This is a genomic window from Pseudomonas sp. 5Vm1k (genome assembly GCF_056161485.1).
Genome location: NZ_JBSPCZ010000014.1, coordinates 99208 through 204512, shown reverse-complemented (window position 1 = coordinate 204512; position 105305 = coordinate 99208). Strand labels below are relative to the sequence as shown.

The following is a 105305-nucleotide window of genomic DNA, read 5'->3' as shown; positions in this document are numbered from 1 at the left end:
GATGCCCCCTGATGGACACCGTAGCGAGGGTACATTGAGCGAAGCGAGATGCCGTACGCCGGGGCGAAGCCTTTTGCTTACTTTTCGGCGTCTGGAAAAGTGAGTCGCTGTAAGAGCGAAACCATAATCAGCCATCACCGCAGCAACGGATATTCACCCAAACCCCCAACCCCCAACCCCCAAATCAGCCATCACCGCAGCAACGGATATTCACCCAAATCCCCAACCCCCAAATCAGCCATCACGGCAGCAACGGATATTCACCCAAATCCCCAACCCCCAAATCAGCCATCACCGCAGCAACGGATATTCACCCAAATCCCCAACCCCCAAATCAGCCATCACCGCAGCAACAGATATTCACCCAACCCCCCCAAACCCAAATCACCCCACCTAATACCCCATCATTCACCCCAACCCCCAAACCCCCAGGTTAACAAAACATAACGTGGCGTCGATTGTCAGACCTTTCCAAACCCCGATAGGATAAGCCAGCTTCCGAAGGGGCTCTAGATTGCAGGTTTCAGGACTATGCTCCAAACCACTCAATCACCAAGAGCACCCTTACGGCGCCCTGAAAGGTTGAACGACCTAACAATAATAATGGGGGAAGGTCTATGAGTGAGCCTGTCATGGGTGTGGGTATCTGCCGCCCGCCGGCATTACGCAAATTCGCGTTGCTGGCTACAGCGCTCTCGCTGTTGGGCTGTGCCATGTTATCGGCACCGGTGATCGCCGCTGACGCGCCGGCCGCCGATGTTGTGTATTCCGTTGAATCCGCCAAGGCTGCCAAAAGCCTGATGCTCGATGTCGTCCACGCCGGCAAGCGCCTGGTGGCGGTCGGGGATCGTGGGCACATTCTGTATTCCGATGACCAGGGCTCAACCTGGACCCAAGCCAAAGTTCCAACCCGACAACTGCTGACGGCGGTGTTTTTTGTCGACGACAAACACGGCTGGGCTGTCGGCCATGACGCGCAAATTCTCGCCAGCGAAGACGGCGGCGTCACCTGGACCAAACAATTCGAAGACCTGAAACGCGAAGCACCGCTGCTCGATGTCTGGTTCAAAGACGTCAACAGCGGCTTTGCCGTGGGTGCTTATGGTGCGTTGCTAGAAACCACCGACGGTGGCAAAAACTGGGAAGACGCCAGTGATCGCCTGGACAACGAAGACCAGTTCCACCTTAACGCCATCACCGCCGTCAAGGACGCCGGGCTGTTTATCGTCGGTGAGCAGGGCAGCATGTTCCGCTCTGCTGATTGGGGCCAGACCTGGGAAAAACTCGAGGGCCCGTACGAAGGTTCGCTGTTCGGCGTGATCGGCACCGCACAACCAAACACCCTGCTGGCCTACGGGCTGCGCGGCAATCTCTACCGCTCCACGGATTTCGGTAGCACCTGGGAACAAGTTCAACTCCAGGCTGCGCGCGGCACGCTGGAGTTCGGCCTGTCCGGCGCCACGTTGCTCGACGATGGCTCCATCGTGATCGTCGGCAACGGTGGCTCGGTGATCAGCAGCAGCGACAACGGCGAAACCTTTACGGTGTTCAATCGCCCGGACCGGATTTCCGTGTCGGCGGTCACCTCGGCAGGTAACGGCAATCTGATTCTGGCAGGACAGGGCGGCGTTCGCGCCACTTCGCCAACCGGCGCCGAGCTCAGCAAATAAGCCGGGCCACATAATAAGAAGGGCGGAGCTATGACATCCATGACAAGTCATCACCAAGACAAGGCGACGTTTCTAGAACGCCTGATTTTCAACAACCGCCCGGCAGTGATCGTCATCTGCCTGCTGGTGAGTATCTTCCTGTTCTGGCAGGCGACGCTGATCCGGCCGTCCACCAGTTTCGAAAAAATGATCCCGCTCGAGCATCCGTTCATTCAAAAGATGATGGAGCACCGCAACGATCTGGCGAACCTCGGCAATACCGTGCGGATCTCGGTGGAAGCCACTGACGGCGACATCTTCTCCAAGGAATACATGGAGACCCTGCGCCAGATCAACGACGAAGTGTTCTACATCTCCGGCGTCGACCGTTCCGGTCTCAAGTCGTTGTGGAGCCCGAGCGTGCGCTGGACCGAAGTGACGGAGGAGGGCTTCGCCGGTGGTGAAGTGATCCCGCAAAGCTATAACGGCTCCCAGCAAAGCCTCGACCTGCTGCGCAATAACGTACTCAAGTCCGGCCAGGTCGGGCGCCTGGTGTCCAACGACTTCAAGTCGAGCATCGTCGACATCCCGCTGCTGGAGTCCTACCCGGACCCGCAAGACCAAGGCAAGTTGCTGGCCCTGGATTACCGCAAGTTCTCCCACGAGCTGGAAGAAAAGATCCGCGACAAGTTTGAAAAACAGAACCCTAACGTCCAGATCCACATCGTTGGTTTCGCCAAGAAAGTCGGCGACCTGATCGATGGTCTGGTGATGGTGGTGATGTTCTTCGGCGTCGCCTTCGTCATCACCCTGATCCTGCTGTACTGGTTTACTAACTGCATGCGCAGCACCGTGGCGGTGTTGAGTACGACGCTGGTGGCGGTGGTCTGGCAACTCGGCTTGATGCACGCCTTCGGTTTCGGGCTTGATCCGTATTCGATGCTGGTGCCGTTCCTGATCTTCGCCATCGGTATTTCTCACGGCGTACAGAAAATCAACGGCATCGCCTTGCAGTCCAGCGAGGCCGACAACGCCTTGACCGCCGCACGGCGGACCTTCCGCCAGTTGTTCCTGCCGGGGATGATCGCGATTCTCGCGGACGCAGTGGGTTTCATCACGCTGTTGATCATCGACATCGGCGTGATTCGCGAACTGGCCATCGGCGCGTCCATCGGCGTGGCGGTGATTGTGTTCACCAACCTGATTCTGCTGCCGGTCGCGATTTCCTACGTCGGCATCAGCAAGCGTGCGGTCGAGCGCAGCAAGAAAGATGCGCACCGCGAGCACCCGTTCTGGCGCATGCTGTCGAACTTCGCCAGCCCGAAAGTTGCGCCGGTGTCGATTGCACTTGCCCTGATCGCCTTCGGCGGCGGCCTCTGGTACAGCCAGAACCTGAAAATCGGCGACCTCGATCAAGGTGCTCCAGAGCTGCGCCCGGACTCGCGCTACAACAAGGACAACAACTTCATCATCAGCAACTACTCCACCAGTTCCGATGTGTTGGTGGTGATGGTCAAGACCAAGCCCGAAGGCTGCTCGCGCTATGAAGCCATGGCGCCAATCGACGAGCTGATGTGGAAGATGCAGAACACCGAGGGCGTGCAGTCGGCGATTTCGCTTGTGACCGTGTCCAAGCAGATGATCAAGGGCATGAACGAGGGCAACCTGAAATGGGAAACCCTGTCGCGCAACCCGGACGTACTGAACAACTCCATCGCCCGGGCTGATGGCCTGTACAACAACAGCTGTTCCCTGGCGCCGGTGCTGGTGTTCCTCAACGACCACAAGGCCGCGACCCTCGACCGTGCAGTGCATGCGGTGCAAGACTTCGCGAAGGAAAACAACAAGGACGGTCTGGAATTCATCCTCGCCGCCGGTAACGCCGGGATCGAAGCGGCGACCAACGAGGTCATCAAGGAATCGGAGCTGACGATCCTGATCCTGGTGTACATCTGCGTCGCGACCATGTGCATGATCACCTTCCGTTCCTGGGCGGCGACCTTATGCATCGTGCTGCCGCTGGTGCTGACCTCGGTACTCGGCAATGCACTGATGGCCTTCATGGGCATCGGCGTGAAAGTCGCGACCTTGCCGGTGGTGGCGCTGGGCGTGGGGATTGGCGTGGACTACGGCATCTACATCTACAGCCGCCTCGAAAGCTTTCTGCGTGCCGGCCTGCCGTTGCAAGAGGCGTACTATCAGACGCTGAAATCCACCGGTAAAGCCGTGCTGTTCACCGGTCTGTGCCTGGCCATCGGCGTGTGCACTTGGATCTTCTCGGCGATCAAGTTCCAGGCCGACATGGGCCTGATGCTGACCTTCATGCTGCTGTGGAATATGTTCGGCGCACTGTGGCTGCTGCCAGCGCTGGCGCGGTTCCTGATCAAACCGGAGAAACTGGCGGGGCAGAAAGGCAATTCGCTGTTCGCTCACTAAACATGCAGCGAACACTCCTTTGGGAGCGAGCCTGCTCGCGAATGCGGACTGACATTCACCGTTGATGTCGACTGACACACCGCTTTCGCGAGCAGGCTCGCTCCCACAAGGGATCTTCAACGGGGCTTAAAAAGCCGCAACCTCAGGTTGCGGCTTTTTCATGGGTGATCACCACGGTTTCAGTTTGGCTCCAATGGCAGGAAACGCTCCCGGGCTAGCGTTTCGCTGATAGCGCCGTGATAGATCTCGATTTTCTGTTTCGGATCTTTTGCGCTGGCTAGAATCGATTCGTAGGTTTCGAAGCGTTGCTCCACGGTTTTCAAATGAGCTGTCGTGTAAGTGGCTTTGTCGTCCAGCAAGCCGGCATAGTGAAAGTGTGCGTACCAGACAGGGGCATCATCAGTGTCCCGCAGGGCGTATTCCTGCATGAAATCCCGGCGTCCGGTCTTTAGCTGCACACGGCTGCCGATGGCCTCGACGTGAATCACATCGTGTTGCAACAGATATTCCACACCCTCGCTGCTCGGCGCTTGATCCAGCGTCATGCGGGCGCGCAGCTCCGTTGCCTTCCTTTCGAGGACCTGTGCCTTGCCCCGTAGCTCGGCGACCAGAGCCGTATCTTTTTCATTGCCCGACGGGGCGTTCTCGTGGTTTTCCAGCTTATCGGCAAACCCGGTGAGCTTTTTCGCCTCGCGTTGCAGTTGCTCTTCGATTTCCTTGGGCGAACTCGCGCGTTGAGCATAACCCTCTATCTTGAGCACCTGATCATCAACCTTGGCGAGGGTTTTTCGGGCATCGCCCTTGAGCAGCGGGTAGGCAATCGATGAGGCTTTGAGGGATGGCTCTTTGGCTACGACCATCTCCACCCAGTCATCATCATGTTGATGGAACGAGATCAGGGGCTTGTCGTCCAGTGGGCCGTTGATATCGACGATGTCACCACCCTGATCGGCTATGCGTGGGCGCAGATCCCCAATCAACATGCCTTTGGCGGTTTTAATGACTTTTTTTCGGCTGATCGAAGGAGACGTGGTGTTGGTTTTTTTCCGCTCCGCACCCGCACCTTTGGAGGTGCCGGCCGCTGCCTGGCCGGATGCCGCAGACGATTGTTGCTGTTGCGAGGCGATCTGTTGAACCTCGTCAGCCAGGCGCTGTTCGGCATCGAGGCGCAGTTGGTGAATCAACGTTCGCAGGCGGTGGAACGCCGACATGACCAACTCATCGACCCTGAAGATTTCGATACTGCCCAGGGCATCCTGCGCTGTGCTGTAGTGATGGACCAGACTGTCCAGCACGGCAATGCGATCACTGCGTTCATACACGTGGTCGGTCTGCAGCTCGGCATGGGACCGGGCCAGCATCAGCAGCGGTTTGACGGCCATTTCCAGAGCGTCATTGGTCTCGGTTCCCAGGGTCTTGACGCTGAGGATCCGCAAGATAACCAATTGATAGGACTTGACTCGCAGGGCCGTAAGTTCATTTTCCGGTCGGTCCTTGTTCAATTCCTTCAAGGTCTTGGCACCCAGCAGCGGGATCTGTTCAAGCTCTTCGATCCGACTGTCGATCTCTTCGTAAGACCGGATCATGGTTTCATTTATTTCACCGGTTGTGCGGATGAAGTCGAAGTATCGCTTCACCACGGCTTCGCCTTCGATAGACAAGGCTTCATAGAGTTGCTGCACATTGCTGGCGAACTCGTTGTACCTGGCATTGGCGGCGGTTCGCGCGTCATCGGCCTTCACAATCCGTTTGCGAATATTCTTGATGATGTTGCCCAGTACATCGCAAACCAGCGAGTGGTCCAGGGGAAAGTCCGTCAGCTCGCTGGTCTCCCGCAGTCCGTCAAGCAATGTGGTATAGCCGTCAGTCTGCTTGTCGAGTTCGACGACATAACGCTGCGCGAACGTCGTACGCTCTTGGTCGGTGCTGGTGGGGGCGTTGTCTTTGAGGTCCATCAGGTTCTCCGCAATATCGACACGCTTTTGCGTCCGATCCTGCTGTGCGAAGAACTCCTGACGCCATAGGGCCAGCTCTTTAATGCGCTCACGTCTGGCTCTGCGTGCGTCGGCTATGCGTATTTTCGGGCCGCCACCGACCAGTTGCAGGCCCTGATCCAGCATCCATTTGCCACGGCCATTGGTTCTGAGCTTGATTCCTGGGTGGTCAGGGTGATCCGGCGTCACCAGGAAAACCTCGCCGAAGCCCGGCACGATCCGCACGCGAAACAGCAGGCCGGCGAGGGTGGCGTGCCATTTATTGTCGATTCGGTACAGGCCCTGGAAGGCGCCGATGGAAACCGGTTCCGGTAGTGAGTCCGGCCATGGCACCCGCACCGCTTTCAGTTGTTCGAACAATCGAGCGGTGGCCGAGTCACGTGCCGACGACAAGTTGAAATCCAGCAGGGTGTGGCCGCTGCCCGGTGGCTCTGACGGTAGTCCCGGTGTTGCCTGGGTCACCACGCGTTCATCTGCAATGTGGGGCAGGGGCCGTCGCAGTGAATCGAGGGCAACGGGTGTTTGCAGGGAGGCAATCGGGTCATCGACTGCGCCTCTGTTCTGCGCCACATGCAACAGCACCAACCCCAGGTTCAGGAGTACGTCGACCCAGGCCTGCTCCCGGGCCGTGACGTCATCACTGTCCAGGGCGGGAAGGTCCTGAATCAGACTGTGGGTGATTTGCAGCATCCAGCCCACCAGCATGGCCGGGCCGCGCAGCATTGGCAGAATCAAGTTGTTGAACACCAGCCAGCCGCCTTCGAGAATGATCACCCAGCGACTCTCGGCGTTGGACACCGACTGTCGATCAGCCTGTTCCACCAGCGCATTCGCATTGCTTTCAAATAGCTGGGCCAGCAGGTGACCCTTTTGCAACGCAGTGAGCCATTCGGCGCCGGCTTCGTCACCCACCAGCATCGCCGGTCCCGGCTTTTCCGGGAGCGCGAACTCATCGCCGGGATGAAAATGCACAATGTGCGGTTCGTTGAAGCCGTTGTTGTCGTAGATCGGGCGTGCGCGATCGGGCAACCAGGTCAGTACGCTGGTCTGCAGTGGGCCCGGTTGTGCGATGGCGCTCAGTAGCGCTTGCCGGCTCGGGTATTGCTGCAGCGCCGGCATGTACATCGGCCGATAGAGAATGTGCGGGCCATCGGCCTTCAAGTCCCGTGGCTCGATGATGAACAGGTTGCTGGCCACGTCCCACTCGGCGTTGGTTTTTCTCTGGAACGCCAATGGGCGCAGGACAACCTCCTGGTCATCGACGAAGCGTTCGGCGGTGGTCTTGTGCATCAGCGCCGCGACGTAGCGGTAACCCTGGCGGGTGAAGCCTTGTTCGGCCTTGATCGACTGTTCGAGCGCAAGCATTGGCAAGCTAATGGCCAGTTCCAGACTGAACAGTCGCTGGCGTTCCCGCGCTTCGGGCGTGTCGGCCAGCAACTCGGCGCGAATGTATTCGGGGTAGTGTTTGCCGACGTCGACCCGGGTCACCAGTTCCAGCAGATAGGCCTCGGTGGTCCAGTCCTGGATCAGTTGGCCTGCGGTGTGGCGTATGGTCATCCGGCCTTTGGGTTTGCCTGCCAGGTTCTTAATGGCCAGCTCGGTCAGCGACATTGTCAGGGGGGCGATGTAGCCACTGCCGAGGTCGCCGACCGGCACATGGACGGTCAGTTCCAGTTCGTCAGGGTTGTACCCGGGGGCTTGCGGCTGGTCCAGCAGCATCTGTCGGTGCAAGGATTTCTTGGCAAAGCTGTGAAGGTTATCGATGCCGGCGTGGAATGTGCTGCCAAGGTTTTGTTGCTTGATGCTGGCGTGTTCCAGCACATGTTTGCGGTAAGCCATGCGATCGATGGCGCCGGCGCTTTGCAGCCACTGGGGCAGGTTTGACTCGATGTGCTGGAAGAGCATCGGGCTCGCGGTCTGGGTGGGCGACGGAGTGACAAATAGCGCCGCTACATCGGTGATCGCGGCGAAGCGTTTTTCCAGCTCGTCGACCGGTAGCCCGGCGGGCAGCTTGAACGCGGCCAGATCGTCCAGTTGCTGGTTCAGGATCAGGGCGGCCTGGGTGTCGAAGATATTGCCGTCCGGCTCAAAGCGTTTCCAGGTGATGGAATCGACCATGAATGCCTGTTGAAACCGTGCGCCCCAGGCTTTACCGAAAGCGTCCATGGTTGGAAACGCTTCGATGCTGCCGGTCACGCTGCACAGCAACAGGATTTCACCGCAGCCCACCAGTAGGTCGGGGCTCTGCAGGCTGACCGATTGCTGATCGATGTCCAGGGTCGTTTCAAGGATGTAGGCATGGATAACGCCTTTTGCCCAAGGTGCCTGGAGGCGCTCCTGTTTGTCGGGATGGCGGGTCAGTTCATTAAGGATCTCGGCTTGCAGCGTGTTGGTCGGCGAATGAAGGACCGCCGCCGTTTTCAGCACCCCGTTCAGCAGATCTCCCAACCACTGCCAGCGGCTGGCCCCGGCCTCGAAGGGCTCATTCCAGTAATCACTCAATGCTTCCTGAAAAGCGACGCCCACAATGGCCGGCAATTCACGAATGACGCCGGCGATTACTTGCATGTCCGGTTCGCGTTGGCTGGTGCTGTCGAGGGTCAAGTGGGTCGGTGCCCTGTTGGTCAGGAAACAGGCGCGGCCATATTGTTCGCTGAGCACCGGTGGCTTGCCGTTTGCCATGTATGCGAGCACGACATCCAACAGCAGGATGAGCCGCCAGCCACCCTCGGGGAGTGGTTGTGCGAGGCGGGTTCGGTAGGGGTCGAAATCCAGTGGCGGGTATTTTTCCAGCAGGTCTTCCTTGAGCAGGCTGGCGGTTACCGAACGCAGGGTCGGGCGAGTGCTGAACCGGGCACTGATTGTTCGGGCAATGATGCCGGTGGAATCGGCTGTGACAGTCGATGATGAAACGGTGGGCATGATGCAATCCTTTGCATGGTTGAGGCCCTGAACATAAAGTGTCGGCGAGTGAGGTGTGCGGTATCCGGTTACCGCACAGGCGTCGATTGAATGGGGTATGGCGCGCGCGCAGAAACAAAAAAGCCGCGACCTGAGGGTTGCGGCTTTCTTGTGGTTCACACAGATCAAATGTGGGAGCGGGCTTGCTCGCGAAGGCGGACTATCAGCCAACATCTTTGCCGACTGACATACCGCCTTCGCGAGCAAGCCCGCTCCCACAGGGGGTTTAGTGGTTGTTTGTGGGATCGGCGCCGAGCACTACATTCAGCGCACTGCGCGCATCATCCAGTTGCACCAGCGTCGCATGCCGTGCACCCAGCGCATCGCGATTCTCGATGGCAGTGAGGATCGCCTTGTGCCGTGGCAGCGCCAGTTCATGCAGGTTCGGTCGCTGGTTGGAGTGCTTCAACGCCTCGGCAATCGCCACCGAGAGCATGTTGCACAAGTTGGCCAGCAAGTCGTTGTGGGTCGCGTCGGCGATGCGGCTGTGGAAGTCGAGGTCCGGTTGCAGCAGCGCTTCCGGGGTCGGTGCGGCTTCCATCCGTTGGTAGGCTTCGCCGATGGAGGCGATGTCCGCGTCGGTGGCGTACTGCGCGGCGAGGGCGGCGGCGGCCGGTTCGATGATGCTGCGCACGCTGGTGAGCAGGCTGAAGAACTCATTTTGCGGGCTGCTTTGCATCAACCAATGCAGCACGTCCGGGTCGAGCATGTGCCATTCCTTGCGCGCCTTCACTACGGTGCCAACCCGCGGACGGGAATACACCAGGCCCTTGGCAACCAGTACGCGCGTGGCTTCGCGCAGCACCGGCCGACTGACCGCGTACTCTTCGCACAACAAGGCTTCGGCGGGCAGTTTGTCGTCGGGCTTGAAGCGTCCGGAGACGATCTGCATGCCCAGTTCCTGGACGATGCGCGAGTGCATGCTTTTGCGGTCGGAGGGTTTGCGGTAATCCATGGGGAACGGCGCGATCCTGGGCGATGGGAGTGTGGCGCATGATAGCAGGCGGGGACACGGTCCTGAATCAGATGGAGAGCCAATGTGGGAGCGGGCTTGTTGTGGCGAGGGGGCTTGCCCCCGTTGGGGAGCGAAGCTCCCCTGTACCCAGTCGCCGCGATTCTAAATGAGTCCGCAGTGACTGGTTTACGATTGCTGCGCAATCGAACGGGGGCAAGCCCCTTCGCCACACAATCCCGCTCCCACAGGGGGGAATGGTGGGGTCAGTGGGAATGGCGCGGCACTTCCGAACCGCGGCAACCGACCAGGAAGTCAAAGTCGCAACCCTGATCCGCTTGCAGCACATGATCGATGTACAGCTGACGATAACCGCCGACGATCAATTGCTTGGGCGGTACCAGATCAGCCATCCGCGCCGCCAGTTCGGCGTCGGGGATGTCCAGGTGCAGACGCCCGCTGGCGCAATCAAGCTCAATGAAGTCACCTTCCTGCACCACCGCCAACGGCCCGCCGGCTGCGGCTTCCGGCGCCACGTGCAACACCACCGTGCCATACGCGGTGCCACTCATGCGCGCATCGGAAATCCGTACCATGTCCGTCACGCCCTGGGCCAGCAGCTTGGCCGGCAAACCCATGTTGCCGACTTCGGCCATGCCTGGATAACCCTTCGGCCCGCAGTTTTTCATCACCAGAATCGAGTTCGCGTCCACGTCCAGTTCCGGGTCGTTGATCCGTGCCTTGTACATGTCGAAGTTCTCGAACACTACGGCGCGGCCACGATGCTGCATCAGTTCGGCGCTGGCGGCGGAGGGTTTCAGCACCGCGCCGAGTGGCGCGAGGTTGCCGCGCAGCACGCAGATCCCGCCATCAGCGCGGATCGGGTTATCGAGGGTGCGGATCACTTCGTCCTGGCCGTAGATCGGAGCGTCCTTGGTGTTCTCGCCGAGGCTTTTGCCGTTGACGGTCAAGGCGTTCGGATGCGGAATCAGATTGGCTTCGCCGAGGCGACGCAACACTGCCGGCAAACCACCGGCGTAGTAGAACTCTTCCATCAGGAAGCGCCCGGACGGTTGCAAGTCGACGATGGTCGGCATGCCGCGACCGATGCGGGTCCAGTCGTCCAGATCCAGTTCGACACCAATGCGCCCGGCAATGGCTTTCAAATGGATCACCGCGTTGGTCGAACCGCCAATCGCCGCGTTCACCCGAATGGCGTTTTCAAACGCTTCCTTGGTCAGGATCTTCGACAGCCGCAAGTCTTCGCGCACCATCTCCACCGCGCGCATGCCGGACATGTGCGCCAACACATAACGCCGCGCGTCTACCGCCGGAATCGCCGCGTTGTGGGGTAGGGAGGTGCCGAGGGCTTCGGCCATGCAGGCCATGGTCGACGCGGTGCCCATGGTGTTGCAGGTGCCGGCTGAGCGGGACATGCCGCCCTCGGCCGCGAGGAAATCGTCGATGGTGATCGTGCCTGCTTTCACTTGCTCGCTGAGCTGCCAAACCACGGTGCCCGAACCAATGTCCTGGCCCTTGTGCTTGCCATTGAGCATCGGCCCGCCAGTGACGACGATGGCCGGCACGTCGCAACTGGCGGCGCCCATCAATAATGCCGGAGTGGTTTTATCGCAACCGGTCAGCAGCACCACGCCATCGATCGGGTTGCCGCGAATGGCTTCTTCAACGTCCATGCTCGCCAGGTTACGGGTGAGCATGGCGGTGGGGCGCAGGTTCGATTCGCCGTTGGAGAACACCGGGAATTCCACTGGAAAGCCGCCGGCCTCGATCACCCCGCGTTTGACGTGCTCGGCAATCTGGCGGAAATGCGCGTTGCACGGGGTCAGTTCCGACCAGGTGTTGCAGATGCCGATGATTGGTTTGCCGTGGAACTGGTGGTCGGCGATGCCCTGATTCTTCATCCAACTGCGGTACATGAAGCCGTTCTTGTCGGCGGTGCCAAACCATTGGGCGGAGCGCAGGGTGGGCTTCTTATCAGACATGATCGATTCTCTTATTGTATGACTATATTGTTCAATCTGACGGATAACATAAGCGTAAATTCGGCTGTTTGGAAGCGTTGTTGCTTAATTAGTAATACTATATAGTCGGTTTCAACGGAGGGATTGGCCCTGGCGGTTTTCCGCGAGAGGCGTCCCCCGAGGTTCTATAACAACAACAATCGGAGACCGATCTCATGAGCGAGGAACTGCGGCTTATTCGTCGCATCACGCTGAAACTGATTCCCTTCCTGATCCTGCTGTACCTGATCGCCTATGTGGATCGCTCCGCCGTCGGCTTCGCCAAGCTGCACATGGGCGCGGACATCGGCATCGGTGATGCGGCCTACGGGCTCGGTGCCGGGCTGTTTTTCATTGGTTACTTCCTGCTGGAAATCCCCAGCAACCTGATGCTCGAACGCTTCGGCGCCCGCCGCTGGTTTGCGCGGATCATGGTCACCTGGGGCGCGATCACCATCGGCATGGCCTTCGTCCAGGGCCCGCACAGTTTCTATGTGATGCGCTTCCTGCTCGGTGCCGCTGAAGCCGGATTCTTCCCGGGCGTTCTGTACTACATCACCCAATGGTTCCCGGTGCGCCATCGCGGCAAAATCCTCGGGCTGTTCATCCTTTCCCAACCCATCGCGATGATGATCACCGGCCCGGTGTCCGGCGGTTTGCTCGGCATGGACGGCACCCTCGGCCTGCACGGCTGGCAGTGGCTGTTCATCGTCATCGGCACCCCGGCGATCCTGCTGACCTGGCCAGTGCTGCGTTACCTGCCGGATGGCCCGCAACAAGTGAAATGGATGGACCAGGCCGAGAAGGACTGGCTGACCGGCGAGCTGAAAAAAGACCTTGAGGAATATGGCCAGACCCGTCACGGCAATCCGTTGCACGCGCTGAAGGACAAACGGGTTTTGCTGCTGGCGCTGTTCTATCTGCCGGTGACATTGAGCATTTACGGCTTGGGCCTGTGGTTACCGACCTTGATCAAACAGTTCGGTGGCACCGACCTGGTGACCGGTTTTGTGTCCTCGGTGCCTTACGTCTTCGGGATCATCGGTTTGCTGATCGTGCCGCGCAGTTCCGACCGCTTGAATGATCGCTACGGCCATTTGGCGGTGCTCTACGTGCTGGGCGCCATCGGCCTGTTCCTCAGCGCCTGGCTGACGTTGCCGGTGCTGCAACTGGCGGCGTTGTGCCTGGTGGCGTTTGCGCTGTTTTCCTGCACGGCAGTGTTCTGGACCTTGCCGGGGCGCTTCTTTGCAGGCGCCAGCGCGGCGGCTGGGATTGCTTTGATCAACTCGGTGGGCAACCTCGGCGGCTATATCGGGCCGTTCGTGATCGGCGCGCTGAAGGAATACACCGGCAACCTGGCATCGGGGTTGTACTTCCTGTCCGGGGTGATGGTGTTTGGGCTGGTGCTGACGGGTGTGGTGTATCGGTTACTGGAGCGCAAGCACGTGTTGCCGGCCGATCAATTTGCCGCCAGTGCCCGAGGTGCAACCCGTACCTGAGACATCACAAAAATCCCCTGTGGGAGCGGGCTTGCTCGCGAAAGCGGAGTGTCAGTCAGCACAGATGTTGGATGAGAAACCGCATTCGCGAGCAAGCCCGCTCCCACAGGGGGGCAATGCCGACTTCAAGATGGTTACAGGAGAAAATCATGCGTTTAGTTCAGTTCGAATTGATTAACGGCGAGCGCCGGGTGGGCGTGGTCGAGGAAGTCCTGGTGCGCGAAGTGCAGGACGCGCGCTCCGTTCGGGATCTGGCCCTGGCCGCCATCGAGGCGGGGGTCAATCTTGAGCAATACGTGCAAAACCTCGGCCTGGGCATCAGCCACGATTACGCGGAGCTGCTGACCCACCTGCGCATCCTGCCGCCGCTGGATCACCCGGACCCAGCCCATATGTTGGTCAGCGGCACCGGCCTGACTCATTTGGGCAGCGCCTCAGCCCGGGACAAAATGCACCAGCAAGTTGGCGACGAAGCCGCCATGACCGACACCATGCGCATCTTCAAGTGGGGCGTCGAGGGCGGCAAACCGGCGGCGGGGCAGGCCGGTGTGCAACCGGAATGGTTCTACAAGGGCGACGGCAGTATCGTCGTGCGTCCGGGCCAGCCGTTCCCGCTGCCACCGTTTGCCGAAGACGCCGGGGAAGAGCCGGAGCTCAGCGGCCTCTACGTCATCGGCCACGACGGCAAGCCGTATCGCCTCGGTTATGCGGTTGGCAACGAGTTCTCCGACCACGTCATGGAACGCAAGAATTACCTCTACCTGGCCCACTCTAAATTGCGCAGTTGCAGTTATGGCCCGGAACTTCGCGTCGGTGAACTACCCCAACACTTGGCAGGCACCAGTCGCATCCTGCGTGACGGCGAGGTGTTGTGGCAACACGAGTTCCTCAGCGGCGAGGCCAATATGTGCCACAGCCTGGCGAACCTCGAGTATCACCATTTCAAGTACAGCCAGTTCCTGCGTCCGGGGGACGTGCACATTCACTTCTTCGGCACCGCGACCCTGTCCTTCGCCGATGGTATCCGCACCCAACCGGGTGACGTGTTTGAAATCAGCCAGGCCGAATTCGGCGCGCCGTTGATCAACGGTATTGCGCCGGTAGACGCGGCGTTCGAACCCGGCACCGTCGGCATCCTTTAAGGAGATTTGCATGACCCAGATTCTTGGTCACAACTACATCGGCGGCCAACGCAGCGCGGCCGGCAACCTTAAATTGCAAAGCGTCGACGCCAGCACCGGCGAGGCCTTGCCCCATGATTTTTATCAAGCCACCCCGGAAGAGGTCGACGCCGCCGCCAAGGCTGCCGCCAGCGCTTACCCGGCTTATCGCAGCCTGAGTGCCGAACGTCGGGCGCAGTTTCTCGACACCATTGCTGACGAACTGGACGCGCTAGGCGACGACTTCGTTGCCATGGTCTGCCGCGAAACCGCATTGCCCGCCGGGCGCATTCAAGGCGAGCGCGGTCGCACCAGCGGTCAGATGCGGTTGTTCGCCAAGGTCCTGCGTCGCGGTGATTTCTACGGTGCGCGGATTGATCTGGCGTTGCCCGAACGCCAACCGATGCTGCGTCCCGATTTGCGCCAGTACCGCATCGGCCTCGGTCCTGTTGCGGTGTTTGGCGCAAGCAACTTTCCGTTGGCGTTTTCCACGGCCGGCGGCGATACCGCTTCGGCACTGGCCGCCGGTTGCCCGGTGGTGTTCAAGGCCCACAGCGGCCACATGGCCACCGCTGAACTGGTCGCCGACGCGATCCTCCGCGCCGCAGAAAAAACCACCATGCCAGCCGGTGTGTTCAACATGATCTATGGCGGCGGGGTCGGCGAAGCGCTGGTCAAGCATCCGGCGATCCAGGCCGTGGGTTTTACCGGTTCGCTCAAGGGCGGTCGTGCCTTGTGTGACATGGCGGCGGCGCGTCCGCAGCCGATTCCGGTGTTCGCCGAGATGTCGAGTATCAATCCGGTGATCGTCTTGCCGCAGGCGTTGGCGACTCGGGCTGAAACCGTTGCCCGCGACCTGACGGCGTCGGTGGTGCAGGGGGGTGGTCAGTTCTGTACCAATCCGGGGCTGGTGATTGGGATTCGTTCGCCGCAGTTCAGCGGGTTCGTGCAGCAGGTATCGGCGTTGATCGCTGATCAGCCGGCGCAAACCATGCTCAATGCCGGGACGTTGAGCAGTTATGGCAAAGGTCTGCAAAAACTTCTCGCTCATCCTGGCATCGAGCATCTGGCCGGCAGCCCGCAACAGGGTAATCAGGCGCAGCCGCAACTGTTCAAGGCCGATGTCAGCCTGCTGATCGATGGCGATGAAGTCTTGCAGGAAGAAGTCTTCGGCCCGACCACGGTATTTGTTGAAGTCGCGGATCAGGCGCAACTCAGTGCGGCGTTGAATGGCCTGCACGGGCAACTGACGGCGACGATCATTGGCGAGCCAGTGGACTTCGATCAGTTCGGCGAGCTGACCGCGTTGCTGGAACAGAAGGTCGGGCGAATCTTGCTCAATGGTTATCCGACGGGCGTGGAAGTCTGTGATTCGATGGTCCATGGCGGGCCGTACCCGGCGACCTCCGATGCGCGCGGCACGTCGGTAGGCACGCTGGCCATCGACCGTTTCCTGCGCCCGGTGTGCTTCCAGAACTACCCCGACAGCCTGCTGCCGGAGCCGCTGAAAAACGGCAACCCGCTGCGGATTCAGCGATTGGTGGACGGCAAACCGTCCCGTGATGCGCTCTAAAGCTTAAACACAATCCCTGTGGGAGCGGGCTTGCTCGCGAATGCGGAGTGTCAGGCACTATTGATTTCGACTGACCCACCGCATTCGCGAGCGAGCCTGCTCGCGAAAGCGGTGTGTCAGCTTGTATTGATGTTGAATGTGCCGCCGTCTTCGCGAGCAGGCTCGCTCCCACATTTGTTCAGCGCTGCGTTGAGTTGAGTGTCTGGCTCGGGGCAACTCCCACATTGAGCTATCATTGCCCCTTTCCACTTGAATGATTGATTGCCATGACTGCCGTTACCGACACTTTGCTCAACGCCCTCGAAAATTGCGACATGCTGGAAATCGACGGCTTGCACGCCTCCGATTTCTACCTCGGTGAAGAGGACGACAGTCTGAACATCGAATGCATGGACGGTCGGGCGCTCAAGCATTGGGAATTCAGCAAGGCCCAGATCCAGGCAGCCACCTTCGATCCAACCCTGCAAAGCTGGCTCATCACCGGTGATTCCGGTGAGCACCGGCTGGTGTGCATGGCCGCGATTGGCGGGCATGACGACGAGGAAGAAGAGCATGAAGATGCGTAATTTCTGGCCACTGTTGATGGCCGGCAGTGTCGGCGCCATGGGCGTTCAGGCGGCGACCGTCGACGATTATCAACTGTTGGTCGGTTCCTACACCGCAGGTCAGAGCCAGGGGATTTATCGCCTGAACTTCGACAGCGCCACCGGGCAGATTGCCGCCAAGCCACTGCAAGTGGTCAAGAGCGAAAATCCGTCCTGGCTGACGATTTCCAAGGATCAGCAACACCTGTTCGTGGTCAATGAAAACGGCCCGGGCCAGGCCGATCCGGTGGGCAAGGTCAGCAGTTACGCGATCAACCCCAAGACCCATGAACTGAGCTTGGTCAGTCAGGTCCAGAGCCTGGGCAACGAACCGACCCATTCGAGCCTTAGCGGCGACGGCAGCCACTTGTTCGTCAGCAATTACTCGGTGGTCGAAGACCCGGGCGGCACCCTCGCGGTGTTGCCGGTGGGCGCGGACGGCAAGCTCAAGTCGGTGGTGCAGATGAGCAGCCACCCGTCGAGCCGGGTCAACCCGGAGCGGCAGGCCTCGGCGCACGTGCATTCGACGATTTCCTCGCCGGATGGCAAGTACGTGTTTTCCAATGATTTGGGGGCGGACAAGATCTTTGTCTACCGCTTCAACCCTAAGGCCAACCCGCTGTTGCCGCTGACGCCTGCGACGCCGGCCTCAGTGCAACTGCCAGCCGGCAGTGGGCCGCGTCATTTGCTGTTCAGCGCCGATGGCAAACACGCCTGGTTGACCATGGAAATGAGCGCCCAAGTGGCAGTGTTCGACTACCAGGACGGCACGCTCAAGCAAACGCAAATGGTCGATCTGGCGGCGGGGCAACCCACCTCCGACAAGGCAGGCGCAGCGCTTCACGCCTCGGCTGACGGCAAGTTCCTCTACGTCAGCAATCGTGGCACCGCCAATCAACTGCTGGTATTCGCCATCGACCCGGCCACTGCTCAGCTCAAGGAACTCCAGCGACGTTCCGTCGAGGGTGATCACCCGCGCGAATTCAGCCTCGACCCGAGTGGCAAGTTTCTGCTGATCGCCAACCAGAAAAGCAACGAGATTGTCGTCGTCGAACGCGACGCCAAGACCGGCCTGTTGGGCAAAACCGTGCAGAAATTGCCGATGGATGCCCCGAGTGACCTCAAGTTTCTAGTGCGTCAATAGGTGCGGCAATAGGCCGCAGGCCCCGGTTGATAAGGCCTGCGACCTTCTATTAATCAGACTGATATCCGCTAATGCTACAAAGCATTTCAAGGCGCGGACCTCGGACGTTAAGTTTGCTCCACGGCCCAACCGGGCAAGCAAGCCAACTGACTCCGAGGAACACCGCCATGAACTTCAATATCTTCTCCATCATCGCCGCATCCGCCATCTCTGCCACCGTTGCCCTGCCAGCCAGCGCCAACGTTGAAATCAACAGCAAAAAATCCCACACCCAGAGCTACACCCAGAAATACTTGCAACAAAGCGCCAACTTCTACGCCGCGCTGGATCACAAAACCCAAGCCTGAAATCTGCGAACATTGTCGCTCCCTGTAGGAGCTGCCGAAGGATGCGATCTTTTGCTCTTGAAAAGTCAAACGATCGCAGCCTTCGGCAGCTCCTACTTGCGCGTTTCTAAGGGTCATAGGTTTTATTCGGCGCGGGCATAGACTGGTTTAATGATCAACCAGGTTGATGGTCACTATGGAAAACGCTGAGTGGTTGCTTCGGTTTTTTTGATCGATCCTGTGGGCACTGAAACATGCCCACGGAGAACACCATGGCCAGCGCAATCCTCACTTCTGCCAAACACGGCGCCTACCTGGCCATCGGAATCTACGTGACCATGGTGCTCGTGGTGAGCCTTTCGGCTCAATCGCAACACGACCTTCAAGCGCCGATTCAGGTTGCTTATCCCGCCATCCAGTTTGAACACCGCGCGCAAAACGTCGTGGTGGATCACGCTGATGTGTTGGGAGCTGTCGGAGCATGAAAGGACACAGACTCTGGGTCATTGCCTTTTTGGCGTTCATGACCAATGGCGCTTCACTGTTGGGGATCGGGCAGGGCTCGGCGGGCTCGGTGGCCCGCGCCATCGAATGCAACCACAACATCGCCCATAACATTCAGACGGCCAAGGCGTTGGGGTTGTTGGCGGGTAATCCACCATCGAAGGTCCGGGGCGAGTTCCTCGGACCGTTCCAGGTAGATTGCTCGGCGCTGGGGATGTGCTCGGTGTTGGCCTGAAAACGCGGTCACCGTGGCGAGGGAGCTTGCTCCCGCTGGGCTGCGAAGCGGCCCCAAAAGATGGGACTGCTGCGCAGTCCAACGGGAGCAAGCTCCCTCGCCACAGTAGTGCATGTCCTTACTTTTGCATGACGCCGGTAAAAAGCTCGGACTCCAGCAACCGCTGAAGCCACACCTGCAACCGCGCATACGACGTCTGCTCGAACCACTCCCGATCCACATGCGCAAACTGGCGCACGAACGGCATCAATGCCACGTCCGCCAAGCTCAGATGCGCGGCCAGCAAATAATCCCGCCCCTGCAGCAACTCATCGAGCTTGCGCAAAAACACCTCACCCTCGGCCCGATAGTGTTCCATCGGCTGCTCGGGGTAGCGCTCGGCGTACTTGTAGCGATTCAAATGCACCTTGAACACCTGATCGTTTTCTTCGATCAGTTCAGCAATACGTTGCTGCCCGGCAGGATCGTCCTTGAGCAACCAATCATCAGGATCGTTCTGCGCCAGGGCCCAGCGCATGATCGACAGGCTTTCATCAATCACCCGACCCTCAACCTCCAGCACCGGCACCGTGCCCTTGCTCGACAGCGCGAGCATTTCGGCTGGCTTGGCCTTGAGGCTGACTTCGACAATCTGCACTTCAACCCCTGAATAACGCAGCGCCATGCGCGCACGCATGGCGTAAGGGCAGCGGCGGAAGGAGTAGAGCGTAGTCATTTCACCTCCAGCGTGCTCAAGCCATTGCCTTGGCGACGGACTTGAATCTGCACCGGAATCCGTTCATGCATTTCCTGCACGTGTGAGATCACCGCGACCTTGCGGCCCTGGGCCTGCAAGCCGTCGAGAGCGTCCATGGCCAGTTGCAGGGATTCCGGATCGAGGCTGCCGAAGCCTTCGTCGATAAACAGCGACTCGATCTTCAGCGTGCTCGACGCCATCGACGCCAAACCGAGGGCCAGTGCCAGCGACACGAGGAACGTCTCGCCGCCGGACAACGAATGCACCGAGCGCAATTCGTCGCCCATCTCCGTGTCCATCACCAGCAAGCCGAGCATGCTGCCGCCGCGTTTCAGGCGATAACGACGCACCAATTGGCGCAACTGCACGTTGGCGTGATGCACCAGCAAGTCGAGATTGTAGGCCTGGGCGATCTTGCGGAAGGTGTCGCCGGTGGCCGAACCGATCAACGCATTCAAACGTGCCCAGCGTTGGTACTCGGTGTAGGCGTCGGCGATTTGCTGGGCCAAGGCCTGATTGGCGTTCTGCCGGCGTTGATCCTCGGCCTGTTCGGCACGCAGTTCGGCGCAGCGGTGTTCGCTGGCGGCAAACAGGTTTTGCAAATCTGTCAGCGCATTGGCCAGTTGTTCGGCATCGAGATTGCCGTTGTGCTGCGCCTGATGATTGACCAAGCGCTGATCGCGTTCCTGCAACAACACCTTAGCCTGTTCGATGGCTTTTTCGCTGTGCTGCAATTGCTGGCGCAGGTCGCTGACTTGCTGGTCGTCGACACTCAGCAAATCCTCGAGCCCACCGTCATCCAGTTCCGGATGCCGCGCGCGCCAGTCGGCAATCTTGCCGCTCAACTCGCGATCTTCATGCTCCAGTGCCTGTGAACGTTGTTGCTGGGCCTTGAGTTCAGCAGCCAATTGCACCAGCCCCGTGCGTACGGTTTGCAACTCCTGATTGGCCGCCGCTTCGGCATGGCGCGCCTGTTCGACCGCTTGATCGAGCTGCTGCTGCCACTGCTCGGCGCTGTTGTGTTCGCCAAGCAACTGCGCAAGTTTCTGTTGGCAAGCCTGTTGCTGCTCGGCCAGCACCGTGAACTGCTGTTGCGCGGTTTCCAGTTGTTGGGCGCGGGTCAGTTGGCGATCCTGTTCTTTCTCCAGCGTCTGCTGGCGTTGTTGCTGCTCGCTGAGTTCGTCGCGCTGCTGGTCGAGTTGTTCCAGACGCTGGGCGATCTGCCGGTCGAGCTGCATGAACGTCGCGGCCGGCTCGGTGCGCAAGGCTTCAAGCGTGTCGGCCGGAAGCAGCGAACTGAACGCCGCGAGTTCTTCGTCCAGACGCTGGCGATCGCTGCTCAAGGCTTGCTGCTGTGTGCTCAGGTGCTGGGTCGCTTGCTGGCTCGCGGTTTCGGCGCTGCGCAGTTGCTGGGCCAGTCGCGCGGCATCCTGTTGCAGAGTGAGCAGGGCGGTCTGGCGTTGTTCGTCCTGGGTGATGCTCTGGTTTAGCTGACTGTTTTGCTGCGCCAGCCAGGCATTGCGTTTGGCGGCGTCCTGGTTCAGCAACTGAGCGGACAGCGGATGCGCTTCGAGGCTCGGCGTCAGGCTTTGTTGTTGCGTGGCGAGGTGTTCTTGCTGTTGCAGCAGTTCCTTTTGCTGCGCGATCAAACCGCCGACTTCGGCGCGCAGATCGGTGAGTTTTTCCTTCAGCAGATCGACGGCTTTCTGCGCGTTGGTCAGTTCACTTTCATCGTGCCGACCGAGGCTTTGCAGCAGCGCTTCGGGCTGATGATAAGGATGATCCGGACTGCCACAGACCGGGCACGGTTGGTCGTCCTGCAACTGCCCGCGCAGTTCTTCGACACTTTCACTGCGTGCCAGGCGTTGGCGTTCCAACAATTCCCGGGTGACGGTCAGGGTCTGTTCGGCGACGGTCAGTTCAGCCTTGGTTTTCACGCCGTCCTGAGTCAGGCGCTCACGTTCTTGCTGGGCCGACGATTGACGTTGTTGAAGCTCGGCACCGCGTTTGTCCAGCTCTTGCTGACTGGCCCACAGGCGCGTCAGTTCTTCAAAGGCTCGCAGTTGCTTGCGGTTGTCCTGCAACAACGTGCTCAGCAACTGGATCTGCTCGGCCACGGCCTCAGGCTCGGCGCCGGCCTCTTTGTACAGCACTTCCAGGTTCTGCTTTTGCGCGGCCAGTTCTTCGGCGGCGCGGGTGGCGCGTTGTTCCAGATCGGCCAGTTCATCCTGGCCTTTGTTCAACCGATTGCCGATCAGCATCAGCTGTTGCAAGCGATCGCGGTAGGCATTCCAGGCATCGCTCAGCGGCGCCAGATGAGCGCTTTGTTCAAGTTCCCCGGCGATGCGCTGCAAACGTTCGGCGACCAGTTTTTGCTGGTCGAGCAAGCCTTGAATTGTGCTTTGGCCTTGGGTGCTGGCCAGTTCCGCTTGCTGCTGGGTGTCGGCACTGAGGCTGGCATCCTTAGCCAAACGGGCGAGGGTGCTTTGCTCTTCAAACGCCTGGCGCAGCAACGGTGCACCGGCGCTGTGCTGGTTTTGCGCCTCGGTCAACGCGGCATGCGCGCTGCTCAGGCTCTGTTCGAGTTGCGTCTGGCGTTCGGTCAGTTCCAGTTGCTGTTGCGTGTGCTGCTGAATCTGCGCGGCCAGCGGCGTGAGCTGCGTGGTGAGTTCAGTCTTGCGCGCAAATTGGTGCCGCTGCGGCGCCAATTGCTCCAGGCGCGTCAGCTTCAGCCGTTCACCGGCCAGGCTTTCCCAGTGTTGCTGAGCGGATTGCAGTTGCTCGGTGGCGCTCTGTTGCTCGTCCTGCAATTGGCGCAGTTGTTTGAGCCAGGAGTGTTGCTCTTCAAGCTGCTTGAGCTGCGCTTGCTGGAGCTTGAGTTGCTGCTGGGCTTCGTTGAAGCGTTCATCCAGCTCCGCGCGGGCTTCGGGGGACAACGGCGTGACGCCGGTGGCCTGATCCTGCAGCAACTTGTGGGCTTCGCGGGCCTCTCTGGTCTTGTCGTACGCGCGACGACCGAGGCGCGTATAGAGCGCAGTATCGGTGAGTTTTTCCAGCAATTCGCTGCGGTCGTTGTCATCCGCCTTGAGGAACGCGCTGAACTCACTCTGGGCCAGCAACACCGCGCGGGTGAACTGTTCGAAGTTCAGGCCCAGCGCGGCTTCGAGCTGAGTCTTGTACTCGCCTTTCTGACTGGCCAGCAGTTGATCCTGATCGATATCGCGCAGGCTCTGGCGACTGGCTTGCAACTTGCCACCAGCCTTTTCCCGGGCGCGATTGGCTTCCCAGCGCGCACGGTAGCGGCGGCCATCGATACCGACGAAATCCACTTCGGCATAACCTTCGCCGGTGCCGCGACGCAACAGGGTGCGCGGGTCGCCGGTGCCGATTTCGCCATCGGCGTCCGGGACTTTCGCGTCGCGGCCAGTGTTGTTCAAACGCGGCACGGCGCCGAACAGGGCCAGGCACAAGGCATCGAGCAAGGTGCTTTTACCGGCGCCGGTCGGCCCGGTGATGGCGAACAAACCAGCGCTGGCCAGCGGCTCGGCGGTGAAGTCGATTTCAAACGGCCCGGCCAGGGAGGCGAGGTTTTTCAAGCGGATCGCGAGGATCTTCATGGCTGTTCGCTCTCCATTTGCACGTCTTGCAACAGCTCGGCAAAGTCCTTGAGGGTTTGCTCATCGACCTCGCTGCCATAGTTGTCCTGCCAGGCGCGGCTGAACAATTCCTGAGGCGAAAGCTGATCCAGTTCGATCAAGGTCGCGCCGTCGTCGGTCCCGTCCTTGCTGCCGTTACCAGCGTATTCTGCGGCGATTCGCACCAACCGCACGGCTTTGCCTTGCAGCGCGGTTTCCACTTGATAACGCAGATCGGGTTGCGGTTCGTCGAGGCGCACCCGGACTTCCAGCCACGGCTGGCGCTGGAGATCTTCCAGCAAATCGGTGTTCGGCAGATCCGCCAGTTGCAGCAGAATCTCGGCCAGCGGGGCAGGGCCGATGCGTTGCAGGTTGACCGCGCGCGGGATCAGTTTCGGTTCGACGCTGACCAGGGTTTCGCCATCGAGGGTGACGTCGAGAATCTGATGCTGATAGTTGATCTCGGAGAACGACAACGGAATCGGCGAGCCGCTGTAGCGGATGCGTTCTTCACCATTGACCTTCTGTGGCTTGTGCAAATGACCGAGGGCCACGTAGCTGATGCTCGGCCCGAACAGGCTGGCGGGCAGGGCTTCGGCGTTGCCGATGATCAGGCTGCGCTCGGAATCTTCCGACACCGAACCGCCGGCCATGTGCGCGTGGCTGATCGCGATCAAGGCCTGACCCGGCTTGCGCTTGGCGTTCGCAGCCTCGATCAGCCATTCGTGGACCTGGCCGATACCGCGCAAATAGTTGTCGCCCAATTGCGCGCCGGTCACCTCTGCAGGGCGCAGGAACGGCAGCGCCAGGCACCAACCGGCAATCTCGCCGCTGGCGTCGGGCAGCGGCAGCAAGAGGCGTTCGGCGTCCAATTGCCCGTCATCGAGCCACAGCACCCGACCCAATGCGTGAGTGCGCAAACGCCGCATCAACGGCGCCGGCAGTTCGATCCGCGAGCCGGAGTCGTGGTTGCCGGCAATCATCACGATGGTCAGCAACGGCTGCTGCTCGTGGGCGCTGACGATGAAATCGTAGAGGCGTTCCTGGGCTTTGACCGGCGGGTTGACCGTATCGAAGATATCGCCCGCGATCAGCAGCACATCGGGCTGGTCCAGCTTCAGCTGGCGCAACAGCCACTCAAGGAAACAACCGTGCTCGAAATCGCGGTCCTGGCCGTGCAGGTTCTGCCCAAGGTGCCAGTCGGAGGTGTGGAACAGACGCAAGGCGTACTCCGTAGGAAATAAGGTGATGGCCGCGTGGGAAATGAGCGCGGCTAAAGGGGAGGGAGTTTACTGGCAAACAGGATGGATGGCGCGATGGATCTGGTCGAACGGCGGACTTGTGGCCAGGAGGCTTACCTGTGGCGAGGGAGCTTGCTCCCGCTGGGGCGCGAAGCGGCCCCTGCGATCCGTCTGACAAAACCCGTTGTCTGGTTGGGCGACTGCTGCGCAGCCGAGCGGGAGTAAACTCCCTCGCCACAAAAAGCTCTTTTATCCTTTTGCTTTGCAACCAGCGTTCAACCGCCGCACTTCAGCGAAAATCTCCGTAATCGGCCGCCGAGGCTGGCGTTTGTGCAGTTGCCGGACCTGCTCGCTCATCCGCACCAGTTCTTCACTCGGCTTCGCCCATCGCTCTTTCGGCAATGGCTCGGACCATTGCTGCATCACTTCGGGCATGGCCTGCGGGCCCAGTTTTTGTAGGCGGCGGACTTCCCATTCGGTGAGGTAGTTGGGAATCGTCCACAACGTCATGACGTGGTACAGGTACCAGAAAAAGCCTGAGAGCCGGTCGCGTGAGCCGTCGCGTATTTCTTGATGCATGCGTGCTCGGGCGTTGCGGAAGGTGTGGAGGCCTTCGTGGGGCGGGTCGCCGGGGAGTTGCAGGTCTTCGAGGTCCTGGATGGATTTGAGGTCGTTGACTTCGTATTCCATGTAACCGCGGATGGCTTCCCAATGGCTGATGGCGAGGGGCAGGCCGAAGCAGGGGAATTCAACACTGGTCAGGGTTTCGCCATGCTGGAAACCGATGCCCATGCCGTATTGGCGCTGGATGCCGTATTGGGTCGCGCCTTGAGCTTCGATGACCCAGGCCGAGAGGGATTCCCAGGGGACGAAGACCGGTTCGGTGGCGCCTTCGGGCATGAAGCAGACTTCGCGGCGTTGACGGTTGAAGCGGGTGGGGATGATTTGGAGGCGTTTTTTGTGGTTGTGGTGCCATACAGCTAGGCAGATGCCCAGCATAAGCAAACCTGTTGTTACGGCATATCCGTAGATCGCGTTGAAAAAATCAATTGTAAATTCCCAAGAGTACGCAAAGTCATATCCAAATATGAGCCCGAGACAACCGATGAGTGGCGCAAGCATGAACGCAATGGTGAAGGCCACACTGAATGGGCCGCCCAAGGTCATTTGCCACATAAATACTTGAGGTAACCCCAATCCGAAGTCCATGAAAACATCATTTAGCTCCCCGATGTGAGGACCATGCGGCGACATGAGGGTCGGCAATGGCAAGGGCGCGAGATAGGTGATTCTTCCGCTTGGAAACGGCTCCACATCACCAGTTTTTTTCTGTTGTTCGAGCTGAGGAGCAAACGTAACGCTATCAATCTTGTTGGGCATGATCTGCTAGCTCCAGCAGATGGGTTTCAACAAGTAGCATCGGTGGACATTCTGTGATGGATTGACCAGGCAGCGCCGGAAAACGACCGTCGCCACGGGGGTTGAGGTGAATGACGCGATTGCGAGAAACCCATGCACCGTCGTTGGCCAAAGTTTGTATGCAGATCGTCAATTCCAGTGTTTCGGACGCGGGCGTAAATTCGGCGTCAGGATCTAGAGGATATTGCAGGCATAACACTAATAGTTCTGGCCCTGTTTCTACGATACGCAGACTGTTTGCCACTTCATCGCTGATGACGTCCTTGCGCTCTCGCGGCGCGCCGCGACTGTGGAGAGGAATGGAAATGCGGTGTGCGCCGATTCCCAGGCGACGGACTGGTTGACCGTTCAGAGACGGTTGAAAATCATTGAACTTGAGCCCTGGCAGCGCCAGATGAATGTCTTTGGGGTTTGCTTTTAACAGCAGATTTTTCAACCACGAGTCATGATTGTTTGGACCCAATTGGACATAAGGAGCATGAAGCAAATAGGCCAGATAATTTTTATATTCATCCAAGTTATGGTCGCGGCGAACTTCGGTGTCGAGGCTCCATGGCGTGGTTTTCAGCCATTTATCGTGGGTGCTGATGTTGTAACGGTTGAAGAGCCAGGTGCCGCCCAACTCCAGTATGGTGAACAACGCCCCAGCCAAATTGAACCGGAAAAATATGGTCGATAGACGCGTACCCGCAGCGGCCCATGCCGCTGTTCTTGCGGCAGTGTTTTTGGCAAGCAATACGGTGTAGCCCGCGTGTACGGTTTGCCCCAAACCATAAGTATTTACGACTGTCATACCGCCAGCACCCAATATGGCAAGCGCCGCACTATTCTGTGCCGGGCGATTACCGCTACGCGTCGCCTGTTGCCAGTTTTGATGTTGGGTATCTAGACTCATAACTGAAGCAGCAAGGCCAAAGCCATACGTGAAAATGCCCAAACCGAAATGCATCTTCCCCATTTGCACATGCACACTCTGCAAGGCATGACGTTGGAGTCCTACGACGAGTTCAGCACTTCGAGCCTTTAACGCCGTATCGGTAAGACTTTGGGCTGCCGTGAACCCCGCTGCACCCGTAGACAAAACCGAGTTGATCAATGGTGCCAACTTACGCTTATCCCGAGACTCGCCTAACGTCTGCCTCGCGACCGCGACCAAATTCACCCCCTGCACCAAAAACACCAACAAACCCATCCCCTCGCTACGAATCAACCCCGCATTCGGCACCGACCCCACCCCCATCCGAATATTTTTCAACAACCCCCGCACCTCCTGCTGCTGTGCCGGCGGAAACACCAGCGTCACTCCCGCTCGGGCCTGGGTCGCGCCGTACAGGCGCGCCGACTGATCCGGCAACTCCGCAATCGGACTCAACGCTGCGGCCAACCGCCCCTCAAGCTGCGCCAACTGCTCGCGCACCCGAGCGATCTCACCCTGCAACTCCACCGCCCGTGGCGTCTTGTGCCCCTGGCGGTTTTTGTTGTGGGTGATTTGGTTGCGTTCACGGGTCAAGGTTTTCAGGTAGTCGCGTTCCCTCAGCAGTTCCTTGAGGTTGGTTTGCAGCGCGGCGTGTTCCGCCGGGCTGGCGACGGTGAACGTCACACCAGTGGTTTTGGCAGCATCGAGGATTCGCACCGACAGGGCTTTGGGCAGGCGCCGGAACAGCTCGTCGAGATCGGGGATTTTCTCTGCCGCCAGATCAAACCCTTCCAGCACCCGGCTCAGGCCCAGGTTCAGCGCCGGGCTGAGGCTATGTTGGGCAGCATCGGCGACGGCACGGGTATGTTCGGGCAACTCGTCGAGGGCCGGCAGGTGCGGTTGTTCGATTGTTTTCAGCTCAGCCAGCCAGCTCGGTAGGTTGTTGAAAAGGGCCATTCCGGCGTTGAACAACATGCTGTACTGCGCGGCTTGTTCCTGTTGAAGGCGCAGGGGCAGGGTGTAGAACAATGGCCGAGTCAGTTCCGGGTGTTTTTCCAGATATCCCAGCATTTCTTCGCTCGCGTGATCGCTGCGGCAAATGTCTTTGATGCACGCGTATTCAGCGCTGAAGGCCTGACCCAATTGCGACGGTTCACGCGCGTCGTAGTACCAGGCCGAACGGTGATAGCGCCCGCCACACACCAGCATCGTGCGGTCAGAAGTGATGCGCTCGAGCAGGCGGTTCCAGCGGCCGATGTCGGCGCGGTACTGAAGTAACTCAGTGTCCATAGCCGGGCGGTCGATGAAGTCGTTGATCCCGCGCTTGCCGCTGAAAATCGGGCCGTCGAGCGCGTCTTTAATGCGCTTGTTTTGCTCCCTGCCGAGATTGATCAGGGTGTCGAGGTGACGTTCGACGAAGTCGTCAGGGGCCACTGAAAAATGTTGGCGAGCGTAATATCGGCGATCTGTATCGTCACTGGCGCGGCTGTGCGTGGTGAAATCCGGATCGGCGCCCTGGTGCTTGGCCATTTCGAACGCTTCGGTGTGGGCCTGCTTGCGCAATTGCTCCAACTCCGGCGTCACCGGAGCGTCCAGTGGCTCGACTTTGCCGCCCTTGTTCAGGTAATCGAGCAGGGCTTTGCGGGTGTCTTCCCGGTCCGGCTCGGCCAACTGTTCCAGATCAGCGAATAACGCCTTGTGTCGCGGGTCGTTACTGGCCTCGGACAGCTTTTCGATATCCGCCGGGCTAAGCTGGCTCAGCGACTCGATGTAGCAGGCTAGCAAATAATTGCGCTCGTTGTGACCGGCATTGGTCCAATCGTCGACCCAGCCGACCACAATGTCTTGATAGTCGGCCAGGTCGCGCAACACGCCGAGGTCATCCGGCACCACGAGAAACAAAGTGTCGTCCTGATAGGGCGCGCGCACTTGGCCCAGAAACTCGCCGATATGTGCTTCGCGAAAGCGCTGTGGCTGTTCCCATAGATACGGTTCGCGCTCGTGTTCGGGGGCATCGCTGACTTGTACCGTCGGCAAAAGAACGGTGCCCGGCTCGACGCCGTCCTGTGCGGCGGGTGCCCGCTGAGGCGCAACCGTGGCAACCTCCGCTAACCACTGCTTGGCTTGCTCGACCGTCAACAGATGCTCGCCACCGCTTTTGCAATCCACTGGGCCGAGGTCAACGGCTTGCATGAAGTGTTCGCGCTCCTCAAGACTGTCGAGCACCTGAGCGCATTTGGCGGCGGTCCACTGCACTTCGGCGAAGCACACGTGCAAGCGGCTGCGCCGTGAAAATACCAATGCCGGACGCTCCTCGACAGCTGTGCGCTGATCGCCATCGACCTTGGCTCCCTTGTGCAGCAGGGCGCTGACCAGACCATCGAGAACGCGGTATTCATGCAAATGGCCGGTCACACTATCGATCACATACAACCAGCCATCACGCATCAGGCGAATGCCCAATGGACGGGTTTCAAGGGTGTAGGGCAGTTTTAGCTCTGCGCTCGGATCGAGAGGCTTTTCTACCAGACCGTAGCGCAACGGCAAAAGCTGCACTTGGGCTTGCTGCAACGGGCAGGCGCCGGGAGAGCCGATGGCTGTCTTGGGTGCCGCAGCTGCGGCAAGGTTGGCTGGTGCGTTCATGGGCGGCCCCGTTGGATGGCCCACTGGTGGGCGAGGTCAGCGGCCAGCGCAACGCGCTCGCCGGGTGATTGCAGCGATGGCGTATGGAGTAACCGATCAATGTGCGGATGCTGGTCGAGCGGCGATCCGTTCAGCCAGGCCATGACGTTGGCGTAGTAGAACAATTCAGATTGGCTGCTTAACCTCAGGACCTTGGCCTCCTCGAATAGCTGCTCAAGTGTCGGCCAGCGTTGGGCCACGTTTCCGCCGCCGTGACATTTGGGGAAGTAGCGGAGCAGATGAGCATCGAGTTCGAGCAGTACGCGGCGACGATCAGCGTGGTCCAGCGCTGAGTTCTGTTCAGGACTCAGGCGATAGGGCGTCGGCAGCTCAGGACACTCGGACACTCGAAGTTGGTGACGATGCCAATTTGCGCCGACGCTATCGGGCGTCACCACACAGGACACAGGGCCAAACAAACGTTGATCACTGCTGCTAAACAGGGCACGCGCCACCGCGGCGTCGGCCAGTCGCAGAATCACCGGCAGACCCTCTGGCATTTCAACCATCAGCAGTTTTCGCAAATGCTGAGCGACGTCATTCACAGACGCGGAGCTGAACAACAGCACACCCCATTCCTCGTGCGCATGCTCCAGATAGAACTGAAAAACCGGCGCGTCCGGGTGTTCGATCACCACTAACAGCGGTGAGATATCCCGCAGCCCGGTGAAGGGCGCACAGTCGTATAGCGCAACAGTGCTGACTCCGGGACTCAGCTGTTTCAAGCGTTCCGGCAACTGGCGAAAGGTCGCGCCGTCCAGCAACACAAAGGCCGTTTGATCATTCCAGGGCAGATTTGTCGGCAGTGAGATCGAGTGCATCATGCTCGGGCGGCCTCACAAATCAGGCAACGTGAGCTGCGGTTTGAAACCAGCGCCTGGCGCTGTTGTGCTGCGTCAAAGGTCACCTTCAGCAAGGGCAACGCGCCCGGCATTAACGGCGCTGCCGACATGCCCACAGCCGGGGCGCCACCCTGCACAATCGCTACGCTGCTGAAAATGCCGTCCGGCCCCAGCGTCAGCCAGTGGCCGCCAGCCTTGACCGTCAGGTGCGCGCCGCCATCGATAACGGCTTGTTGCCCGGCACCGAGGTGGATCTGCCGGGTGGCGCTGAGTCGCTGACTGGTGACGCGAACGTGTTGGTCACCCTGGACCAACAGATGATCGTCCTGCTTGAGCTCAGTGAGGCGGTTGCCGTGGGTGAGGTGGTGTTCTTCGCCGCGTAGGTCATGGCTGGCGATGCCGCCGACCACGACCGTACGCTGGTGGTCGACTTCAATACGTTCGTCGTTGAGCACCCACTGAACCCAATCGCGCTGGGCACGCAGAGCAATTTCCTCGGCGCCTGTTTTGTCCTCAATGCGCAACTCGTTGTAACCGCCACCACCGGGGCTGCTCTGGCTGCGAAAAATGCTTTGTGTGTGTTCGGCGGGCAGGTCCAGCGCAACGGGTGTCGTCGCGTTAGGCAAGCAACCCAGTACGAAGGGTTTGTCGGGATCACCTTCGCTGAAACCCACCAGCACTTCCATGCCGACTCGCGGGATCAACACGCTGCCATAGCGATCAGCAGCCCAACCGGTGGCGACGCGCAGCCAGCAGCTTGAATGTTCGTTGTGCTCACCGTCACGGTCCCACGCCAGGTGGACCTTCACGCGGCCGTACTCATCGCAATGGATTTCTTCACCGGGAGGCCCGGTGACCACTGCGTGCTGGTTGCCGGTCACTCGGGGCTTGGGATGTTCAAGGGCTGGCCGGAATATCACGTCCCAGGGTGTCGCGATGAACCGATTGCGGTAACCCTGACTGAAGCCGTCGTCAGAATTACCGTCAGTCATTGACTCTTCCAGAACTTGGGGTTGTTTTCCGACGTGCTCAACCTCGGTCAGCAGCCACAATCCATTCCAGTCATCGCGTGGGTGTTCGGTTATGTCAACGAAGTGTCCGCTATGCAGGGCGCTTTGATCGCTGCGCCCCCGGGCTTGCCGGTAATTGGCGCGATGACGCTCCAGCGTCCGCCTGGCCAGATGATTGCCGCGTTCACGCTCGGTAAATTGTCCCGGGAAGGCGTAATCCTCCAAGTGGGGTAACTGGGCGCTTGTGCTTTCGCTACTGAGCGGCAGGCGCGGCTTTTCGAAGTTGTAATCCCGGCGGCTGACGTGGGTAGTGCGGGTTTCCAGGCTGACCTGGAAACGATCAATCACCGACGCTTCGGCGACCATGCCGCTGCCCTGAACATAGGCCGTCGGGCGAGCGGGTTTCGGGAATACCGTTTGATCGTCACCAAACACCAACACGTGTCCGGTGGCGCTGTGCTGGAAATGAAAGTGCAGACCTTCTTCCTCGCACAGTCGCTGGATGAAGTGCAGGTCTGATTCGTTGTATTGCACGCAGTAGCGTCGTGGCCGGTAATCGGCGCTGAGTTGGAAGCGCCAGGTGTCGGCCTGTATCCCGTGATCGGTCAGTACTTTTCCGATGATTTGCGGCACGCTCAGGTGTTGAAAAATACGCTGGTTGTGGCAGTGCGCGAGATAGGCGAGGCGGGGCGTCAGGGTGATTTGATAGCGGGTCAGGCGTTTGCCCGAATCGCCTTGCGCGACTCGATAGACCTGGCCGTGAAGGCCGCTGTTATCCTGGCCGAACGTCAGAAACGCCGGGCGATGCAGCAGCGATTCGAGGTCCAGGTCGGGGCGTTCGCTGACCAGTTCGAGCTTGACCTCGTAGGGCCTGTTCAGCGCTTCCTTGGCCCGAAACTCAAGCACCTGAAGGTCGTAGGAAAAACCCGCAATGTCGAGTCTGAAAACAACTTCGTTGGCCGTACTGAGCATCCGCGCATCCCTGTGTCTTTTTAAGGCACGGGACTTTGCGTGAATCTACACGTTGGCGAAGTCAGTCGATTCTATATCTGCTGTAGGATTTGTCCGCGAAGCAGGGTTGCAGCTTATACAACGATCTTTCTGGCAGTTACTTCGGATAAAGCGGAGGCAACCCGCTGTCACCCACCGGATCCTGAACCCGCTCGGCGATCGGGATCGCCCGGGTCGCGCGCCACAGGTCTTCGCCTTGCCAATGCTGGCCGGTTTCGCTGTACAGCGCGCCGTTCAAGCCGTCGAGGGCATCCGACAACGGCACAAACCGTGCCGCCATGTCGGCCAGGGTTTCCGGTTGTTGCCGCGCCCAGGCATCAAGGGCCTGGCGGGTGGCGTGGGGGTCGTTGGCCTGGCAGGCGCGCTTGAGCTCGTCGAGCACGGTGCGCGGGCTCGGGCCGGTTTGCGCGGCCCGCAAGATCGCCGGTTGCCAGCGGGCGCGCCACCACAGGCCAAAGCCGAGCAGGGTGGTGCAGGCCAGGATAATGGTGCTGAGTTTCCACCACCACAGGGCTTCGCTGTCGGCGCCGTAAACCACCTGCGGGCTGCCCGCCGGCGTGTCGACCACCAGGCTCGGATTGTTTGTCACTTGCAGGGTGCGGGCCGGCAGGCTGCTGTGTTCCAGGTGATCTTCGAAGGTGTTCCACCAGACCACGTCCACCGTCGGCAACTCGATGGCGCCACTGTGGGCGGGCACCAGGGCTTCACGGTCTTCGCGACTGCCGATCAGCCCGCGTTCGCTGTTCTGATTGCCCAGCACCGGTTGGTCCGGGTAGCGCCGCAAACCGTTGATATCGGTCGCGGGCAAGGGCGGCAACTGCGAACTGGCCAGGCCTTCGGCTTTCAGCGTCAGGCTGCGGGTCAGGGAATCGCCGACCTGGGCGTGATCCGGTTCCGGGCTCCAGCTTTCGCTCAGGCTCAGGCTGCGCGCCGGCAGCCACGGCGCGTCGGCCGGGTAAGTCTCGGGTTTGGCTTTGACGGTCAGCGGGATCTCGGCGGAGCTGACGCGCATCAATTTGCCCGGTTTCGGCCCTTGGGATGTAGCGTCCGGGGACGGTTGGACCAGGGTTGCACTGAACATCTGCGTGGGAATGGTCAGCACGCCGCTGTGCTGGGGAAAGATCGCGTAGCGCATTTCGATCACGCCATGGCGCAGGCCATTGATGACCTTTTCATAGGTGCGTGAATCGCCGAGTTGCTCGATGCGCGCATCGGGAATCTGTAACGGCGTCAGGCTGCTGTCGTCGTACAGTGACACCGAATGGTAGATGCGCAAGGTCAGGATCGCCTGGGCCTGCACGTACACGCTGCTCTGATCGAGGCTGGCTTCGATAAACACCGGCGCCAGGGTGTTTTGGGTGTCCTGGGTTTCGCTCTCGACCACCTGGATAGTGATCGGCTGACTGCGCACTTCACCCAGTTGCAGCGACGGGATCTCCACGCTGCCGTTTTGCTTGGGTAGCAGGGTGATGATCCAGCGCGTGGTGGCACGGTTGTCGCCGTTGATTGTGGTCAACTGGTTGACCTGACGCGTGCCACGCACTTCGAATGCAGGCTCAAGCGGCGTGAGGTCGGGTTTGCCGAACAGCGTCACGTCGTTGGATTCCAGGGTCAGTTCGACCGTTTCGCCGGAACTCAGGCGACTGCGATCGACCGAGGCGACCAGGTCCGCAGCCTGAACCTGAAAGGTCCAGAAAAACAGAGCGAGCAAAAAAGCGGTGAAGCGGGTCATCGAGTTTTTCCCTGATCCTGATGTTGTTGCTGTTCGTACCAGAATTTGCGTCGCAGCAATTCGCCCGGGTCATCCGGGATCTTGCGCAGCCATTGTTCCAGCGCCTGGGCCTGTTCGCCTTCAAGGCTGTCGTTCGCCGGGCGCCGAGGTGGCGTGGTGCTTTGCTCATCCCCCAGTTCGCTGCCCGGCACTTCGTTGGCCCCCGGTTTCGGCGGAGTGGTGGACGATTGTTCGGTGTCCGATACGTTCGGTTGAGCATCGGTTTTCGCTTCGCCGCTGCTCGAAGGCTGGGTGGCCGCGCCGGGTGCCGGGCTGTCACTGGCCGTCCCCGGCTCGTCGCCTTCGGACTTGTCCGGCTCAACCGCCGGTGGCGTGGCTTTCTGTTTGATCAGGCTTTCCACCAGCGCCTTGTTGGTCAACGCAGGACGCAAATCCGGTTGGCGCTCCAGGGCTTGATCGTAGGCGTCCAGCGCGGCTTCCAATTCACCGCTCTTGGCCAGGGCGTTACCCCGATTGTAGTGCGCCCGCGCGTCGTTGCCTTGGGCGAAGCGCTGGGCGGCGCCGCTGTAGTCGCCGGCCTCATACAACGCGACGCCCTGCCATTGCGGGTCTTCGAAATGTTGCGCGGCTTCGGCGGGATGCTCCTGATTGAGCAAATGCAGGCCCCGTTGATCGGGACGCAGCCACAAGTCTTCAAAGTCGAAGGCGTAACTCGGTTGCGGCAGCAGGAACAACAGCGGCAGGCAGAACAACCAGCCCCGGCGCCCGGCAAAGGAGGCCAGCAACAGGAGTGGCAGCAACAGCCAGTAACCCTGATCGGCCCAAGTGTCGAGGCGCAGGGTCTGGCCGTCGTTACGCAGGTTGCGCGGGCCATCGAGCAGGCCGAGGGCGCCCAGGTCTGCATCGTCCAGCCGTGATGCGTGATAGCGGCCGCCCAAGTCACTGGCAAAGGCTTTCAGCCCCGGATTGTCCAGGTGCGGCACCAGAATCGCGCCTTGGGCATCCTTGAGGAAACTGCCGTCCTCCTGGGCCACCGGCGCCCCTTCAGGGGTGCCGACACCGAGCATCAGAAACTCCGTGGACTTGCCGTTTAGCGCCCGCTCGATGCCATAGCGTTCCTGTTCGCTCAGGGACGAACCGATCAACAGGATCCGACCTTGGCCAAGGGCTCCCTGATCCAGCAGGGTCAAGGCCTTGATCACTGCCAGATCGGCGCGATGGCCTGCCTCGGGCATCAACGAAGGCTTGAGCGCGTCCAGTAGATTGCGGCTGGTAGACAGGTCGTCCGACAGCGGCACCAGCGTGTGGGCGCTGCCGGCGTAGACGACGATCGCGGTCTGGGCATCGCTGCGGCTTTGCAGCAGATCAAACAGCTTGCGCCGCGCCTGTTCGAGCCGGGTTGGCGGGCTGTCGGTGGCGAGCATTTCCGGGGTCAGCTCCAGCAACACCACCAGCGGGTCGGCGGGTTTCTGGCTGGTTTGTTCGACCCGCTGCCAACTCGGCCCGAGCAGCGCGCCAATGGTCAGCACCCAGGCCAGGCCCAGGACCACCCACGGCAGTTTGCTGTCGTGACCTTTGCCGCCGCTGAGCAACGCGGCGTGAAAGGCCGGTGGCAGAATCATTTGCCAGCGCCCGGCGCGTTTTTGCCGGTGCCAGAGTTGCCAGAGCAACCAGCCCAGCAACGGCAACAGCAAAAGCCACCAAGGGCGGAACCAGTACGGCCAGAGCGCACTCATCGGCGTCTCCGCAGGCGCAGGCGTTTGAGCCGTTGGCGCCAGTCCGGCAGTTGGCTTTGCAAAAACAGGTCCTTGCTCAGGAAGCGTTGCAGCGGATTGTCCGGCCAGCGCTCGCGTGCCACCAACAACATGCTTAACAGCAGCGCCAGTGCCAGCGGCCAGTGATACAACGCCTGGGCCGGGCGGGCCTGGGTTGGTTGCTGGGTCACCGGTTCGAGTTTGTCGAGGGTGTCCTTGATCGCTTGCAGTTCTTTGCCGTCGCGGGCGCGGAAGTACTGGCCGCCGGTGGCTTGGGCGATGGCTTTCAGCGCCGGTTCGTCGAGGTCCAGGCTCGGGTTGACGCCGAGGAAACCCAAAGTGCCGCTTTGCTCCGGATCGGCACCAATGCCGATCGGGTAGATTTTCACGCCTTCGCTGGCGGCCAGGCGCGCAGCGGTCAGTGGGTCGATCTCCCCACCGTTATTGGCGCCGTCGGTGACCAGGATCAGCACGCGACTTTGTGCCGGGCGCAGGCGCAAGCGCTTGAGGGCCAGGCCGATGGCATCACCTATGGCAGTGTTCTTGCCAGCGATGCCGATCCGCGCTTCATCGAGCCACACGCGCACGGTGCGCCGGTCGAAGGTCAGCGGCGCTTGCAGATACGCTTGGCTGCCGAACAGGATCAGGCCGACCCGGTCGCCTTCGCGGCTTTCCAGAAAGTCCCCGAGCAAATGCTGGACCAGCGACAGGCGGCTGACGTCTTCGTCTTGCCACTGCATGTCGGGGAAATCCATCGAGCCGGACACGTCCACCGCCACCAGCAAGTCGCGGCCACTGGCGGCAATCGGCAGCGGCTCGCCGAGCCATTGCGGGCGCGCGGCGGCCATCAGCAACAACAACCACAGCAGAATGAACGGCGCTTGCTGGCGCCAGGCCGGCAGATTGGCGCGAGCACGGCGGCGGGTCAGGCCTTCGAGGTCGCTGAGAAAACTGACTTTGAGCGCCGGCTCGCCGCTGTCGGCCACTGGCAGCATGATGCGCATCAGCCACGGCAGCGGCAACAGGACGAAAATCCACGGCCAGGCGAACTCAAACATGTTTGCGAATCCAGGTGTCGACGGCTTGGGTCAGGCCGGCGATGGCCTTGTCGTCGAGTTTGCATTCGGGTTTGTAGGCGCCTTCCACCAGCACCATCCAGCGCGTCAAACCAGCAGCCGGGCAGCGGTTGTCGAGGAACGCCAGCCATTTGCGGCCATTGAGCGTATGGCTCTGGCTGTAGGGGTAATGGTTGCGGCACAGGCGTTTGAGCAAACCATTGAGTTGCTGCAGCCAGGCACCGGCCGGCGCGCCATCGTAGGGTTTGGGCATCTGCGCCAGTTCGGCCAGGGCCGCGAGGCGTACCGGGTCCAGCGGTTGTTCGGCGCGGATGACGGGGCGCTTCTTGTGGGGGATCAGGTGTCGGACCTTCCACAGGCCGAAACCGATCAGTGGCAGCAACAGCAGCAATAGCCACCAGCCCGGCGCCGGTGGCCAGAAGCCGATCGGTGGCGGGGTCATCAGCGGTTGCAGTTGTTCGAGGCTGCTCATCGACCTTTCCCCGGTTTCTGTGGGTTCAGGTATTCACGCAGTTGCTCGACCATCTCGCTCTGGGTGCTCAGGGGCATCAACAACACCCGCAGCTTCTGCGCGAGCAATTCCCAGCGAGCGATGCGTTCTTCGGCCTGGGCGCGGTAGGTCTGGCGCAGGTCGAAATTCAGCGTGTCGAGTTCCAGTTGCGCGCCACGTTCGGCGAAACGTAAAAGCCCGGCGGCGGGCAGGGCGTGGTCCAGCGGATCGGACAGCGGCAGCAGCAACAGGTCGCAATGGCGCGACAGCAGGCTCAGCTGTTGCTCGGAGCCTTCGGTCAGTGCGCGCTCGTCGCAGATCACGATCACCAGGCTGCCGGGGCGCAGCACCTCCCGGGCACGGCGCAGGGCCAGGTTCAGCGAATCGCGGTTCTGCTCGCTTTCGGTGTGCAGCGACTGGTTGACCCGCACCAGCCGGTTGAGCAATTGCAGCAGGCTTTGCTTACTGCGCCGAGGTTTGATTTCGTAGTGCTCGTTATCACCGAACACCAGACCGCCAACCCGGTCGTTATGCCCGAGTGCCGCCCAACCGATCAGACTCGCGGCTTGCGCGGCCAGCACCGATTTGAACATCAGGCCCGAACCGAAAAACAGCCGACGGCTTTGCTCGACCATGATGAAAATCGGCCGTTCGCGTTCTTCATGGAACAGTTTGGTGTGCGGCTCCTGGGTGCGGGCGGTGACGCGCCAGTCGATGGTGCGCACGTCGTCGCCGGCCTGATAGACCCGCACCTGATCGAAATCGACGCCACGGCCACGCAGCTTGGAGTGGTGCAGGCCGATCAGCGGGCTGCGCTGGCTCGGCGTGGAGAACAATTGCACTTCGCGCACCCGATGGCGCATCTCGATCAGCTCGGCGAGGCTGACACGGATGCCCGGCTCGGGCGGCAGGATGGCGTTCATCGGGGTCAAGCGACGGCTACGACGTCGAGAATCCGCTGGACCACCCGGTCCTGGTCGATGCCAGCAGCTTCGGCTTCAAAGGACAGAATGATGCGGTGACGCAACACGTCGAACAGCACCGCCTGGATGTCTTCCGGGCTGACGAAGTCGCGACCGGCGAGCCAGGCGTGGGCCCGGGCGCAGCGGTCGAGGGCAATCGAACCGCGCGGGCTGGCGCCGTAGGCGATCCACTCGGCCATTTCCGGGTCGAACTTGGCCGGCGTGCGGGTGGCTATGACCAGTTGCACCAGGTATTCCTCCACGGCGTCGGCCATGTACAACCCGAGGATTTCCTTGCGCGCGGCGAAGATCGCCTGCTGGCTGACCCGGCGCTCAGGCTTGGTTTCGCCGTTGAGCGCTTCGCCGCGGGCCTGTTGCAGGATGCGTCGTTCGACGGCGGCGTCCGGGAAACCGATTTTCACGTGCATCAGGAAGCGGTCGAGCTGGGCTTCGGGCAGCGGGTAGGTGCCTTCCTGCTCAATCGGGTTTTGCGTGGCCATTACCAGGAACAGCGGCGACAACTCGTAAGTGCTACGTCCGACACTGACCTGACGCTCGGCCATGGCTTCGAGCAACGCCGACTGGACCTTGGCCGGGGCACGGTTGATTTCGTCCGCCAGCACCAGGTTGTGGAAGATCGGGCCTTGCTGGAACACGAAACTGCCGGTTTCCGGGCGATAGATCTCGGTGCCGGTGATGTCGGCGGGCAGCAGGTCAGGGGTGAACTGGATGCGATGGAACTGCGCTTCGATGCCTTCGGCGAGCTCTTTGATGGCCTTGGTCTTGGCCAGCCCCGGGGCGCCCTCGACCAGCATGTGGCCGTCGGCGAGCAAGGCGATGAGCAAGCGCTCGATGAGTTTTTCCTGGCCGAGAATCTGCGTTGAAAGAAAGGTTCGCAGCGCGAGCAGCGCTTCACGATGTTCCATCGATGACTGTTCCTGGAAAGGGTGACCGAAGACGTTCGAATAACGCCAGGGCTGGGGGCGTTACTTTAATGCATCGCGGGGGGTGGCGACTAACGGCATTTTGTAGAAATGTGCGGATCAACGCTCGTTAACGCGCCTTATGACCGATCGTTCCTGCGCTCTGCGTGGGAATGCAGCCTGTGACGCTCTGCGTCGCGACTTTAAAGCGGGACGCGGAGCGTCCGGTGATGCATTCCCACGCAGAGCGTAGGAACGATCGGAGCGGTGGTGTTCTTCCGGGCGCCTTCGCGGGCAAGCCTCGCTCCTACAGGTGACCGCGTCCGGTCAGGTGCATGTACAGGTGACCGCGTCCTGTCAGGTACATACGGTCACTGTAGGAGCGAGGCTTGCCCGCGAAGAGGCCGGCACAAGCACCGAAAATCAGAGCTCGCTGATATAGGTGCCAATCCCCGCAAGAATGTTCTGCAAGGTTTCTTCCACTTCCGGCAGGTCACTGGCATCGGTGCTGTGAATGATTTCCAGGGAATCTTCGCCATTCAGCGCATCGGCATCGGTCGCCGCGATTTCGATCAGCAGGCGGGTAGGGCTGAGCGTGACTTTCACGCCGTCCAGTGCCGACGGCTTGTCCTGGAAGATGATCTCCAACTCGTCCTCGTCCGGAAAGCGGCTCATCAGGAACATTTCGCCATCGTCACTGGTGCAGCAGAGCATGGCCAGGTTGTCTTCTTCGTCATCGCAAGGGTTGACGATCAACAGTTCGGTGGTGATTTGCATGGGTAATTCCTGGCTCGACGAGCATGGTGAAGACAGACAAAGGGCGATTCTGCCAGCAGACGGGAATTTCTGCTCGCCTGAGTGTCAGAGGATGTGTCGTGAACATCTGGGGTGTCGTTGGTCATTTCTGGTACGGATGTGCCGCAAAACCAGGCTTAAACCTGCCGTTTTGCCGTGCGGCTGCTAGTGTTGTTCGATGCACAAGGCGCAAGCTGCGTGCCGATGACCGAATATGTCGCAGCACCGCAAGCAGGCACGTTGTCGCACTCGTTAAGCTGCGCATCGAATGGATACCCGTAAAGGCATTGTGCAATTCATCGTACAGTCGCTTTTGCCGATACCCATTCTTGGAAGGTGAATGTGACCTGAGTGTCTCGTCCAGCTTCACCCACCTGTCACCCTGTTTCCTCTGCCCGAGAATCAGGAACAGGGTGACGGATCGCCCCGAAAGGGGTTTTGCACGCGACGCTTCCATCAATAACAAGCCCAAGCGGAGTACCACAGATGGCGTTCTTCACCGCAGCCAGCAAAGCCGACTTCCAGCACCAACTGCAAGCGGCACTGGCGCAGCACATCAGTGAACAGGCACTGCCACAAGTGGCGCTGTTTGCTGAACAATTTTTCGGCATCATTTCCCTCGACGAGCTGACCCAGCGTCGGCTGTCCGACCTCGCTGGCTGTACCCTTTCTGCGTGGCGCCTGCTTGAGCGCTTCGATCACGCGCAACCGCAAGTGCGCGTCTACAACCCTGATTACGAGCGCCATGGCTGGCAGTCGACCCACACGGCGGTCGAAGTGCTGCACCACGACTTGCCATTCCTCGTGGACTCGGTGCGTACCGAGCTGAACCGTCGCGGCTACAGCATCCACACCTTGCAAACCACTGTGCTGAGCGTGCGTCGCGGCAGCAAGGGCGAGCTGCTGGAAATCCTGCCGAAGGGCACCCAGGGCGAAGGCATCCTGCAAGAATCGCTGATGTACCTGGAAATCGACCGTTGCGCCAACGCGGCCGAATTGAATGTACTGAGCAAGGAACTGGAACAGGTTCTCGGTGAAGTCCGCGTCGCGGTCGCCGATTTCGAGCCGATGAAAGACAAGGTCCAGGAAATCCTGATCGGTCTGGACAACAGCCAGTTCAAGGTTGACCCGCAAGAAAAAGCCGAAATCAAAAGCTTCCTGGAATGGCTGGTGGGCAACCACTTCACGTTCCTGGGCTACGAAGAATTCGTGGTCAGCGACCAGGCCGATGGCGGCCACATCGAGTACGACCAGAGCTCCTTCCTCGGCTTGACCAAACTGCTGCGCACCGGCCTGACCTACGATGACCTGCGCATCGAAGACTACGCCGTGAACTACCTGCGCGAACCGACTCTGCTGTCGTTCGCCAAGGCTGCGCACCCAAGCCGTGTACACCGTCCGGCTTACCCTGACTACGTGTCGATCCGTGAAATCGACGCCGACGGCAAGGTCATCAAGGAATGCCGCTTCATGGGCCTGTACACCTCCTCGGTGTATGGCGAGAGCGTGCGGGTCATCCCGTACATCCGCCGCAAGGTCGAAGAAATCGAACGCCGCTCCGGCTTCCAGGCCAAGGCTCACTTGGGCAAGGAACTGGCGCAGGTGGTTGAAGTACTGCCCCGCGACGATCTGTTCCAGACCCCGGTGGACGAGCTGTTCAGCACCGTGATGTCGATCGTACAGATCCAGGAACGCAACAAGATCCGCGTGTTCCTGCGCAAAGACCCGTACGGCCGTTTCTGCTACTGCCTGGCCTACGTGCCGCGTGACATCTACTCCACCGAAGTGCGCCAGAAGATCCAGCAAGTGCTGATGGATCGCCTGAAAGCCTCGGATTGCGAGTTCTGGACCTTCTTCTCTGAGTCCGTACTGGCCCGTGTCCAGCTGATTCTGCGGGTTGATCCGAAGAACCGCCTGGACATCGACCCTGTCCTGCTGGAAAAAGAAGTGGTCCAGGCCTGCCGCAGCTGGCAGGACGACTACGCCAGCCTGGTCGTCGAAAGCTTCGGCGAAGCCCACGGCACCAACGTGCTGGCGGACTTCCCGAAAGGCTTCCCGGCCGGTTATCGCGAGCGTTTCGCAGCGCATTCGGCCGTGGTCGACATGCAGCACCTGCTGAGCCTGACCGAAAAAAATCCGCTGGTGATGAGCTTCTATCAGCCGCTGGGCCAGGTGTCCGGTCAGCGCGAGCTGCATTGCAAGCTGTACCACGCCGATACCCCGTTGGCGTTGTCCGACGTGTTGCCGATCCTGGAAAACCTCGGCCTGCGCGTGCTGGGTGAGTTCCCGTATCGCTTGCGTCACAACAATGGCCGCGAGTTCTGGATTCATGACTTTGCGTTCACCGCCGCCGAAGGCCTGGAACTCGACATCCAGCAGCTCAACGACACGCTGCAGGACGCTTTCGTCCACATCGTGCGTGGCGATGCCGAGAACGATGCGTTCAACCGTCTGGTGCTGACCGCAGGCCTGCCATGGCGCGACGTTGCTCTGCTGCGTGCCTATGCTCGCTACATGAAGCAGATTCGTCTGGGCTTCGACCTGGGCTATATCGCGACCACCCTGACCAACCACACCGACATCGCTCGCGAGTTGACCCGGTTGTTCAAGACCCGTTTCTACCTGGCGCGCAAGCTCGGTACTGACGATCTGGAAGACAAGCAACAACGCCTGGAACACGCGATTCTGGCTGCTCTGGACGACGTTCAGGTACTGAACGAAGACCGCATCCTGCGTCGTTACCTTGACCTGATCAAGGCGACCCTGCGGACTAACTTCTACCAGACCGATGCCCGTGGTCAGAACAAGTCCTACTTCAGCTTCAAGTTCAACCCGCACCAGATTCCAGAGCTGCCGAAGCCAGTACCGAAGTTCGAAATCTTCGTTTACTCGCCTCGCGTCGAAGGCGTGCACCTGCGCTTCGGCAACGTAGCGCGTGGCGGCCTGCGCTGGTCCGACCGTGAAGAAGACTACCGCACCGAAGTGCTGGGCCTGGTAAAAGCCCAGCAAGTGAAGAACTCGGTGATCGTACCGGTTGGCGCGAAGGGCGGCTTCCTGCCGCGTCGTTTGCCACTGGGTGGCGGTCGCGACGAGATCGCGGCAGAAGGCATCGCCTGCTACCGCATCTTCATCTCGGGCCTGTTGGACATCACCGACAACCTGAAAGACGGCGCCCTGGTGCCGCCGGCCAACGTCGTGCGTCATGACGACGATGACCCGTACCTGGTAGTAGCAGCGGACAAGGGCACTGCGACCTTCTCCGACATCGCCAACGGCATCGCTATCGACTACGGCTTCTGGCTGGGTGACGCGTTCGCTTCCGGTGGTTCTGCCGGCTACGACCACAAGAAAATGGGCATCACCGCCAAAGGCGCGTGGGTGGGCGTACAACGTCACTTCCGCGAGCGCGGCATCAATGTCCAGGAAGACAGCATCACGGTAGTGGGCGTCGGCGACATGGCCGGTGACGTGTTCGGTAACGGTTTGTTGATGTCCGACAAGCTGCAACTGGTCGCAGCCTTCAACCACCTGCACATCTTCATCGACCCGAATCCTCAGCCGGCCAACAGCTTCGTCGAGCGTCAGCGCCTGTTCGACCTGCCGCGCTCGGCCTGGACCGATTACGACACCAGCATCATGTCCGAAGGCGGCGGGATCTTCTCCCGCAGCGCGAAAAGCATCGCGATTTCCCCGCAGATGAAAGAGCGTTTCGACATTCAGGCTGACAAGCTGACCCCGACCGAACTGCTGAATGCCTTGCTCAAGGCACCGGTAGACCTGTTGTGGAACGGCGGTATCGGCACTTACGTCAAAGCCAGCTCCGAAAGCCACGCCGATGTCGGCGACAAGGCCAACGATGCGCTGCGCGTGAACGGCAACGAACTGCGCTGCAAGGTTGTGGGCGAGGGCGGTAACCTCGGGATGACCCAACTGGGTCGTGTCGAATTCGGCCTCAATGGCGGCGGTTCCAACACCGACTTCATCGACAACGCCGGTGGCGTGGACTGCTCCGACCACGAAGTAAACATCAAGATCCTGCTGAACGAAGTGGTTCAGGCCGGTGACATGACCGACAAGCAACGCAACCAGTTGCTGGCGAGCATGACCGACGAAGTCGGCAACCTGGTCCTGGGCAACAACTACAAGCAGACTCAGGCATTGTCCCTGGCGGCACGCCGCGCTTTCGTGCGGATTGCCGAATACAAACGCCTGATGAACGATCTGGAAGGCCGCGGCAAGCTGGATCGCGCCATCGAGTTCCTGCCAAACGAAGAAGTGCTGGCTGAACGCGTCGCGTCAGGCCATGGCCTGACTCGTGCCGAACTGTCGGTACTGATCTCGTACAGCAAGATCGACCTCAAGGAAGCGCTGCTCAACTCCCTGGTGCCGGACGACGATTACCTGACCCGCGACATGGAAACCGCTTTCCCGCCGAGTCTGGTGAGCAAGTTCTCCGAAGCCATGCGCCGTCACCGTCTGAAGCGCGAAATCGTCAGCACCCAGATCGCCAACGATCTGGTGAACCACATGGGTATCACCTTCGTTCAACGACTCAAAGAGTCGACCGGCATGAGCCCGGCGAACGTGGCTGGCGCGTATGTGATCGTGCGTGACATTTTCCACCTCCCGCACTGGTTCCGTCAGATCGAAGCCCTGGATTACCAGGTCTCCGCCGACGTGCAACTGGAGCTGATGGACGAGCTGATGCGTCTGGGCCGCCGGGCTACCCGCTGGTTCCTGCGCAGCCGTCGTAACGAGCAGAACGCTGCCCGTGACGTCGCGCACTTCGGTCCACATCTGGCAGCGCTGGGCCTCAAGCTCGACGAACTGCTGGAAGGCCCGACCCGCGAAGGCTGGCAGACCCGTTATCAGGCTTACGTCGCTGCTGGCGTGCCTGAGTTGTTGGCGCGCATGGTTGCAGGCACCACTCACCTGTACACCTTGCTGCCGATCATCGAAGCCGCCGACGTCACCGGTCAAAACCCGGCAGACGTGGCCAAGGCGTACTTCGCCGTGGGCAGCGCGCTGGACATCACCTGGTACCTGCAACAGATCAGCGCTCTGCCGGTTGAAAACAACTGGCAGGCCCTGGCCCGTGAAGCGTTCCGCGATGATGTGGACTGGCAGCAACGTGCGATCACCATCTCGGTCCTGCAACAGGGCGACGGCACCCAGGACGTGGAAACACGCCTGGCGCTGTGGATGGAAGAGCACGAAGGCATGATCGAACGCTGGCGCGCCATGCTGGTGGAAATCCGTGCCGCCAGCGGTACGGACTACGCCATGTACGCAGTGGCCAACCGTGAACTGCTGGACCTGGCGTTGAGCGGTCAGGCGGTTGTGCCTGCTACCGCTGCACTTGAGCTGGAACCGGCGGCCTGATTTTAGGCGCTGAATGAAAAAACCCCTGTATCGAGAGATGCGGGGGTTTTTTTATGCCTTTGGGTTTTGTGGTGGCTGGGCGGGCCTCTTCGCGGGCAAGCCTCGCTCCTACAGGTTTGAGGTGTTCACATTATTGGCGAACAACACGACACCCTGTAGGAGCGAGGCTTGCCCGCGAAGAGGCCATCCGCCTCACTACAACTTTTGATCCTTATTAATACTGATCATCGACACATTACTTGTCGGTATGGTCAATAAATTACTGAGCGACTGGTCAAACTTCTGCAATGCCCTAACTTGCACATCCTGTTGCTGGTTAATATCCGCAACGATCTCTTCACTGCGTTTAAAGTCGGCCCACACAGGGCTCAGAGACTTGGCGTCGTGCCCCTGAGCAGTACCGATGTAGTTGAACTTCGCATCATAAAAATCGGCACTGACATCCGCCTTGATATCGGAACTGCGCGACGTCATCAGCTGGCTGTGGGTGTCGACAATGGCCACAACATCCGGCCGCGCAGCTCGCAGACTTTGCAGGTCCGGATACACCGTCACCGAACCGAATTGGCGTTGCAACGAGGCTTTGACGCCCTCTACGGCAAAGTCCGGGTTGGAGGTCGCCACGTAGGCATCGTGGATCGGCTGCACCAGCAGGCTTTGGCCGAAACCGGTGCCGGCATTGGCTTGGTAGTGGCGCAGGTATTCGCGGTTAGCCTGGGTGGAAGGGCTGAAGACGATACCCAAGGAAACATTGCCGCCATTGGCAACGCGGGTGGCGCTAGAGCGGCCGACCGGTGCGCTGAACATCGTGTCCAGGGAGGAAACGGCTTTGGGGGCGGTGGGGACTGAGCAACCGGCGAGCAGCGCGGCAATCGTCAACGAACTGACAAGCGCAAGTTTCATGGTGTTTCTCCAGTGAAACAACTTGAGTCGAAAAGTTGATAGTTGCCGGTAAGTGTCCGGCAGTGGCTCCAGACTAAACCTCTATGGGCTGAATGAAATCGTCCATAAATACACTTATAGACTGATCCATAGTTTTGTTTGATGTAAAAGTTTTCATCTAAGTGCGCCGGGTAATAAAAAGGCCCGAATCATCGATTCGAGCCTGTTTATTTATGGCTGATGCACTAGCGATCAGTTTTTCAAGGGGATCAATACTTTCTCGTCCGGCGACAACACCATGAACACCAGTAACTTGGCGGGTTTGGTGGCGCTGGCATTTTTCGACACCAAATGCTCGGAACCGGCCGGCTCGTACCAGAATTCGCCGGCCTTGTAGGTGATCGCTTTCTGACCCTTGACCTGGGAGATGACCTGGCCTTGCAGCACATAGGCCATGGCCGTGCCGTCATGTTTGTGGGCGATGGAGGATTGGCCGGGTTTGTAGTCGACCTCGATCATCATGGCTTTTTTGCCGGGCACGTTTTGCAGCAGTTCGTCCTGTAACACCGTGACTTTTTCCGACGGGTCATGGGCGAAGGCCGAGGCGGAAACGGTCAGGGCAAGAGCGGCCAGTAAACTCAAAGCTTTCATGGTTGATCACCTGGGGTGGTTAGTCGTCAGGGACCACAGTAAGCCTGGGGGCGGCGCAAAAAAACGGCCAATTTTCGGGAAGGTGAGGGGACCAATTCCCTCGTGCCGATCGTTCCCATGCTCTGCGTGGGAATGCCTCAATGGACGCTCTGTGTCCGCTTTTTGGGACGCGGAGCGTCCCGGGCTGCATTCCCACGCGGAGCGTGGGAACGATCAACGCATTCCAATGTAGGAGCTGCCGAAGGCTGCGATCTTTTGATCTTGATCTTGTTGTTTTTAGACGATAGGAAAGCTATTGAAGTCCACTGCATTAGCCAACCGGCTATCAATCAAACCAATAAAACCCTGGACTTGCGGGCAGTTGAAATGCGATTGCATGGCCGCTTCCGATTGCCAGCGGGCGCTGACGTTCCAGCGGTTGGTGTCCTCGGGGCAGCGGTCGACCATATAGGAATCGCAGCCAGGAAGTTCGCGCAGGGTGTCGACAATCTTTTGCAGTTGCTTGCCCAGTTCTTCCGAGCGGCCGGCGGCGGCCTGCACCCTGACGGTATTGATCACTTCGTTGGACATTACTCACACTCCTGAATCAGGCCGGACGAATCCTGCTCATTGAGGGATAACGCTCCTGCAGAATAGGCCTGCACCGGGGCACCGCCAATAGCCAATCGCCGGATAAACCCGCAGACCAATCGTCAGGCTACTTGCTGCAAAATGTCGCGCACGCGGTCCAGCGCCGTGTCGATGTCCAGGGTTTCAATCGCGCCGAACCCCAGGAAAAGCCCGGCCCTCGGCGCTTGCTGATAGAAAAAGCTGTCGATGGCGTAGAGCCCGACTTCGACCTTTTTTGCGAGTTCTATCACCAGCGGGATGTCGAACGGCACCTTGCACAGCACCACCATATGGAACCCTGCGGTGGTCGGCACCGCTTCCAGCCACGGTGAAAGGTCACCGGCCATGCGCGCCAGGATTCGCTCACGGCGCCCGGCGTAAATCGTGTGGCAACGGCGGATATGCTTGAGCAGGCAGCCTTCGGCAATGAACTTGGCCAGCGCCCATTGCGGCAGGGTCGAGGTATGCAGGTCGGTGAGTTGCTTGGCGCGTATCACCGCTTCGAGGATCGCCGGCGGCAGAATCGCATAGCCCAGCCGCAGCTCCGGCAGCAGCGTTTTCGAGAAGGTGCCGACGTAGGCGACGATGCCGCGCTCATCCATGCTTTGCAGTGAGTCGGTAGGCCGGCCTTCGTAGCGGAATTCGCTGTCGTAATCGTCCTCGATAATGATCGCGCCTAGCTCATGGGCCCGCGCCAGCAGGGCTTCGCGACGCGCCTGGCTCATCGGCATGCCCAGCGGGAACTGGTGGGACGGCGTGACATAAATCAGCCGCGTGCCATCGGGAATCAGCGCGACCTGAATGCCTTCGGCGTCCACCGGCACCCCGACCACCGTGGCGCCGTGGCTGCCGAACAACAGGCGCGCCGGCGGATAACCCGGGTCTTCCATCGCCACAATGCTGCCAGCCTGGATCAGCACCCGGGCAATCAGATCCAGTGCTTGCTGGGCGCCGTTGCACACCACCACGTCTTCGTCCTGGCAATTGACCCCACGGGAAAACGCGATATGCCGGGCAATCGCATTGCGCAGCGCCGGCAAGCCTTCGGGCAGGCTATAGAAACCCTTGGAACCGGCAATCTGCCGCAGCGCGTGGGAGGTACAGCGCCGCCAGTCGTCCTGGGGGAATTGGCCCTTGCTGGTGGCGCCGCCGATAAAGTCGTAACGCAGCGAACCCTCAAGCGTCGGGTGGCGCAGGAACACCGGCAGGTTGCGCCAGGACTCGATCACCTCACTGCTGGCCAGTTCCGAATGGCTTTGCTTGCGCTGGATTTTTGCCGGTCGTGCGTTGACGTAGGTGCCTTTGCCCGTCACTCCGGTGAGGAAGTTTTCGTAGGTCAGTTGCGAGTACGTGTCGGAAATGGTCTTGCGCGAAATCCCCAGTTGTTCGGCCAACAAACGGCTGGGCGGCAACTGTGTGCCGGCTGCCAGGCGACCGGTTTCGATGGCACTGCGCAGTTGTTGGTACAACTGGCCTGCCAGGTCTTTGCGGCCGTTGATGACAACGTGAAGTTCCATACCAGCGGGGCTCCTGGGGCTGTGACGCGACTGTGGGTCGCGCCAGATTACCCCCATTGCGCCATTGCATAGAAGTTGCGTGGGCAAAATGCGCTGGATTGGTCTGCTGCCGGGTGGTCCATGGGTTTTTCGTGGAATTGGATCTGTAACGCCGCTGCATCAGCGCCTACCGTGGAATCACACATCCGCGCTACGAGGTCCCTCCATGAATCCGCGTCTGGACTACTACAGCGCGTCGCCCAAAGCGATGAAAGCCATGATTGCCATGGAAGCGCTGACCAGCAACCTGAGCATCGAGCCGGCCTTGCTGCACCTGATTAAAATCCGCGCTTCGCAACTCAACGGCTGCGCGTTCTGCACCGACATGCACTCGGTGGATGCCCGGCGCCTTGGCGAGACAGATCGGCGTTTGTATTCGATCGTGGTCTGGCGTGACAGTGGCTTCTTCAACCCTCGGGAACGGGCGGCGCTGGCCTGGACTGAAGCAGTGACGTTGCTCTCGGAAAGTCATGTGCCGGATGAAGTCTATGGGCTGGCGCGGGCGCAGTTCAGTGAAAGTGAATTGGTGGATTTGACCATCGCGGTGACCACCATCAACAGCTGGAATCGGCTGGCGGTGAGTTTTCGGCAAACCCCGAGTGACTAAAGATCTTTAAACCACCGATAACCCCTGTGGGAGCGAGCTTGCTCGCGATAGCGGTGTGTCAGTCAATAGAGATGTTGAATGAACTACCGCTATCGCGAGCAAGCTCGCTCCCACAGGTGACGGTGTCAGATTCAGAAATGTTGCGGTGTTTGATCACTTGCCCATCAACAGCGGCGAAGTCCCGGTAGTCGGCGCAGGCCGCTGCGGTTTCACCGAGGTGCCAAACGTATTGCCCATGCGCGTACTGGTAGCGGCCGGGGTGGCCAAGCCCATCTGATTTGGCGCGCGCTGGTTGACCGGATCGTTCATCGCTTCCTGATTTTTCTGCGCCGCCGCTGCGCCTTCGGGGTTATTGCCCATCTGCTGGCTCAAGCAGCCATAGTCCGGCGCCTTGTAGCCACCGACACTGACTTCGACGCACCCCAGCGGCTCTTCAGCCTGCACCGCGCTTATGCCCATCATCAGCAGCACGCCTGCCGCCACACCCAATATCGGTTTCATCAATGGCCTCCTGGCCGGCCCGGCTGGACCGCTCTGGGTTCGAGTCTAGTGCAAAGCCGCTGACCATCCCGTGATGGTTTTTTTGCACCGGCCGTCACACCAGAGTCATATACAGCCCTCAGGATGACGGTTTTCAGGGTACGTCAGCCGTGCAGCGAGGCAGAGCCAGGGACGGGCATCGGGGTTCAGAGATGAGGGCTCGAGGCGTGTTGCGCGGCGTTGTGTGCCTGTGGCTGTTGCTGTGGCTGATGCCGGCGCGATCTCAAGGCGAGCAGCCCCAGGCCTGGAACACCTACGACATTGCAGCGCAAGAACTGAGCAGCGCCCTCGACGCTTTCGGCCGCAGCAGCGGCATGGCGGTGCTGGTGGATCGCCAACTGACTCGCGGTCGGCGGTCGATCGGCGTCCAAGGTCGCTTAACCGCGACTCAAGCACTGAATACATTGCTCGTCGGCACGGGATTGATGGCGCGTTACGCCCGTGCGGATGCGTTCACCTTGCAGGTCGCGCAAGTCGCGCCCGTGACGTTGCCCCCGGGAGCGACGAACACCGGCAGTCAGCTCGGCAGCAGTTATGCGCTGGCGATTCAATCGGCCATCGAGCGACGCTTATGCGCGTCGCCCCTGACCCGACCCGGTGATTATCGGGCCTTGCTGCAAGTGTGGATCGGCCGCGATGGCGCGGTGCAACACAGTCGCCTGGTCACCTCCAGCGGCGATACACAACGCGATGCAGCGCTGGTGGACAGCGTGCAACACCTCAGGATCGAACGGTCGCCGCCCAGCTCGTTGCGCCAGCCGGTGACCTTGCTACTCGTACCGGACTCATCAGGAAAACGCATGGAATGCACACAGCAGGAAGGAGCCTTCGGGGCATGAAAGACAGCGGACAGAGTTCGATGGTCAGGCTGTTCCTGACGTCCTACGACGATTTCAAGGTGCGCCTGCGCCGCCGTCTCGGCTCTGAGGACCTGGCCAACGACGTGCTGCACGAAACCTACCTGCGCGTGGACCGCATGGTCGAACCGCCCAACCTCACACAGCCCAACGCTTACCTCTATCGCATGGCGCTGAACATCGCCGCCGACCGTCGTCAGTCTGATGCGCGTTTGCTCACCGGCACGGAGGTGGAAGAACTGTTGCAGATGTCCGACGAAGTCCTCGACCCCGCGCGAGTGGTGGGCGGGCAGAAGGAAATCCAGACCCTGCTCAAGGCCCTTTACGAGCTGCCCGCGCGGCGGCGCAAAATCTTCATTGCTGCACGCCTGGAGGAGGCGCCGCACCTGGAAATCTCCCAGCGTTTCGGCATTTCCACGCGCATGGTCGAGAAGGAAATCAAAGCCGCGCTGGGGCACTGTGCCGCCCGTTTGGAAAGAAAAGTGATTCAGCGGTTCGGTCCCGGGGCAGGAAAACCGTCTTGAAAGAAGAGAACGAACTAAACCGTGAGTATTCCTGCGCTTGAACATCTTTCGTTTCCCATCGCCTGAGCCTTCGCCCGAGGATCGCTTGCACAGCGAAGCCCGGGACTGGCTGATCCTGCTGACCTCCGGCCGAGCCACCGCCGCCGACGCCCGAGCCTTGCGCCAGTGGTGCGCGCAAAGCGCCGAGCACGCCCAAGCCTTCGAGCGCAGCAAGGCGTTATGGCACGGATTGAAACCGGCAGCCGAAGCGTTGCAGGCGCCACGGCATTTTGGCCGGCGGGCGTTTCTCGGTGGCGCGGTGGCCGCATCGGCGGCGTTGTTTCTGGTCCGATACACGGTGCCGGGCGGTTTCTCTGGTATTGGCGCGGACTACATCACGGAAGTGGGCGAACAGCGCCGATTCGACCTCGGCGATGGCGTCAGCCTGGAACTCAACACCCAGACGCGCATCAGTCGCCGTGAGTTGGCCGACGGGGTGCAAAGTATCGAGTTGCTGAGCGGCGAAGTCGAAGTGCTGGCGCGGCAAACCACGCCATTGAAAGTGCAGGCCGGGGCAGGGTGGTTGAGTGCCAGCCAGGCGCGTTTCAACCTGCGCAACACCAATCAGAGCGTCTGCGTCACGTGCCTCGACGGCGCTTTGCAGGTCGATGTGCAAGGCCAGCGGATTCGTTTGGAGTCCGGCCAGCAACTGACGTACAGCGCTCAACAAGTCAGCGCGCCGAAAACCGTCGACACCTCGGCGGTGATCGCCTGGCGCCAGCAAGTGCTGGTGTTCAACGACGCGACCCTGAGCCAGGTGATCGACGAGATCAACCGCTACCGGCCAGGCATGTTGCTGCTGCTCAACGCCGAGTTGGGCAAACGCAAGGTTCAGGCACGATTCAGCCTGGACCAATTGGCAGGTGTGGCATTGCTGATTCGCGATGCGTACGGAGCGACATGTACCGAGTTGCCCGGCGGGGTGGTGGTGCTTAGCTGAGATCCAGGTTGCCTGCACCGGCCCCTTCGCGAGCAAGCCCGCTCCCACAGTAGATTGGCGTCTTCCACACATTTCGCGTACACCGCAGATCCCCTTGTGGGAGCGAGCCTGCTCGCGAAGGCCGTGCCAGCCACCATCAATGTTGAATGTGCAACCGCCTTCGCGAGCAGGCTTGCTCCCACAGTGGGTTGGTGTCTTCCACACATTTCGTGCACACCGCAGATCTCCTTGTGGGAGCGAGCCTGCTCGCGAAAGCGGTGTGTCAGCTAACGAATATGTTGGAAGTTAATTTGCCTTCGCGAGCAGGCTCGCTCCCACAGGAGTCGCCGTCGAACACAGATGCAGTGCCCACCGCAGATCCCCTGTGGGAGCGAGCTTGCTCGCGATGAGGCCCTCACAGCCACCATCAAACTCGGCGATTAAACCCGCGCCCGAATCTGCCGCCCCAATACATCCATCACATCGCAGCCATCGCGCAACAACATCGCTGCTGCATGCGCTAGCTGCTGCACATCCGCTCCTTTGGCCTGAGTAATGTCGAGGCTGGCCAAACTCTCCATCATCTGCGTCACCGCCAAAAAACGCGTCGCGGCACTGCTGTGCAACACATCCAGCGGCGCCTGCGTGGCAATCATCACCACCGGAATCTCGGCATCATTGTTGGTCATCGGCATATGCGCATTCATGCCTCACCTCCCGCTTGCGCCACGTGCATGCCGTCGATGGAGGCTTGAACCAGTGAACGCGCGGTGCCGAGCATTTGCTTGCTCGCCCAACGTAACGTCGCAATGTGTTCCGGGCGGGTGGCGTTTGGGGCTTGATGGGCGAGGGCTTCGGCGCAGCTGAGGTAGACCGAGGCGTGTTCCAGGGCGTCGAGCAGGGGAATGCCGGGTTGTACGGCGAAGAGGTGATGGTCAACGTGATCGCAGGGGGCGAAGGGGGTGGATTTTGTGGTTGCGTTTGTCATAGGTGTAGCTCCTTAGTAATCAAGAGCTGCCACTTGGTCGCCGTCAAACGATGGGGTGGCAACTGTGCGCAGGTTGACGGACCGGTCTAAGGTACCCGGCGCACTCGAAAGTGCCCCGCGCACAGTCACCATAAAGCTTTGTGTCGAGCATACGAATGCACGAGCAAAGTTGGAGAACAATGCGCACCTTAAAACCGCCGAGCCGTCAAACCCGATCACGAATGAGTCGTGACAGGCGCGAGGATAGGGAGTGAGGGCAGGGCAGTCAACCGGCGGAAGGTCCGAAATATCGACTGTGCCTGTAGGCATGTTCTGGCCCTGACCAAATGCCAGGAACAACCCATTTCCTTTGTGGGTGAGAGCTTGCTCGCGAAGGTGGGGTGTCAGCCAACATCAATGCTGAAAGGCCCTTCGTTTTCGCGAACACCTTGGCTTGCAATGGTGAGCTAATTGAGAGTTCCTGGGATTTTTGTAATGCAGATGTCGTCGAGTCCGAAGCCCAAGGTTATCCGGTCCCGAGTATAAAGAGTCAAGGAGGTAGGCCCTGGGACAGTAATACGCTGTGCGAAAGCTCCCCATTGGGACGTAAGTGGAATGTAGTGCTCTGTACCATTGTAATTAATAACAAAATTTCTTTGTGTGAGTTCGTAATTACAAGCCCTTCCACTCACTTCATATATTCCGGGCTCGAACTGGAAGTGTTTTTTTATGCCTGGAGAGTCACCGTTTAGACGAAGGTAGTTATTTCCCCCTTCATTAAGAATCTGAACCGTCCCGCTTGGCTGATATTTCTCCCAGTCATTCATCCCACGCTCGAAGTCGGTACAGTCGAGCTGATTTTCAGGTCGAGCCAGAAAATAGAGATCGCTCACGGGGAATAGCACCGCTCTCGGTGCATTATTTTCTGGGTCAAACACCACCTCAAGTTTTATTCGGATGGCACTCTCGTGTTTGAAATTTTCCAATTCACTGCGCGATATGGTTTTATTTAATCCATGATTTTTTTCGCTCTCTGTCACGCGATAATTTCTAGCAACATCTATTGTGTACTCAGTGTCATCCCCTTTTACCCCTTCCACATATAGGCTGTATTTCTGATTCTCCTCAATGATCAACCAAGGAGTAACTTTGATATTTGAATCCCCGATAAATGTACTAAGATCCAGCACGTTCGTGCCGTTGGTTTCTACCACATTGGGCATTGGTAATCGCGAATCTCCATCAATGACTTTCATCACTCTGAGGAGCAGCGGTTCAGAATGGTCTATCTGCTGATTTTCACGAATCAATATCCAGTTCAACTCGAAAGACTTGTCATGTCGCATCGACAAAGACGCCGGGGTGAGGATGAAGTCAGCAACGCCCACACTGAACTCCTGTACCGGAAACGGCACAGATCCCGGCGCCGGATTGATTTCTTTCAGTAATGCTTTGTCACCAGGCTCGTCTGTGAACAGGACACGTACGGTCACCCCGGTGGGGTAATCAAGTACATCAATCGGATTGGTGGCGGGTGGCAGTAGGATCGGCGGCGTCAAATCCAGCCTCGCGCTACCCACACTCAACACCCGTTTGCGGGAAAACCGTGTCGCCTCAATCCCGCGCTTGCGGTAGTAATCTACTTCCACCGTGCCAGTCAGGTTGGGATGAATATGCTCCGCTCTGACCAGAAACGGCACCGGTTTGCCGGCGGTCTGGGTGGTCAGCGGAATTTCATACCGCGGGTGTGCACCGGTGACCGAACCGGTCCAGCGCAGGCCGACGATGTCGCCCGCCAGAGTATCCCCCGGCACGTTGAACGGCGCGATCACGTTGGCACCGTTCGGAGTGTTTTCCGGCAGCAGCACATCGCCGTCGGCTTCGGTGATCTCCGGTTGGTTGAAGTCGGGCAGGGCCACGCCGACCCGGAGTTCCAGCGGCAGAGATTCGCGTTCGCTGCGCACCGACAGGTCATCGTTGGCCACCACGTAGTAGAGCTTCAGGGTGCCGCCGCCCAACGGCGCGATTTCGCTGCCGGGCAGGTCGCGGGTGATGGCTGATCGGCCGTCACTGTCGGCGACGATGATGCGGATCGGGTAATAGGTATCGCTGCCGCCCGGACGTTGGCCCTGGCAATGGATCGTGATCAGGTCGCCGGTTTTTCGACCTTCAAAGTAGGCCACGGAAATGGTCGCGTAAGGTGCATCCGCCGGCAGGGTGCCGCCCGGGGCTTGCGCCACGCTCGGCGCGGGCAAACGGTTGATGTCGCCGCGCACGCTGACGCTGGCGTTTTTCGATGGACGATTGGCTTCGCCACTGCGGATGCGCACGTAGGAGACCGTGGCGTAGCCCTGGGCGATGGCTTTGACGGCGGCGTTTGGGATGGTGAAGTCGAGTTGAAAGTCCACGAAATCGACGGTTTGCTCCAGCGGTCCGACGATGATCGGCGAGCCTTGGGCGGGGGTGCCGGTCCAGGTCATCTGCACCTTGTCGTTCAAGGCGAAATTGCTGCCCGGGGTGTAGAGACGGACGCTGACCTCGTCATCGCCCAACTGATCGAGGTCGATGCTATTGGTCGGTCGGCCCGCCACCAGAACCAGCGGCGCACTCAGTCGATTGCCGCCCAAATCCACCAGCACATAGGTGTATTTCGCCCACGGCGCGCGTTCATCCGGGCGGTTATCGACGCAGTCGATCACCTGAAAGGTCACCACCACGCGGTCGCCATCCCCGGCGGCTTCGATCCTGGCGCGGGTGAAGGTGATGATGATCGGATGGTTCACCGGGTCGTCGACTTGCGCCTGGGTCACCGGGTAATGCATGACTTCCTGACTGCCCCAGCGGCAGACGATACGGTCGAACGCGGTCATGTGCTGGTAGGGCTCGATGCGCATCTCGATGCCGGCGTCCGCCATGGCTGAATCGACGCCACCGGAGATGTTCGTGAGGAAGGAGTACTGGAACCCGGAATGCCCCTCTTCAGGACTGTCGTCATAGCCGCCGGGGCGGGTGGTCTTGACCAGGTAGGTCTCCAGCGGCACCGAACGCTCCGGGGCCTGGTTGCGTCGCGTGATCTGGTAAAACACCGGCATCGCATCGCCGTCCAGGACGTGGCCGCGAGGGATCCAGCGCACCACTTGCTGATCCAGTTCGTGATCAAACTCGATGGTTTTGCTGGCGGCCGGCGAGGTGAGGCTTTGCCAAAACACATCAACCTGATCGCCAACGCCCATGACGGCCCAGGGCGGGATGATGCATTGCAGGTTCCCTTCGAGCGCCCGAATCGGAATACCGCCGGCGTAGTGCCGCGGGTCGACCAGCGTGGTGCTGGACGGGAAGTACGGCGGGCGCAACGACGGGGGGAGTTCGTTGGACGCTTCGGATTCAATCGCAGGGAACTGGGTCATGGGAACGCTCCTTCACCGTAAAACGGGGCTGGCCGGGAGGGGCCTGCGGGATGGAGGTATCACACGGGAAAGAGCGGGGGGCTGGCTACTGTCAGATCTGACAGTAGCGACGAGTGGTGAGCTGGCAGACGCCAAAACTGTAGGAGCTGAGCTTGCTCGCGAAAGCGGTCGTTCATTGAGCATTGATGTTATCTGACACGCCGCCTTCGCGGGCAAGCCTCGCTCCTACAGTTGATTACCGTCGTACACAAAATTTGCGCACACAGCAGACCCCGTGTAGGAGCGAAGCTTGCTCGCGAAAGCGGTCTTGCCGTCGACATTGTTGTTGCCTGACACGCCGCCTTCGCGGGCAAGCCTCGCTCCTACAGTGGATCACGGTCGTACACAAAATTCGCGCCCACCGTCGATTCCCTGTGGGAGCGAGCCTGCTCGCGAAAGCGGTCTTTCAGTCGACATCGATGTTGTCTGACACGCCACCTTCGCGGGCAAGCCTCGCTCCTACGGGGATCTGTGCGTGGGCGGTGATGCCCGATATGAAGCTTTCATGACAAAAGTTCGGTAGCACTTCGCAAGGAAGGTCATGCCTATGTGACGCGCTTGAGGGGGCCGAGAGGCCACTTTTCTGAGCCGAGGCGGGACGCCGGGAGTGAGGCAATGGGGACTATGGAACGCTACTCGAAAGTGGGCATGCAAGAGCTCGATCAACGCTTGTCGAAGATCGTCGAAGCCGCGCGCAAGAAGCCGGTTTCGGTGTATCGCTACGGCGCGCCGTGGGTCTGGATCGTGTCGCAGGATGACTGGCAGGGCGCTCTGAAAGAGGTGTCCAGCTACATTCCGCCGGGCCATTCGCTGGTGCTGCTGCGCCCACAAATCGATGACCTGCTCGAAGATCATCGCGACGTCCTGCATGGCCTCAACGCCGAACCCGGGATGCTGATCGCCCCGCAAACGGTCATGCACATCCTGCTGCTGCAACTGCTCTATTCGGTGCCCAGCGAGCAGCAACTCTATGAGCAGCTCAATTACAACCTGCTGTTCCGCTGGTTCGTCGGCCTGGACCTGAATCAAAAGGTCTGGAGCTTCAACGTCCTCAGTCGCGACATCGCCACCCTGCTGAACAACCCGCGGGCGGTGCAACTGATCCAGAAAATCATTGGCGAAGTGTTCTGCGGTGCCTTGCTGCAAATGCCCGAGTTCTCGTTGAACTTTGCGTTGCTGCACACCTGGCTGGGCAAACACGCCGCGACATCGACAGCAAGCAATTGAGTGGGCCAAACGCCGGGCAAACGGCGACGGTCATTTCGAATTCAGGGGGTGGTGTGGAGCATCTTTTCAAGACGCGGCTGGCGCTGTGGGGCTGGTTGCTGGTGACGGCGGGCGTGCAACCGGCATGGGCCGAAGAAACCGCGCCGGCCAAATTGGTCGATGTGAACGAGTACTTCGTGCGCGGCAACACCGTGCTCGATGCCCGGGCCATCGAAGAGGCGGTGTACCCGTTTCTCGGTCCGCAAAAGGCCCTGACCGATATCGAAGGCGCTCGCGAGGCGTTGCAGAAGGCCTATCAGGCTCGCGGTTATCAGTCGGTGTTCGTCGAGTTGCCGGAGCAAAAAGTCGAGGACGGCATCGTCTACCTGCAAGTCAGCGAAACCAAGGTCGGCCGGGTGCGTGTGGTCGGCGCCAAGCACTATTCGCCGCTGGACATCCGCGAAGACGTCCCGGCGCTGAAGGAAGGCGAAGTGCCGGACTTCAGCAAGGTCCAGGGCGAGCTGGCGCAACTGAACAAGACCCCGAGCCGCCAAGTGATGCCGCTGGTACGTGAAGGCCAGCGCCCCGGCACCATGGACGTGGACTTGCAGGTCGAGGACCAAAAACCGTGGCAGGCCAGCATCGGCCTGAATAACGACTACAGCGCCGACACCGAGAAGCTGCGCACCGTCACCAGCCTGGGCTACAACAACCTCTGGCAGCTCGGTCACAGCATTTCGCTGACCTTCTTCACCGCACCGCAAGACACCGACAACGCCAAGGTCTGGTCCGGTTCTTACACCGCGCCGTTGAACGAGCGCTGGAGCGTGCAGTTCTCCGGTTATCAGTCCGACAGTAACGTCGCCACCATCGGCGGCAGCAACGTACTGGGCAAGGGCCACTCCTATGGTGTCTCGGCGATTTACACGCTGCCGTCCAGCGGCAACTGGTCCAATTCGTTGTCCGCCGGTATCGACTTCAAGGACTTCGACGAACAACTGACCCTCGGTGGCGAAAGTGACAAGGTGCCGCTGAAATACGCGCCATTCACCTTCGCCTACAACGGCTTTCGCTACACCGAAAACACCCAGTTGGGCCTCGGCCTGAGCCTGGTGGCCGGCACTCGCAGTCTGTTTGGCTACGGCAGCTCGGACGAAGACTTCGACTACAAACGCTATCGCGCCAGCCCTAGTTTCGCCGTGCTCAAGGGCGACACCAATTTCACCTACACCTTCGCCAGCGACTGGCAGACCGCGAGCAAAGCCGCGTTCCAGTTGGCGTCCGGGCCGTTGGTTTCCAACGAGCAATTCTCTGCCGGCGGCGCGACGTCGGTGCGCGGTTATCTGGCTGCCGAGCGCACCGGTGACGACGGCGTTCTGCTGAGTCAGGAACTGCGCACACCGTCTCTGGCCAAGTACCTGGGCACTTACGTTCAGGACTGGCGTTTCTATGCCTTCGCCGAAGGTGCCCAGTTGTATCTGCGTGACGAGCTCCCCGATCAGGACGCCGATTACGCCCTGGCCAGTGTTGGCCTGGGCACCCGCGCGAGCCTGAGCAAATGGCTGTCCGGCAGCCTGGATTGGGGCTATCCGCTGCTCGAAGGGCCGAACACGCAAAAACACGATTCGCGCCTGCATTTCAACCTTCAGGCCACATTCTAAAAGGAGCATTTTCATGCAGCGCTTATTCATCGCTTTCCTGATCTGCCTGGGCTTCGCGCTCCCGGCCACCGCCCAGGCCTGGTGGCAGGACGACTGGCATTACCGCAAGCAGATTGCCGTGGACACCACGCCTCAAGGCGCGGCCATCAACGAAGCCCTCGGTCGCACGGCATTGCTGGTGCGCCTGCACACCGGCAACTTCACCTTTGACGGGGTCAAGGAGGACGGCTCGGACCTGCGCTTCGTCGCTGCCGATGACAAAACCGTGCTCAACCATCAGATCGAAAGCTTCGACCCGCTGATGGGCATGGCGCTGATCTGGGTCGATGTGCCGAAAGTCGAGGGCGGTCAACGCCAGGACATCTGGATGTACTACGGCAACCAGAAAGCCCCGGCCACGGGCAACGGTCAGTTGACCTTCGACCCGAATTACACCGCGCTCTACCACTTCGACGGCGCCAACGGCACCCCGGCCAAAGACACCACCGCTTACGGCAACACCGCGCAAAGTGCGACCGGCGCCAGCATCGATGGCGTGATCGGCCGTGCCTTGCAGTTCAGCGGTCAGCCGTTGTTGCTGCCGGCCAGTCCTTCGCTGCAACACAACGCAGGCAGCGCGTTCACCTTCAGTGCCTGGTTGCGCCTGGATCAGGCCAATGGCGAGCAGCTTGTACTCGCAAGACGTGAAGGCGCGAATAGCCTGCTGCTCGGCCTGAACCAAGGCATGCCGTTTGTGGAAATCGACGGTCAGCGTGCCGTGTCGACGCAACCGCTGAACCCCGGTCAATGGCAACACCTGGCGTTGAGCGCCGAAGGCAGCAAGGTGTCGCTGTACCTCAATGGCCGTGAAACCGCGAGCCTCGCCGTGCCCATGCCCGCGTTCAATTCGGTCATGGCGATCGGCGCCGACCTGTCCGCCAGCGCCTATTTACCATTCGCTGGCGCGATGGATGAGTTGCGCCTGTCTAAGGTTGCGCGCCCGGCCGCACTGTTGCTGGCCGACGCCAACGCCCAAGGCGCCGAGTCGAAACTGGTGGCTTACGGCGTCGATGAAGAACAGTCGGGCTACGGCTTCGGCAGCCTCGGTTTCCTGCTCAACGCCGTGCCGCTGGACGCCTGGGTAATCATCGCCGTGCTGGTGCTGATGATGTTCCAGTCGTGGGTGATCATGATCCGCAAGAACCGCATGGTCAGCCGCGTCAGCGCCGCCAACGAAGGCTTTCGCGAACAGTTCGCCAAGGTCGGCACGCGCCTGGAAATGTTCGCCGACGATCAGGAACTCGCCCAGCGTTTGCAGCATTCGTCGCTGTGGCGTTTGTACCTGGTGGCGGTGAAGGAAATCCGCACTCGGCGGGAGCAGGGCGCCGATACCTCGTCGGTGTCGGCGGCGACCATCGAAGCGATCCGCTGCTCCATGGACGGCGTGCGCACCCGCGAAAACCAGGCCCTCAGCTCGAAACTCTCGACCCTGTCCAACGCCATTGCCGGCGGGCCTTACATCGGCCTGCTCGGCACGGTGCTGGGGATCATGGTGGTGTTCCTCGGCACGGCGATGGCCGGCGACGTCAACATCAACGCCATCGCCCCGGGCATGGCCGCCGCGTTGTTGGCCACGGCCATGGGCCTGTTCGTCGCGATCCCGGCACTGTTTGGCTACAACCGCCTGATCACCCGCAACAAGGAGGTCAGCGCCGACATGCGTGTTTTCGTCGACGAGTTCATCACTCGCTTGGCGGAGATGCATGGCGAGGGCCAGTTCAGTGAGGCGGCGCACCGCCGTGGCAATCACACCAATGCGTCCGTACCGGCCTGAGGAGCAAAAAGCACATGGCTTCCGTAAATGCCTCCCACGACGACGAAGACGATGCAGCGGTGGACACGATCAACATCACGCCGTTGGTGGACGTGCTGATGGTGGTGCTGGTGATGTTCATCCTCACCGCCACCGCCCAGGTATCGGGCATCCAGATCAACTTGCCCAAGGCCAGCGCCTCAGTGTCGTTGTCCGAGGCCAAGACCAAGGCGATTTCAGTCAACGACGGCGGCCAGGTTTTCCTTGATGCCTACCCGGTGACGTTGGCTGAGTTGGAAGACCGGTTGCGCATCGAGAAAGCCCAGAGCCCGGATTTTCCGGTGATCGTGCGCGGCGATGCCCAGGTGCAGTACCAGAAGGTCATCGAGGTGCTGGACCTGCTGCGCCGTCTCGAACTGTCCCAGGTCGGTCTCGTCACCGGCAAACCGAGCCAGGGCTGATCATGACCGCACAACAGCCTTTCAATCCGTTACCGGTGAAGACGTCACCCGTGCGCTTTCTCAAGTGGGGCGTCGGGTTGCTGCTTGGCGCCGTCGCGGCGTGGTTTCTCTGGCAGTGGGCCAACGATATGAGTGGTATTCGCCGGGAAGCGCCGAAGGTGCCGACGATTATTCCGCTGCCGCCACCGCCACCACCGCCGCCGGAAAAACCACCCGAACCCGAGCCGCCCGTGGAAGAAAAAATGGTCGAGCCGCAACCGACCCCGGAGCCCGAAGAGGTCAAGCCGCAAGAGGAAGCGCCGCCATCCCCGGCGGATGACCTGGCCAACCCGATGCAAATGGACGGCGATGCGCAGTCCGGCAACGACGCCTTCAACATCGGCGCGGGCAAGGGCGGCGGCATGGCCGGGGCTGGCGGCGGGCGAGTGGGCAATGGCACTTACAGCCAGTTTTTGGCGTTCACCTTTCAGCGCTTGCTGCGGGAGAACCCGGACCTGCGCAACCTGGCCTTTTCGCTGCAAGCCGACGTCTGGCTAAGCGGCGTCGGCGAAATCACAAGGGTCGAGTTGGTCAAGTCCAGCGGTAAACCCGAGATCGACACTCAGGTGCTCGCCGCCTTACGCAGCGCGCCGCACCTGAGCGAACGGCCACCGGCCTCCATGACCTTGCCCGTGCGCCTGTCCCTGCAAGGGCGGCGTCCGGGTTAACCGAATTTTATGAAGTTTGCCAAAAGGAGTTGTGTGCAGATGATTTCCAACGTGAATCGATTGTCCCTGGCGGTCGGCATGGTCATTGCGACCCTGGTCGGGCACGCAGCGGCAGCCCCTGCGCCCTCGGAAAACGCCACGATCAATCTGATCCGCTTGCTGGTCGAGCAGGGCATTTTGAAGCAGGACAAGGCCGACGCATTGATCGCCCAGGCCCAGAACGAAGCGGCCCAGGCTCGTCAGGCCGCGAGTGCGCCGGCGGTCGTTGCGGCAGGTCCGGTGGCGGCGCCCGGGGATGTGCGGGTGCAGTATGTGCCGGCGGCCGTGCGTGATCAGATCCGTGATCAGGTGAAAGCCGAGGTCATGGCCACCGCCAAGCAAGAGAACTGGGCCCAGCCCAATACGTTCCCGGATTGGGTGTCGCGCATCAGCTTCGACGGCGACATTCGTCTGCGCGACGAATCACGGTACTACTCCGACACCAACAGCAACGAGATCGTCGACTTCGCCAAGCTCAACAACAATGGCCCGTACGACGTGAACCCCAACAGCAGCACGAGCCTGCCGCCGTTGCTCAACACTCGGGAAGACCGCTCCAACCTGTTCCGCCTGCGCGCGCGCCTGGGCATGAAAGCGGTGCTCGCGCCGGACTGGACCGCCGGGATTCGCCTCGGCACCGGTTCCGACAACAACCCGGTTTCGACTACGCAAACCTTGGGCGGCGGCTTCGGCAAGAAAGACATCTGGCTCGATCAGGGTTACCTGACCTGGAAGGCGACGGATGACGTGACACTGACCGGCGGACGGATCGCCAACCCGTTTTTCTCCACCGATATGCTGTATTCCAACGAGCTGAACTTCGACGGCATCGCGGCGATTTTCGACCACAAACTCAGCCGCGATTGGGGCGTGTTCGGCACCGTCGGTGCGTTCCCGGTGGAGTACACCAACGACACCAGCTCCAGCAACGGCCTGGACAAGGAAGACAGCGACAACAAATGGCTGTACGGCGCGCAGATCGGCGCCAAATGGGCGATCAACAGCAACAACCGGCTCAAGGGTGCGCTGGCGTATTACCGCTTCGACGACATCGAAGGCCAACGCTCCAGCCCTTGCGAACCCTGGGCCGGCGCGCCGGGGTGCGACACCGACGGCAGTCGCTCGGCGTTCATGCAAAAGGGCAACAGCGTGTTCCTGCTGCGCGACATCACGCCCAACCCGCTCAACCCGGCCGCCACGCCGCAGCCGCAATTCGTCGGCCTGGCCTCGGAAATCAACCTGCTGGACCTGAACCTGGTGTGGGATGCCGACCTGCCGCACGACTTCAAATTGCGCAGCCAGGGCAACTACATCCACAACCTCGGCTACGACGAAGGCGACATGCGCAAACGCTCGGCCGGGCAGCTCGTCAACAACCTCGACAGCAGCGGCAACATCGAAAGCGGCGCCAATGCGTGGATGGTGCAATTCACCCTCGGCAGTGAGCTGGAGTTGAAGAAGCAGGGCGACTGGAATTTCTTCGCCGGCTACAAATACATCCAGCCCGATGCCTTGCCTGATGGCTTCAACGACTCGTCGTTCCACTTGGGCGGGACCAACGCCAAGGGCTACTTCCTCGGCGGCAACTATGGCCTGGCCAAGAACGTCTACGCCACCGGCCGCTGGTTGAGTTCCGAGGCGGTGTATGGCGCGCCGTTCGACATCGATGTCTTGCAGCTTGAAATCAACACGCGCTTCTAGGGCGCAGGGAGAGCTTCATGAAATCACTATGTGTGCTGCTGACGCTGGGGCTGCTGTTCGCTCAAGGCGCCAGCGCCGAAGGCATGGAAGAACGCCTGCGCACCCAGTTGCGTAGCACCACCCAACAGCTGCAAGCGCTGCAAAGTCAGCAGGCCCAGGCCAGCGCCGCACAACTGGCGGCGCAGAGTGAGGCCAAGGCTGCCCAGGCGCAGATCAAGCAACTGACGGCAGAACTCGCGAAGGTCAAAGGTGTGGCCGAACAACTGTCCGGTCAGCAAAGCAGCCTGCAAAGCCAAGCCCAGGCCCAAGCGGTGGCCAGTAGCGAGCAGATCGGCAAGTTCAAAAAGGCGTATGAGGAGCTATTGGTCATGACCCGTGCCAAAGAGGCAGAACGGGCTAAGCTCCAGACGCAATTGGCTGAACGTGACACACAAGTGCAGCAATGTTCAGTCAAGAATCAGCAGATGTATGGCGTGGCCAAGGAGATTCTCACGGCCTACGAAAAAATTGACGTCGCCGAGGTGATGAAAATTCGCCAACCGTTCGCCGGCAGCGCCCGGGTCAAGTTCGAAGAGCTGGCCCAGGGTTTTGGCGACGAACTCTACAAGACTCAGTTCGACGCGCCCCAGGCGGCGGTCGCTCACTAATCCAAGGATGAACCCCATGACTCAATTGATCAGCCACGTATCGCCGCAATCCCTGACCGACGTGCTGCAAGCCGCCGGTTACCGGGTCAACCAGACTGAACAGAACGGCATCGTGCAATTGCTCAGCGCCAGCCAGGGCATCGGCTACGCCGTGCGTTTTGGCAACCCGGCGGTGGAGCAGGGCAGTTACGTCGACTTTACCTTCAGCTGCGCCTTGCGCGTGCAGGGCGAGTTGCCGGCCGGGCTGGCGGAACTGTGGAACGCGTCGCGGCGCTTTGCCCGGTTGTCGGTGCAGGGCGAGTTCCTGGTGATGGAAATGGACGTGGTAGTGGCCGCCGGCGTCAGCGCCGATCACCTGAAGGGCAATCTGGAACTGTGGGATCGCCTGCTGCAGGAGTTCATCGTGTACCTGCGTGAATACAGCCAGAACGCTGCGAATTTGCAGACTCAAGCACAAGTGCAAACCGCCGAAGCGACAGACGAGGTTCCAGCGCTGTGAAAAAACGAACGGCAGTGGTCAGCGCCGGTGCGCTGACCTTGCTGGTGGTGGCCGTTGCATTGGGCCTGCGACCGGGTAACGACCCGGTGGCGGCTCAGCAGCCGGTACCCTCGGCAATGAGTGTGAATGGGCCAGCGGTGGCGCGACTGGGCAATCAACAGGTCACGCCTGATGAACTGATGGGGTTGCTCGCCACCGCTGCGCCTGAAGTTCGCGAGCAACTGCGAGGCAATCGTGGGGCGCTGGAAAGCTGGATTCGCTCGCGCCTGGCTGAAAAGGCTGTGCTTGAACAGGCGGATGCGCAGGGCTGGCGGCAACGCCCTGAGGTGGAGCAGCAAACCCGCGCGGCCACCGAGCAAATTGTCTTTCGCGATTATTTGCAGTCGGTCAGTCAAGTGCCGGCGGATTACCCCAACGCTGAGCAGTTGCAGCAGGCGTATGAGGCGGGGAAATCCGGCTGGGAGATGCCGCCGGCGTATCGGGTCAGTCAGATTTTCCTGGCGGTGCGCGATCCGCAGAACCTTGAAAACGTGCGCAAGCAGGCGCTGGAACTGAGCAAGAAAGCCCAGGCCGCACCGACGGAATTTGCCGCGTTGGCGAGCCAGTATTCACAGGGCGGCGTCAGTGACACCGGGCTGCAACCCTTGCAGCAATTGGTGCCTGAGGTACGCGGCGCGGTGTCGCGACTGAAAGTCGGCGCGGTATCGGACCCGGTGCAGAGCGCGGCGGGTTTCCATGTCATCAAACTCACCGAGCAACAACCGGCCCGCGTGGCCACCCTCGACGAACTGCGCGAACGTTTGACCCTGGCCCTGCGTGCCCAACGTCAGGAACAAATCGCCAAGGCCTACCTGGAAGGCATGCTCAACACCGCGACACTGAGCATTGATGGGGCTGAGCTGAACAAAGTGCTGGAGGAAAAACTTTAGATTCGCAGCGCTGATCAGGACGCTTTCGCGGGCAAGCCTCGCTCCTACGGGGGAATGTGATTGGCAGAGAATGTGTGAACAACACAGCACCCCTGTAGGAACGAGGCTTGCCCGCGAAGAGGCCATGACATTTAACAATGATGTCGGCTGACCTGGCGCTTTCGCGAGCAGGCTCGCTCCCACAGGGGATAGCACTGAGTCAGTTGAAGTACTGCAATCCAAACAAAGATCGACAGGGAGTCATCGATGTCATTCATAGAGTCCACAGGACGCCACGGCACTACCGATTACCGCGCGCCACCGCAAACACCTGATGCCTGGCTGGCGCTGGCTGCCGGGATCGAAGATGAGGTGGCGCAGTACTTTATGGTCAGCGCCCGGTGCGGGTGTTTCATGCAGGCGGCGCGCAGCCTCAATGTCCGGGCGACCTTGCTGCGCAAGCAACTGGCGCAACTGGAGGAACGCCTGCAGCGTTCACTGTTCAACTTCCAGGGCAGCGCCTTGACCCTCAGCCGCGAAGGCCAGCAATTGCACGCGCAGCTCAGCGTCCTGATTCACGAGCGCAAGTTGCCGGTGCTCGAACAGCGCTCCATCCGCCTGGCCGTGGCCGAGTCGCTGCTGCATGACATTCTCGGCCGGGACCTTATCTCTCTACTGCGCCGCAACGCGAGCATCCGTCTGGAGATCATCTCGCTGGACAGCGAACTGGCCCTGCAAACCATCAGTGCCGATGTGGTGCTGTGGCTGTCGGAGGGCGAGGCGCCGCTGCCGGGCCCGACGTTTGCAACCACTGAGCCGCAGCACCTCGCCCAGCTGAACTACCTGCCGCACATCGCCAAACGGTATTCCCGGGTCACCGCCAGGCCAGACAGCGTTGATGACCTGGCCGATTTTATGCTGGTGCAACGGCAACACGATCGGCAAATCGAAAGCTTCCGGCCCTGGAACAACCTGGTGGAACAGCGCCTGGCGGGCGTGGTGAAGTTGCAGTCCTATGAACTGATGCTGGACATGATCCGTTGCAGCGCCTGCATCGGCCTGCTGCCCGGTTACATGAGTCGCTACGACCGCAGCCTCGTTGCTTTGCCGGGGCTGTTCCGCGAGCCGATGCAGCATCAGGTGTGGCTGGCGGTGAATGCCGACTCCGGTGAAGTGGCCGAGGTGCAAATGATTGCGCAACTGATCCGCAACACCTTCGCCGAACGGCGGGAGTGGTTTGAGTCCTGAATTGAACGCCGCCTCCCGGTAGGAGCTGCCGAAGGCTGCGATCTTTTGATCTTGAAAATCTAAAGATCGCAGCCTTCGGCAGCTCCTACGGGGGGTTCAGTTCATCCAGCGGCCCCATCACCTGCCGATATTTCTCAATCCCTTGCGGTGTCTTGCGGGCCAGGCTGATCTCGATGCCCAAGGGGTTTTCCTTGCGGTTGCCGCTCAACTTGCGCCAGCCCTTGTCCGCCTCCCAGACCCGTAACCTCGCGTCGCTGACGTCGTTCAACACGGCGACACCGTCAGTCGGGGCAGGCAGCGGGTATTGGCTGCGCGCTGGCGCAATCGCCCGGTAAAGCACGTCGCCCTTGAGCCACCAGCGCACCCGTTGCAGTTCACCGTTGCCCTCGGCCGAGGCACGGATCACGTCCAGGCGAAAACCCTTGCCTTCGGTGCTGCGCACGGTCAGTGCGGGTGGCGCGTTGACCGGCTCATCCTCGGTGCCTGGTCGCACCGGTTCCGCCAACTCGATACTGGCGCGCAACGCGACATCGCGCTCCATCTGGTTCAGCGCTCGCAGCAAGACTTCGGTCTGTTCGGTGCTGGCCTGCAAATGCGCATCGGCGCGGGTGACGCTGTCCAGCCCGCGCCAGGCAATCAGGCTGACCACCGCCATCAGCATGATCGCGACCATCACTTCGATCAGGGTAAAACCTTGCTGGGTCTTCATTGCACGCTCACCTGGCCGGCGGCGTTGCGTTGCACGGCGATGCTGTTGAGGCCGTCGGAGAGCGTCAGTTGCAGCGGCGGGTTGATCCATTCCGCATTCAACACCAGTTTTCGTCTGGGCTCGACACGCACCTCCACGCCCGGCGTCTCCCAGGGCCGAGGCCGTAGCTGCGGGTCGTTGTTGAAGTGGTCAAATCCCTTGCCGCTGTCACTGCGACGACTGAAACGAAAACCCTTGGCATCCGCCCGCCAGGTGATCGGCCGACCATCGGCGCGTGCTTCAGCCTGAGCCACTTGAAGCAGCTGCGCCACGCGCGCGGCATCCTTGCGCAACAGGTGCAGCGGGTCCGGCTTGATGCTCAAGCTGATCGCCGCGCTGGCAATGCCGATGATCACCAGCACCACCATCAGCTCGATCAGGGTAAAGCCATGTTGTCTGAAGCCATTCATCCGCTGCGCGCTCCTTTGCGTCGATTTTCATCGTGCACGGTGAAGATGATGAGTGTGTGAAATAAAAACGTGAACATTGCGCTGTAGGCTCGGGGCAGGGACTAAAAGGAGATTCAGCCCATGTCTTTCACCGAGCGGTTTTCCGCGCCGCAACTGGTTCAATCGATTGCCTTGCTCGCGGCAATCGCGGGCATCGCCACCTGGTCGTCGTTGTTGCTGACGTCCGCCGAGTCGCGCACCCCGGACATTGCCCCGCAACAGATGGCGGTCCGTAGCGACAACCCGGCGTTGCAATGGTTTTCCAACCAACCGGCGGCGGTGGAGATCAAGGTCAGCGGGGTCATGGCCGGCAGTCGCGGGGCGGTGGCGATTCTTAGCCTCAATGGCGGCGCGCCGCGTAGTTTTCTGGTCGGGGAAAGCGTGAGTCATGGGGTAAAAGTGGTGGCCATCGACGGGGATGCCATCGTTATCGAACGTGGCGAGGAGAAAACCCGTATAGCCCTCAGCAAATTGCCGGATTCGCCGTTTTTGCCGGATTTGACGAAACGCTAAATCATTTCACCGCCGGCCGGCTCAATAAGGTATCGAGCCGCGCCAACGGCGGCGCCTCGCTGCTGCGATCAAACACCTGCAAACCGACCTGCAACAGCCGGCCATTTTGCGCGTTGCCGATGACCTGCTCGCAGCGCAACAACAGCCGCCCCTGATCACACTCGACTGCTTTCATCCCCGCCGGCAAGCGTCCCTCAAGGCGTAACTCGGCCAGTCGGCTCTGCGCCGCCAGCAGCGCAATCGAGCGGTCGCGCAACAGGCCGTTGCTCTGGGTCATCAACCCGGCCACACGCACGGCTGCAGACATCGCCACGGCAATGATCGCCAAAGCCACCAGCACTTCTATCAGGGTAAAACCGGCTTGTCGGGGAGGGTGTCGCATCAGGCACTCGCGCAGTTCGAACAGCCTTCAGCTTAAGCGCCCGGGCTTGACCGCTTGACGACCAAAGCTCCCGAGGATTTTCAACGTCACTGACATATCTTCTTGCAACACTGCGCGTCGAATCGAATCAAGCCAGGGAATGACGAGATGGATATCGCGCACCGCAACGCACTCAAGCACCGCCCGCACCGGCCACATGGACAGGGCGGTTTCACCCTGATCGAAATCATGGTCGTGGTGGTGATCCTCGGGATTCTCGCTGCCATGGTGGTGCCCAAGGTGCTGGACCGTCCGGACCAGGCTCGGGCCACGGCCGCCAAACAGGACATTGGCGGTTTGATGCAGGCGCTGAAGCTGTATCGCCTCGATCACGGCACTTATCCGAGCATGACTCAAGGGTTGAAGGTGTTGGTGGAACGGCCCGCCGACGCGAAAAACAGCACTTGGCGTTCGTACCTTGAGCGCTTGCCCAACGACCCATGGGGCCGTCCTTACAGTTACCTGAACCCGGGCGCGAACGGTGAAGTCGACATCTTCTCCCTCGGCGCCGACGGCCAGCCTGATGGCGACGGTGTGAATGCCGATATCGGCTCCTGGCAGCTGTAAGGCCGGTCATGAAAACTCATTCGAAGCAACGCGGCATGGCGATCATCAGCGCCTTGCTGATCGCGGCTGTGGTGGCAGTGATTGCCGGGGGCATGCTGACCCGCCAGACCGTGTTCACCCGCAGCCTTGAAGCCGAACAGTCGCGAGTGCAAGGCGCCTGGGTGCTGCACGGCGGGATCGAAGTCAGCCGGCAGTTGCTCTGGGATGCACGTCAGCGTGATCCCTTGACCCGGCTGAATCAGCCATGGGCGCAACCCATTGTGGTGAGGCCGCTGGGCGCCGGCGCGCGAACGTTTGACGGGCGTCTGGAAGACGAGCAAGGCAAGTTCAATCTGCGCAATCTGATCGCCAACGAGCGGATCGATGACGAACAGTTGCGCAACTTTCAGCGCCTGTGCGAGCTGATCGGGGTCAACACGACGTTGAGCCAGCGCATCAGCCAGCGGGTGATCGCGGCGTATCCTCGGTTGCTCAATCCGGGCCTGGCGGACAAGGCCCCGGTCAACAGTGGCCTCAACAGCGGCCGCGCCACTTCACCGAATGCCGTGCGCAAACCCCAATCGGCCACACGCCCGATGTTGCGCAGCGTCGAAGATTTGCGCGGTGTCGAGGGCGTTACCGAGACGTTGCTGGCGAAGATCAGCCCGTTTATCACCATTCTGCCAGCCAACACCTGGCTCAACGGCAACACCGCCAGCGCCCCGGTGTTGGCGGCGTATGTGCCGGGCCTGTCGATCGAGCGTGCCCAGGCGTTGATCGCCGAGCGCGACGGCGGCCAGTGGTTCATCAATCGCGGCGATTTCGTCAACCGATTGCGCATGCCCGAGCTGGAGTTAACCACCATCAAGATCGGCATCACCAGCGACTGGTTTCGCCTGCGTGGCCAGGCCCGTAGCGAACAACAGCGGGTCAGCCTCGACGCGTTGCTGCAACGTAGCCAGGACCGTTTACCTCAAGTGATCTGGTCGCGGGTGGGCGTATGAGCCAGTTGCGTGTTGCCTTGCCACCACTGGCGCAACTGAGCCTCGAAAGCCTCGTGACCTTCGCCTGGCTGGACCGCCAGGGCCAGGTGACTCGCGAGGGGCAGAGCACGTTGCTGCAATTGGGCCAAAACGCTAAAACTCCGGCGATTGCTTTCTTCCTGCACCCACAGGACAGCTTGCTGGCGAGTATCGATTTACCCGTGCTGCCCTCGGCGAAAACCTTCGCTGCGGTGCAATGTGCCGCGCAGTCGTTGATTCTTGGCGCTTGCGAGCAGATGCACATTGCCCACAGCCCTCGGGATGCGCAGGGAAGGGTGCATATCGCCTGGCTGTCCCGGCAATGGCTGACCGAGTTCGGCCAGTTGTTGCGGCTGGCTCGATTGACCCTGCGCGGGGTGTACCCGGCCGCTTATGGTTTGCCGATTAATACGGCGTGCCTGTACGAAGGTCACTTGCTGGTGCGCCATGGCCTGGAACACGCGGTGGTGCATCCGCACTTTGACGAAGCGCTGAGCGATCTGTTGCTGGAGGCCGGCAGCGGGCTGCAATGGATTGGCGCCGCCGCACCGGAGCCAATCCTCAACCGCTTGCCTGAAGCACAACGCTGGAGCGGCCCTTTGCCCGGTTGGGGGCTGCACGCCGGGGTGCAGCAACGCAACGCCAGCCAACCGGGCTGGGGCCGCGCGGCCGTCTGTTGCGCAGTGGCGCTGGCAGTCTGGACCTTGGGCCTGAACATGTACGCCGCTCGCGAAGCCGCGCAAGGGCAACAGCTCAAGGCGCAGATGACTCAGCGGGTGAAACAGGCGTTTCCTGAATTGCCGGTGATTCTCAACCCATTGCAACAGGCTCGCCAGCAATTGACTGCGCGCCAGAACAGCGCCGCGACCGACACCACTCAGCGATTCGCCAGCCTGGTGCTGCAAGCCGGCAGCGGCATGCCGTTCATGGCTGGCAGTGTGCAGAGCCTGGTGTTTGAGAACGATGAGCTGCAACTGACCTTACTCGACGATGCACGACGCAATGGCACCGACAAAGCGTGGCAAGCCGCGCTGACCCAGGCCGGCATCGCCGTCAGCGCCACCGATGCCGGTTGGGCACTACGCCCGGCCGCCGAATCCACCGCCAGCGAAGACGACACGAGCACCGGAGCTGAAGATGAATAAGCAATCCCTTATCCATTTGCGCGCTCGTGCCCGGCTGATCTGGCAAGGCTTGGCGCTGCGGGAAAAACGCATGGTCGCGGGCACGGCGCTGGTACTCGGCGGCCTGTTGATCTGGTTGCTGTTGATTCAGCCGCCGCTGAAAAAAATCGATTACTGGCAGGTCGAAACACCAAAGCTGCGCTCCCAGAGCGAAGCGCTGGAGTTGTTGCTGCGCGAGGTGGCAACCCCGCCCGCCGGGCAGAATCTCGAACAGTCCTTGCAGCAGACCCTCGACATAAGCGGCCTGGCCGGGCACTACCAGTTACAGTCCCTGGACGCCGGGTGGCAATTGACGTTCGAAGACGCTCCGGCCGATGCGGTGATCGGTTGGTTGTTGGGCAACCCGAGGCAATTTTCGCTGGAAGTGGTCGAGGCTCGTTTGCAGCGTGCAGGCGAGGCCAAGGCCGATGACACGGCAGGCACTCTGTCGGGAACCGTTCGCATGGATCAGGCGCTGGGCGCTAAGGAAGCTTCATGAAGTGGTCAGGTTCCAACTATGTACGCAAATCGGCACGCACCGCCGCGCCGTTTCTGTTGCTGGCGCTGGGAGCGTGCAGCAACACCGTCTCCAATCCCCAGCCGTTGCTGGTAGACAGTGAACTCGGTCGGCCCTTGGCCAACACCCAGCGCAGCGGCGATGCGCTGGTGGATCGGCAGCGGGCACAGACGCAAATCGAACAGCAACCGCGGCCGCAGCACAAAGTCACCAACGCGGCGCGCAGTGGCACTTCCAGTCGCGGCAGCACGGTGCCGGGCAATCCGTTGGGCGAACAGCCAGTGACATTGAATTTTGTCGATGCCGACATTCAGGCGGTGGTGCGGGCGTTGTCCCGTTCCACCGGGCAGCAGTTTTTGGTGGACCCGCGAGTCAAAGGCAACCTGACCCTGGTGTCCGAGGGCCAGGTGCCGGCGCGCCAGGCCTATGACATGTTGTTGTCGGCGCTGCGTATGCAGGGTTTCAGCGTGGTCGATGTCGGCGGCGTCGCCCAAGTGGTGCCAGAGGCTGACGCCAAACTGCTCGGCGGACCGATCTACAGTGCCGACAAACCGGCGGGCAACGGCATGCTCACCCGCACGTTTCGCCTGCAATACGAAAACGCGGTGAACCTGATTCCGGTGCTGCGTCCGATCGTTTCGCCGAACAACCCGATCAACGCCTACCCTGGCAACAACACCATCGTCATCACCGATTACGCCGAGAACCTGACGCGGGTGGCGCAGATCATCGAAGGCATCGACACACCGAGCGCCATCGACACTGATGTGGTGCAGATCCAGAACGGCATCGCGGTGGACATCGCCGGCATGGTCTCGGAGCTGCTCGAACAGCCGGGCAATGACCCGACGCAGAAAATCTCGGTGATCGGCGATCCGCGTTCCAACTCGATCATCATTCGCGCCGGCAGCCCCGAGCGCACGGAACTGGCGCGCAACCTGATCTACAAACTCGACAACGCCCAAAGCAACCCGAGCAACCTGCACGTGGTGTACCTGCGCAACGCCCAGGCGGCAAAACTGGCCCAGGCCTTGCGCGGTTTGCTCACCGGGGAGAGCGACAGCGGCAGCGGCGACAATGCGCGCTCGGTATTGAGCGCCATGGGCGGCAATGCGAGTGGCGGGCAGAATGGCCAGAGTGGCAGCCAGAGCAGCACCGGCACCCAAAGCTCCACGTCGGGCACCACCGGCAGCAGCACTTACGGGCAGGGCACCAGCGGTTCGAGCAGCCAGAACGGCGGCCAGCAGACTGAACAGAGCGTTGCCTTCAGCGCCGGCGGCGTGACGATCCAGGCCGACGCGACCACCAACACCTTGCTGATTTCTGCGCCGGACCCGTTGTACCGCAACCTGCGGGAAGTCATCGACATGCTCGACCAGCGCCGCGCCCAAGTGGTGATCGAAAGCCTGATCGTCGAAGTCGGCGAAGACGATGCCAATGAGTTTGGCGTGCAGTGGCAGACCGGCAACCTGGCGGGCAATGGCGTGATCGGCGGGGCGAACCTGGGCGGCAGTGGCTTCAAGGCTGGCGGCAAGACCAGCGTTGACGTATTGCCCGGTGGCCTGAGTGTCGGCTTCCTCAACGGCACCGTGGACATCCCCGGCATCGGCAAAGTCATGGACCTTAAAGTGTTGGCCCACGCGCTCAAGAGCAAGGGAGGCACCAACGTGCTGTCGACGCCGAACCTGCTGACCCTGGACAACGAAGCGGCAAGTATTTTTGTCGGCCAGACCATTCCGTTTGTCAGCGGCAGTTACGTGACCGGTGGCGGTGGCACCAGCAATAACCCGTTCCAGACCGTAACCCGTGAAGAAGTCGGTTTGAAGCTCAACGTGCGGCCACAGATTTCCGAGGGCGGCACGGTCAAGCTCGATATCTATCAGGAAGTCAGCAGCATCGATGAGCGCGCCTCCAACAGCGTGACGGCTGCCGGCATCGTCACCAACAAACGGGCGATCGACACCAGCATCCTGCTCGACGACGGGCAGATCATGGTCCTCGGCGGCTTGCTGCAAGACGGCTACAGCCAGAGCAACGATGCGGTGCCATGGCTGTCGAGCATTCCGGGTCTTGGCGCGTTGTTTCGCAATGAGCGCCGGGCGATCACCAAGACCAACCTGATGGTGTTCCTGCGGCCGTACATCATTCGCGACAGCGGCGCCGGACGCGCGATTACCCTCAACCGCTACGACTTCATGCGCCGTGCCCAGGGCGGGTTGCAACCGGAACGCAGCTGGGCCATGCCGGACATGCAGGCGCCGCAATTGCCGGCAGCGGCGCAAGGCGTGCCGGCGGTGAATGCGCAACCGCGAGCGAGCATCCGGGCGGTACCAATCCAATGAACACATCGATCCCCGTAGTAACTGCCGAAGGCTGCGATCTTTTGACTTTGATTTTTTGGAGGGCCCCTAAGAGCAAGATCAACAGATCGCAGCCTTCGGCAGCTCCTACAGGGGGTGTGTGCTGGGGGGTAAGATTATGAGTGCTTTGCCCTACGCCTGGGCCAAGGCTCAACGGATCTTGCTGCGCGATGGCGAGGAGGGCGCGGTGTTGACGGTTTGTCCGTCCACCCCCGGCTGGTCAATCAGCGAAGTCCGCCGTCAGTTCGGCCCGGCGCGGCTGGAGCGAGTGCGTGATGAAGAACTCGACGGCTTGCTCGCCAGTGCCTACGCCGACACCGGCAGCGCAGCGGCGGTGGTCGGGGCGGCGGAGAATGAGGTTGATCTGGATCGGTTGATGCAGGACATCCCCGAAATCACCGACCTGCTCGACACCCAGGACGGTGCGCCGGTGATCCGCATGATCAACGCCTTGCTCACCCAGGCGGCGCGGGATGAGGCCAGCGACATTCACATCGAGCCTTACGAAAGCCATTCGGTGGTGCGCTACCGGGTCGATGGCACCTTGCGCGACGTGGTGTCGCCGCGCAAAGCGTTGCATGGCGCGCTGGTGTCGCGGATCAAGATCATGGCGCAGCTCGACATCGCCGAAAAACGCCTGCCTCAGGACGGGCGTATCGCCTTGCGCGTGGCCGGGCGGCCGATCGACATTCGGGTGTCCACGGTGCCCACCGGCCACGGCGAGCGAGTAGTGATGCGCCTGCTCGATAAACAGGCCGGGCGCCTGCAACTGGAAACCCTCGGCATGGATGCGCAGGTGCTGGCCAAACTGGACAACCTGATCCGCCAGCCCCACGGCATCGTGTTGGTCACCGGCCCCACCGGCAGCGGCAAAACCACCAGCCTCTACGCGGCGTTGGCACGGCTCGACGCCAGCACCAGCAACATCCTCACCGTCGAAGACCCGGTGGAATACGACTTGCCGGGCATCAGTCAGATCCAGGTCAATGCCAAGATCGACATGACCTTTGCCTTGGCCCTGCGCGCGATCCTGCGCCAGGACCCGGACATCATCATGATCGGCGAGATCCGCGACCTCGAAACCGCACAAATAGCCGTGCAGGCATCGCTCACCGGACACTTGGTGCTGGCGACCCTGCACACCAACGACGCCGTATCGGCGGTCAACCGACTGATCGACATGGGGGTCGAGCCGTTTCTGTTGGCCTCCTCAATGCTCGGGGTGCTCGCGCAACGGCTGGTGCGGCGGCTGTGTAACCAGTGCAAACAAGAAGACCCGGCCAACCCCGGCACCTGGCGCCCGGTCGGCTGTACGGCGTGCAACCACACCGGCTACAGCGGCCGCACCGGTATTCATGAGTTGTTCTGTATCGACGACGACATTCGCACGCTGATCCATCAAGGCGCAGGCGAGCAGGCGCTCAGGGCGGCGGCTCGCGAGGCCGGGATGTTCAGCATGCGTGAAGACGGCGAGCGCTGGGTACGCAGCGGTGCCACGGCGCCGGAAGAAATCCTTCGCGTAACACGGGACGCCTGATGAATCGCTACCGTTTCGAAGCCGCCGACGCCCAAGGCAAGATCGAGGCCGGGCACCTGGAAGCCGACAGCCAAAGCGCGGCGTTCGGTGTCTTGCGCAGTCGCGGTTTGACTGCATTGCTGGTGCAGATCGAGAACAACACGCCGTCCGGGGCTGGCGCTGGAATGTTCAGCGCCAAGCTTTCGGACAACGACCTGGCCTGGGCCACCCGGCAACTGGCGAGCCTGCTCGGCGCGAGCCTGCCACTGGAAGCGGCATTGAGCGCCACGGTGGAACAGGCCGAAAAAAAACACATCGCCCAGACCCTGAGCGCGGTGCGCGCCGATGTGCGCAGCGGCATGCGCCTGGCCGAAGCCCTGGCGGCGCGGCCACGGGACTTTCCGGAAATCTATCGCGCATTGATTGCCGCGGGGGAGGAGTCCGGCGACCTGGCTCAGGTGATGGAGCGGCTGGCCGACTACATAGAAGAACGCAACAACCTGCGGGGCAAGATCCTCACGGCGTTTATCTACCCGGGCGTGGTGGGGCTGGTGTCGATTGCCATCGTGATCTTCCTGCTCAGCTACGTGGTGCCCCAGGTGGTCAGCGCGTTTTCCCAGGCGCGTCAGGATTTGCCGGGGCTGACCCTGGCAATGCTCAATGCCAGTGATTTTATTCGTGGCTGGGGCTGGTTGTGTTTCAGCCTCATGGCCGGGAGTTTCTGGGGCTGGCGCCTGTATTTGCGTAACCCGGTGGCACGGCTGAACTGGCACAGTCGCATCCTGCGATTGCCATTGTTCGGGCGTTTTGTGCTGGGCCTGAATACCGCACGTTTCGCCTCGACCCTGGCGATTCTCGGCGGTGCCGGCGTGCCGCTATTGCGTGCCCTGGAGGCAGCGCGCCAGACCTTGTCCAACGACCGCTTGAGCCTGAGCGTCAGCGACGCCACGGCCAAGGTGCGCGAAGGGGTCAACCTCGCCGCTGCGTTGCGCGTCGAGAAGGTCTTTCCGCCGGTGTTGATCCACCTGATCGCCAGCGGCGAGAAAACCGGCTCGCTGCCGCCGATGCTCGAACGCGCCGCGCAAACCTTGTCCCGGGACATCGAACGCCGGGCCATGGGCATGACGGCGTTGCTTGAGCCGTTGATGATCGTGGTCATGGGCGGCGTGGTGCTGGTGATCGTAATGGCGGTGTTGTTGCCGATTATCGAGATCAACCAGTTGGTGCAGTAGATCAAGATCAAAAGATCGCAGCCTTCGGCAGCTCCTACAGGTGTACGCGATCCCATGTGGGAGCGGGCTTGCTCGCGAAGGCGGCCTCAAAAAAAACCATCACCCTCAAACTTTTTTCCCCTCATCTGCGCACCACCCGAGCCTTCCTCGGGTTCTCCGTTCTGTCATGTGAAACGGCAGATCAACCGTTCCAGCCAACCCCTGCCAGATCCCGCCAGAACCCCCGACCCAGACGTCTGTAAAGAGGCGGCAAACACCCGAGAATTTCGCGAAAAATCACCCTCCGGCTCCCGAGGTTTTTTCCTTTATCTGTCACTGGAAGCTGCGAACTTCTAACCCATGGCCTCACCCCGGACGACCTTCAGAGCAAGGCAAGGATTTGAGCGCCATGGCGTCATTAACGAGCACATCACCCCCACGTACGAACACGACGAAAGGAGCTTCTTCATGTTTAAGCGCACTATGATCGCAGCCTCGTTGGCTGTTGCCGCACTGGCCTCGGCCCAATCCATGGCCGCTGTTGTTGGTGGCGGTGCAACCCTGCCGGAAAACCTCTACAACGGTACTTCGACCCTGCCACGTTTGCTGCCAACCGACTTCAGCTACACCGGTGTCGGCAGCGGCGCCGGCAAGACGGCTTTCCTGACCAACGCCCCGGCCTCGATCAACCAGCCTGCCGGTACTCCGGTTGATTTCGCCGGCAGCGACTCGGTGCTGACAGCGACTGAACTGGCTAACTACAACAGCGCCAACGCCGCGACTTTCGGCAAGTTGATCCAGGTGCCAGCTGTCGGTACTTCGGTGACCATTCCGTACAAACGCACCGGTGTGACTACCCTGCAATTGACCGGCGCTCAGCTGTGCAACGTGTTCTCCGGCACCACCACCACCTGGGGCCAGTTGTTGAGCACTGCTGACACCACCCCGATCAAAGTGATCTACCGTTCCGGCAGCAGTGGTACCACCGAACTGTTGTCGCGCTTCCTGAATGATTCGTGCCCAGCCAAGTTCGGTGTGAACGGCACTTTCACTACCGCTAACGTCGGTGCCGAGCCTGCCAACTGGCAAGCCGTGGCCACCAGCGCTGCCGTTGTGGCCGCTGTAAACGCAACCGATGGCGCCATCGGTTACGTCAGCCCTGACTACGTCAACGCCAACAGCAATGCCGTGGTTGCTCGCGTCAGCAAAAACGCAGTAGCCGCAGGTACTGCGCCGCTGCCAACCTTCAGCAATGCCCGTACCGCTCTGGGCACCGCTGTTGCTCCAGCGTCGGCTGCTGATCGTGCCAACCCACTGAAATGGGTGCCTACATTCGGTAGCAACACTGCCGCTGGCGACACCGCTGTGCCAACCGCTGCCAACGCCTACCCAATCGTTGGTTACACCAACTTTCTCGTCGGTCAGTGCTACGCCACCGCCGCCGATGCCACCGCTGTACGTAACTTCTTCACTGACCTGTACACCGGCGCCAAGTCGACCATCATCACTCAGCACTCGTTCGTCAGCCTGCCTGCCGCATTCGCTGCTGAAGTGAAGAAAACCTTCCTGGACAACGGCTACAGCGACGGTCTGGACATCGCCAACGTCAGCGTCTGCAACGGCGTTGGTCGTCCATAACACAAGCCTTTGAAGATACTTCGCGCGTTACCGGCGAAGGCAATAACAATCGGCAGCGGCCTGTAAGGCGCTGCCGATTTTTGCGTGGGCGCGGCATGGCCTTACCCCACCTATATGAACTTTGCATGACAAGCGTTCGGTCCCGAGCCGCGCCAACTGCCTTATCCCATATCAGCAGCGCCCGCCGTTGCAGCAGCCCGTTTTCGAGAATTGCAAAAGGAAGACTCGTGATGCCTCGCGGTAAAACCATGCCTGACCTGAATGTCCCTGTGCGCTCGATGGAGCATCCGCTGTTGCGCTTGAAACCGCTGGCGCAGGCCATCGCGTTGCTGATGATCGCCGGCAGCGCCGAAGCGGCCACGGCGTTCAGTTCCGGTTGGTTCGCGGCCAAGGGCGCGGCCCAGGCCAGTGGTGCCGCCCGGCCGGGTGCGCAGGTGCCGGGCGCGCCGCCACCGTTGGCGCAGCAACAACGGGTCAATCAGCAGTTGCAGCGCTCGCTGGATAACCTGAACAACACCGTGGCGGCGATTGCTGCGCAGCAGGCCGCGCAAGCGGCTGGGCGGCAGTTTGCTTTGGGGCAGCCGCAGAGCATTCCCAACGGGTTGGGCGAGGGCGGTCTGAAGGTTGATGACAACGCGTTGACCAAAGGCTGGATCAACGCCAACGGGCCGCAACAGAGTCAGGCGGACGGCAAGACCACCGTGCGCATCCAGCAAACGGCCGACAAGGCGATCCTGAACTGGGAAACCTTCAACGTCGGGCGCGATACCACGGTGGAATTCGCTCAACAGGCGAACTGGGCGGTGCTCAACCGGGTCAACGACCCAAACGCCCGCGCCAGTGTAATTGCCGGCCAGATCAATGCGCCCGGCACGGTGATGCTGGTCAACCGCAACGGCATCCTGTTCAGCGGTAGCAGCCAGGTTAACGTGCGTAACCTGGTGGCCGCGGCGGCAACCATCAGCGATGACCAGTTCAGTAAAAACGGTGTGTACGTTGATCAGAACGGCACGTTGCCGACCTTCAGCGATGCGTTCGGCAAGGTTGAAGTGCAGCGCGGTGCGGTGCTGGAAACCCTGTCGGCCGGTTCATCGACGCAATCCGGGGGTTATGCCTTGCTGCTCGGCAGCGAGGTGCACAACGACGGTACGATCATCACGCCCAAAGGGCAGGCAACCCTGGCCGCCGGCGACAGTTTCTATATTCGTCGTGGCGCGGGCACCGAGGGCAACCAGCAATCGACCACCCGTGGCAACGAAGTCGCCACCAGTCTCAAGGTCGGCAGCACGGCTGGTACGGTCATCAACAGCGGGATGATTCAGGCCGCGACCGGCGACATTACGCTGACCGGGCATCAGGTTCAGCAAAACGGTGTGCTGCTGGCGAGCACGTCGGTGGACACTCGCGGCACGATTCATTTGCTCAACGGTGCCAGCGATGCCACTGGCAGCGTGACCCTGGGGCAGGGCAGCATCAGCAGCATCCTGCTGGAGCAAGGCACCTCGGCCCTGGACAGTCAGCGGCAGGCGGCGATCAACAACCTCAACGGCGTGCTGCCGAACAACGCCACCGGGCGTTTCGACAACTTGAGCAAAGTCAGTGACCGCACCGATCAGTCACGGGTCGAGATCGTCAGCGGCGGCACGGTTGATTTCCAGGGCGGCTCGATCGTGTTGGCCACCGGCGGCCAGGTCGCGGTCAGCGCTGGCAAACGCAGCCTGGTGCGGGAGGGGGCGATCATCGACGTGTCCGGCGCGGTGGGCGTCAAAGTGGCGATGGAAGCCAACAGCATCAAGGTCAACATCCAGGGCAATGAACAGCGCGATGCCTCGGGCAACCGCGAAAAGGGCAGCCTCAACAGCACCGACGTTTGGGTGGATGTGCGGGATCTGGTGCACGTGGCGGCGGGCGTCAATGGCTACGCTACGGACCGTTGGTACACCGCCGGTGGCTTGCTGGAAGTCGGCGGTTATCTTGGCACTCGCAACCATAGCATCGGCGAATGGATGGCCCAGGGCGGTAGCGTGACCGTCACCGGTAACGACCTGGTGACCCAGCAGGGTTCGCAGATCAACCTCTCCGGCGGCACCCTGGATGTGCAGAGTGGGTACGTCCAGCAGAGTTGGCTCAAGGGCGCCGATGGCCGACTGTATGAAGTGTCCAAAGCCCCCGGTGACTTGCTCTATACCGGCGTCTACAAAGGGTATGAAAGCCACAGCGAGCGCTGGGGCCAGACTGACTATTTCTACAATCCGCTGATTGCTCCGCGTCAGCGTTATGAAGAAGGCTACAGCGTGGGGCGCGATGCCGGGCAACTGGTGGTGGCGACTAATAACGCGGTGCTCGAAGGCGAGTTGGTGGGCAAGACCTTCCAGGGCGACCGCCAGACCCAGGCGCCCCAGGACGGGCTCGACGGCTACCAGCAAACCCAGAGCAGCACCGCCCGGGACGCGCAGTTGATCATCGGCAGTTACGTGCCGCGCTATTTACAAAGTGCTGGCACGTTGAACTATCAGCTGGGTGCGGTGCTGGACAAGGTGCAGTTGCGCGACGAACAAACACCGGTCGGTGAAATCATCGGTCTGGACGATGCGGTGGCCGCCGAGCGCAAAGGCAAACTGTCTTTGAACAGCGTGCTGCTGAATGACTTCGAACTGGGCGCGATCAAAATCGCCGCCAAGGACCAGATCACTGTCGATGGCGCGCTGCAAGTCGCTCCCGGTGGCGACATCACGCTGTACGGCCCGCGCATTGACGTAAACGCCAACCTGACCGCCCGCAGCGGCAGCATTCGGGTTGGCAACGTGCTCAATCAACTGAGTCTGGACAAGGTCGAAGACACGCAGTTGAACGCGCCGACCGGCACTCATGCGGCGGTGTCAGTGGCCAAGGGCGTGGTGCTGGATGCCAGTGGTGTGTGGCGTAATCAATCGTTGAGTGACGTGCAAAGCGACGGCGTGGCGTATCGCTCCGGTGGCGTCGTGTCGCTACGCAGCAGTGAGGACGTGTTGTTGCAGCAGGGCAGCCGTATCGACGTGTCGTCGGGTGCCACTTTGCTCAGCAACAACAAACTGCTGGGTGGCAGCGGTGGCGATATCACCCTGGCGGCGAATGCCAACAGCAGCGGCTCCAGTGGCCAGTTGCTGATCGGCGCCGAACTGCTGGGTTACGGCGTCGATGGCGCCGGCACCCTGGATATTCAGGCCGGCAACGTGCAGATCGGCCAATCGACTGACGCAGTTGCTGACGGCACGTTGGTATTGGCGGCCGACTTCTTCAACAAAGGTTTCGCCCAGTACCAGGTGGCCGGCAACCGGGGGCTGACGGTGCTGGCTGACAATCAAATCGACGTGACCCGACCGGTGTATCGCCTGCGCCCGGACGTGCAGGGTAACAACAGCTCACTGACGGGGCAGTTGCTGGAGGTCTGGACACCTGAGCTGTATCAGGAAGACCCGATCAAGGGTGTCCTGACTCAACGCGCGGGTGCGGACCTGAGCTTGAGCGCCGGTACATTATTGTCATCCTTGGCCGACCGGCCGGACGTCAGCCTGACCCTTGAAAAAGGTGCGGTACTGAGCGTCGATCCAGGGCGTGCGTTGAACCTGGCGAGTATCGGCCAGTTGACCGTCAACGGTCAGCTCAATGCCTGGGGAGGCTCGGTGACGCTGAGCCAGATCAACCCGGTGACGATTGCCAACGGCCTCGACGAAGCGGCGCATCAGCGTTCGATTCGCCTGGGCAGCAGCGGGTTGATCGACGTGTCGGCACGGGCCGTGACGGCCATCGATGCTCAGGGTCGGCGTTACGGTCGCGTCGGCGCTGGCGGCAGCATTGTCATTGGCAGCGAAATCAACGCCGATCGGGGCACAGCCCCGGCGCCGGACCTGTTCGTGGTGCTGGAGCAAGGCTCGCGGCTGTTGGCCAATGGTGCTCAGGCTGAACTGGATATCCGCGATCAGGGCGCGCGATCGATTGCCAGTGCTGGCGGCAAGATTGCCCTGAGCTCCAACAACGGTCTGGTCATCAACGGCCAGCTCAGTGCGGCTTCGGGGGGCACGGGGGCGGCGGGCGGCAGCCTGTCGGTGGCGCTGGAGACGGGTTTTTATCTCAAACGCAACATCGACAACGCACTGCGTGTTCCGCGCGAGCTGATCCTCTCTCAAGGGCCGGGCCCAGTGGTCGATCCATCGGCGCCGCTGGCTTATGGTCAGGGACGTCTGGACGTGGCGCGTATTACCCATGGAGGCTTCGACAACGTGTCGCTGCTGAGCAACGGTATTCTCTCGTTTGACGGCGATGTGGACCTGAGCCTCAAGCAAAGCCTGAACCTGTACGCCGGTTCGCTGGCGCTGACGGAACACGCCGCGAGCAACAGTCGCGTGTCGTTGCAGGCGCCATATTTGCGCCTGGCGGGCGCGACGGCGACGGGGTCTACCACTGGCTCGGATGCGGCATTGCGGCCGACGGTGCAAGGCGGTTTATCCACCCGTGACAGCCTCGCGCAACTGCTGCTGAGCGCCGGCTTGATGGATGTGCGCGATAACGTCACCTTCGGTGCCCATGGCGTGCTGGAGCAGAATCAGGGGCCGGGTGTGTTGGTGGATCGTCGCGGCTTTGCCCAAGCCACTTTGCGCAGCGCCGGTGACCTGCGTTTACTCGGCGCCACGGCGCTCAACGTCAGCGGTGTCACGCAATTGCAAGGCAACGCCGACCTGAACCTGCTGGCGGCGCAGCTCTACCCCGTCACCGGGGCTAATGCGCGGATTCAAACCACGGCCCATTCCACCCTGACCCTCGGCCGCACGACCGACACCTTGCCAACCGTGCCGTACTCGGCGTTTGGCCAGTTGAGCCTGGATGGCGAAACCATTCGCCAGGGCGGGGTGATTCGAGCGCCGCTCGGCCTGCTGTCCTTCGGCATCACCCCAAACCTTTTGCAAAATCTGTCGTTCCTGCCCGGCAGCGTCACGTCGGTCAGTGGCGACGGTTTGCTGATGCCGTACGGCGGCACCCTCGACGGCCTGACCTATCTGTACAACGGCAAAACGGTCGAATTGACCGGCGCCGGCGGCAGCGCAGCCAACAGCATTCTGGCCGCGGGCATTTCATTGAAAAGCCCGCGCATCGAGGTGCAGCCGGACGCCTTACTGGATCTGTCCGGCGGTGGCGAACTGGCTGGCGCCGGGTTTATTGCTGGGCGTGGAGGCTCCACGGATGCGCGATACAACCCGTTGGTGCAAAACGGCACGGACGGCCGCTTCACCTTGCCAGGGCTTTCGACTAACCCGGTGTATGCCATCGTGCCGGGCAGTGCGTCGGCTTACGCGCCGCTGGCGGGCGAGAGTGGGGTAAGGGACCCGGTGATTGGCCAGCGCATTACGCTGGATGCCGGTGTGCCGGGGTTGCCTGCCGGCACGTACACCTTGATGCCCGCCAGCTACGCCTTGCTGCCGGGCGCGTTCCGGGTTGAACTCAATGGCTTGGCCAGCGCCGGCAGCCTGAGCAAAAGCCTGGCCATGCGCAACGGTTCGTGGGCTACCTCGGGCCGTTTATCCATTGCCAACACCGGGATTGCCGACCCGCTGTCCAGCCAATTGATTGTCACGTCGGGCGATGTACTGCGCCGTTACTCGCAGTACAACGAAACCGGTTATGCGGCGTTTGCCAGGGCGGACGCTGCGCTCAAGGGCGTGCCACGGCCAATGATCGAGGCGGATGGCAAGACGCTGTTGTTGAGTTTTACCGGCACCGGCACCCCCGAGCAAACCTTCAGTTTCAAGGGCCGGGCTGCGTTTACGCCGGCCAGCGAGGGATTGGGCGGCAGCGTCGGCGTCCTGGGCGGTAACGCGCTGGAAGTGTTGAGGGCCGGACAAACCGCGACACCGGGGCTGACCGGGCCGTCGATCTACGACAGCGAACTCAATGCGCTTAACGCGCCGAGACTGTCCCTCGGTGCGTTACCGGGTGTGCTTTATGGCCAGGGCGGTAATCTGGTGACGTTCAATGCTCAAGTGCGCGATGTTTACTTGCGCCAGGGGGCAACGCTTCGAGCCGGGGAAGTGTTCCTGGTGGCAAACGGAAAAAACAGCGACGGCATCGTTATTGAACAAGGCGCCAGCATCAATACCCTCGGGCAGGGTAAAGCGCCCTACGATTCACGCAGTGGCTTTATCTATGATCCCGGCACGAACGGTGTGTTGGCCGTATCAAACGGCTGGATCGATATGCTGCCGCCCACCGCTACGCCAGAGGGGTTTGAGGGGGCCAGCGCGGTGCGCGTCGGTTTATGCGCCACGGGGGCCTGTACCGGCACGACGCAGTTATATTCGGACGGCTCGATCACCGTGGCCACCGACAACACCTTCAGCCTGGATGACTCGGTGCGTTTCGGCACACGCAACCTGATTCTGGCGGTCGGCGGGGTCAACATCGGTTCGGCCGAAGCCTTGGCCGCCGCCCAGCAACGCAACGCGTTGCCTCAGGGGCTGACGCTTAATCAGCAAGTGCTCGACCGGCTATTGCGCGGTGATACCAGCCGTGGCGCCCCCGCGCTGGAAAACCTGGTGCTCAACGCTCGGGACTCGGTGAACTTCTATGGCAACGCCGAGCTCAGCACCCTCGATCCAAATGGCCAGTCGCGCTTGCAACGACTGGTGCTCGGCACCCCGGCCATCTACGGCTATGGCGTGGCGAGTGACCGGGCGACGATTCGCACTGGCACGCTCGTATGGAACGGCACCAGCACCCCGGCCGCCGCACCGATTGCCAGCGGCGCGGGCACGGGCAGCGGCGTGCTGGATATTCGGGTCGATACCCTGGAATTCGGATACGGGCCGAACAGTCAGCCGAACAACAAGGACAGCCAACGCCTGGCTCTGGGTTTCAACCAGGTCAACCTGACGGCGAACCAGCGCATCACCGCCAACCATACCGGTGGCTTGCAGGTCTATCAGTCGCAAGGCGATTACGTCGCGGGCAGCGGTTTTACCTACAGCGGTGGTGACCTGCGGGTCAGCACTCCGTTGTGGACCGGTGAGGCCGGTTCGATCAACCGGATCAAGGCCGGGGGCGCGATCACGGTGTCCGGCATCGCCGGCCTGAGCGCCGGGGTGGTTGACGCTTCAGCACTCGGCGCGGAGCTGGCCCTTGAAGGCAGCCGCGTGCTGCTCGACAGCACCGTGCGCCTGCCCAGCGGCAAGTTGACGGTGACCAGCATCGGCGACCTGACCCTTGGCGACGCCGCGCAACTGGACTTGGCCGGCCGCGAACTGCTGCTCAACGATGTGCGCAAATACAGCTGGGGCGGTGACCTGATCCTCAAGAGCGACAACGGCAACATTCGTCAGGCTGCCGGCTCGGTCATTGATTTGAGTGCGCGTAACAATTACGCCGGTCAGTTGAGTGCCTACGCCATGAATGACGCGGCGGGCCTGGTGGACTTGCAGGGGCAGATCCTCGGCAGCGCCAGCGGTGACTACAACGCTGGCGGTACGCGGGTGCCTTACGCGGCAGGCGGCGTGGACATTCGTGCGCAAAACGTCGGCGATTTCGCCGCGCTCAACCAGCGTCTGAACCGCGATCAAGTGTTCGGTTCGCGCAGCTTCCAGCTCAAGCACGGCGACCTGGTGATCGGCAACGAGCTGAAGGCCAATGACATCAACGTGTCGGTGGACAACGGCAGCCTGACGGTGCTCGGCACGGTGGACGCCAGCGGTCGCCAGGTGGGCAGCATTCGCCTGGCCGGCAAAACCGGGTTGACCCTGGCCAGTACGGCGGTGCTGGACGCTCACGGTACGCAATTGCGGGTGGACAGCTACGGCAAGATCATAGATTCGCCGAACCGGGCGACGGTCGAGCTGACGGCTCAGGACGGCACGCTGTTATTGGCGCAAGGCTCAAGAATCGATTTGCGCCACGGCATTGATGCGCCTTCAGGCAATGGTGCCGGGCAGAACGATGGCCGGCAGCGCGGCACCCTCGAACTCAACGCTCGTCGCCTCGGCGCCAATGACATCGACATTGATGCCCGAGGCCCATTGACGATTCAGGGTGCGCGCTCTATCACCCTCAACGCTGTCCAGCGCTACACCGATGCCCCGACGGGCAGCGGCAACAATGCCGAGGGTCGCCCGTATCAAGTGATCGATCAGGCCTACCTTGATGGCAAACACACCGAAAGCGCTGCGTTTATCGATGCGGCGCTGGCCAACACAGCATTGCTCAATGGCAAGCTCGCCGGGTTGAACAACGCCACCTACGCCGATGCGTTCCACCTGCGTCCCGGCGTACAGATCGCCAGCGCCACGGCGAACGGCGACATGGTGATTTCCGGCGATGTCGACCTGTCAGGTTACCGCTACGCCAGCCTCAACCCTCACAGCCAGAAAACTTCGGTCTATGGTTCCGGTGAACCAGGCAGCCTGGTGATTCGTGCCGGGGGCAACCTGGATGTCTACGGCAGCGTCACCGATGGTTTCATGCCGCCAGACGCTTCGGATGCTGTCGGTCGTACTGACGGTAATGGCTGGTTGCTGATCCCGGGCAAGCAACCGTTCGGCGCGGATGTAGTGGTGCCCCGAGGTGGCGTCGAGCTGGCCGACGGCACCCAGTATCCGGAGGGCAGCGTGCTCAACTATGACCTGCCGTTCAAGGCCATGACCCTGAGCGCCGGCACCCTGTTGCCAAACGCGTTGGTGCTCGATACCCCGCTGAACCTGCCGGCCGGCACCTTGCTAAGCGCCGCCGTGCGTGATGCCAATGGCGACGTTCTGTTCGCGGCCGGCACTTTGCTGAAGGATGCGGTGACCTTGCAATCCGGCTCACGCCTGGACGCTGGCAGCCGATTTAACGTGGCGGTGGCCGTGCAGGCTGGCGTCTGGCCCAAAGGCGTGGCACTGCCCGCGACCGGGCTGGTGCAATCGGGGGCCAATACTTTACCCATTGGCGGGCTGATCCCGGCAGAAACCGACATCAAACTGGCCGACGGTACCGACCTGATCGAGTTGCGCCCCAGCGTCAACGGGCAACAGGGCCGCAATTGGGCGGTGGCGACGATGCTGCCGGACGGTTCGTTGTCGTGGTCGATGCGGCTGGTGGCTGGGGCTGATACCCAAGCGGCGGATACTCGCCTTACGCGGGTCGATGGCAGCGAAGGGCATTTGCGATTGGCGGATGGGCATTTCATCGGCAAGCGCGACTTGATCGGTGAGGATCCGGGCACGGGTTACGTGTGGGGTCCTGATAACGGGATCGGGATGGAGCCGGGTACGCCGGTCGATCCAATAGACGTCGGGCTTTGTATCGACCTTCCGGGTTGGTGTGTACCCGTTCCGCCCAAGACAACGCTGGTTTGGGGGCCTGACAACGGGATCGGCATGGAACCGGGAACACCGGTGGACCCCATCGACTTTGGGCTTTGTGCTGATCTGCCCTCTTGGTGCATGGAAATTCCAGTGCCCTCGGAACCGCCGCGCACGGTCGTCACGCCGAGCACTCAGCTCTACAGCGTCCTGCGCACCGGTACCGGCGACCTCGATCTGCTCAGCGCCGGTGATTTCAACATGCAGTCGCTGTTTGGCGTGTACACGGCGGGCACCCAGTCCGCTTCGCTCGTCACTGGCGGCAGTGATCCTTACCAACAAGCCCGTGGACACGGCCCCGATGGCACGGTCTTGGGCGCCGCGGCCGCCGCTTACGAGCCGTTGACCCAAGGCGCGGCCTATCAAGCCTGGTATCCGGAGCAGGGCGGCAATGTGCTGCTCAATGCTGGCGGACAACTCCAAGGTGACACACTCGGACGCAAGTCTGCCCCCGATGGTATCCGTCAGCAGATAGGGTCAGCGGCGGTCGGTAACTGGTTATGGCGTCAGGGCATGGGCAATAGTTCGGATATCCCGACTGCCTGGTGGATCAACTTCGGTACCTTTGTCGCCCAGCCCGGTGGTGATCCTGGGCTGGCAGGCTTCACCGGTATCGGCACGCTGGGTGGCGGTAACCTCGATGTCCGTGCCGTTGGGGATGCGGGGCTGGTGGGCTACAACGGGACCACGCAGAGTACGCAAGTTCAACGTAGCCAAGGCATTACCCTGGCGGTTGGCAGCACCGGTCGGGTGGCCAGCGATGGCAGCCTGGTATTGACCGGTGGCGGCGACATGCAGGTGCGCATTGGCGGCAAGCTCAATGCCTCGGACCTGGCCCTTGACAACGCCAGCAGCGGAGTCGCCGATCTCAAAGGCACACTGGTCAACCTGCGCGGGGCTCTGCAATTGCAGGCCGGCGCCATCGGTGCGCTGGACTTGACGTATGGCAGCAACGCGGCTTCACAGGACAGCAAAGAGTCCCGTGCCTATGACGCCTATGTCGCGACCCTGGCCAAGGCCAAGGGAGGGATGACCGTGGTAGCTGGTGATGCCGCTGTTCAATTGAACAGTCGCGGCGATCTGGTGCTCGACGGTGTGGGTGACCCCGGCCGCCTCGAGATGAAAAACGCCACGGGATTCACCGATGCGTCCGGCATTTATCATGACGGCGGCGGTTACAGCGGATTCTCGTTGTGGACGCCCAACACTGCCATTGATCTGTTCAGTGCTGGCGGTAATCTGACGCCGTTCTTCAAGACTGAAAACACTCCAAGCCTGAACACACCGGCCGCTGGCGGACGCATGTTCTATCCGTCGATTCTGCGGGCAGTGGCGGCCAACGGCAGTTTGTATTACGGATCTTCAGCTACTGGCCTTAGTAACGATTCGTCGACGTACTCACTAATGACGGCGCCCTCAGCCAACGCTGAACTGCAACTGATTGCCGGCGACTCGATCTACGCTGGCGGTTATGCCGTCACCCAGTCCGGCGCTGATCCCTCACGCACGCCGACACCGTTCAACCCGGTCTTCGCGGGGACCAATGCGAACGGTAACGTGATCCACAGCAATTTCAGCGCCGATGTTAACAAGGAGTTCAACAGCTTCTCGTTGTTCACTTTCGGCGCCAACACGTTCACCACGATGGCGTGGCCGGAACGCCAACCGGTGCGGTTCTACGCCATCAACGGTGACATTGTCGGCTTGCGTACCGGTGAAATCCTGCGCTATCCGGGAGCGGGTAACGAAGTCCGTTACGAGGGGAGCGGCCCGCTGTGGGTGATGGCGGGTCGGGATATCGTCAACTCCGGCGTACCTTTGGGTGCCTATGCCTCAGTACCTGCAACCGTCACCGGGCTTGATTCCTCAATAACGGGACAGTCGACCGGCAACCTGATCGTGCATAGCCAGGCGGATGATATTTCCGTCGTGTCTGCCGGGCGCGATATTCGCCTGAGTACCTTCAACGTCGCCGGGCCGGGTTTGCTCGAAGTCACCGCCGGACGCAACCTGTACGGCGCCGGGCCGGGTGTGAAGCAGGTCTATCAGGAGGGTGGCTTTAACAGCATCGGCAACGTCGATGCCCGTTCCGCCGTCAATGAGGGTGGCGCATCGATTTCGCTGATCGTCGGTGGCGGTGCCCAGGGGCCCAATTACCAAGGTTTGCTGAGCCGTTACTTGGGGCAGGGCGCGATCAAGAACTACAGCGCCGACCTGAACCAGTGGCTGCGCGAACGCTTTGGTTTCATCGGTGATGAACGTCAGGCAGCAGACTATTTCGCTGCATTGCCGGACGAGCAGCAACGAGTGTTCGCCCGCAAGATTTACTTCGCCGAATTGAAGGCCGGCGGTCGCGAATACAACACTGTTGGCGCCACCCGCAGTGGCAGTTATTTGCGAGGGCGCGAGGCGATTGCCGCGTTGTTCCCGGCCAAGGATGTGGCCGGCAATACGATCAACTATGACGGCGACGTCACGCTCTACGGCGGTGCAGGGATTCACACCGATTTCGGTGGCGACATCCAGGTGCTGACGCCGGGCGGACGGCAAATCTACGGCATCGAAGGCGCGGCGCCACCGTCCACGGCGGGGGTCATCACTCAAGGCTCCGGCGACATTCAGTTGTACTCCCAGGGCAGCATCCTGCTTGGTCAGAGCCGGATCATGACCACCTTCGGCGGCTCGATTTTCGGTTGGTCGGCCCAGGGCGACATCAACGCCGGTCGCGGCTCGAAAACCACCGTGGTCTACACCCCGCCCAAACGCGTCTATGACACTTGGGGCAACGTCAGCCTGTCGCCGTCGGTGCCGAGCACGGGGGCGGGCATCGCCACCCTCAATCCGATTCCGGAAGTGGCGCCGGGTGACATCGACCTGATCGCGCCGCTGGGCACCATTGATGCCGGCGAGGCGGGGATTCGGGTGTCGGGCAACGTCAACATCGCGGCGCTGACGGTGGTCAACGCCGCGAACATCCAGACCCAGGGTAAATCGTCCGGGGTTCCGGTGAGCGCATCGGTGAATACCGGGGCGATCACCTCGGCCAGTTCGGCGGCGTCTTCGGCCACCCAGGCGGCGGAAGACGTGGCCCGCCAGCAGCAGGCCGCGGCGCGACAGAATCAGGCGTCGGTATTTACCGTGCAAGTGCTGAGCTTTGGCTCGGAACAATTGGCTCCGTCCCGCGATGGCGCGAGCCTGGCGCCTGCGCCGGTGTACAACCCTGACAGTCCAGTCCAGGTGCTGGGCGCCGGGGCACTCGACGACAAGGCTCGACAGCAGTTGACCGAGGAAGAACGCGGCCAACTGACCCTATAGAACTCTCGTTGTACCAACCTTTGGGGCAGTCTTTTGACTGCCCCTTTTTTTTGCCTGAAATGTGGCGATTGTTCGATGCTTACTCAATCCTGTGGGAGCGAGCTTGCCCGCGAAAGCGGTGTATCAGCCAGCATCGTTATTGCCTGGTCTACCGCCATCGCGAGCAAGCTCAGCTCCTACAGAAATCACGGCTGCACCCAGATTCCCGCGCCCACCGCAACTCCCCTGTAGGAGCGAGGCTTGCCCGCGAAAGCGGTGTATCAGCCAGCATCGTTTTTGCCTGAGTTACCGCTATCGCGAGCAAGCTTTGCTCCTACAAGGGATTTGTATTTAGTCAAAACGCATACGGAATGCTGATCTTCGCCCACAGCATCTCGCCTTCGGGGCGGTTCTCGACGTCGAACTCCTTGGCCCAGCGAATCTCGGCGCTGGCGTATTTGAGGAACGTCAGGTGCAGCGCCGGGCCGATGGCGAACACCTGGCCGCGCACGCCGTCGTTGACGTCTTCGCCGTTGAACTGCACGGTGCGGCCGAATTGTTTGTCGTCGGTGGTTTGCTTGAGGTAGTAGCCGTTAATCCCGAGCATCACATCGTCGGTAATTTTGTAGCTGGCGGAATAATCGAAGTGGAAAATCTGCCCCGACTTGTAGTCAGTGTCCTTGTTTTTCTCATTGAAGCTGTACGTTGTCTTCATCGAGACTTCGGTGTTTTCCGTCGGCAGCCAGGTGAAGGAAAACAACGGCTTGTAGGTATAGAAATTGTTGCTGGTGTTGGCCAGGCGATCGGTGCTGTATTCGCCCGTGGGCACGGTGATTTCCACGGCGGCGCCAAGGGTCAGGTTCTTGCCCATGTCCCAGAGAATGATCGGTGCAATGGTGGTGTCGCCCATGCCTTCGCGGGTGTCCTGTAAACCGAACACCGAGACTTCTTGTTTGAGCCAGGGTTGCGCGATGTAGCCGGCCAGCCGTCCGCCGAAAATGCGCAATGGACTTAAATAATCCAGGCGCGGGATCACGGCAGTGGATTCAATTTCGACATTCGGCACTTTGCCACCGAGGGAGCTGATATGGAATTTGGTGGCTTTGTAATGGTTGTAGTAGACGTTGAACGCCACCATGTTGTCCGGGAGGCTGTCGACCTCCAGCGGCAGCATGAAGAAACCATCGGTGCCGGTGCCGATGTTGTCCACGCCGGCCTCTGTGGCCAGCGCTGGCAAGTGAATGGCGAACACGCCGGCCAGGCTGACGGCCAGTCGCATGCAGAATGTCGTGCGGGTCGGGTTCATGGGTGTACTCATTATTATTGTTAGGGACGCACCGTCGGCCGCGCGAGGGCCGTTGCATAGAAATAAGCTGTCCAGACGTTGGCGGGCAGGGTATTGGCGGCCACTTAGGGGGACTTCTGCGGACAGCCGTTGAACCCTGTGCTAAGTTCTTTTGACATAACCGGTAACAAAAATAAGAATCCAGCTCGATCCGGGATGTCCTGCCCCATGCAAATGAAAGTCGTCGATCCTACCTACGAACTGGCGCTGGTTTCGCCATTCCTGCTGCAAACCCTGGCCGAGGTCGCCGAGCTTAAAGGGGTCAATCCCGAGAGTCTTTGTCGAGGTCTGGGCTTTACCCTGGAAGATCTCCAGGACCCGGCGCAGCGCATTTCCTACCGCCAGGCTGTGGCGATGATCCAGCGCGCGCTCAAGGTCTTGCCCAATCGCGGGCTCGGCTTGTGGGTCGGCGCGCAGAACGTGCTGGGCACCCTGGGGTTGCTTGGGCATGTGCTCTCACTGTGCAAGACATTGCGTGATGCGTTCGAACTGGGCATCCGCCATCAGCACACCTCCGGCGGTATCGTGGTGTCGAGCGTGGAAGAGGCGGGGGATCGGGTGTTTGTCGACATCGAATGCCGGCTACCGTTTGCGGATGTGCAGTTGTTTGCGGTGGAGGAGTTTTTCGCCAGCCTGTTGGTGTATGGCCGGGCGTTGGTCGGGGCCGATTTCAAGCCAATGGCGGTGGAATTCGTCCACGCCGCGCCGGATTACGTTGCCGAATACACGCGTTTGCTAGGGCCGGACGTGCGCTTCGGCTGCCTGCAAAACCGCATGGTGATCGCCGCGCATTGGCTGGATGTGCGCTTGCCTAATCACCACTCGCTGGCGTTGCGTCAGGCGGTGAAGCTGCTGGAGCTGGAAGCTGCGCAGGTTCACCAGAAAATCGACCTGATTCAAGCCGTGGAGCGGGCGATTGCCCGGGACCTGACCCGTGGCAGCCACATCGAAAAAATCGCCGGCGACTTGAACATGAGCAGCCGCACTTTGCGCCGGCGCCTGACCGAACATGCCCTGACCTTCGAAACCTTGCTGGAACAGGTGCGCCAGGCGCGGACCCTGAGCCTGCTGGCCAACCCCGAAATGTCGATCGAACGGATCACCGAAGAAGTCGGCTACAGCGATGTGCGCAGCTTTCGCCGGGCATTCAAGCGCTGGACCGGGATGAGCCCGACGGCGTTTCGTATCAGCTCATAGATCAAACACCACCAAAACCTCTGTGGGAGCGGGCTTGCTCGCGAAAGCGGTGTGTCATCCAATATTAATTGCGACTGACACACCGCCTTCGCGAGCAAGCCCGCTCCCACAGGGGGGGTGTTCGGCCTTTCGTTACCGCTCAAACCCCCGCAACGGTTAAACTCCGCGCTTCTTTCCTAAGGAGTTCATATGAGTTACTACCAGCCGGGCATTCTCGCCACCCCCGTTCCGCCTCAAGCCCGTCATATGTTCTTCGCCCTCGAATCCGCCGCTGCACTGCCGGCTGCGCTCGACAAATTGATGCAACTGGTGGATGGCCAGTCGGCGGTGGTCGGTTTCGGTGAATCCCTGGTGAAGGCCCTGCATGGTCAGATCGAAGGCCTGCGCGCATTCCCGGCGATGACTGGCGTGGGCGTCGATAACCCATCGACCCAACACGCGCTGTGGTGCTGGTTGCATGGCGTCGATCGCGGTGAACTGCTCAACCGCAGCACCGCCATCGAAGCCGCGCTGGCCCCGGCGTTTCGCCTGGTGCAGATGAACGAAACCTTCCGCCACCTCACCGGCCACGACCTGACCGGCTACGAAGACGGCACCGAGAACCCTCACGACGAAGCCGCCGTGGCCGCCGCGCTGGTAGGCGAGGGCGCTGATGGCACAGTCGGTGGCAGCTTCGCCGCGATCCAGCAATGGCAGCATGATCTGAAAGGCTTCAACGCCATGCCGTCCCATGAGAAAGACAACATCATGGGCCGTCGTTTGAGCGACAACGAAGAACTCGACGACGCGCCGATCTCCGCCCACGTCAAGCGCACCGCCCAGGAAAGCTTCGCCCCCGAAGCCTTCGTGGTACGCCGCTCGATGCCGTGGATCGAAGGTGATCGCGCCGGCCTGATGTTCCTCGCGTTCGGCTTCTCCCTCGACGCGTTCGAAGCGCAGTTGCGGCGCATGAGCGGTCTGGAAGACGGTATCACTGACGGTTTGTATCGCATGAGCCGGCCGATTACCGGCGGCTATTACTGGTGCCCGCCACTGAAGGACGGTCACCTGGACCTGCGCGCATTGCGCATTGGCTAAACCTATCAAGGAGTGAGTATGAACGTGGTGCGCTGGGGCATGATCGGTTGCGGTGATGTCACCGAACGCAAGAGCGGGCCGGCCTTCTACAAGGCACCGGGCTCGGCGCTGGTGGCGGTGATGGGGCGACGACTGGAGGCGGTGACCGACTATGCCGCGCGCCACGGCATCGCCCGGTTCTACACCGATGCCGAAGCGCTGATCAACGACCCTGAAGTGGACGCGGTGTACATCGCCACGCCACCCGACAGTCACCACGCTTACGCCCTGTTGGTGGCCGCCGCCGGCAAACATTGCTGCGTCGAAAAACCGATGTCGCTGAATGCCGGGCAAAGCCGTGAGATGCAAAAGGCTTTCGCCGATGCCGGGCTGCACCTGTTCGTTTCTTACTACCGACGTTCGCTGCCGCGCTTCCAGCAAGTGCGGCAATGGTTGGTGGAAGGGCGGATCGGCGACGTCCGGCACCTGACCTGGACCCTTACCAAGGCGCCTTCACCGGCGGACCTGGGTGGCACCGATAACTGGCGCACCGACCCGGCGATTGCTGGTGGCGGTTATTTTGCCGACCTGGCCAGCCATGGCTTTGATCTGTTCCAATACCTGCTGGGTGACGTCGTCGAAGTGGCCGGTTTCACCGCACGACAAGCCGGGTTGTACGCCGCCGAAGATGCCGTCACCGCCAGTTGGCGCTTTGCTTCGGGCGCCACGGGCATGGGCTGCTGGAACTTCGTGGCGGACCGGCGTGAGGACCGGGTCGAGGTAATTGGCAGCAAAGGGCGGATCAGCTTTTCGGTGTTCGATGAGCATCCTGTGGTGCTGGAAGCCGAAGAAACTCTCAGCCTGCGCATCGACCATCACGAGCATATCCAGTGGCACCATGTACTGGGGATGAACGCGCATATCCGCGGTGAAGCGCAGCATCCGGCGATGGCTGTGGAAGCGGTCAAGACCGATTGGGTGATGGACCAGATCCTCAGGCGCACCTGACAAAGAAAGATCAAAAGATCGCAGCCTTCGGCAGCTCCTACAGGGGATCGCATACCCCTGCAGGAGCTGCCGAAGGCTGCGATCTTTTGATTTTGTCGTTGGCAATCTGGCGACGAATCTAACCTTATGCTTAAACAATATTTCTCAACCCCCGCATCACCTCTCTAAGATCACGTCATAACTCGTTATAACAAGTGATCTCAGATGACCGATAACGTTCTATCTCTCAGCAGCGTTCCTCTGCACACCCAACTCCGTGACGTGTTGCGTGCCCGCATCCTCGATGGTGAATACCCACAAGACAGCCAGATGCCCTCCGAAAGCGAACTCGGCGCGCTGTTCAAAGTCAGCCGCATCACCGTGCGCCAGGCCCTGGGGGATCTGCAAAAAGAAGGGCTGATCTTCAAGATCCACGGCAAAGGCACCTTCGTCGCCAAGCCGAAAACCTTCCAGAACGTCAGCACCCTGCAAGGCCTGGCCGAGTCCATGACTGGTCGTGGCTACGAGGTGATCAACCGCCTGCGCAGCTTCAAATTCATCGCCGCTGACAAACTGGTTGCCGAGCGTTTGCAGGTCGCCGAAGGCGAAACCGTGGCGCAGATCAAACGGGTGCGACTGATCAACCGTGAGCCAATCTCCCTGGAAATCACCTACCTGCCCAAAGCCATCGGCGAGCGGCTGGAGAAGGCTGATTTGGTGACTCGCGACATCTTTCTGATCCTCGAAAACGACTGTGGCCTGGCCCTCGGCCACGCCGATCTGGCCATCGACGCGGTGCTGGCTGACAGCGACCTGACCCAGGCGCTGAACGTTGAACCCGGCTCGCCGATCATGCGCATCGAGCGCCTGACCCACGATGCCACTGGCACTCCCGTGGACTTCGAACACCTTTACTACCGCGGCGATGCCTTCCAGTACCGCTTGCGGATCGACCGGCAAAAAGGGGCGCAGGCATGAGCAGAAATACCCTTGAACAGGAATACGACATCGTCGTGATCGGCGGCGGCACTGCCGGGCCGATGGCGGCGATCAAGGCCAAGGAACGCAACCGCGATCTGCGCGTGTTGTTGATCGACAAGGCCAACGTCAAGCGCAGCGGCGCGATCAGCATGGGCATGGATGGCCTGAACAACGCGATCATTCCCGGCCACTCAACGCCGGAGCAGTACACCAAGGAAATCACCATCGCCAATGACGGCATCGTCAATCAGGCAGCGGTGTACGCCTACGCGAGCCACAGTTTTGAAACCATCGAGCAACTCGACCGCTGGGGTGTGAAGTTCGAGAAGGATGAAACCGGCGACTACGCGGTGAAAAAGGTCCACCACATGGGCGCCTACGTGCTGCCGATGCCGGAAGGACACGACATCAAGAAAGTCCTGTATCGCCAGTTGAAGCGGGCGCGGGTCAGCATCACCAATCGCGTGGTTTGCACACGCTTGCTGACGGACGAAGAGGGCGCGGTCAACGGCCTGATGGGCTTCGACTGCCGCACCGCCGACTTCCATGTGATCAAGGCCAAAGCGGTGATCCTCGCCTGTGGCGCCGCCGGACGCTTGGGTCTGCCGTCCTCGGGTTACCTGATGGGCACCTACGAAAACCCGACCAACGCGGGCGACGGTTATGCGATGGCGTATCACGCAGGGGCCGAACTGGCGAACCTCGAATGCTTCCAGATCAACCCGTTGATCAAGGATTACAACGGCCCGGCCTGCGCCTATGTGACCGGCCCGCTGGGTGGCTACACCGCCAACAACAAGGGCGAACGCTTTATCGAGTGCGACTACTGGAGCGGCCAGATGATGTGGGAGTTCCACCAGGAGCTCGAAAGCGGCAACGGCCCGGTGTTCCTCAAACTCGATCACCTGGCCGAAGAAACCATCCAGAACATCGAAGAGATCCTGCACAGCAACGAACGCCCGAGTCGTGGCCAGTTCCACGCCAATCGCGGCACGGATTACCGCACGCAGATGGTCGAAATGCACATTTCCGAGATTGGATTTTGCAGCGGGCATTCGGCGTCGGGGGTGTGGGTCAACGAGCGGGCCGAGACTTCAGTGAAGGGTTTGTACTCCGCGGGCGACATGGCCGCAGTACCGCACAACTACATGCTTGGCGCGTTCACGTATGGCTGGTTTGCCGGCACCAACGCAGCGGATTTTGTCGCCGAGCGGGAGTTTTCAACGGTGGATGCCCAGCAGATCGAAACCGAAAAGGCTCGGGTCTACGCGCCACTGGATCGCGAACACGGTCTGCCGCCAGCCCAGGTCGAATACAAGCTGCGGCGCTTCGTGAACGACTATCTGCAACCGCCGAAAGTAACCAAGAAGATGCAAATCGGCCTGCAACGCTTCAGCGATATCCAGCGCGACCTCGATCAGATCAAGGCCTACAACCCCCATGAACTGATGCGGGCGATGGAAGTCAGCATGATCCGCGACTGCGCCGAAATGGCCGCCCGTGCTTCGTTGTTCCGCGCCGAAAGTCGCTGGGGGCTTTATCACTACCGGGTCGATCACCCGCAACGCAACGACAGCGACTGGTTCTGCCATTGCCACCTGAAGAAGGGCGACGACGGCCAGATGACCAGTTTCAAGAAAGCCGTCGAGCCTTACATCATCCCGCTCGATGCCGAAGAAATGCAGGCCTACGACCGGCTGCGGGTCGGCGCGTTTGCAGCCTGAGCCTGATCCCAAAAAAAGAGACCGAAAAATGGCCTATCAACCCCAGGAAATCTTCTTCCGCTCCAACGCACCGGTCACGGTCGACGAGGACCTTTGCATCGCCCACAAAGGCTGCACCGTGTGTGTCGACGTCTGCCCGATGGACCTGCTGGCAATCAACCCGGCCACACAAAAGGCCTACATGGCGTTTGATGAATGCTGGTACTGCATGCCCTGTGAAAAGGACTGCCCGACCGGGGCTGTAAAGGTCGAAATCCCGTATCTGTTGCGCTGAAACACCGTCCCAATGTGGGAGCGGGCTTGCTCGCGAAGAGGCCGGCACAGCTTGCATCTTTATTGACAGATAGGACGCCTTCGCGAGCAAGCCCGCTCCCACAGTGGATCGAGGCCAGCCGCAAATTTTGTGTACACCCGGCAACCTGTGGGAGCGAGCCTGCTCGAGAAGAGGCCGGCCCAGACAACAAAAAAGCCATCCGGCAACCACCGGACGCCAGATCCAAAACACCCCTCGTTTCCCACCACGCCCTGATCGTGGCGGAGACGAACATCCAATAAATGATTCGAGGGGATTCACCATGTTCTTGCGCGCAACACTGGCCGGTCTGGTACTGGCCTCATTCACCTTGTCGGCCTCGGCCGAAACCATCCGCATTGCCATCGGCACCCAGGACACCACCATCAACTGCGCCGCCGGCGGTCTGTTGATCCGTGAACTCGGCCTGCTGGACAAATACCTGCCCCACGACGGCCAATACAAAGACGCCAAATATGACGTGGAGTGGAAAAACTTCACCAGCGGCGCGCCCCTGACCAACGAGATGGTCGCCGGCAAACTCGACTTCGGTGCCATGGCCGATTTCCCCGGAGCGTTCAACGGAGTGGCGTTCGAAACCGCCGGCAAGCACAGCCTGTTCATCAGCGTGCTCTCGGGCAGTATCAAGGGCAGCGGCAACGGCATCGTGGTGCCGAGCGCGTCGGGCGTGCAGTCGTTGGCGGAGCTCAAAGGCAAGACCATTTCCGTGCCGTTCGCGTCCACCGCTCACGGCATGTTGCTACGCGCCGTGGCCGCTCAAGGTTGGGACCCGCTGAAAGACGTGAACATCATCGCCCAACCGCCGGAAGTCGCCGGCTCGGCGTTGCAGGCCGGGAAGATCGATGCGCATGCCGACTTCGTGCCGTTCGCTGAGCTGTTCCCGAGCCGTGGTTTCGCCCGCAAGATTTACGACGGCGCCCAAGCCAATGCACCGACCTTCCATGGTGCGTTGGTGGATCAGGCTTACGCGAAGAAGTACCCGGAAATCGTCGTGGCTTACCTGCGGGCGAGCATCGAAGCCAATCAACTGTTGGCCGCAGAACCGGAAAAATACAGCGAGTTGATCGCCAAAGTCACCGGCGTTGATGCCGAGGTCAATTACCTGTTCCACGGTCCGTTGGGCGTGCAAACCCGCGACCTGAGCTGGAAGCCGGAATACCGCCAGGCTGTCGGCACCGCCATCGATACCCTCAAGTTGTTGAAGAAGGCTGATCGTGGCCTCGACCTCAACACCTTCATCGACGACCAATACATCCGCGCCGCGTTCAAAGCCTCGAACCTGGATTACACCGCGCAACTGGCTGACTACGCGCAGACACCGCTCAAGGCTGTGGATGCGGTGAGTGGCAAAGCCATCACCGATGTCAGCCATGTGGCGGAAATCTGGGTGCGCGGCGAGCCAAAAGTCCGCCAGTACGCCTCGGCGGAAGCGGCGTTTACTGCGTTGGCCGGGTTGAAGGCGGAAGGCAAAAACATCCGTGCGGTGTATGCCCAGGCGAGTGACAGCGGCATCAAGTTGCTGGCGGATCAGGCGTGGTTTGCCAGTGATGCGAAAGGGCGGCTCAGTGCGTTCCTGTTGAAGGGCCAGGCCCAGCAGTTTGCTACGGCGCAAGGCGGCAAGGTGTTCGACTTTACCGACGCCACCACGCAGGCCGTTGCTGTTCGCTAAACCCCTGTGGGAGCGGGCTTGCTCGCGAAAGCGGTGGGTCAATCGACATCAATGTTGAATGTGCCGACGCCTTCGCGAGCCTGCTCGCGAAAGCGCCGGGTCAGTCACATCCATGCTGGATATGCCGACGCCTTCGCGAGCAGGCTCGCTCCCACAGGTTTCGGGTTGAGAGGAATTATTGTGTACGGATTATATTTGCGCTGGACCGCAAGAGCCGCCTCACTGCTGCTCTGCCTGCTGTTCTGGCAACTCGCCGCCAGCCACCACTGGAACCTCGCCCTGGTGACCTTCGCCAACGTCCCGACCCCACTGGCGGTGATCCAGGCCGCACTGGGCCTCGGCGACTCCGGCAAGCTCGCTCAGCACCTGAGCAGCAGTCTCAGTCGGGTCTTCGCCGGTTACCTCGCGGCGCTGATCGTCGGCATCGCTTTGGGCCTGGCCATCGGCCGTTCGAAATGGGCTGAAGACTTGCTGTTGCCGCCTCTGGAAGTCCTGCGACCCATCCCGGCGGTGGCGTGGATTCCTTTGGCCATCCTGATGTTCCCGTCCTCGGAACTGTCGATGGTCTTCATCACCTTCACCGGCGCGCTGTTCCCGATCCTGCTCAACACCATCCACGGTGTCGAAGGCGTCGACCCACGCCTGATCGCCTCCGCCCGAAGCCTCGGCGCAGGACGCCGGGCGATTCTGCTGGAAGTCATCCTGCCCGGCGCCGCGCCGAGCATCATCACTGGCCTCGCCATCGGCATGGGCACGTCGTGGTTCTGCCTGGTGACTGCGGAAATGATCTCCGGCCAGTACGGCATCGGCTATTACACCTGGGAGTCCTACACCATCCAGAACTACGCCGACATCGTCGTCGGCATGTTGCTGATCGGTGTCCTCGGGATGGGCAGCAGCCTGCTGATCAAACGCCTGGGCGGGCTATTCACGCCTTGGCATCGACCACGAGGAAAAGCCTGATGAGCGTTTTTCAACACCCGGAAGGGCACATCGATATTCGCGGTTTGTCGATTAGCCTGGGCGAGGGCAGCACCGCATTCGAAGCGGTTCAAGGCCTGGATTGCCAGATCGAACCGGGGCAGTTCGTGTGCATTCTCGGGCCGTCCGGCTGCGGAAAATCCACCTTGCTCGGCGCATTGGCCGGTCACCTGCAACCGCGTACAGGCACCTTGAACGTCGATGGCGCGCCGATCTCCGGCCCGTCACCGCAACGCGGCATGGTGTTCCAGCATCACACGCTGTTCCCCTGGCGAACCGTGCGGGACAACGTGGCGTTCGGCCTGAAAATGCGCGGCATCGGCAAAACCGAACGCCATAAGGCCGCCGACGAAATCCTCGCCCTGGTGGGCCTTGAAGGCTTCGCCGAGCGCTGGCCGGATCAGCTCTCCGGCGGCATGCAGCAACGGGTGGAAATCGCCCGGGTGCTGATCAATCGCCCACGCCTGTTGCTGATGGACGAACCCTTCGGCGCCCTCGACGCCCTGACCCGATTGAACATGCAGGAACTGCTGCTGGATATCTGGACGCGGATTCGCACCACCGTGGTGTTCGTCACCCATGACATCGACGAAGCGCTGTTCCTCGCCGATCGCCTGCTGGTGATGAGTTCGCGGCCCGGTCGAATCATCGAAGACCTGCGCCTGGATTTCCCTCGGCCGCGCACCACGGAATTGGTGACGAGCCACGAATTTTCACGCTTGAAGCGTCACTGCCTCGAGTTGCTGCGTCACGAGGACGGTCGGCAATTACCACGCCTGAACCCCCTCGGACTTCCCCTGGAAAACAAACTGCCGCGATTTGCCCTATGACCTCACTATTTGATGCAACCGAAAACGACGACATTCTGGCCCTGCAACCGCGCCTGACCGATGACGATCCGGGCGTGCGCCGTATCGCCCTGATCGAGCTGGCGGACCTTGAAGAGCCGGAGGGTTTGCTGTGGCTGGTCAATCGTCTGGCTGAAGACCCGACTGAAGAAGTCCGCGCCGAAGCCGCGCGACTGCTGGAGGCCTGGGAGGATGAGCCGGTGGTCGAGGCGTTGTGTCAGGCGCTGACCGATCCATCCTTGGCCGTGCAGGCTGCCGCCGCGCAAAGCCTCAGCCTGCTGAAAAGCGAGGCGGCGGGCCGGGTGATTCTGCCGTGGACCGCGCATGCCGATATCAGTGTGCGGGTTGCCGCGTTCAGGGCCTTGCGCGAGTTGCGTTTCCCCGATGCCGCCGCCGCTGCGTTGGTCGCGCTGAAGGATGAAGACGCCAGCGTTCGCCGCGAAGCGGTTGGCGTACTCGGCTGGCTCAAGCAACTTGATGCGTTGCCCGCGTTAGCCCGATTGGCCAGTGACGATCCGGACACCGAAGTCCGTCGCGCCGCCACTGGAGCACTCGGCCTGGCGTCCGACATTCAAGTGCTCCCGGCGCTGCGTCAGGCGTTACAGGATCAGGCTTGGCAAGTGCGCGAAGAAGCCGCCACCACGCTGGGCAAGGTCGGTCACATCGATGCCGGCCCGGCACTGGTCGAAGCCCTGAGCGACGATTACTGGCAAGTGCGCCTGCGTGCCACCCGCAGCCTCGGCCGCTTGCGCTATGCCCCGGCCCTGGAAGCACTGATCGAAACCCTCGGCCACCGTATCAGCAACCTGCGCAAGGAAGCGGCCCTGGCCCTCGGTGAATTGAACGATCGCCAAGCCATCGCCGCGTTGCAGGCCGCGCAAGACGACGGCGACCCGGAAGTGCGCAAAGCCGTGCGCATTGCCCTGAGTCAACTGCAATGAACCCGCTGGCGGTAGGTAATTCCCAGAGCAAGCAGCAACTGCGGCTGAACTGGCCGGATGGACGGGAGCAGTTGCTCGATCACGCCGAATTGCGTCGCCAATGCCCGTGCTCGCAATGCCGGGCGTTTCGGCTGCAAGGGCTGACGGTGAAGGTTGATTCGAGGATTCGGGTAGTTGAGTTGAATGCCCAAGGCTACGGCCTGCAACTGGTCTTCAGCGATGGCCATGAACGCGGCATTTATCCGTGGCCCTACCTCGCAGAATTGACCTGATCCCTGTCACCGGAACGCGGGATCTACGGACGACCCTATCTCACAGAAAACTGCCGAAACCCTGTAGGAGCGAGGCTTGCCCGCGAAGGCGGCGTACCTGACACACCGCCTTCGCGGGCAA

75 protein-coding genes and 1 pseudogene are annotated in these 105305 nt (G+C 60.9%); 47 read left to right on the top strand and 29 right to left on the bottom strand.

The features are described from left to right. The first annotated feature begins 617 nt into the window (after positions 1 to 617). Positions 618 to 1670 (top strand): WD40/YVTN/BNR-like repeat-containing protein, encoded by a 1053-nt coding sequence (locus ACWIKB_RS24850; RefSeq protein ID WP_475270110.1) that lies wholly within the window; start codon positions 618 to 620, stop codon positions 1668 to 1670. Positions 1671 to 1709: 39 nt separating this feature from the next. Then, complete coding sequence (locus ACWIKB_RS24845) at positions 1710 to 4085, top strand: efflux RND transporter permease subunit (RefSeq protein WP_475270108.1); 2376 nt, start codon at positions 1710 to 1712, stop codon at positions 4083 to 4085. A 179-nt stretch (positions 4086 to 4264) separates the two neighbouring features. Here the strand turns inward: ACWIKB_RS24845 and ACWIKB_RS24840 are convergent, their stop codons facing one another. From ACWIKB_RS24840 to ACWIKB_RS24830, 3 genes are all read right to left on the bottom strand, one after another. Continuing rightward, positions 4265 to 9001 carry a dermonecrotic toxin domain-containing protein gene (locus ACWIKB_RS24840; protein ID WP_475270106.1) on the bottom strand — a complete coding sequence of 1579 codons (4737 nt, stop codon included), beginning with the start codon at positions 8999 to 9001 and terminating at the stop codon, positions 4265 to 4267. Positions 9002 to 9266: 265 nt separating this feature from the next. Then, positions 9267 to 9995, bottom strand: a complete 729-nt coding sequence (locus tag ACWIKB_RS24835) for a FadR/GntR family transcriptional regulator (protein WP_475270104.1) — start codon at positions 9993 to 9995, stop codon at positions 9267 to 9269. Positions 9996 to 10258: 263 nt separating this feature from the next. Beyond that, the gene (locus tag ACWIKB_RS24830) at positions 10259 to 11995 is read right to left on the bottom strand and encodes an IlvD/Edd family dehydratase (protein WP_403017364.1); all 1737 of its coding nucleotides are present in this window, start codon (positions 11993 to 11995) and stop codon (positions 10259 to 10261) included. 194 nt (positions 11996 to 12189) lie between these two features. On the opposite strand from ACWIKB_RS24830, the gene ACWIKB_RS24825 reads away from it, so the two are divergent. From ACWIKB_RS24825 to ACWIKB_RS24785, 9 genes and pseudogenes are all read left to right on the top strand, one after another. After that, on the top strand, positions 12190 to 13512 hold the full coding sequence (locus tag ACWIKB_RS24825; RefSeq protein ID WP_475270101.1) for an MFS transporter: 1323 nt from the start codon (positions 12190 to 12192) through the stop codon (positions 13510 to 13512). A gap of 149 nt (positions 13513 to 13661) precedes the next feature. Further along, positions 13662 to 14654, top strand: a complete 993-nt coding sequence (gene araD1 / locus ACWIKB_RS24820; protein ID WP_475270100.1) for an AraD1 family protein — start codon at positions 13662 to 13664, stop codon at positions 14652 to 14654. 10 nt (positions 14655 to 14664) lie between these two features. Continuing rightward, positions 14665 to 16245 carry an aldehyde dehydrogenase (NADP(+)) gene (locus ACWIKB_RS24815; RefSeq protein WP_475270098.1) on the top strand — a complete coding sequence of 527 codons (1581 nt, stop codon included), beginning with the start codon at positions 14665 to 14667 and terminating at the stop codon, positions 16243 to 16245. A 266-nt stretch (positions 16246 to 16511) separates the two neighbouring features. Next, the gene (locus ACWIKB_RS24810) at positions 16512 to 16811 is read left to right on the top strand and encodes a DUF5629 family protein (RefSeq protein WP_475270096.1); all 300 of its coding nucleotides are present in this window, start codon (positions 16512 to 16514) and stop codon (positions 16809 to 16811) included. Then, the gene (locus ACWIKB_RS24805; protein WP_475270094.1) at positions 16798 to 17973 is read left to right on the top strand and encodes a lactonase family protein; all 1176 of its coding nucleotides are present in this window, start codon (positions 16798 to 16800) and stop codon (positions 17971 to 17973) included. The genes ACWIKB_RS24810 and ACWIKB_RS24805 overlap by 14 nt, the downstream gene beginning before the upstream one ends. 167 nt (positions 17974 to 18140) lie before the next feature. Further along, positions 18141 to 18320 carry a hypothetical protein gene (locus ACWIKB_RS24800; protein WP_054047590.1) on the top strand — a complete coding sequence of 60 codons (180 nt, stop codon included), beginning with the start codon at positions 18141 to 18143 and terminating at the stop codon, positions 18318 to 18320. 251 nt (positions 18321 to 18571) lie between these two features. Further along, positions 18572 to 18784 (top strand): hypothetical protein, encoded by a 213-nt coding sequence (locus ACWIKB_RS24795; RefSeq protein ID WP_475270092.1) that lies wholly within the window; start codon positions 18572 to 18574, stop codon positions 18782 to 18784. Continuing rightward, on the top strand, positions 18781 to 19038 hold the full coding sequence (locus ACWIKB_RS24790; RefSeq protein ID WP_163909778.1) for a hypothetical protein: 258 nt from the start codon (positions 18781 to 18783) through the stop codon (positions 19036 to 19038). The genes ACWIKB_RS24795 and ACWIKB_RS24790 overlap by 4 nt, the downstream gene beginning before the upstream one ends. Before the next feature lie 14 nt (positions 19039 to 19052). Next, positions 19053 to 19148, top strand: a pseudogene (locus ACWIKB_RS24785) (N-acetyltransferase); the annotation flags it as partial. Positions 19149 to 19156: 8 nt separating this feature from the next. Here the strand turns inward: ACWIKB_RS24785 and ACWIKB_RS24780 are convergent. From ACWIKB_RS24780 to ACWIKB_RS24715, 14 genes are all read right to left on the bottom strand, one after another. Further along, positions 19157 to 19753, bottom strand: coding sequence for a glutathione S-transferase (locus ACWIKB_RS24780; RefSeq protein WP_475270088.1), 597 nt, complete (start codon positions 19751 to 19753; stop codon positions 19157 to 19159). Next, positions 19750 to 23391 carry an AAA family ATPase gene (locus tag ACWIKB_RS24775; protein WP_475270086.1) on the bottom strand — a complete coding sequence of 1214 codons (3642 nt, stop codon included), beginning with the start codon at positions 23389 to 23391 and terminating at the stop codon, positions 19750 to 19752. The genes ACWIKB_RS24780 and ACWIKB_RS24775 overlap by 4 nt, the downstream gene beginning before the upstream one ends. Beyond that, a complete protein-coding gene (locus ACWIKB_RS24770; protein ID WP_475270083.1) occupies positions 23388 to 24632 on the bottom strand; it encodes an exonuclease SbcCD subunit D C-terminal domain-containing protein in 1245 nt (414 codons plus the stop codon). Before ACWIKB_RS24770 ends, ACWIKB_RS24775 begins: the two co-directional genes overlap by 4 nt. Before the next feature lie 267 nt (positions 24633 to 24899). Continuing rightward, positions 24900 to 26030 (bottom strand): hypothetical protein, encoded by a 1131-nt coding sequence (locus ACWIKB_RS24765; RefSeq protein ID WP_475270080.1) that lies wholly within the window; start codon positions 26028 to 26030, stop codon positions 24900 to 24902. Continuing rightward, positions 26014 to 29628, bottom strand: coding sequence for a toxin VasX (locus ACWIKB_RS24760; protein WP_475270078.1), 3615 nt, complete (start codon positions 29626 to 29628; stop codon positions 26014 to 26016). Before ACWIKB_RS24760 ends, ACWIKB_RS24765 begins: the two co-directional genes overlap by 17 nt. Next, positions 29625 to 30491: a DUF4123 domain-containing protein gene (locus ACWIKB_RS24755; protein WP_475270076.1), complete on the bottom strand. Its 867-nt coding sequence runs from the start codon at positions 30489 to 30491 to the stop codon at positions 29625 to 29627. The genes ACWIKB_RS24760 and ACWIKB_RS24755 overlap by 4 nt, the downstream gene beginning before the upstream one ends. Next, positions 30488 to 32491 (bottom strand): type VI secretion system Vgr family protein, encoded by a 2004-nt coding sequence (locus ACWIKB_RS24750; RefSeq protein ID WP_475270074.1) that lies wholly within the window; start codon positions 32489 to 32491, stop codon positions 30488 to 30490. Before ACWIKB_RS24750 ends, ACWIKB_RS24755 begins: the two co-directional genes overlap by 4 nt. A gap of 136 nt (positions 32492 to 32627) precedes the next feature. Continuing rightward, entirely contained in the window at positions 32628 to 34262 is a 1635-nt protein-coding gene (locus ACWIKB_RS24745) for a BatD family protein (protein WP_475270072.1), read from the bottom strand. Then, positions 34259 to 35998, bottom strand: coding sequence for a vWA domain-containing protein (locus ACWIKB_RS24740; protein ID WP_475270070.1), 1740 nt, complete (start codon positions 35996 to 35998; stop codon positions 34259 to 34261). The genes ACWIKB_RS24745 and ACWIKB_RS24740 overlap by 4 nt, the downstream gene beginning before the upstream one ends. Then, positions 35995 to 37074: a vWA domain-containing protein gene (locus ACWIKB_RS24735; RefSeq protein WP_475270068.1), complete on the bottom strand. Its 1080-nt coding sequence runs from the start codon at positions 37072 to 37074 to the stop codon at positions 35995 to 35997. Before ACWIKB_RS24735 ends, ACWIKB_RS24740 begins: the two co-directional genes overlap by 4 nt. Beyond that, on the bottom strand, positions 37067 to 37564 hold the full coding sequence (locus tag ACWIKB_RS24730; protein ID WP_475270066.1) for a DUF4381 domain-containing protein: 498 nt from the start codon (positions 37562 to 37564) through the stop codon (positions 37067 to 37069). Before ACWIKB_RS24730 ends, ACWIKB_RS24735 begins: the two co-directional genes overlap by 8 nt. Then, entirely contained in the window at positions 37561 to 38505 is a 945-nt protein-coding gene (locus ACWIKB_RS24725) for a DUF58 domain-containing protein (RefSeq protein WP_403017405.1), read from the bottom strand. Before ACWIKB_RS24725 ends, ACWIKB_RS24730 begins: the two co-directional genes overlap by 4 nt. 5 nt (positions 38506 to 38510) lie before the next feature. Then, the gene (locus ACWIKB_RS24720; RefSeq protein WP_475270063.1) at positions 38511 to 39470 is read right to left on the bottom strand and encodes an AAA family ATPase; all 960 of its coding nucleotides are present in this window, start codon (positions 39468 to 39470) and stop codon (positions 38511 to 38513) included. A gap of 420 nt (positions 39471 to 39890) precedes the next feature. Continuing rightward, complete coding sequence (locus ACWIKB_RS24715; RefSeq protein WP_475270061.1) at positions 39891 to 40244, bottom strand: hypothetical protein; 354 nt, start codon at positions 40242 to 40244, stop codon at positions 39891 to 39893. Between the two features lie 504 nt (positions 40245 to 40748). Here ACWIKB_RS24715 and ACWIKB_RS24710 point away from each other — a divergent pair. Further along, complete coding sequence (locus ACWIKB_RS24710) at positions 40749 to 45644, top strand: NAD-glutamate dehydrogenase (RefSeq protein ID WP_475270059.1); 4896 nt, start codon at positions 40749 to 40751, stop codon at positions 45642 to 45644. A gap of 195 nt (positions 45645 to 45839) precedes the next feature. Here ACWIKB_RS24710 and ACWIKB_RS24705 read toward each other — a convergent pair whose 3' ends face one another. The 4 genes from ACWIKB_RS24705 to pdxR form a co-directional block, all read right to left on the bottom strand. Beyond that, positions 45840 to 46547, bottom strand: coding sequence for an ATPase (locus ACWIKB_RS24705; protein WP_475270057.1), 708 nt, complete (start codon positions 46545 to 46547; stop codon positions 45840 to 45842). Positions 46548 to 46778: 231 nt separating this feature from the next. Next, on the bottom strand, positions 46779 to 47177 hold the full coding sequence (locus ACWIKB_RS24700) for a cupin domain-containing protein (RefSeq protein ID WP_475270055.1): 399 nt from the start codon (positions 47175 to 47177) through the stop codon (positions 46779 to 46781). A gap of 276 nt (positions 47178 to 47453) precedes the next feature. After that, entirely contained in the window at positions 47454 to 47747 is a 294-nt protein-coding gene (locus ACWIKB_RS24695) for a putative quinol monooxygenase (protein WP_475270053.1), read from the bottom strand. A 122-nt stretch (positions 47748 to 47869) separates the two neighbouring features. Further along, positions 47870 to 49303: a MocR-like pyridoxine biosynthesis transcription factor PdxR gene (pdxR, locus tag ACWIKB_RS24690; RefSeq protein WP_475270050.1), complete on the bottom strand. Its 1434-nt coding sequence runs from the start codon at positions 49301 to 49303 to the stop codon at positions 47870 to 47872. 205 nt (positions 49304 to 49508) lie between these two features. Between pdxR and ACWIKB_RS24685 the strand changes: the two genes are divergently transcribed. Then, positions 49509 to 49949 carry a carboxymuconolactone decarboxylase family protein gene (locus ACWIKB_RS24685; RefSeq protein WP_475270048.1) on the top strand — a complete coding sequence of 147 codons (441 nt, stop codon included), beginning with the start codon at positions 49509 to 49511 and terminating at the stop codon, positions 49947 to 49949. A 153-nt stretch (positions 49950 to 50102) separates the two neighbouring features. Here the strand turns inward: ACWIKB_RS24685 and ACWIKB_RS24680 are convergent, their stop codons facing one another. Beyond that, positions 50103 to 50411, bottom strand: coding sequence for a hypothetical protein (locus tag ACWIKB_RS24680; RefSeq protein WP_475270118.1), 309 nt, complete (start codon positions 50409 to 50411; stop codon positions 50103 to 50105). 230 nt (positions 50412 to 50641) lie between these two features. Here ACWIKB_RS24680 and ACWIKB_RS24675 point away from each other — a divergent pair, with 230 nt between their 5' ends. From ACWIKB_RS24675 to ACWIKB_RS24665, 3 genes are read left to right on the top strand one after another with little or no spacing between them, the layout of a single operon-like run. Next, the gene (locus tag ACWIKB_RS24675) at positions 50642 to 51328 is read left to right on the top strand and encodes a secretin and TonB N-terminal domain-containing protein (RefSeq protein ID WP_475270047.1); all 687 of its coding nucleotides are present in this window, start codon (positions 50642 to 50644) and stop codon (positions 51326 to 51328) included. Continuing rightward, entirely contained in the window at positions 51325 to 51870 is a 546-nt protein-coding gene (locus ACWIKB_RS24670) for an RNA polymerase sigma factor (RefSeq protein ID WP_475270045.1), read from the top strand. The genes ACWIKB_RS24675 and ACWIKB_RS24670 overlap by 4 nt, the downstream gene beginning before the upstream one ends. A 37-nt stretch (positions 51871 to 51907) precedes the next feature. Next, positions 51908 to 52849, top strand: coding sequence for a FecR family protein (locus ACWIKB_RS24665; RefSeq protein ID WP_475270043.1), 942 nt, complete (start codon positions 51908 to 51910; stop codon positions 52847 to 52849). A 419-nt stretch (positions 52850 to 53268) separates the two neighbouring features. Here ACWIKB_RS24665 and ACWIKB_RS24660 read toward each other — a convergent pair whose 3' ends face one another. The 3 genes from ACWIKB_RS24660 to ACWIKB_RS24650 form a co-directional block, all read right to left on the bottom strand. Further along, the gene (locus tag ACWIKB_RS24660; protein WP_475270041.1) at positions 53269 to 53535 is read right to left on the bottom strand and encodes a short-chain dehydrogenase; all 267 of its coding nucleotides are present in this window, start codon (positions 53533 to 53535) and stop codon (positions 53269 to 53271) included. Continuing rightward, positions 53532 to 53816, bottom strand: a complete 285-nt coding sequence (locus tag ACWIKB_RS24655) for a DUF3077 domain-containing protein (RefSeq protein ID WP_475270039.1) — start codon at positions 53814 to 53816, stop codon at positions 53532 to 53534. Before ACWIKB_RS24655 ends, ACWIKB_RS24660 begins: the two co-directional genes overlap by 4 nt. Before the next feature lie 446 nt (positions 53817 to 54262). Then, positions 54263 to 57202 carry a hypothetical protein gene (locus ACWIKB_RS24650; RefSeq protein ID WP_475270037.1) on the bottom strand — a complete coding sequence of 980 codons (2940 nt, stop codon included), beginning with the start codon at positions 57200 to 57202 and terminating at the stop codon, positions 54263 to 54265. A gap of 654 nt (positions 57203 to 57856) precedes the next feature. On the opposite strand from ACWIKB_RS24650, the gene ACWIKB_RS24645 reads away from it, so the two are divergent. The 10 genes from ACWIKB_RS24645 (at position 57857) to ACWIKB_RS24600 (ending at position 68110) form a co-directional block, all read left to right on the top strand. After that, on the top strand, positions 57857 to 58468 hold the full coding sequence (locus tag ACWIKB_RS24645) for a transposase (RefSeq protein WP_475270035.1): 612 nt from the start codon (positions 57857 to 57859) through the stop codon (positions 58466 to 58468). A 53-nt stretch (positions 58469 to 58521) separates the two neighbouring features. Next, a complete protein-coding gene (locus ACWIKB_RS24640) occupies positions 58522 to 60108 on the top strand; it encodes a ShlB/FhaC/HecB family hemolysin secretion/activation protein (RefSeq protein WP_475270033.1) in 1587 nt (528 codons plus the stop codon). Between the two features lie 13 nt (positions 60109 to 60121). Beyond that, a complete protein-coding gene (locus tag ACWIKB_RS24635; RefSeq protein ID WP_475270032.1) occupies positions 60122 to 61921 on the top strand; it encodes a DUF2341 domain-containing protein in 1800 nt (599 codons plus the stop codon). A gap of 14 nt (positions 61922 to 61935) precedes the next feature. Beyond that, entirely contained in the window at positions 61936 to 62361 is a 426-nt protein-coding gene (locus tag ACWIKB_RS24630; RefSeq protein WP_149658241.1) for an ExbD/TolR family protein, read from the top strand. Between the two features lie 2 nt (positions 62362 to 62363). Then, positions 62364 to 63068 carry an energy transducer TonB gene (locus tag ACWIKB_RS24625; protein ID WP_475270029.1) on the top strand — a complete coding sequence of 235 codons (705 nt, stop codon included), beginning with the start codon at positions 62364 to 62366 and terminating at the stop codon, positions 63066 to 63068. A 39-nt stretch (positions 63069 to 63107) separates the two neighbouring features. After that, positions 63108 to 64808 (top strand): putative porin, encoded by a 1701-nt coding sequence (locus tag ACWIKB_RS24620; protein ID WP_475270027.1) that lies wholly within the window; start codon positions 63108 to 63110, stop codon positions 64806 to 64808. Positions 64809 to 64825: 17 nt separating this feature from the next. After that, the gene (locus tag ACWIKB_RS24615) at positions 64826 to 65455 is read left to right on the top strand and encodes a DNA repair protein (RefSeq protein ID WP_475270025.1); all 630 of its coding nucleotides are present in this window, start codon (positions 64826 to 64828) and stop codon (positions 65453 to 65455) included. Between the two features lie 16 nt (positions 65456 to 65471). Continuing rightward, positions 65472 to 65954: a YbjN domain-containing protein gene (locus ACWIKB_RS24610; RefSeq protein ID WP_475270023.1), complete on the top strand. Its 483-nt coding sequence runs from the start codon at positions 65472 to 65474 to the stop codon at positions 65952 to 65954. Then, the gene (locus tag ACWIKB_RS24605) at positions 65951 to 66883 is read left to right on the top strand and encodes a peptidylprolyl isomerase (protein WP_475270021.1); all 933 of its coding nucleotides are present in this window, start codon (positions 65951 to 65953) and stop codon (positions 66881 to 66883) included. Before ACWIKB_RS24610 ends, ACWIKB_RS24605 begins: the two co-directional genes overlap by 4 nt. Positions 66884 to 67129: 246 nt before the next feature. Next, complete coding sequence (locus ACWIKB_RS24600; protein ID WP_475270019.1) at positions 67130 to 68110, top strand: LysR family transcriptional regulator; 981 nt, start codon at positions 67130 to 67132, stop codon at positions 68108 to 68110. An 85-nt stretch (positions 68111 to 68195) separates the two neighbouring features. Here the strand turns inward: ACWIKB_RS24600 and ACWIKB_RS24595 are convergent, their stop codons facing one another. Further along, positions 68196 to 68819: a prepilin-type N-terminal cleavage/methylation domain-containing protein gene (locus ACWIKB_RS24595; RefSeq protein ID WP_475270016.1), complete on the bottom strand. Its 624-nt coding sequence runs from the start codon at positions 68817 to 68819 to the stop codon at positions 68196 to 68198. After that, the gene (locus tag ACWIKB_RS24590) at positions 68816 to 69268 is read right to left on the bottom strand and encodes a GspH/FimT family pseudopilin (protein WP_475270014.1); all 453 of its coding nucleotides are present in this window, start codon (positions 69266 to 69268) and stop codon (positions 68816 to 68818) included. The genes ACWIKB_RS24595 and ACWIKB_RS24590 overlap by 4 nt, the downstream gene beginning before the upstream one ends. 120 nt (positions 69269 to 69388) lie before the next feature. Here ACWIKB_RS24590 and ACWIKB_RS24585 point away from each other — a divergent pair, with 120 nt between their 5' ends. Continuing rightward, the gene (locus ACWIKB_RS24585) at positions 69389 to 69820 is read left to right on the top strand and encodes a type II secretion system protein N (RefSeq protein ID WP_475270012.1); all 432 of its coding nucleotides are present in this window, start codon (positions 69389 to 69391) and stop codon (positions 69818 to 69820) included. A gap of 1 nt (position 69821) precedes the next feature. On the opposite strand, the gene gspI is transcribed toward ACWIKB_RS24585, so the two are convergent. After that, positions 69822 to 70202 (bottom strand): type II secretion system minor pseudopilin GspI, encoded by a 381-nt coding sequence (gene gspI / locus ACWIKB_RS24580; RefSeq protein ID WP_475270010.1) that lies wholly within the window; start codon positions 70200 to 70202, stop codon positions 69822 to 69824. 147 nt (positions 70203 to 70349) lie between these two features. Here gspI and gspG point away from each other — a divergent pair, with 147 nt between their 5' ends. The 9 genes from gspG to ACWIKB_RS24535 all read left to right on the top strand — a co-directional run bounded on the left by gspG (position 70350) and on the right by ACWIKB_RS24535 (position 92891). Continuing rightward, positions 70350 to 70808, top strand: coding sequence for a type II secretion system major pseudopilin GspG (gspG, locus tag ACWIKB_RS24575; protein ID WP_475270008.1), 459 nt, complete (start codon positions 70350 to 70352; stop codon positions 70806 to 70808). An 8-nt stretch (positions 70809 to 70816) separates the two neighbouring features. Beyond that, positions 70817 to 71791: a type II secretion system minor pseudopilin GspK gene (gene gspK, locus ACWIKB_RS24570; RefSeq protein ID WP_475270006.1), complete on the top strand. Its 975-nt coding sequence runs from the start codon at positions 70817 to 70819 to the stop codon at positions 71789 to 71791. After that, on the top strand, positions 71788 to 72954 hold the full coding sequence (gene gspL / locus ACWIKB_RS24565) for a type II secretion system protein GspL (RefSeq protein WP_475270004.1): 1167 nt from the start codon (positions 71788 to 71790) through the stop codon (positions 72952 to 72954). The genes gspK and gspL overlap by 4 nt, the downstream gene beginning before the upstream one ends. Beyond that, complete coding sequence (gspM, locus tag ACWIKB_RS24560; RefSeq protein WP_475270002.1) at positions 72947 to 73471, top strand: type II secretion system protein GspM; 525 nt, start codon at positions 72947 to 72949, stop codon at positions 73469 to 73471. Before gspL ends, gspM begins: the two co-directional genes overlap by 8 nt. Continuing rightward, positions 73468 to 75831: a type II secretion system secretin GspD gene (gspD, locus tag ACWIKB_RS24555; RefSeq protein WP_475270000.1), complete on the top strand. Its 2364-nt coding sequence runs from the start codon at positions 73468 to 73470 to the stop codon at positions 75829 to 75831. Before gspM ends, gspD begins: the two co-directional genes overlap by 4 nt. 136 nt (positions 75832 to 75967) lie before the next feature. After that, the gene (gene gspE / locus ACWIKB_RS24550) at positions 75968 to 77386 is read left to right on the top strand and encodes a type II secretion system ATPase GspE (protein ID WP_475269998.1); all 1419 of its coding nucleotides are present in this window, start codon (positions 75968 to 75970) and stop codon (positions 77384 to 77386) included. After that, positions 77386 to 78597, top strand: a complete 1212-nt coding sequence (gene gspF, locus ACWIKB_RS24545) for a type II secretion system inner membrane protein GspF (protein ID WP_475269996.1) — start codon at positions 77386 to 77388, stop codon at positions 78595 to 78597. Before gspE ends, gspF begins: the two co-directional genes overlap by 1 nt. Positions 78598 to 79044: 447 nt before the next feature. Further along, positions 79045 to 80214: a substrate-binding domain-containing protein gene (locus ACWIKB_RS24540; protein ID WP_475269994.1), complete on the top strand. Its 1170-nt coding sequence runs from the start codon at positions 79045 to 79047 to the stop codon at positions 80212 to 80214. 230 nt (positions 80215 to 80444) lie between these two features. After that, complete coding sequence (locus tag ACWIKB_RS24535) at positions 80445 to 92891, top strand: filamentous haemagglutinin family protein (RefSeq protein ID WP_475269992.1); 12447 nt, start codon at positions 80445 to 80447, stop codon at positions 92889 to 92891. Positions 92892 to 93225: 334 nt separating this feature from the next. Here ACWIKB_RS24535 and ACWIKB_RS24530 read toward each other — a convergent pair whose 3' ends face one another. Next, a complete protein-coding gene (locus ACWIKB_RS24530) occupies positions 93226 to 94176 on the bottom strand; it encodes a SphA family protein (protein WP_475269990.1) in 951 nt (316 codons plus the stop codon). Between the two features lie 207 nt (positions 94177 to 94383). Between ACWIKB_RS24530 and ACWIKB_RS24525 the strand changes: the two genes are divergently transcribed. From ACWIKB_RS24525 to ACWIKB_RS24475, 11 genes are all read left to right on the top strand, one after another. Beyond that, positions 94384 to 95412: an AraC family transcriptional regulator gene (locus ACWIKB_RS24525; protein WP_475269988.1), complete on the top strand. Its 1029-nt coding sequence runs from the start codon at positions 94384 to 94386 to the stop codon at positions 95410 to 95412. A gap of 189 nt (positions 95413 to 95601) precedes the next feature. Beyond that, positions 95602 to 96489 carry a Dyp-type peroxidase gene (locus ACWIKB_RS24520; protein WP_475269986.1) on the top strand — a complete coding sequence of 296 codons (888 nt, stop codon included), beginning with the start codon at positions 95602 to 95604 and terminating at the stop codon, positions 96487 to 96489. Between the two features lie 18 nt (positions 96490 to 96507). Then, entirely contained in the window at positions 96508 to 97476 is a 969-nt protein-coding gene (locus tag ACWIKB_RS24515; RefSeq protein ID WP_475269984.1) for a Gfo/Idh/MocA family protein, read from the top strand. 204 nt (positions 97477 to 97680) lie between these two features. Then, positions 97681 to 98433, top strand: a complete 753-nt coding sequence (locus ACWIKB_RS24510; protein WP_475269982.1) for a GntR family transcriptional regulator — start codon at positions 97681 to 97683, stop codon at positions 98431 to 98433. After that, positions 98430 to 100160 (top strand): fumarate reductase/succinate dehydrogenase flavoprotein subunit, encoded by a 1731-nt coding sequence (locus ACWIKB_RS24505; RefSeq protein ID WP_475269980.1) that lies wholly within the window; start codon positions 98430 to 98432, stop codon positions 100158 to 100160. Before ACWIKB_RS24510 ends, ACWIKB_RS24505 begins: the two co-directional genes overlap by 4 nt. A gap of 28 nt (positions 100161 to 100188) precedes the next feature. After that, positions 100189 to 100434, top strand: coding sequence for a 4Fe-4S dicluster domain-containing protein (locus tag ACWIKB_RS24500; RefSeq protein WP_007946457.1), 246 nt, complete (start codon positions 100189 to 100191; stop codon positions 100432 to 100434). A 301-nt stretch (positions 100435 to 100735) separates the two neighbouring features. Then, on the top strand, positions 100736 to 102142 hold the full coding sequence (locus ACWIKB_RS24495; protein ID WP_475269977.1) for an ABC transporter substrate-binding protein: 1407 nt from the start codon (positions 100736 to 100738) through the stop codon (positions 102140 to 102142). A 180-nt stretch (positions 102143 to 102322) separates the two neighbouring features. Beyond that, a complete protein-coding gene (locus ACWIKB_RS24490; RefSeq protein ID WP_475269975.1) occupies positions 102323 to 103105 on the top strand; it encodes an ABC transporter permease in 783 nt (260 codons plus the stop codon). Further along, positions 103105 to 103953, top strand: coding sequence for an ABC transporter ATP-binding protein (locus tag ACWIKB_RS24485; protein WP_475269973.1), 849 nt, complete (start codon positions 103105 to 103107; stop codon positions 103951 to 103953). The genes ACWIKB_RS24490 and ACWIKB_RS24485 overlap by 1 nt, the downstream gene beginning before the upstream one ends. Next, complete coding sequence (locus ACWIKB_RS24480) at positions 103950 to 104912, top strand: HEAT repeat domain-containing protein (RefSeq protein WP_475269971.1); 963 nt, start codon at positions 103950 to 103952, stop codon at positions 104910 to 104912. Before ACWIKB_RS24485 ends, ACWIKB_RS24480 begins: the two co-directional genes overlap by 4 nt. Further along, the gene (locus tag ACWIKB_RS24475) at positions 104909 to 105184 is read left to right on the top strand and encodes a DUF971 domain-containing protein (protein WP_475269969.1); all 276 of its coding nucleotides are present in this window, start codon (positions 104909 to 104911) and stop codon (positions 105182 to 105184) included. The genes ACWIKB_RS24480 and ACWIKB_RS24475 overlap by 4 nt, the downstream gene beginning before the upstream one ends. The last annotated feature ends 121 nt before the right edge of the window (positions 105185 to 105305 follow it).

Bases quoted from the DNA above. Each gene is read 5' to 3' on its own strand.
- ACWIKB_RS24850 (WP_475270110.1), top strand. From the start codon at position 618: ATGAGTGAGCCTGTCATGGGTGTGGGTATCTGCCGCCCGCCGGCATTA.
- ACWIKB_RS24845 (WP_475270108.1), top strand. From the start codon at position 1,710: ATGACAAGTCATCACCAAGACAAGGCGACGTTTCTAGAACGCCTGATT.
- ACWIKB_RS24840 (WP_475270106.1), bottom strand. From the start codon at position 9,001: ATGCCCACCGTTTCATCATCGACTGTCACAGCCGATTCCACCGGCATC.
- ACWIKB_RS24835 (WP_475270104.1), bottom strand. From the start codon at position 9,995: ATGGATTACCGCAAACCCTCCGACCGCAAAAGCATGCACTCGCGCATC.
- ACWIKB_RS24830 (WP_403017364.1), bottom strand. From the start codon at position 11,995: ATGTCTGATAAGAAGCCCACCCTGCGCTCCGCCCAATGGTTTGGCACC.
- ACWIKB_RS24825 (WP_475270101.1), top strand. From the start codon at position 12,190: ATGAGCGAGGAACTGCGGCTTATTCGTCGCATCACGCTGAAACTGATT.
- araD1 (WP_475270100.1), top strand. From the start codon at position 13,662: ATGCGTTTAGTTCAGTTCGAATTGATTAACGGCGAGCGCCGGGTGGGC.
- ACWIKB_RS24815 (WP_475270098.1), top strand. From the start codon at position 14,665: ATGACCCAGATTCTTGGTCACAACTACATCGGCGGCCAACGCAGCGCG.
- ACWIKB_RS24810 (WP_475270096.1), top strand. From the start codon at position 16,512: ATGACTGCCGTTACCGACACTTTGCTCAACGCCCTCGAAAATTGCGAC.
- ACWIKB_RS24805 (WP_475270094.1), top strand. From the start codon at position 16,798: ATGAAGATGCGTAATTTCTGGCCACTGTTGATGGCCGGCAGTGTCGGC.
- ACWIKB_RS24800 (WP_054047590.1), top strand. From the start codon at position 18,141: ATGAACTTCAATATCTTCTCCATCATCGCCGCATCCGCCATCTCTGCC.
- ACWIKB_RS24795 (WP_475270092.1), top strand. From the start codon at position 18,572: ATGGCCAGCGCAATCCTCACTTCTGCCAAACACGGCGCCTACCTGGCC.
- ACWIKB_RS24790 (WP_163909778.1), top strand. From the start codon at position 18,781: ATGAAAGGACACAGACTCTGGGTCATTGCCTTTTTGGCGTTCATGACC.
- ACWIKB_RS24780 (WP_475270088.1), bottom strand. From the start codon at position 19,753: ATGACTACGCTCTACTCCTTCCGCCGCTGCCCTTACGCCATGCGTGCG.
- ACWIKB_RS24775 (WP_475270086.1), bottom strand. From the start codon at position 23,391: ATGAAGATCCTCGCGATCCGCTTGAAAAACCTCGCCTCCCTGGCCGGG.
- ACWIKB_RS24765 (WP_475270080.1), bottom strand. From the start codon at position 26,030: ATGCCCAACAAGATTGATAGCGTTACGTTTGCTCCTCAGCTCGAACAA.
- ACWIKB_RS24760 (WP_475270078.1), bottom strand. From the start codon at position 29,628: ATGAACGCACCAGCCAACCTTGCCGCAGCTGCGGCACCCAAGACAGCC.
- ACWIKB_RS24755 (WP_475270076.1), bottom strand. From the start codon at position 30,491: ATGATGCACTCGATCTCACTGCCGACAAATCTGCCCTGGAATGATCAA.
- ACWIKB_RS24750 (WP_475270074.1), bottom strand. From the start codon at position 32,491: ATGCTCAGTACGGCCAACGAAGTTGTTTTCAGACTCGACATTGCGGGT.
- ACWIKB_RS24745 (WP_475270072.1), bottom strand. From the start codon at position 34,262: ATGACCCGCTTCACCGCTTTTTTGCTCGCTCTGTTTTTCTGGACCTTT.
- ACWIKB_RS24740 (WP_475270070.1), bottom strand. From the start codon at position 35,998: ATGAGTGCGCTCTGGCCGTACTGGTTCCGCCCTTGGTGGCTTTTGCTG.
- ACWIKB_RS24735 (WP_475270068.1), bottom strand. From the start codon at position 37,074: ATGTTTGAGTTCGCCTGGCCGTGGATTTTCGTCCTGTTGCCGCTGCCG.
- ACWIKB_RS24730 (WP_475270066.1), bottom strand. From the start codon at position 37,564: ATGAGCAGCCTCGAACAACTGCAACCGCTGATGACCCCGCCACCGATC.
- ACWIKB_RS24725 (WP_403017405.1), bottom strand. From the start codon at position 38,505: ATGAACGCCATCCTGCCGCCCGAGCCGGGCATCCGTGTCAGCCTCGCC.
- ACWIKB_RS24720 (WP_475270063.1), bottom strand. From the start codon at position 39,470: ATGGAACATCGTGAAGCGCTGCTCGCGCTGCGAACCTTTCTTTCAACG.
- ACWIKB_RS24715 (WP_475270061.1), bottom strand. From the start codon at position 40,244: ATGCAAATCACCACCGAACTGTTGATCGTCAACCCTTGCGATGACGAA.
- ACWIKB_RS24710 (WP_475270059.1), top strand. From the start codon at position 40,749: ATGGCGTTCTTCACCGCAGCCAGCAAAGCCGACTTCCAGCACCAACTG.
- ACWIKB_RS24705 (WP_475270057.1), bottom strand. From the start codon at position 46,547: ATGAAACTTGCGCTTGTCAGTTCGTTGACGATTGCCGCGCTGCTCGCC.
- ACWIKB_RS24700 (WP_475270055.1), bottom strand. From the start codon at position 47,177: ATGAAAGCTTTGAGTTTACTGGCCGCTCTTGCCCTGACCGTTTCCGCC.
- ACWIKB_RS24695 (WP_475270053.1), bottom strand. From the start codon at position 47,747: ATGTCCAACGAAGTGATCAATACCGTCAGGGTGCAGGCCGCCGCCGGC.
- pdxR (WP_475270050.1), bottom strand. From the start codon at position 49,303: ATGGAACTTCACGTTGTCATCAACGGCCGCAAAGACCTGGCAGGCCAG.
- ACWIKB_RS24685 (WP_475270048.1), top strand. From the start codon at position 49,509: ATGAATCCGCGTCTGGACTACTACAGCGCGTCGCCCAAAGCGATGAAA.
- ACWIKB_RS24680 (WP_475270118.1), bottom strand. From the start codon at position 50,411: ATGATGGGCATAAGCGCGGTGCAGGCTGAAGAGCCGCTGGGGTGCGTC.
- ACWIKB_RS24675 (WP_475270047.1), top strand. From the start codon at position 50,642: ATGAGGGCTCGAGGCGTGTTGCGCGGCGTTGTGTGCCTGTGGCTGTTG.
- ACWIKB_RS24670 (WP_475270045.1), top strand. From the start codon at position 51,325: ATGAAAGACAGCGGACAGAGTTCGATGGTCAGGCTGTTCCTGACGTCC.
- ACWIKB_RS24660 (WP_475270041.1), bottom strand. From the start codon at position 53,535: ATGAATGCGCATATGCCGATGACCAACAATGATGCCGAGATTCCGGTG.
- ACWIKB_RS24655 (WP_475270039.1), bottom strand. From the start codon at position 53,816: ATGACAAACGCAACCACAAAATCCACCCCCTTCGCCCCCTGCGATCAC.
- ACWIKB_RS24650 (WP_475270037.1), bottom strand. From the start codon at position 57,202: ATGACCCAGTTCCCTGCGATTGAATCCGAAGCGTCCAACGAACTCCCC.
- ACWIKB_RS24645 (WP_475270035.1), top strand. From the start codon at position 57,857: ATGGGGACTATGGAACGCTACTCGAAAGTGGGCATGCAAGAGCTCGAT.
- ACWIKB_RS24635 (WP_475270032.1), top strand. From the start codon at position 60,122: ATGCAGCGCTTATTCATCGCTTTCCTGATCTGCCTGGGCTTCGCGCTC.
- ACWIKB_RS24630 (WP_149658241.1), top strand. From the start codon at position 61,936: ATGGCTTCCGTAAATGCCTCCCACGACGACGAAGACGATGCAGCGGTG.
- ACWIKB_RS24625 (WP_475270029.1), top strand. From the start codon at position 62,364: ATGACCGCACAACAGCCTTTCAATCCGTTACCGGTGAAGACGTCACCC.
- ACWIKB_RS24620 (WP_475270027.1), top strand. From the start codon at position 63,108: ATGATTTCCAACGTGAATCGATTGTCCCTGGCGGTCGGCATGGTCATT.
- ACWIKB_RS24615 (WP_475270025.1), top strand. From the start codon at position 64,826: ATGAAATCACTATGTGTGCTGCTGACGCTGGGGCTGCTGTTCGCTCAA.
- ACWIKB_RS24610 (WP_475270023.1), top strand. From the start codon at position 65,472: ATGACTCAATTGATCAGCCACGTATCGCCGCAATCCCTGACCGACGTG.
- ACWIKB_RS24600 (WP_475270019.1), top strand. From the start codon at position 67,130: ATGTCATTCATAGAGTCCACAGGACGCCACGGCACTACCGATTACCGC.
- ACWIKB_RS24595 (WP_475270016.1), bottom strand. From the start codon at position 68,819: ATGAAGACCCAGCAAGGTTTTACCCTGATCGAAGTGATGGTCGCGATC.
- ACWIKB_RS24590 (WP_475270014.1), bottom strand. From the start codon at position 69,268: ATGAATGGCTTCAGACAACATGGCTTTACCCTGATCGAGCTGATGGTG.
- ACWIKB_RS24585 (WP_475270012.1), top strand. From the start codon at position 69,389: ATGTCTTTCACCGAGCGGTTTTCCGCGCCGCAACTGGTTCAATCGATT.
- gspI (WP_475270010.1), bottom strand. From the start codon at position 70,202: ATGCGACACCCTCCCCGACAAGCCGGTTTTACCCTGATAGAAGTGCTG.
- gspG (WP_475270008.1), top strand. From the start codon at position 70,350: ATGGATATCGCGCACCGCAACGCACTCAAGCACCGCCCGCACCGGCCA.
- gspK (WP_475270006.1), top strand. From the start codon at position 70,817: ATGAAAACTCATTCGAAGCAACGCGGCATGGCGATCATCAGCGCCTTG.
- gspL (WP_475270004.1), top strand. From the start codon at position 71,788: ATGAGCCAGTTGCGTGTTGCCTTGCCACCACTGGCGCAACTGAGCCTC.
- gspM (WP_475270002.1), top strand. From the start codon at position 72,947: ATGAATAAGCAATCCCTTATCCATTTGCGCGCTCGTGCCCGGCTGATC.
- gspD (WP_475270000.1), top strand. From the start codon at position 73,468: ATGAAGTGGTCAGGTTCCAACTATGTACGCAAATCGGCACGCACCGCC.
- gspE (WP_475269998.1), top strand. From the start codon at position 75,968: ATGAGTGCTTTGCCCTACGCCTGGGCCAAGGCTCAACGGATCTTGCTG.
- gspF (WP_475269996.1), top strand. From the start codon at position 77,386: ATGAATCGCTACCGTTTCGAAGCCGCCGACGCCCAAGGCAAGATCGAG.
- ACWIKB_RS24540 (WP_475269994.1), top strand. From the start codon at position 79,045: ATGTTTAAGCGCACTATGATCGCAGCCTCGTTGGCTGTTGCCGCACTG.
- ACWIKB_RS24535 (WP_475269992.1), top strand. From the start codon at position 80,445: ATGCCTCGCGGTAAAACCATGCCTGACCTGAATGTCCCTGTGCGCTCG.
- ACWIKB_RS24530 (WP_475269990.1), bottom strand. From the start codon at position 94,176: ATGAACCCGACCCGCACGACATTCTGCATGCGACTGGCCGTCAGCCTG.
- ACWIKB_RS24525 (WP_475269988.1), top strand. From the start codon at position 94,384: ATGCAAATGAAAGTCGTCGATCCTACCTACGAACTGGCGCTGGTTTCG.
- ACWIKB_RS24520 (WP_475269986.1), top strand. From the start codon at position 95,602: ATGAGTTACTACCAGCCGGGCATTCTCGCCACCCCCGTTCCGCCTCAA.
- ACWIKB_RS24515 (WP_475269984.1), top strand. From the start codon at position 96,508: ATGAACGTGGTGCGCTGGGGCATGATCGGTTGCGGTGATGTCACCGAA.
- ACWIKB_RS24510 (WP_475269982.1), top strand. From the start codon at position 97,681: ATGACCGATAACGTTCTATCTCTCAGCAGCGTTCCTCTGCACACCCAA.
- ACWIKB_RS24505 (WP_475269980.1), top strand. From the start codon at position 98,430: ATGAGCAGAAATACCCTTGAACAGGAATACGACATCGTCGTGATCGGC.
- ACWIKB_RS24500 (WP_007946457.1), top strand. From the start codon at position 100,189: ATGGCCTATCAACCCCAGGAAATCTTCTTCCGCTCCAACGCACCGGTC.
- ACWIKB_RS24495 (WP_475269977.1), top strand. From the start codon at position 100,736: ATGTTCTTGCGCGCAACACTGGCCGGTCTGGTACTGGCCTCATTCACC.
- ACWIKB_RS24485 (WP_475269973.1), top strand. From the start codon at position 103,105: ATGAGCGTTTTTCAACACCCGGAAGGGCACATCGATATTCGCGGTTTG.
- ACWIKB_RS24480 (WP_475269971.1), top strand. From the start codon at position 103,950: ATGACCTCACTATTTGATGCAACCGAAAACGACGACATTCTGGCCCTG.
- ACWIKB_RS24475 (WP_475269969.1), top strand. From the start codon at position 104,909: ATGAACCCGCTGGCGGTAGGTAATTCCCAGAGCAAGCAGCAACTGCGG.